This window comes from Pseudomonas weihenstephanensis (genome assembly GCF_001043055.1).
Lineage (GTDB): Bacteria > Pseudomonadota > Gammaproteobacteria > Pseudomonadales > Pseudomonadaceae > Aquipseudomonas > Aquipseudomonas weihenstephanensis.
In genome coordinates this window covers 57672-168991 of record NZ_JYLF01000002.1, presented here as the reverse complement: position 1 = coordinate 168991, position 111320 = coordinate 57672, and the positions used below count along the sequence as shown (strand labels likewise).

The 111320-nt window shown below is 56.9% G+C and carries 122 protein-coding genes, 1 tRNA gene and 1 pseudogene (2 of these 124 cut by a window edge); 69 read left to right on the top strand and 55 right to left on the bottom strand.

The genetic code is table 11. The features are described 5' to 3' along the window. Position 1: a 1-nt sliver of an HPF/RaiA family ribosome-associated protein gene (locus TU86_RS05020; protein WP_048363206.1), read on the top strand. Its footprint begins 428 nt before the window's first position; a 1-nt sliver of its 429-nt coding sequence is all that appears in the window; the start codon falls outside the window, past its left edge; only part of the stop codon is in view: it crosses the left edge, with 1 base visible at position 1. A gap of 77 nt (positions 2 to 78) precedes the next feature. On the opposite strand, the gene TU86_RS05015 is transcribed toward TU86_RS05020, so the two are convergent. Further along, positions 79 to 579: a phosphate-starvation-inducible protein PsiE gene (locus TU86_RS05015; RefSeq protein ID WP_048363205.1), complete on the bottom strand. Its 501-nt coding sequence runs from the start codon at positions 577 to 579 to the stop codon at positions 79 to 81. A 257-nt stretch (positions 580 to 836) separates the two neighbouring features. On the opposite strand from TU86_RS05015, the gene TU86_RS05010 reads away from it, so the two are divergent. The 3 genes from TU86_RS05010 to TU86_RS05000 all read left to right on the top strand — a co-directional run bounded on the left by TU86_RS05010 (position 837) and on the right by TU86_RS05000 (position 2210). After that, positions 837 to 1094 carry a YebG family protein gene (locus tag TU86_RS05010; protein ID WP_048363204.1) on the top strand — a complete coding sequence of 86 codons (258 nt, stop codon included), beginning with the start codon at positions 837 to 839 and terminating at the stop codon, positions 1092 to 1094. A 78-nt stretch (positions 1095 to 1172) separates the two neighbouring features. Then, positions 1173 to 1748, top strand: a complete 576-nt coding sequence (locus TU86_RS05005; RefSeq protein WP_048363203.1) for an NAD(P)H-dependent oxidoreductase — start codon at positions 1173 to 1175, stop codon at positions 1746 to 1748. A 36-nt stretch (positions 1749 to 1784) separates the two neighbouring features. Further along, positions 1785 to 2210, top strand: a complete 426-nt coding sequence (locus tag TU86_RS05000; RefSeq protein WP_048363202.1) for a MerR family transcriptional regulator — start codon at positions 1785 to 1787, stop codon at positions 2208 to 2210. Between the two features lie 85 nt (positions 2211 to 2295). Here TU86_RS05000 and TU86_RS04995 read toward each other — a convergent pair whose 3' ends face one another. The 4 genes from TU86_RS04995 to hmgA form a co-directional block, all read right to left on the bottom strand. Further along, the gene (locus TU86_RS04995) at positions 2296 to 3321 is read right to left on the bottom strand and encodes a Glu/Leu/Phe/Val dehydrogenase family protein (protein ID WP_048363680.1); all 1026 of its coding nucleotides are present in this window, start codon (positions 3319 to 3321) and stop codon (positions 2296 to 2298) included. A gap of 217 nt (positions 3322 to 3538) precedes the next feature. Then, entirely contained in the window at positions 3539 to 4177 is a 639-nt protein-coding gene (maiA, locus tag TU86_RS04990; protein ID WP_048363201.1) for a maleylacetoacetate isomerase, read from the bottom strand. A gap of 12 nt (positions 4178 to 4189) precedes the next feature. Continuing rightward, a complete protein-coding gene (gene fahA / locus TU86_RS04985) occupies positions 4190 to 5494 on the bottom strand; it encodes a fumarylacetoacetase (RefSeq protein ID WP_048363200.1) in 1305 nt (434 codons plus the stop codon). A 2-nt stretch (positions 5495 to 5496) separates the two neighbouring features. Then, the gene (hmgA, locus tag TU86_RS04980) at positions 5497 to 6801 is read right to left on the bottom strand and encodes a homogentisate 1,2-dioxygenase (RefSeq protein WP_048363199.1); all 1305 of its coding nucleotides are present in this window, start codon (positions 6799 to 6801) and stop codon (positions 5497 to 5499) included. Between the two features lie 163 nt (positions 6802 to 6964). On the opposite strand from hmgA, the gene TU86_RS04975 reads away from it, so the two are divergent. Further along, complete coding sequence (locus TU86_RS04975; RefSeq protein WP_048363198.1) at positions 6965 to 7759, top strand: IclR family transcriptional regulator; 795 nt, start codon at positions 6965 to 6967, stop codon at positions 7757 to 7759. 12 nt (positions 7760 to 7771) lie between these two features. Here TU86_RS04975 and TU86_RS04970 read toward each other — a convergent pair whose 3' ends face one another. The 4 genes from TU86_RS04970 to TU86_RS04955 form a co-directional block, all read right to left on the bottom strand. Next, the gene (locus TU86_RS04970; RefSeq protein WP_048363197.1) at positions 7772 to 8131 is read right to left on the bottom strand and encodes a hypothetical protein; all 360 of its coding nucleotides are present in this window, start codon (positions 8129 to 8131) and stop codon (positions 7772 to 7774) included. Between the two features lie 106 nt (positions 8132 to 8237). Then, positions 8238 to 8612, bottom strand: coding sequence for a hypothetical protein (locus TU86_RS04965; protein ID WP_048363196.1), 375 nt, complete (start codon positions 8610 to 8612; stop codon positions 8238 to 8240). Between the two features lie 493 nt (positions 8613 to 9105). Further along, positions 9106 to 9792 carry an LrgB family protein gene (locus tag TU86_RS04960; protein WP_048363195.1) on the bottom strand — a complete coding sequence of 229 codons (687 nt, stop codon included), beginning with the start codon at positions 9790 to 9792 and terminating at the stop codon, positions 9106 to 9108. Continuing rightward, the gene (locus TU86_RS04955; protein ID WP_048363194.1) at positions 9782 to 10168 is read right to left on the bottom strand and encodes a CidA/LrgA family protein; all 387 of its coding nucleotides are present in this window, start codon (positions 10166 to 10168) and stop codon (positions 9782 to 9784) included. The genes TU86_RS04960 and TU86_RS04955 overlap by 11 nt, the downstream gene beginning before the upstream one ends. 99 nt (positions 10169 to 10267) lie before the next feature. Here TU86_RS04955 and TU86_RS04950 point away from each other — a divergent pair, with 99 nt between their 5' ends. Continuing rightward, positions 10268 to 11167, top strand: coding sequence for a LysR family transcriptional regulator (locus tag TU86_RS04950; RefSeq protein WP_048363193.1), 900 nt, complete (start codon positions 10268 to 10270; stop codon positions 11165 to 11167). Here TU86_RS04950 and TU86_RS04945 read toward each other — a convergent pair. Further along, complete coding sequence (locus tag TU86_RS04945) at positions 11145 to 11600, bottom strand: flavodoxin (RefSeq protein WP_048363192.1); 456 nt, start codon at positions 11598 to 11600, stop codon at positions 11145 to 11147. The two genes, TU86_RS04950 and TU86_RS04945, sit on opposite strands and share 23 nt — an antisense overlap. A 225-nt stretch (positions 11601 to 11825) precedes the next feature. Here TU86_RS04945 and TU86_RS04940 point away from each other — a divergent pair, with 225 nt between their 5' ends. Both TU86_RS04940 and TU86_RS04935 read left to right on the top strand, forming a co-directional pair. Then, positions 11826 to 12293, top strand: a complete 468-nt coding sequence (locus TU86_RS04940; protein WP_048363191.1) for a PAS domain-containing protein — start codon at positions 11826 to 11828, stop codon at positions 12291 to 12293. A gap of 60 nt (positions 12294 to 12353) precedes the next feature. After that, positions 12354 to 12959 (top strand): hypothetical protein, encoded by a 606-nt coding sequence (locus tag TU86_RS04935; RefSeq protein ID WP_048363190.1) that lies wholly within the window; start codon positions 12354 to 12356, stop codon positions 12957 to 12959. Positions 12960 to 12961: 2 nt separating this feature from the next. On the opposite strand, the gene TU86_RS04930 is transcribed toward TU86_RS04935, so the two are convergent. Next, positions 12962 to 13906 (bottom strand): MerR family transcriptional regulator, encoded by a 945-nt coding sequence (locus TU86_RS04930; protein ID WP_048363679.1) that lies wholly within the window; start codon positions 13904 to 13906, stop codon positions 12962 to 12964. A 35-nt stretch (positions 13907 to 13941) separates the two neighbouring features. Then, on the bottom strand, positions 13942 to 14724 hold the full coding sequence (locus TU86_RS04925) for a hypothetical protein (protein WP_048363189.1): 783 nt from the start codon (positions 14722 to 14724) through the stop codon (positions 13942 to 13944). A 220-nt stretch (positions 14725 to 14944) separates the two neighbouring features. On the opposite strand from TU86_RS04925, the gene TU86_RS04920 reads away from it, so the two are divergent. The 6 genes from TU86_RS04920 (at position 14945) to TU86_RS04895 (ending at position 17952) form a co-directional block, all read left to right on the top strand. Beyond that, positions 14945 to 15514, top strand: a complete 570-nt coding sequence (locus TU86_RS04920) for a putative antibiotic biosynthesis monooxygenase (protein ID WP_048363188.1) — start codon at positions 14945 to 14947, stop codon at positions 15512 to 15514. Positions 15515 to 15626: 112 nt separating this feature from the next. Then, positions 15627 to 16337 carry a dihydromonapterin reductase gene (folM, locus tag TU86_RS04915; protein WP_048363187.1) on the top strand — a complete coding sequence of 237 codons (711 nt, stop codon included), beginning with the start codon at positions 15627 to 15629 and terminating at the stop codon, positions 16335 to 16337. A 23-nt stretch (positions 16338 to 16360) separates the two neighbouring features. Next, positions 16361 to 16921 (top strand): GTP cyclohydrolase I FolE, encoded by a 561-nt coding sequence (gene folE, locus TU86_RS04910; protein WP_048363186.1) that lies wholly within the window; start codon positions 16361 to 16363, stop codon positions 16919 to 16921. Beyond that, positions 16921 to 17292, top strand: coding sequence for a dihydroneopterin triphosphate 2'-epimerase (gene folX, locus TU86_RS04905; RefSeq protein WP_048363185.1), 372 nt, complete (start codon positions 16921 to 16923; stop codon positions 17290 to 17292). Before folE ends, folX begins: the two co-directional genes overlap by 1 nt. Positions 17293 to 17321: 29 nt before the next feature. After that, a complete protein-coding gene (locus tag TU86_RS04900) occupies positions 17322 to 17618 on the top strand; it encodes a DUF1244 domain-containing protein (RefSeq protein ID WP_048363184.1) in 297 nt (98 codons plus the stop codon). Beyond that, positions 17611 to 17952 carry a HopJ type III effector protein gene (locus TU86_RS04895; protein WP_048363183.1) on the top strand — a complete coding sequence of 114 codons (342 nt, stop codon included), beginning with the start codon at positions 17611 to 17613 and terminating at the stop codon, positions 17950 to 17952. Before TU86_RS04900 ends, TU86_RS04895 begins: the two co-directional genes overlap by 8 nt. On the opposite strand, the gene TU86_RS04890 is transcribed toward TU86_RS04895, so the two are convergent. Next, positions 17949 to 19097, bottom strand: a complete 1149-nt coding sequence (locus TU86_RS04890; RefSeq protein ID WP_048363182.1) for an AGE family epimerase/isomerase — start codon at positions 19095 to 19097, stop codon at positions 17949 to 17951. The two genes, TU86_RS04895 and TU86_RS04890, sit on opposite strands and share 4 nt — an antisense overlap. A gap of 579 nt (positions 19098 to 19676) precedes the next feature. On the opposite strand from TU86_RS04890, the gene TU86_RS23570 reads away from it, so the two are divergent. Further along, positions 19677 to 19910 carry a hypothetical protein gene (locus TU86_RS23570; protein WP_053075983.1) on the top strand — a complete coding sequence of 78 codons (234 nt, stop codon included), beginning with the start codon at positions 19677 to 19679 and terminating at the stop codon, positions 19908 to 19910. 117 nt (positions 19911 to 20027) lie between these two features. On the opposite strand, the gene trxB is transcribed toward TU86_RS23570, so the two are convergent. Further along, positions 20028 to 20990, bottom strand: a complete 963-nt coding sequence (trxB, locus tag TU86_RS04875) for a thioredoxin-disulfide reductase (protein ID WP_048363180.1) — start codon at positions 20988 to 20990, stop codon at positions 20028 to 20030. A gap of 314 nt (positions 20991 to 21304) precedes the next feature. On the opposite strand from trxB, the gene cysZ reads away from it, so the two are divergent. Continuing rightward, complete coding sequence (cysZ, locus tag TU86_RS04865) at positions 21305 to 22054, top strand: sulfate transporter CysZ (RefSeq protein ID WP_048363178.1); 750 nt, start codon at positions 21305 to 21307, stop codon at positions 22052 to 22054. 40 nt (positions 22055 to 22094) lie between these two features. Further along, positions 22095 to 23309, top strand: a complete 1215-nt coding sequence (locus tag TU86_RS04860) for a glycosyltransferase family 4 protein (RefSeq protein WP_048363177.1) — start codon at positions 22095 to 22097, stop codon at positions 23307 to 23309. On the opposite strand, the gene TU86_RS04855 is transcribed toward TU86_RS04860, so the two are convergent. Then, complete coding sequence (locus TU86_RS04855) at positions 23306 to 23788, bottom strand: glutathione peroxidase (RefSeq protein WP_048363176.1); 483 nt, start codon at positions 23786 to 23788, stop codon at positions 23306 to 23308. The genes TU86_RS04860 and TU86_RS04855 overlap by 4 nt on opposite strands. 131 nt (positions 23789 to 23919) lie before the next feature. Next, complete coding sequence (locus tag TU86_RS04850) at positions 23920 to 24405, bottom strand: FKBP-type peptidyl-prolyl cis-trans isomerase (protein WP_048363175.1); 486 nt, start codon at positions 24403 to 24405, stop codon at positions 23920 to 23922. Between TU86_RS04850 and TU86_RS23565 the strand changes: the two are divergent. From TU86_RS23565 to TU86_RS04840, 3 genes and pseudogenes are all read left to right on the top strand, one after another. Continuing rightward, positions 24374 to 24721 (top strand): annotated as a pseudogene (locus TU86_RS23565) (DUF3565 domain-containing protein). The gene TU86_RS04850 and the pseudogene TU86_RS23565 sit on opposite strands and share 32 nt — an antisense overlap. Before the next feature lie 60 nt (positions 24722 to 24781). After that, complete coding sequence (pta, locus tag TU86_RS04845) at positions 24782 to 26881, top strand: phosphate acetyltransferase (protein ID WP_048363174.1); 2100 nt, start codon at positions 24782 to 24784, stop codon at positions 26879 to 26881. Next, the gene (locus tag TU86_RS04840; protein ID WP_048363173.1) at positions 26882 to 27787 is read left to right on the top strand and encodes an acyltransferase; all 906 of its coding nucleotides are present in this window, start codon (positions 26882 to 26884) and stop codon (positions 27785 to 27787) included. It begins immediately after the preceding gene. A 243-nt stretch (positions 27788 to 28030) separates the two neighbouring features. Here the strand turns inward: TU86_RS04840 and cysN are convergent, their stop codons facing one another. From cysN to TU86_RS04825, 3 genes are all read right to left on the bottom strand, one after another. Next, complete coding sequence (gene cysN / locus TU86_RS04835; RefSeq protein WP_048363172.1) at positions 28031 to 29929, bottom strand: sulfate adenylyltransferase subunit CysN; 1899 nt, start codon at positions 29927 to 29929, stop codon at positions 28031 to 28033. A gap of 9 nt (positions 29930 to 29938) precedes the next feature. Next, positions 29939 to 30856: a sulfate adenylyltransferase subunit CysD gene (gene cysD, locus TU86_RS04830; RefSeq protein WP_048363171.1), complete on the bottom strand. Its 918-nt coding sequence runs from the start codon at positions 30854 to 30856 to the stop codon at positions 29939 to 29941. 200 nt (positions 30857 to 31056) lie between these two features. Continuing rightward, a complete protein-coding gene (locus TU86_RS04825) occupies positions 31057 to 31815 on the bottom strand; it encodes a Nif3-like dinuclear metal center hexameric protein (RefSeq protein ID WP_048363170.1) in 759 nt (252 codons plus the stop codon). Positions 31816 to 31916: 101 nt separating this feature from the next. Between TU86_RS04825 and algW the strand changes: the two genes are divergently transcribed. Beyond that, positions 31917 to 33071, top strand: a complete 1155-nt coding sequence (algW, locus tag TU86_RS04820) for a Do family serine endopeptidase AlgW (RefSeq protein WP_048363169.1) — start codon at positions 31917 to 31919, stop codon at positions 33069 to 33071. A 185-nt stretch (positions 33072 to 33256) separates the two neighbouring features. On the opposite strand, the gene hisC is transcribed toward algW, so the two are convergent. From hisC to TU86_RS04770, 10 genes are all read right to left on the bottom strand, one after another. Beyond that, a complete protein-coding gene (gene hisC / locus TU86_RS04815) occupies positions 33257 to 34309 on the bottom strand; it encodes a histidinol-phosphate transaminase (protein ID WP_048363168.1) in 1053 nt (350 codons plus the stop codon). A 2-nt stretch (positions 34310 to 34311) separates the two neighbouring features. Further along, positions 34312 to 35637, bottom strand: a complete 1326-nt coding sequence (gene hisD / locus TU86_RS04810) for a histidinol dehydrogenase (protein ID WP_048363167.1) — start codon at positions 35635 to 35637, stop codon at positions 34312 to 34314. Positions 35638 to 35789: 152 nt separating this feature from the next. Next, positions 35790 to 36425, bottom strand: coding sequence for an ATP phosphoribosyltransferase (hisG, locus tag TU86_RS04805; protein ID WP_048363166.1), 636 nt, complete (start codon positions 36423 to 36425; stop codon positions 35790 to 35792). Between the two features lie 182 nt (positions 36426 to 36607). Continuing rightward, entirely contained in the window at positions 36608 to 37873 is a 1266-nt protein-coding gene (gene murA / locus TU86_RS04800) for a UDP-N-acetylglucosamine 1-carboxyvinyltransferase (protein WP_048363165.1), read from the bottom strand. A gap of 22 nt (positions 37874 to 37895) precedes the next feature. After that, entirely contained in the window at positions 37896 to 38135 is a 240-nt protein-coding gene (locus TU86_RS04795; protein WP_048363164.1) for a BolA family protein, read from the bottom strand. A 114-nt stretch (positions 38136 to 38249) separates the two neighbouring features. Continuing rightward, positions 38250 to 38555, bottom strand: coding sequence for an STAS domain-containing protein (locus TU86_RS04790; RefSeq protein ID WP_048363163.1), 306 nt, complete (start codon positions 38553 to 38555; stop codon positions 38250 to 38252). Next, on the bottom strand, positions 38552 to 39199 hold the full coding sequence (locus tag TU86_RS04785; RefSeq protein WP_048363162.1) for an MlaC/ttg2D family ABC transporter substrate-binding protein: 648 nt from the start codon (positions 39197 to 39199) through the stop codon (positions 38552 to 38554). The genes TU86_RS04790 and TU86_RS04785 overlap by 4 nt, the downstream gene beginning before the upstream one ends. An 11-nt stretch (positions 39200 to 39210) precedes the next feature. Beyond that, on the bottom strand, positions 39211 to 39678 hold the full coding sequence (gene mlaD, locus TU86_RS04780; protein WP_048363161.1) for an outer membrane lipid asymmetry maintenance protein MlaD: 468 nt from the start codon (positions 39676 to 39678) through the stop codon (positions 39211 to 39213). Continuing rightward, complete coding sequence (mlaE, locus tag TU86_RS04775) at positions 39678 to 40475, bottom strand: lipid asymmetry maintenance ABC transporter permease subunit MlaE (protein WP_048363160.1); 798 nt, start codon at positions 40473 to 40475, stop codon at positions 39678 to 39680. Before mlaE ends, mlaD begins: the two co-directional genes overlap by 1 nt. Further along, entirely contained in the window at positions 40475 to 41284 is an 810-nt protein-coding gene (locus TU86_RS04770) for an ATP-binding cassette domain-containing protein (RefSeq protein ID WP_048363159.1), read from the bottom strand. Before TU86_RS04770 ends, mlaE begins: the two co-directional genes overlap by 1 nt. A 292-nt stretch (positions 41285 to 41576) precedes the next feature. Between TU86_RS04770 and TU86_RS04765 the strand changes: the two genes are divergently transcribed. The 10 genes from TU86_RS04765 to TU86_RS04720 all read left to right on the top strand — a co-directional run bounded on the left by TU86_RS04765 (position 41577) and on the right by TU86_RS04720 (position 48608). Beyond that, complete coding sequence (locus TU86_RS04765; RefSeq protein WP_048363158.1) at positions 41577 to 42551, top strand: KpsF/GutQ family sugar-phosphate isomerase; 975 nt, start codon at positions 41577 to 41579, stop codon at positions 42549 to 42551. After that, positions 42551 to 43075, top strand: a complete 525-nt coding sequence (locus TU86_RS04760; protein WP_048363157.1) for a KdsC family phosphatase — start codon at positions 42551 to 42553, stop codon at positions 43073 to 43075. The genes TU86_RS04765 and TU86_RS04760 overlap by 1 nt, the downstream gene beginning before the upstream one ends. Before the next feature lie 8 nt (positions 43076 to 43083). Continuing rightward, a complete protein-coding gene (lptC, locus tag TU86_RS04755) occupies positions 43084 to 43656 on the top strand; it encodes an LPS export ABC transporter periplasmic protein LptC (protein WP_048363156.1) in 573 nt (190 codons plus the stop codon). Next, positions 43643 to 44188, top strand: coding sequence for a lipopolysaccharide transport periplasmic protein LptA (gene lptA / locus TU86_RS04750; RefSeq protein ID WP_048363155.1), 546 nt, complete (start codon positions 43643 to 43645; stop codon positions 44186 to 44188). The genes lptC and lptA overlap by 14 nt, the downstream gene beginning before the upstream one ends. Continuing rightward, positions 44188 to 44913 (top strand): LPS export ABC transporter ATP-binding protein, encoded by a 726-nt coding sequence (gene lptB, locus TU86_RS04745; RefSeq protein WP_048363154.1) that lies wholly within the window; start codon positions 44188 to 44190, stop codon positions 44911 to 44913. Before lptA ends, lptB begins: the two co-directional genes overlap by 1 nt. A 186-nt stretch (positions 44914 to 45099) precedes the next feature. Beyond that, a complete protein-coding gene (locus tag TU86_RS04740; RefSeq protein WP_048363153.1) occupies positions 45100 to 46602 on the top strand; it encodes an RNA polymerase factor sigma-54 in 1503 nt (500 codons plus the stop codon). A gap of 75 nt (positions 46603 to 46677) precedes the next feature. Next, positions 46678 to 46983, top strand: a complete 306-nt coding sequence (hpf, locus tag TU86_RS04735) for a ribosome hibernation-promoting factor, HPF/YfiA family (RefSeq protein ID WP_010170586.1) — start codon at positions 46678 to 46680, stop codon at positions 46981 to 46983. 12 nt (positions 46984 to 46995) lie between these two features. Beyond that, positions 46996 to 47460 (top strand): PTS IIA-like nitrogen regulatory protein PtsN, encoded by a 465-nt coding sequence (gene ptsN, locus TU86_RS04730; protein ID WP_048363152.1) that lies wholly within the window; start codon positions 46996 to 46998, stop codon positions 47458 to 47460. 2 nt (positions 47461 to 47462) lie between these two features. Beyond that, the gene (rapZ, locus tag TU86_RS04725) at positions 47463 to 48320 is read left to right on the top strand and encodes an RNase adapter RapZ (protein ID WP_048363151.1); all 858 of its coding nucleotides are present in this window, start codon (positions 47463 to 47465) and stop codon (positions 48318 to 48320) included. Positions 48321 to 48335: 15 nt separating this feature from the next. Continuing rightward, complete coding sequence (locus tag TU86_RS04720; protein WP_048363150.1) at positions 48336 to 48608, top strand: HPr family phosphocarrier protein; 273 nt, start codon at positions 48336 to 48338, stop codon at positions 48606 to 48608. 175 nt (positions 48609 to 48783) lie between these two features. Here TU86_RS04720 and TU86_RS04715 read toward each other — a convergent pair whose 3' ends face one another. From TU86_RS04715 to pmbA, 6 genes are all read right to left on the bottom strand, one after another. After that, the gene (locus TU86_RS04715) at positions 48784 to 49677 is read right to left on the bottom strand and encodes a ZIP family metal transporter (protein ID WP_048363149.1); all 894 of its coding nucleotides are present in this window, start codon (positions 49675 to 49677) and stop codon (positions 48784 to 48786) included. A gap of 25 nt (positions 49678 to 49702) precedes the next feature. Further along, on the bottom strand, positions 49703 to 50314 hold the full coding sequence (locus tag TU86_RS04710) for a superoxide dismutase (protein ID WP_048363148.1): 612 nt from the start codon (positions 50312 to 50314) through the stop codon (positions 49703 to 49705). A 1-nt stretch (position 50315) separates the two neighbouring features. Next, on the bottom strand, positions 50316 to 50765 hold the full coding sequence (locus TU86_RS04705; RefSeq protein WP_048363147.1) for a hypothetical protein: 450 nt from the start codon (positions 50763 to 50765) through the stop codon (positions 50316 to 50318). Positions 50766 to 50793: 28 nt separating this feature from the next. Then, on the bottom strand, positions 50794 to 52170 hold the full coding sequence (locus TU86_RS04700) for a class II fumarate hydratase (RefSeq protein ID WP_048363146.1): 1377 nt from the start codon (positions 52168 to 52170) through the stop codon (positions 50794 to 50796). Continuing rightward, positions 52163 to 52558: a hypothetical protein gene (locus TU86_RS04695; protein ID WP_048363145.1), complete on the bottom strand. Its 396-nt coding sequence runs from the start codon at positions 52556 to 52558 to the stop codon at positions 52163 to 52165. Before TU86_RS04695 ends, TU86_RS04700 begins: the two co-directional genes overlap by 8 nt. 511 nt (positions 52559 to 53069) lie before the next feature. Further along, complete coding sequence (pmbA, locus tag TU86_RS04690) at positions 53070 to 54416, bottom strand: metalloprotease PmbA (protein ID WP_048363144.1); 1347 nt, start codon at positions 54414 to 54416, stop codon at positions 53070 to 53072. Positions 54417 to 54523: 107 nt separating this feature from the next. Here pmbA and yjgA point away from each other — a divergent pair, with 107 nt between their 5' ends. Then, the gene (gene yjgA, locus TU86_RS04685; protein ID WP_048363143.1) at positions 54524 to 55045 is read left to right on the top strand and encodes a ribosome biogenesis factor YjgA; all 522 of its coding nucleotides are present in this window, start codon (positions 54524 to 54526) and stop codon (positions 55043 to 55045) included. 44 nt (positions 55046 to 55089) lie between these two features. On the opposite strand, the gene tldD is transcribed toward yjgA, so the two are convergent. The 8 genes from tldD to mreB all read right to left on the bottom strand — a co-directional run bounded on the left by tldD (position 55090) and on the right by mreB (position 66280). Beyond that, the gene (gene tldD, locus TU86_RS04680; protein WP_048363142.1) at positions 55090 to 56532 is read right to left on the bottom strand and encodes a metalloprotease TldD; all 1443 of its coding nucleotides are present in this window, start codon (positions 56530 to 56532) and stop codon (positions 55090 to 55092) included. Positions 56533 to 56591: 59 nt separating this feature from the next. After that, positions 56592 to 57440, bottom strand: a complete 849-nt coding sequence (locus tag TU86_RS04675; RefSeq protein ID WP_048363141.1) for a carbon-nitrogen hydrolase family protein — start codon at positions 57438 to 57440, stop codon at positions 56592 to 56594. 24 nt (positions 57441 to 57464) lie between these two features. Further along, complete coding sequence (locus TU86_RS04670) at positions 57465 to 61277, bottom strand: YhdP family protein (RefSeq protein ID WP_048363140.1); 3813 nt, start codon at positions 61275 to 61277, stop codon at positions 57465 to 57467. A 76-nt stretch (positions 61278 to 61353) separates the two neighbouring features. Then, positions 61354 to 62811 carry a ribonuclease G gene (gene rng / locus TU86_RS04665; protein WP_048363139.1) on the bottom strand — a complete coding sequence of 486 codons (1458 nt, stop codon included), beginning with the start codon at positions 62809 to 62811 and terminating at the stop codon, positions 61354 to 61356. A 56-nt stretch (positions 62812 to 62867) separates the two neighbouring features. Continuing rightward, positions 62868 to 63473 (bottom strand): Maf family protein, encoded by a 606-nt coding sequence (locus TU86_RS04660; protein WP_048363138.1) that lies wholly within the window; start codon positions 63471 to 63473, stop codon positions 62868 to 62870. 52 nt (positions 63474 to 63525) lie between these two features. After that, positions 63526 to 64014: a rod shape-determining protein MreD gene (gene mreD, locus TU86_RS04655; RefSeq protein WP_048363137.1), complete on the bottom strand. Its 489-nt coding sequence runs from the start codon at positions 64012 to 64014 to the stop codon at positions 63526 to 63528. Next, complete coding sequence (mreC, locus tag TU86_RS04650; protein ID WP_082152862.1) at positions 64014 to 65099, bottom strand: rod shape-determining protein MreC; 1086 nt, start codon at positions 65097 to 65099, stop codon at positions 64014 to 64016. The genes mreD and mreC overlap by 1 nt, the downstream gene beginning before the upstream one ends. A 143-nt stretch (positions 65100 to 65242) precedes the next feature. Next, positions 65243 to 66280, bottom strand: a complete 1038-nt coding sequence (gene mreB, locus TU86_RS04645; protein ID WP_002555108.1) for a rod shape-determining protein MreB — start codon at positions 66278 to 66280, stop codon at positions 65243 to 65245. A 210-nt stretch (positions 66281 to 66490) separates the two neighbouring features. On the opposite strand from mreB, the gene gatC reads away from it, so the two are divergent. From gatC to TU86_RS04620, 5 genes are all read left to right on the top strand, one after another. Further along, a complete protein-coding gene (gene gatC / locus TU86_RS04640) occupies positions 66491 to 66778 on the top strand; it encodes an Asp-tRNA(Asn)/Glu-tRNA(Gln) amidotransferase subunit GatC (RefSeq protein ID WP_048363135.1) in 288 nt (95 codons plus the stop codon). Between the two features lie 14 nt (positions 66779 to 66792). Beyond that, entirely contained in the window at positions 66793 to 68244 is a 1452-nt protein-coding gene (gene gatA / locus TU86_RS04635; protein ID WP_048363134.1) for an Asp-tRNA(Asn)/Glu-tRNA(Gln) amidotransferase subunit GatA, read from the top strand. Positions 68245 to 68254: 10 nt separating this feature from the next. Continuing rightward, the gene (gene gatB / locus TU86_RS04630) at positions 68255 to 69700 is read left to right on the top strand and encodes an Asp-tRNA(Asn)/Glu-tRNA(Gln) amidotransferase subunit GatB (protein ID WP_048363133.1); all 1446 of its coding nucleotides are present in this window, start codon (positions 68255 to 68257) and stop codon (positions 69698 to 69700) included. Positions 69701 to 69770: 70 nt separating this feature from the next. Then, complete coding sequence (locus TU86_RS04625) at positions 69771 to 70142, top strand: septal ring lytic transglycosylase RlpA family protein (protein ID WP_048363132.1); 372 nt, start codon at positions 69771 to 69773, stop codon at positions 70140 to 70142. Between the two features lie 50 nt (positions 70143 to 70192). After that, positions 70193 to 71233, top strand: coding sequence for a calcium/sodium antiporter (locus TU86_RS04620; protein WP_048363678.1), 1041 nt, complete (start codon positions 70193 to 70195; stop codon positions 71231 to 71233). 59 nt (positions 71234 to 71292) lie between these two features. Here TU86_RS04620 and TU86_RS04615 read toward each other — a convergent pair whose 3' ends face one another. The 3 genes from TU86_RS04615 to TU86_RS04605 form a co-directional block, all read right to left on the bottom strand. Then, entirely contained in the window at positions 71293 to 72234 is a 942-nt protein-coding gene (locus TU86_RS04615; protein ID WP_048363131.1) for an AEC family transporter, read from the bottom strand. 161 nt (positions 72235 to 72395) lie between these two features. Further along, a complete protein-coding gene (locus TU86_RS04610) occupies positions 72396 to 72869 on the bottom strand; it encodes a WbuC family cupin fold metalloprotein (RefSeq protein ID WP_048363130.1) in 474 nt (157 codons plus the stop codon). A 17-nt stretch (positions 72870 to 72886) separates the two neighbouring features. Next, positions 72887 to 73444 (bottom strand): hypoxanthine-guanine phosphoribosyltransferase, encoded by a 558-nt coding sequence (locus tag TU86_RS04605; RefSeq protein ID WP_048363129.1) that lies wholly within the window; start codon positions 73442 to 73444, stop codon positions 72887 to 72889. Between the two features lie 163 nt (positions 73445 to 73607). On the opposite strand from TU86_RS04605, the gene upp reads away from it, so the two are divergent. After that, on the top strand, positions 73608 to 74246 hold the full coding sequence (gene upp, locus TU86_RS04600) for a uracil phosphoribosyltransferase (RefSeq protein ID WP_048363128.1): 639 nt from the start codon (positions 73608 to 73610) through the stop codon (positions 74244 to 74246). Position 74247: 1 nt separating this feature from the next. Further along, a complete protein-coding gene (locus tag TU86_RS04595) occupies positions 74248 to 75522 on the top strand; it encodes a uracil-xanthine permease family protein (protein ID WP_048363127.1) in 1275 nt (424 codons plus the stop codon). Positions 75523 to 75573: 51 nt separating this feature from the next. On the opposite strand, the gene hemH is transcribed toward TU86_RS04595, so the two are convergent. Both hemH and TU86_RS04585 read right to left on the bottom strand, forming a co-directional pair. Beyond that, positions 75574 to 76599, bottom strand: a complete 1026-nt coding sequence (gene hemH / locus TU86_RS04590; protein ID WP_048363126.1) for a ferrochelatase — start codon at positions 76597 to 76599, stop codon at positions 75574 to 75576. A 13-nt stretch (positions 76600 to 76612) separates the two neighbouring features. Beyond that, entirely contained in the window at positions 76613 to 77515 is a 903-nt protein-coding gene (locus tag TU86_RS04585) for a TIGR01777 family oxidoreductase (protein WP_048363125.1), read from the bottom strand. Positions 77516 to 77709: 194 nt separating this feature from the next. Here TU86_RS04585 and TU86_RS04580 point away from each other — a divergent pair, with 194 nt between their 5' ends. The 10 genes from TU86_RS04580 (at position 77710) to TU86_RS04535 (ending at position 87201) form a co-directional block, all read left to right on the top strand. Then, entirely contained in the window at positions 77710 to 78696 is a 987-nt protein-coding gene (locus tag TU86_RS04580) for an NAD(P)/FAD-dependent oxidoreductase (protein WP_048363124.1), read from the top strand. 142 nt (positions 78697 to 78838) lie between these two features. Continuing rightward, the gene (locus TU86_RS04575) at positions 78839 to 79807 is read left to right on the top strand and encodes a YbgA family protein (protein ID WP_048363123.1); all 969 of its coding nucleotides are present in this window, start codon (positions 78839 to 78841) and stop codon (positions 79805 to 79807) included. A 2-nt stretch (positions 79808 to 79809) separates the two neighbouring features. After that, complete coding sequence (locus tag TU86_RS04570) at positions 79810 to 80745, top strand: MerR family transcriptional regulator (RefSeq protein ID WP_048363122.1); 936 nt, start codon at positions 79810 to 79812, stop codon at positions 80743 to 80745. A gap of 27 nt (positions 80746 to 80772) precedes the next feature. Then, on the top strand, positions 80773 to 82218 hold the full coding sequence (gene phrB / locus TU86_RS04565; RefSeq protein ID WP_048363121.1) for a deoxyribodipyrimidine photo-lyase: 1446 nt from the start codon (positions 80773 to 80775) through the stop codon (positions 82216 to 82218). Then, positions 82211 to 82981 carry an SDR family NAD(P)-dependent oxidoreductase gene (locus tag TU86_RS04560; protein ID WP_048363120.1) on the top strand — a complete coding sequence of 257 codons (771 nt, stop codon included), beginning with the start codon at positions 82211 to 82213 and terminating at the stop codon, positions 82979 to 82981. Before phrB ends, TU86_RS04560 begins: the two co-directional genes overlap by 8 nt. Then, entirely contained in the window at positions 82978 to 84225 is a 1248-nt protein-coding gene (locus tag TU86_RS04555; protein ID WP_048363119.1) for an NAD(P)/FAD-dependent oxidoreductase, read from the top strand. The genes TU86_RS04560 and TU86_RS04555 overlap by 4 nt, the downstream gene beginning before the upstream one ends. Beyond that, entirely contained in the window at positions 84222 to 85022 is an 801-nt protein-coding gene (locus tag TU86_RS04550) for a DUF1365 domain-containing protein (RefSeq protein WP_048363118.1), read from the top strand. Before TU86_RS04555 ends, TU86_RS04550 begins: the two co-directional genes overlap by 4 nt. Continuing rightward, positions 85009 to 86280, top strand: a complete 1272-nt coding sequence (locus TU86_RS04545; protein ID WP_048363117.1) for an SAM-dependent methyltransferase — start codon at positions 85009 to 85011, stop codon at positions 86278 to 86280. The genes TU86_RS04550 and TU86_RS04545 overlap by 14 nt, the downstream gene beginning before the upstream one ends. Next, the gene (locus TU86_RS04540; protein WP_048363116.1) at positions 86273 to 86800 is read left to right on the top strand and encodes a DUF2878 domain-containing protein; all 528 of its coding nucleotides are present in this window, start codon (positions 86273 to 86275) and stop codon (positions 86798 to 86800) included. The genes TU86_RS04545 and TU86_RS04540 overlap by 8 nt, the downstream gene beginning before the upstream one ends. Before the next feature lie 95 nt (positions 86801 to 86895). Further along, positions 86896 to 87201 carry a YkgJ family cysteine cluster protein gene (locus tag TU86_RS04535; protein ID WP_048363115.1) on the top strand — a complete coding sequence of 102 codons (306 nt, stop codon included), beginning with the start codon at positions 86896 to 86898 and terminating at the stop codon, positions 87199 to 87201. A gap of 1 nt (position 87202) precedes the next feature. Here the strand turns inward: TU86_RS04535 and TU86_RS04530 are convergent, their stop codons facing one another. The 6 genes from TU86_RS04530 to hemA all read right to left on the bottom strand — a co-directional run bounded on the left by TU86_RS04530 (position 87203) and on the right by hemA (position 92567). Then, complete coding sequence (locus tag TU86_RS04530) at positions 87203 to 87721, bottom strand: acyloxyacyl hydrolase (RefSeq protein ID WP_048363114.1); 519 nt, start codon at positions 87719 to 87721, stop codon at positions 87203 to 87205. A 113-nt stretch (positions 87722 to 87834) separates the two neighbouring features. Further along, positions 87835 to 88626, bottom strand: a complete 792-nt coding sequence (gene murI / locus TU86_RS04525; protein ID WP_048363113.1) for a glutamate racemase — start codon at positions 88624 to 88626, stop codon at positions 87835 to 87837. Next, entirely contained in the window at positions 88619 to 89374 is a 756-nt protein-coding gene (locus TU86_RS04520; RefSeq protein WP_048363112.1) for a molybdopterin-synthase adenylyltransferase MoeB, read from the bottom strand. Before TU86_RS04520 ends, murI begins: the two co-directional genes overlap by 8 nt. Further along, the gene (gene prmC, locus TU86_RS04515; RefSeq protein ID WP_048363111.1) at positions 89368 to 90198 is read right to left on the bottom strand and encodes a peptide chain release factor N(5)-glutamine methyltransferase; all 831 of its coding nucleotides are present in this window, start codon (positions 90196 to 90198) and stop codon (positions 89368 to 89370) included. The genes TU86_RS04520 and prmC overlap by 7 nt, the downstream gene beginning before the upstream one ends. Then, positions 90199 to 91281, bottom strand: coding sequence for a peptide chain release factor 1 (gene prfA / locus TU86_RS04510; protein WP_048363110.1), 1083 nt, complete (start codon positions 91279 to 91281; stop codon positions 90199 to 90201). It lies immediately after the preceding gene. Then, positions 91281 to 92567: a glutamyl-tRNA reductase gene (hemA, locus tag TU86_RS04505; RefSeq protein WP_048363109.1), complete on the bottom strand. Its 1287-nt coding sequence runs from the start codon at positions 92565 to 92567 to the stop codon at positions 91281 to 91283. The genes prfA and hemA overlap by 1 nt, the downstream gene beginning before the upstream one ends. Before the next feature lie 212 nt (positions 92568 to 92779). On the opposite strand from hemA, the gene TU86_RS04500 reads away from it, so the two are divergent. The 20 genes from TU86_RS04500 (at position 92780) to TU86_RS04405 (ending at position 108784) form a co-directional block, all read left to right on the top strand. Next, positions 92780 to 94504 (top strand): tetratricopeptide repeat protein, encoded by a 1725-nt coding sequence (locus TU86_RS04500; RefSeq protein WP_048363108.1) that lies wholly within the window; start codon positions 92780 to 92782, stop codon positions 94502 to 94504. Between the two features lie 3 nt (positions 94505 to 94507). Beyond that, entirely contained in the window at positions 94508 to 95134 is a 627-nt protein-coding gene (lolB, locus tag TU86_RS04495) for a lipoprotein insertase outer membrane protein LolB (RefSeq protein ID WP_048363107.1), read from the top strand. Between the two features lies 1 nt (position 95135). Next, positions 95136 to 95984 (top strand): 4-(cytidine 5'-diphospho)-2-C-methyl-D-erythritol kinase, encoded by an 849-nt coding sequence (gene ispE, locus TU86_RS04490; protein ID WP_048363106.1) that lies wholly within the window; start codon positions 95136 to 95138, stop codon positions 95982 to 95984. Positions 95985 to 96021: 37 nt separating this feature from the next. Then, positions 96022 to 96096, top strand: a tRNA-Gln gene (locus TU86_RS04485). Positions 96097 to 96141: 45 nt separating this feature from the next. Continuing rightward, positions 96142 to 97083, top strand: a complete 942-nt coding sequence (locus TU86_RS04480; RefSeq protein ID WP_019825119.1) for a ribose-phosphate pyrophosphokinase — start codon at positions 96142 to 96144, stop codon at positions 97081 to 97083. Between the two features lie 140 nt (positions 97084 to 97223). Beyond that, positions 97224 to 97814: a 50S ribosomal protein L25/general stress protein Ctc gene (locus TU86_RS04475; RefSeq protein ID WP_048363105.1), complete on the top strand. Its 591-nt coding sequence runs from the start codon at positions 97224 to 97226 to the stop codon at positions 97812 to 97814. A gap of 165 nt (positions 97815 to 97979) precedes the next feature. Then, entirely contained in the window at positions 97980 to 98564 is a 585-nt protein-coding gene (gene pth, locus TU86_RS04470) for an aminoacyl-tRNA hydrolase (protein ID WP_048363104.1), read from the top strand. Between the two features lie 23 nt (positions 98565 to 98587). Then, positions 98588 to 99688 (top strand): redox-regulated ATPase YchF, encoded by a 1101-nt coding sequence (ychF, locus tag TU86_RS04465; protein WP_048363103.1) that lies wholly within the window; start codon positions 98588 to 98590, stop codon positions 99686 to 99688. A gap of 376 nt (positions 99689 to 100064) precedes the next feature. After that, a complete protein-coding gene (locus tag TU86_RS04460) occupies positions 100065 to 101117 on the top strand; it encodes an FUSC family protein (RefSeq protein ID WP_048363102.1) in 1053 nt (350 codons plus the stop codon). A 505-nt stretch (positions 101118 to 101622) separates the two neighbouring features. Next, positions 101623 to 102540: a sigma 54-interacting transcriptional regulator gene (locus tag TU86_RS04455; RefSeq protein WP_048363101.1), complete on the top strand. Its 918-nt coding sequence runs from the start codon at positions 101623 to 101625 to the stop codon at positions 102538 to 102540. Positions 102541 to 102633: 93 nt separating this feature from the next. Then, positions 102634 to 102822, top strand: coding sequence for a hypothetical protein (locus TU86_RS04450; RefSeq protein ID WP_048363100.1), 189 nt, complete (start codon positions 102634 to 102636; stop codon positions 102820 to 102822). Positions 102823 to 102880: 58 nt separating this feature from the next. Further along, entirely contained in the window at positions 102881 to 103168 is a 288-nt protein-coding gene (locus TU86_RS04445) for a type III secretion system major pilin HrpA (protein WP_048363099.1), read from the top strand. 127 nt (positions 103169 to 103295) lie between these two features. Next, positions 103296 to 103664 (top strand): type III secretion system inner rod subunit SctI, encoded by a 369-nt coding sequence (sctI, locus tag TU86_RS22325; protein ID WP_048363098.1) that lies wholly within the window; start codon positions 103296 to 103298, stop codon positions 103662 to 103664. Between the two features lie 9 nt (positions 103665 to 103673). Further along, positions 103674 to 104486: a type III secretion system inner membrane ring lipoprotein SctJ gene (sctJ, locus tag TU86_RS04435; protein WP_048363097.1), complete on the top strand. Its 813-nt coding sequence runs from the start codon at positions 103674 to 103676 to the stop codon at positions 104484 to 104486. Positions 104487 to 104518: 32 nt separating this feature from the next. Beyond that, positions 104519 to 105079 (top strand): type III secretion protein, encoded by a 561-nt coding sequence (locus TU86_RS04430; protein WP_173426971.1) that lies wholly within the window; start codon positions 104519 to 104521, stop codon positions 105077 to 105079. Beyond that, entirely contained in the window at positions 105057 to 105668 is a 612-nt protein-coding gene (gene sctL, locus TU86_RS04425; RefSeq protein ID WP_048363095.1) for a type III secretion system stator protein SctL, read from the top strand. Before TU86_RS04430 ends, sctL begins: the two co-directional genes overlap by 23 nt. Before the next feature lie 26 nt (positions 105669 to 105694). Then, positions 105695 to 105913, top strand: a complete 219-nt coding sequence (locus TU86_RS04420; protein WP_048363094.1) for a type III secretion protein HrpF — start codon at positions 105695 to 105697, stop codon at positions 105911 to 105913. Positions 105914 to 106012: 99 nt separating this feature from the next. Then, positions 106013 to 108097 carry a type III secretion system outer membrane ring subunit SctC gene (gene sctC, locus TU86_RS04415; protein WP_048363093.1) on the top strand — a complete coding sequence of 695 codons (2085 nt, stop codon included), beginning with the start codon at positions 106013 to 106015 and terminating at the stop codon, positions 108095 to 108097. Next, positions 108094 to 108297 (top strand): HrpT family type III secretion system protein, encoded by a 204-nt coding sequence (gene hrpT, locus TU86_RS23235; RefSeq protein WP_048363092.1) that lies wholly within the window; start codon positions 108094 to 108096, stop codon positions 108295 to 108297. The genes sctC and hrpT overlap by 4 nt, the downstream gene beginning before the upstream one ends. An 88-nt stretch (positions 108298 to 108385) precedes the next feature. Then, on the top strand, positions 108386 to 108784 hold the full coding sequence (locus tag TU86_RS04405; protein WP_048363091.1) for a type III secretion system chaperone: 399 nt from the start codon (positions 108386 to 108388) through the stop codon (positions 108782 to 108784). 59 nt (positions 108785 to 108843) lie between these two features. Here TU86_RS04405 and TU86_RS04400 read toward each other — a convergent pair whose 3' ends face one another. Next, on the bottom strand, positions 108844 to 111320 hold the 3' portion of the coding sequence (locus TU86_RS04400; RefSeq protein ID WP_048363090.1) for an AvrE-family type 3 secretion system effector. The gene runs 1738 nt beyond the window's last position; 2477 of the gene's 4215 nt are visible here — the last part of the coding sequence; its start codon lies beyond the right edge, outside the window; its stop codon occupies positions 108844 to 108846.

Genomic DNA, 111320 nt, shown 5'->3' with positions numbered 1-111320 from the left:
ATTCAGCTGGCAAGACGCACTAAAAAAGGGCGGGACTACTCAGGTAGTCCCGCCCTTTTTTGTACTGCTGTGCCGGGTTTACAGCTCGCCCTTCTCGACCTCAGGGTGCTCCCCGGAGCCAGCACCGGTCTTGCGGTGCGGGTTTTCGATCTTCACCGACGGGAACTGCGACGAGGCATAGCGCACCACCAGAATCGCAAAGGCCAGCAGCAAAATGGCGCCGGTCAAATACACCACACCCATGTCTGGCGGGTTGTGATGCGACACGTTGGAAATCAGCAAACGGGTCAACGCCGTGATCGCCACATAAATCAGGAAGCGCACCGGCATGTGGTTGGTCTTGAAATAAATCCCGACCATGGCGCCCAATTCGAGGTAGATAAACAGCAGCAGGATGTCATCGATGGAGATATTGCCCTTCTCCACCATGCCCAGAAATTCCATCACGGCAGCCCATGCCGTGACCGCACCAATGGCGAACAACGCCAGGTAATGGAAGGTTTCGACAAACAAATTGCCCATCGACTCAGCCAGTTCATGCACTTGGCGCCGTAGCTTTTCGGCTTTATTCACTTTCACGATGCAGCTCCTTGAAACGACTCGAACGGATCATCCGCGATGCTCATGACACTTTCTGCATGCAGAAAAAAGGCCAGCACCACGGATGAGAAGATGGCAGGCCGCTATTAGACACGTCGTGTACCCCGCTTCACACGCCAATTGCAGCTAGAGTAAAAAAGCCGCTATTCAAATGCTGGCGATTGGCTTATCCTTTTAGCTGTATATAAATACAGTAATCGCAAGACAACTTATCGTGAAGGCATATGAGGTGGTAAATGGCCGTCGAAGTGGTATACCGCAGCAGCCGAGATCTGGAGCGTTTGTTCATGGATAAAGCCGAAGCTGACCGTCATGACAAAATGCTTGAACTGGCAGAGTTGCTGGCTGAAGTGTTGCAAAAAGCTGTGCCGTCCTTGAGCGAGCAGCAAGTTGAAGAAGCTGGTATCTACATGGCGAAAAACCGCGATGTGTTTGCCAAGGCGTTCAAGAGTCAACCCGACGCACTCTCCGAGTTGCTGGTCGCAAGCGAGTAATCGCACACGGCACTCGCTTGACTCTCCCCCTAGGGGCAGGCTCTACGCTGCAAGACCCTCTTTGTGGTTGGTGTCTTAATGAGCAAGCGAGTGCTGGTGATTCTGGGCCACCCTTCTGCCCACAGTTTTTGTAGCGCACTGAGTGACTGTTATGTTGCGTCGGCTACACGCGCAGGCCACGAGGTACGCGTGCTGCGCCTTGGGGCGTTGCGTTTTGATCCTGTGCTGCATGAAGGGTATCGACAGGTTCAGCCGCTGGAGCCTGACCTGCTCAATGCGCAAGCCGACATCACCTGGGCCGAGCACCTGGTGTTGGTTTTCCCCATCTGGTGGGGCGGTGTACCTGCCCTGTTGAAGGGCTTTCTTGATCGCGTGCTGCTGCCTGGCTTTGCCTTCAAATACCAAAAAGGCAATCCCTTCCCCGCCAAACTCCTCACCGGTCGCACGGCCCATTTGCTGGTAACGATGGACACCCCGCCCTGGTACTACAAGTGGGTTTATCGAATGCCCGGCCTGAATCAAATTCGCAAAACCACGCTGGCGTTTTGCGGTATCAAACCACTTGCGACCCTGACGTTCGGTCCCCTGCTCGACTCCACCCCCGCAAAAAGACAGACTTGGCTGCAACACGCCCGCGCCCTGGCATTGCGTTAAGCGATACCCGGCGCTTCGATTGGAAAGGGATTTTTCATGTACATCGGCAAAGCCGCTCAGTTGTCGGGCACCACCATCAAAACCATTCGTCACTATGAAGCCATCGGGTTATTACCCCGCCCACAACGCCGGGGGGCCTACAGGGTGTACACCGAGCACAGCGTTGAACGCCTGACCTTCATCAAATGCGCGCAACAACTGGGCTTCAAGCTTAAAGAAATGCAGGCGATTCTTAAAAACCAGCCAGACCAGACAGTACCGTGGGACGTAGTAAACAAGGCCATTGCGGATAAAAAAATGGCCGTGATGCAGCAAATACAAGCACTGCAAACCGTGTATGAGGGGCTGCAAGCCTTTGAAGCCTTTTACCAAGAACAGCCGGTCCAGAGCCTCGGTTTTGCTGACGACACGCGTTGCCCGCAGCGGCCGATTGAACTCCAATCACAGCACTTGCCGCGCTGACCAACGGGTGTAGCGCGCATTAACAGAGGAAACCGCAGGTTGTGAGGGGAGGCTGTTTGACGTCATAGGCTGACACGGCCGCGCATCACTCGCCGTACAGCAACTTTTTCGCCAGTTCATCCGACACTCGCGCCGGTGAGCGTTTTTCTGCCTGCGCATGGGCATAAATGCCTGTCAGACGCTCACTGATACGCAACAGTTGCAGGTTGATTGCTTCGGGTTGCGCGCCTTGATGGGTGAGCGCCATGTAAATCAGACCGCCCGAATTGATCACATAGTCAGGCGCATACAAAATGCCGCGCCGTTCGAGTTGGTCGGCCACTTGCAGGTTGGTCAACTGGTTATTCGCACACCCCGCCACCGCTGAACACCGCAGTTGCGCCACGCTGTGCCAATTGAGCACGCCACCCAAACCACAGGGCGCGAGGATGTCACACGGCGTGCTGAGCAAGGCTTCTGGCGCAACCGGATGTGCGCCCAATTGCTCCATCGCCAACCGCACCTTACCGGGGTCCGTGTCGCTGACCAGTAACTCGGCACCCGCTGCGTGCAACTGCTGCGCCAGCGCAAATCCCACCTTGCCCAAACCCTGTATCGCCACCCGCAGACCTTCGAGGTTGTCACTGCCCAAGCGTGAAGACGCCGTGCTGCGGATGCCCGCAAAAACGCCCATTGCCGCGTGGGACGAAGAAGGATCACCCGCGGCCGTGGTGCTGGTGACGTGCCGGGTGTATTGGGCAATGCAGTCCATGTCGGCCATTGATGTACCGCTGTCGATGGCGGTGATGTAGCGGCCATCGAGCTGTTCAACACATCGCCCGAAGGCTTCAAACAAGGCTGCGCGGCTTTCAACATGCGGGGCGCGCATGATGACCGCCTTCGCGCCACCCACAGCCAAACCCGCCAGCGCCGCCTTATAACTCATGTCTTGCGCCAGGCGGACAGCGTCTGTGACTGCACTTTCATCATCGGAATAGGCCAGATAACGGCAGCCACCCAGCGCAGGCCCCAGGCGACTGCTGTGAATGGCGATGATGGCTTTTAGACCCGTAACCGGGTCGACAGTGAGGTGCAGTGACTCCACATGAGCACTTTGCATGAGAGCAAACATTATCCAGCCCTCGAACGGTGACAGGTAATCGCCAGTATAGGCGTCGCCTGAAAAGTCGTTGAAGTGAGCAGGCATAAGCCTGAGTGGCATTCGTTACTTCGGGCATATCTGCGCAAAGACAGAGAATGCTTTGGCTTTTTAAAGAGGCAAAGCCCCCTTGGAAGTAGCCCCCCGATTAACGGACAGGCTCAAGGCAGGCTTTTGATCTTGACGACGTTCAACCCGGTGTGTCGGGTTGGCGCGCCGGGTGTGCCTTGATGAATGCCGGGTGGTCCTGCGCCAACCGCGCCACTCGCAAAATTCGCGGATACGCGCTCAACACCACGTTAAAGCGTTCGGCCGCATATAACTGAGGCATCAAATACACATCCGCCAGGCCTGGCTGGGGGCCAAAACAGTAACCACTGTCGCCAATCAATTGCTCGATGGCTGCCAACCCCTGTGTGATCCAGTGGCTGATCCACTGCACCACCTGCGGCTCGTCCTGCCCTAAAGCACGCAATTGATTCAAGACACTGACGTTATGCAGCGGGTGTATGTCGCAGCCGATCAGGCTCGCCACCGCTCGCTCATGGGCCCGCGTTATCAGGTCGCTGGACAACAACGGCACCTGCGGATATTGCTCTTCGAGGTACTCGATGATGGCCGGTGATTGGGTCAGTACATCGCCATTGTCGGTGCGCAAGGCCGGTACACGGCCTTGCGGGTTTATTGCCAGGTACGGCGGTTGACGGTGTTCACCCCCATTGGCCGCGATCAGGTTGACCGCAACCGTTTGGTAATCCAGCCCCTTGAGCGCCAGCGCGATGCGTACCCTGTAGGAAGATGTCGAGCGGTAGTAGGTAAAGAGTTCCATGACCCGCTCCTTCTAGCGCGCCGCGACCACGGTGCCACGGCATTCGCCGAAGCCGATGGAGGCATAACCTTCACGGACACAACGGGCGCGCAGGATGATTTCGTCACCATCTTCGAGGAATTTACGCACCTCGCCAGACGGCAATTCAACCGGGTGTTTGCCACCTTCTGTGATTTCCAACAGGCTGCCCAGCTGCGAACGCTGTGGCCCCGACAACGTGCCCGAACCAAACAAGTCACCGGCTTGCAGTTGGCAGCCATTGACGCTGTGGTGAGTGACCAGTTGAGCGGCCGTCCAGTACATGTTCAGGCTGTTGCTCAACCCCAGTCGATGCGCGGGCAGTTGTTGCTCACGCATGGCTTGGGTCAACAGCAACACTTCCAGTTCGATATCCAGCGCGCCATTGGCTTGATCCTCGGGATCGAGCAGGTACGCCAGCGGTTGCGGATCACCTTCTGGACGTGGCGGCTGCGCACGCCGAAACGGTGCAAGAGCTTCGGCGCTCACCACCCACGGCGAGAGGGTGGTGATGAAACTTTTAGACAAGAACGGACCCAACGGCTGGTATTCCCACGCCTGAATATCACGTGCCGACCAGTCGTTAAGCAGGCAAAAACCGGCAATGTGCTCGCCCGCTTCACTCACGGGAATGCTGTCGCCCATCTCATTGCCCTGACCTATCCAGATGCCCAGCTCCAGCTCGTAATCCAACCGGGCGCACGGGCCAAAGCTCGGCTCGGTCTGACCGGCCGGCAAGGTCTGGCCTTTAGGGCGACGTACCTCAACACCTGAAGGGCGAATGGTTGAAGCCCGGCCGTGATAACCAATCGGCACGTATTTGTAGTTGGGCAACAACGGGTTGTCCGGGCGGAACAGCTTGCCGACGTTTTTTGCATGCTCAATGCCCACGTAAAAATCGGTGTAATCACCAATTTTCGCTGGCAGATGCAGTTGGCAGTCCGCCGCCAAAGGCAGCAGTGTGGCGCCTTGGGCCTCGATTTTTCCGCGCAGTGTGCTGCCTTCGCTGAGCAGTTCGATCAAGCGCTCGCGCAAGGCAACGCGGGCACTGCGCCCCAAAGCAAAGTAAGTATTCAACGTACCGCCGAGGGTGGCTTCTACAGCGACCTTGGCCTGACCTTCAAACAGCCCCGCCGCCAGCGCCGCTTCCAGGTCGAAGATGTGGTCGCCAATCGCGACGCCGCTGCGCGGCAGCGAACCGTCGAGGCTGAACACGCCCATAGGCAGGTTATGCAAAGGGAAATCGGTATGGCCGTTGGCAGAGGCGATCCAGCTACGGGTGAGAGTGGACTGGGTCATGCTTATCTCCGATTCGGGGTGAAGGTGGCAGGCAAGGAAGCCCAGCACGCGTCGTAATGGGGTTGCAGTTGCGGGCATTCGAGGGCAAACCGGGTGGGACGCAACACTTGGCTGGTTTCAAACATGAAGGCCATGGTGTTGTCGATTTTGCTCGGTTGCAGCTCGGCCGCAATCGCTTTGCTACAGGTTTCGCCGTCCGGGCCGTGGGCACTCATACAGCTGTGCAGCGAAGCGCCGCCTGGCAAAAAGCCTTCGGCCTTGGCGTCGTAGTTGCCCTGAATCAGCCCCATGAACTCGTTCATCAAGTTGCGGTGAAACCAGGGCGGGCGGAAGGTTTTTTCAGCCACCATCCAGCGTGGCGGGAAAATCACGAAGTCGAGGTTGGCCAGGCCGGGAACGCTGGTGGGCGAGGTCAACACCGTAAAAATGGAAGGGTCAGGATGGTCAAAACTGACCGTCCCAATGGTGTTAAAACGACGCAGGTCATAGAGGTACGGCACGTTGTTGCCATGCCATGCGACCACGTTCAACGGCGAATGATCCAGCTCACAGCCCCACAGTTCGCCAAGGAACTTTTGCACCAGCGTGGTGGGTTGCTGGCGGTCTTCGTAATGCGCGACCGGGGTCAAAAAGTCTCGTGGGTTGGCCAGACCATTGCTGCCAATTGGCCCCAGATCCGGCAGGCGCAAGGGTGCGCCGTGGTTCTCGGCCACATAACCGCGTGCCTGGGCATCGAGTAACTCGACACGAAATTTCATGCCACGCGGGATCACCGCGATCTCTAAAGGCCCGAGTTCCATACGCCCCAACTCAGTGGCGATACGCAGCCGCCCTTGCTCAGGCACGATCAGCAACTCGCCATCGGCGTTGAAAAATACGCGCTGCATCGACGTATTGGCGCAGTAGTTATAAATGCTGATCCCTGAAGGATGTTGCGCGCTGCTGTTAGCGACCATGCCCACTAGCCCGTCGACAAAATCCGTTGCCTCGCTGGGAATTGGCAGCGGATTCCAACGCAGACGGTTCGGTGTGACTTGGCCCAGTGAGCCACCGGTCAATTGCCGCTCAAGTTTTTCAAACGCCGGGTGATTGGCCGACGGCTGAATGCGGTACATCCAGGTGCGACGGGCCTCACTGCGGGTCATGGTAAACGCAGTACCCGATAACAATTCGGCGTACAGGCCATAAGGGGCTTTTTGCGGGGAGTTTTGACCGACAGGTAGCGCACCGGGCAGTGCTTCGCTACTGAATTCGTTGCCAAACCCGGATTGATAATCAAGGGCTGACATAGGCGAGTCGAGGTTCATGGAGCCTCCAGCGTGGAGAATGCAGGTGACTGCGCCCTGCTCTGAATCTGCGTGCGCACCGCTGCGTTATTTTATCGTAATCTGATTACGCATAACGTAATTTGATTGGTATTAAGCGTCAAGCTATAAAGACGCCCATTGATCCCGAGATGTAAGCGACACCATGGAAAAGCCCCTCAAAAGCACCGACAGTTCTGGCAAGCAAAAAGTACGTTCTGCCGAGGTTGGTACGGACATTCTCAAAGCATTGGCCGAACTGTCGCCCGCCACCTCGCTGTCGCGCCTGGCCGAGCACGTACACATGCCTGCAAGCAAAGTGCATCGCTATTTGCAGGCGCTGATTGCCAGCGGGTTTGCGGAACAGAATGCCGCCACCAACCATTACGGTCTGGGCCGCGAAGCGTTGCGCGTGGGCCTGGCAGCGCTCAATAGCATGGATGTGGTGAAAGTCGCGGCCTTACCGCTCTCGCAGCTACGCGATGATTTGAATGAAACCTGCTTTTTGGCGGTGTGGGGCAATCAGGGCGCAACCGTGGTCCACATTGAGCCAGCCGTACGCGCAGTGACCGTGGTAACACAATTGGGGTCGGTGCTGCCGTTGTTGAGTTCGTCTACGGGTCTGGTATTCAATGCGTACTTGCCCGACCGTGAAACCGCAGAGTTGCGCGAGCAGGCGTTTAATGCCGAGCCGGTTCATCCTTTGCAATCAGCTGAAACCTACGTGCAGTTGTGCAATGAAATACGAGAACGCGGCCTGCATTTTGTACACGGCCTGTTGATGCCCGGCGTCGATGCGTTATCGGCGCCGGTCTTTGATGCCACCGGTAAAGTGGCCGGGGTGCTCACCGTTGTCGGCCCCACGTCGGTGTTCCATGCCGATGAAAATGGGCCAGCAGCCAAGCTTGTACTCGCGACCAGTCGAGCCATCAGTTGGCGAATGGGCTATCAACCCGGCTAACCCCCACGGGTATTAAACGCGCCACTGGTGTTTGGCCTCATCCAGCAGGCTGCGCATTATTTTCTCGACATCATCCAGTGATGGTTTGCGCAGGCTATACGCCTGCTCAAACGTCCACGGCAGGGAAAACACGTACGTAATTCCCTGAACGTACGTAGGCTCGCTGCCACGCTCCAGTGAATCAATAGCCTCTTCGTAAAGAGACTGGCTGGAGACCAGTCTTTGATTGATCGGGTCGTCCACTGTGTTGATGTAAACGTCTGCACTGTTAAGCGCAAACGGTTCGAGTTTTTTATTCAGAAATACCCGCACTCGTTCGTATAACAAACCTGATACGCGTGGATCTGTTGGAGCATCGTTCAAAATATTCATGGTGTAATTCCTGTTATTACCGTGTGCCGGCCTTACCTCTTTTGTTACGGGGATCGATTCGCCCCAAAGTAGCGGGGTGCCGGTGAGGGTTACAAAGGCCACTGGATCAGTTGCTCCAGTCAGCCTTGGCATGGTCCAGAAGTTTTTGCATGAGGCCTTCAACCTCACGAATTGAGGGACGGCTCACGCGAAGCGTTTCTTCATAGCGCCCATGTTCGGAAAAGCAACCGGTCACCTCACTATCGTGTGACTGCACCTCGCCCCACTCCAGCGTGTCGTTACCCAACGCATTCAGGTCCTGACTAAACGTCACCACAGGATTAACGGCGCTATGAACCGTGGTAATGAAAAGACGCTGGCTGTCCGCTTCATATTGCGCCAGTTGCTGGTTCAAGAACTCGCGCACACGTGCATCAATTTCAGGGCTTGGTTTGAGAGCGAATGCCCCTGTGGAATGGATATGTTCTTCTGTCTTGTTCAAGGTAAAACTCCTTTTTATGCGGTCTGCCATCCAGCCTCATGCTGAAAGTCGTTGTGCAGACAGAAATTTTTCGATGACGTATTAAGCGCCGCTCACGATTAAACGGCGCACTGCATATTTATCGTTTCGCTCACACGCAAAGAGCCCCACGAAGCCTGAGCCAGAGAGGTTGAGAGAGGATTTCACTATTGCCAAAGCTGTAACAGAGATTGTCTTGAAGTGGGCTTACTCCATTAACAACCAGACTTTATTCTTGTCGCACGTTTCAGGCACATGCCTTAAGCGTCCCGACTGACGAGTGCGCATGCCTGCGTCGGTTTTATTCAGCACTTGGCCCTGACAGGCCAAGAAGCAACCGGGTTCACCCTGACGTTGATTTGTAGCTCCTTGATCGAACGTCTTCCTTGGCCGCTGTATTTACAGCGGCCTTTTTTATGCGCGCGATTTAAGGCGAATGCATCGCGAGTGCCGACACACGCCACGGTCGGCGGTGCTACAGCAACATCGCCAGTAACGGGGCGGCAAACAGGTTGAGAATACCTGTGAGCACCATCACCAGCCCCGCAACAGAGCCTTCTTCGCTGCCCACCTCACGAGCACGACTGACACCTGCACCGTGCGCCCCGATACCAAATAAAGCGCCCCGCGCCAGGCTGCTGCGCAACGGTAGCCATTTGAGCAACACGCCGCCTAGCAGCGCACCAAACACACCAGTAAACATCACGAACACCGCCGTCAGTTCTGGGATGCCACCCAAGTCCTGCGCCAGCGGCATGGCAAACGGCGTGGTGATGGAGCGCGGCACCAGCGACAGGGTCAGCGAGGTGTCTAGCGACAGCGCCTTGGCCAGCCAGAATGAACTGCCAATGGACACAGCACTGCCCGCCAACATGCCCATCAACAGCGCCACCCAATGTTTGGCCAGCAATTTACGCTGCTGCCAGATAGGCACCGCAAACGCCACGGTTACCGGGCCCAATACCAGCATCAACCAATGGGTGTTGCTGGAGTATTCGGCGTACGCGGTGTGCAGCGGTACAGCCACCGCGAGCAGTAAAGCGGGCACCAGAATCAACGGGGACAACAGATAGCGACCCGTGCGCCGGTATAACCAGCGGCTCAGGCCATAGGTGGCAAGTGTGAAGAGCAACCAGAACATCGGCATCCATTCAAACTTCATGGCGTAACCTCCAGCGGCACACCGCTTCCACGGTAAACGCCGTCACCACCATCACCAGCAACGTACTGACACCAATCACCAGCAAAATGCGCCAGCCTTCATCACGCACCAATATGCCGTAGTCGAGCAGGCTCATCAGGGCCGGAATAAAAAACAGCAGCATTTCGGCCATCAGCACGCCCGCTCCCAGCTGCAACGCCGCAGGCTTGACCCAGCCCAACGCGAAAGCCAGCAGCAACAGCGCCATGCCCACCACGCCACCCGGTATGGGTAGCTGCAAGCCGCTGGCAATCTGACACCCGGCAAAATAGATGGCCAGCAGAACAACGATTTCAGTGACCAGTCGACCCAAGCGTTTTACATCGAAGCGTTTCATTTTGTTTCCATCCCAGACAGGCCTTCAGTGTAAAGACCCCTCTTCCATCTCGAAAACGAATTGTTAGACTGGCAGTCATTCCAAAATGGAATTCATTCAATGGAATTCAAACAACTTCGTACCTTCGTTGAAGTCGCCCGCCTCGGTGGGTTCACCCAGGCCGCGCACACCTTGCATATCAGTCAATCGGCGGTGAGCAAACAAGTGGCTCAGCTCGAACAAAGCCTGGGCACGCCTGTATTTGACCGTTTGGGCTCACATGTACGGCTGACCGCAGCGGGCAATGTGGTGCTGCAACGGGCAGAAGGCATGTTGCGTTTGCAAAAAGAGTTGTTGAGTGAACTCGATGACTTGAGTCATTTGACGCGGGGCGAATTGCGTCTGGGCCTGCCGCTATTGGGCAGTGATGCGCTGTTCGCCGGGCTGTTTGCCGAATACCGCCGACGCTACCCCAACATTCAGGTGCAATTGCTCGAAGGCGGTAGCCTGGTGGTCGAGCAAGCGGTGTTAAGCGGCGAGCTGGAGATAGGTGGCAGTTTGACGCCCAACAATCCGGCCTTTGCCTACCAACCGTTTTGCGATGAACCGCTGGATGCCTTACTGCCCATCGATCATCCACTGGCAGAAGATGGCAGTGTGCGACTGGAGCAGTTGGCTGAAACACCGTTTCTGCTGTATCAGCGCAGTTTCGTACTCAATGATCGTTTGCTCCAGGCTTGCCAGCAAATGGGCTTTACCCCCAAGGAAGGTGGTCGCAGCGGGCAATCTGATTTTTTGGTGGCGCTGGTGGCAGCCGGCCAAGGCGTCGTATTGTTGCCCAGCGTCGTCGCGCGCGGGCTGGTGCGCCCCGGCGTGGTGAGGCTAAAACTCATTGCGCCGGATGATCTGCGCTGGGACATCGCCTTTATCTGGCGCGAGGGCGCGTATCTGTCGCGTGCCGCTCACGCCTGGCTGGAGTTGTTGCGCGAGCGGCCGGTTACAGCTTCAGCACTCGGATGAAATCAACAAGCCAAGGCTCACTGTCAATTTCAGGCGTTACAGTTTCGCTGGCATCCAGGCGCAGCATGGATAGCACCTCCTGCACGCCCAGTTCGGTAAATAGCTCGCGCATCTGTTCGCCGCCGCCGCAGTACGTGTCGCCGTAGCTTGCGTCGCCCAGCGCGATGACCGCACCCGGCAAGCCACGCCAGGGCGCCGGTAGCTGATCGCGAATCTGGCTGTAAAGCGGCATCAGGTTGTCCGGCAACTCACCCATACCCGTGGTCGAGGTGACCGCCAAAAAGGCATCGGGGGCAAATGCTTGAACATCGGCCAAGGTTGCACGCGGGTTAAGCAAGACTTCAAACCCGGCATCCGTCAGCAGTTGCCTGGCATTACGAGCAACTTCTTCTGCGGTGCCGTACACCGAGCCACATAGGATGGCGACTTTCATCAATCTGATCCTGTTACTGACTAAAAGGCCGGGATATTAACAGGTGAGACGGCGTTTCGGTGATGGCACGTGGACAGCTATCACCGATGTCTTAGAATGCAGAACACCGCTGGCGACAATCTGGCGATCAATCACTGGTTTATCGTCCGTTTGGCGAGGTCGCGCTTGCCGTCAGTCAAAAACATGCATCCGTAAAGGATTCCCCACTTTCAGAAGAGCGGTTCAATGATCAACGCACGCTTGCTGCAACGCATGGTCGACGCATCCCAGGACGGCATCGTGGTCGCCGAGCGGGAAGGTGATGACACCATTCTGATTTACGCGAACAGCGCTTTCGAAACCCTCACCGGTTATAGCCGTGACGAAATTCTGTACCAGGATTGCCGCTTTTTGCAGGCGGGCGATCGCGATCAACACGCACTGCAATTGATCCGCGAAGCGGTCGCCAACGGTCAACCGACCCGCCAGCGGCTGCGTAACTATCGCAAGGATGGCACGCATTTCTGGAACGAACTGTCGATTACCCCGGTGTTCAATGAAAGCGATCAACTGACGTATTTTATTGGCGTGCAAAAAGATGTCAGCCAACAGGTCAAAGCAGAACAACGAGTGGCGCAGCTAGAAGCCCAGCTGGCGGCCCTGACCGCAGAGCTGCAAACACTCAAGGCGACGAGCGGCCTCAACAAAACGTAAAAATGATGGTCTGTTGTAAACAGTTACGACTTTCATCTGCCAAAAAAACCGAGTTACACCATGTCGCACGATGCCCTTCTGACTCAAGACGAGTTGGATTTTATCCAGACCATGCATCAAAACCCGCTGCTTAATCAGCGGGATGCTTCGTCGAGTCTGCTGGTAAATGGGGTGTCGCAAATACGCGATCTGCTGACCCGCCTGGCCGCCCATGAGCAAGTCACGATTCAGGCTCAATTCGCTAATCAGCAAATGAGCTTTCCGCTGCGTTTGGTTGAAGACGAATTTCATGCCCAACATCTGCAATTGGGCGCGCCGAGCATTTTTGAAGACGGGCCGATGGTGCGCCCGTGGCGTTTGACACTGCCCGAACCGGTAGCCCTGGAAAATGTGCGCGGGCGCAGCGGCCACTTGTGGGTCACTGAAGTGTCGTTCAAGGGTTTGTTGATCAAGGTACGCAACGACACCCGCCCTCCGCGCCAGTTCGCTCAGTGGTTCAGCCCCACCGGCTATGAACGCATTGCGGTGCACGGCACGCTCGAACGCCAAACCGAACTGGGCCTGTACGCCTATCGGTTAAGTCAACGCGACCAGGGCGAAACCGAACGCTTGCGCCAGTTCATCCTGCAACAACACCGCCTGGCCCACCCCGCGCTGCACGTTTAGATTCAAACGCCCTTCAGAGAGATATCCAGACGCTGGCTCATCACACTCGCCTCACTGCCCAAGCACCCGATGGAGGACGCCATCAATGCTTCGCAGGCCAGATCCGACGCTTCGCCAGCCAACCAGACCGCACTGTTGAGGGGTTGCGTCAGCCTCAGCAAACGTTGAAGGCGCGCCGCACTCAGGGCGCGGGTACCCAATAGCACAACCGCTTGGGGGCGGATTTTTTCACATACCAGCGACAGTTCTTCCAGCGGCTGCCCGATGGCCAAAACCCTGACAACTCGATCATTACGCGCCAGCAACAACCCCGTCACCAGCAACTGCAATTCGTGGCACAACTCTGGCAAGGCCACGAGCACCACACACTGCGCCGGCGCAGCTACAACCTGTAATTGCAGACGGTGCTGAACACGACCGCGTAAAAAGCGGTCCAGCAACAGCCATTCACTGGTGCGACCAAACTCATCTTGCACGCGCAATAAACGCTGCCAGAGCGGCAAGAAAATCTCATGAAATACGGTTTTGAGCGGGTAGCTGGAAAAAACCTGTCCGTAAAGACGTTCGAGTTCAGGCTCATCAAAGGCCGTGAGCACGGCACCAATGCGGGACTGCCACTGTGAGTATTCATCCGTTTGGGCACTGGGTTGAGCAGGCGTGGGGTTGACACTACGCGTCAATAACTCGCCCACTTTGCTGACTGAAACACCGCGCTCGATCCACCCTTGAACCTGTCGCACTGTCTCAATATCGGTCACGGAGTACAGCCTGTGCCCACTTTCGGTGCGTTTTGGCTGGATTAAGCCATAACGACGCTCCCAGGCGCGCAGCGTGACCGGGTTGATACCGGTCAGGCGCGACACTTCACGGATCGGATAAAGGCCGTCCTGCTCTAAAGGGTCAGCAGCAGCCGCTACAGTGCGTTCAATATCTGTCATCACAGGCATCAGAAAGCCCAAAGCCGAAAATAAGTCTGGCGAGTCTACTCCTCATGGGCCTCACGTTCCCTTTTAACGAGGGTGTCGAGCAGCTTTAACGCGGGCACCTGAGTTCCCTCATCCTGCTGATAGGTAAATACAGGGAATGCTCTTCCTGCAAACTCAGGCCCTCCTTTATCAATGACTTTCTGAAAGTCTGCTCTGGCCGCAAGCCAATCAGGTTTGGACGGTACGGGGTAAAAAAGCAGTCCCGCGATCGCGCCGGGTTCAATGCCCACCGTTTGCACTTCATTATTTTCCAGCCGCTCGCTCTGCCGCACGTTCTGCTCCTTGATCAAACTCGCCAGCATTTTATTCAAGTGAAAACGGGCATCTGCGTCATGAATCACAGACATATCCGGTGCAACATTACCTGATGCGTTGTCTTTTTCATGAATGCCCACAATATGCCGACCAACTTTTTCTGGCAGCGCCAAAAATGCCATATGCCTTGGCATACCGGTGACGTTGGGGCCCATTGCGAAATAATTGGGCACGAGATTCGCGTGTGCCAATGTCCACTTGCGTAACCCGCCGTGCTGACTGGCGCCACTGGCGTGTAAGTTTCTGGCGTTGTCGACGCTGATGCCACAGTGGTGCAGCTCTTTATGGGCATGAGGCAATTGCACCGTGCGCACCAGCACCCCACCCCTAGAGAACGCCGCGCTTATGTCCTCGGGACGTGAATTATCCCCAGTTTTTAAAGATGCATGAACCGCATGGCCTGCTCGCGTATTAACACAGAGGCTGTCATTGGGCGCAAAAGCATTGAGGCTCTGAAGAAGCATGCTCTGTCCTCTGAGTATCGGGTGGTTAATGATTGGCCATTAAGCGGGGCAAGGTTCCACAGACCACGCGAAAACAGTGAAGTCTGTGTGCCCGAGCAACGGCTGAGTCAATTGAAAAGAGGAACAATCCTTGCTTGCACTCCCCAACGCAGCCCACCACCCCGGCGCTGCGTTTTATGCCTGCCTTACCCTGGCAGCATCAGCCACATGGAGATACACAATGTCTACCTCCCCTGTCACCTTGATGGTTGCACGCCGTGTCGCCGAAGGTCGCTATCAAGACATGATTGCCTGGCTGCATGAAGGCGAACAGTTGGCCACCGATTTCCCAGGTTATCTGGGCTCTGGCGTGCTGGCGCCGCCACCCGGTGATGACGCCTTTCAAATCATTTTCCGCTTTGCCGATGAAGCCACCCTGCACGCGTGGGAACATTCAGTCTCGCGCACGGCCTGGTTGCTGCGCGGCAGCGAGCTGTTTGCCCACCCGCACGAACACCGGGTCAGCGGCATCGACGGCTGGTTTGGCGCCGCCGGGCAGCGCCCACCCCGCTGGAAGCAAGCCGTGGCTATTTGGCTCGCGTTTTTTCCGATTTCATTGCTGTTCAATTTCGTGCTCAACCCCTTGCTGAGCGAGCTGAGCCTGCTACCCCGGGTGTTCGTCAGCACGCTGGCCCTGACACCCTTGATGGTTTACTTCTTTATTCCTTTATCGACCCACTTATTGTCAGGTTGGCTGCACCGCACACCTGCCAAACCTTTGGGCAGCGCCGCGACCTCCAACGGTCACTGAAACGGCATCAGGAACAGGGGATCCGTACAGGCATGGCCGTGGCGCAGCGGACGCTGGTATAGTTTTGCCATCACGCTGCCGCTCTCCCCTGTTCTCTGACGCCGAGCCTGTCATGCCATCTCAATCTGCACCCATTCTGATCACGGGCGCTGCCCAGCGCATTGGCTTGCACTGCGCGCAGCAATTGCTGGCAGACGGCTATCGAGTGATTTTCAGCTACCGCAGCGAAAAGCCCGGCGTGCAGATGTTGCGCGATCTGGGGGCCACAGCGGTATATGGCGACTTTTCAACCGAGCACGGCATTCTCGCGTTTATCGAACAACTGAAAAATCACACCCAGGCTTTACGGGCGATTGTGCATAACGCGTCGGCCTGGTTGCCAGAAAGCACTGATACACAAATCAGCGACTTCACACAGATGTTCAGTGTGCATATGCTCGCGCCGTACCTGATCAACCTGCAATGCAGCGAGCTGCTGGAGCGCTCAAGCCCGGCGGATATCGTACACATCAGTGACGATGTGACCCGCAAGGGCAGCAGCAAGCACATTGCGTATTGCGCCACCAAAGCGGGTCTCGACAGCCTGACGTTGTCATTCGCGGCTAAACTGGCGCCACGGATCAAAGTCAACGGCATTGCGCCCGCGCTGCTGCTGTTCAACCCGGACGACGACGCGGCGTACCGCGCCAAGGCCCTGGCCAAGTCAGCACTGGGGATCGAACCCGGGCCCGAGGTCATCTATCAAAGCCTGCGTTATCTGCTGGACAACCCGTATGTGACCGGCACCACTCTGACCGTCAATGGCGGTCGGCATCTCAAATAAGTCGTCCGCGAGGAAGTATTTTCATGAGCACATCATTGCCTGAGCACTACCGCGAGATCCTGCTGGGTCTCGGTGAGAACCCTGACCGCGAAGGCTTGCTCGACACCCCGAAACGCGCCGCCAAGGCCATGCAATACCTGTGTCACGGCTATGACCAAAGCGTTGACGATATCGTCAACGGCGCTCTGTTCGCCTCCGACAGCGACGAAATGGTGATCGTGGCCGATATCGAGCTGTACTCGCTGTGCGAACACCATTTGCTGCCATTTATCGGCAAGGCGCACGTGGCGTATATTCCGACCGGCAAAGTACTCGGCCTGTCGAAAGTGGCCCGCATCGTCGACATGTTTGCCCGCCGCCTGCAGATTCAGGAAAACCTCACCCGAGAAATCGCCGACGCTATTCAGAACGTCACTCAGGCGGCGGGTGTGGCCGTGGTGATTGAAGCCAAGCACATGTGCATGATGATGCGCGGCGTAGAAAAACAGAATTCGACCATGAACACCTCGGTGATGCTCGGTGCTTTTCGCGAGCCCAGCACCCGCATGGAGTTCCTGCAACTGATTGGACGGAGCAAGTCGTAATGCCACAACTTCAGCCAGGAATGGCCCGTATTCGCGTCAAAGACCTGTGCCTGCGCACCTACATTGGCATCAATGAAGAAGAAATCCTCAACAAGCAGGATGTGTTGATCAACCTCACCATCCTGTATGCCGCGCAAGAGGCCGTACGAGATAACGACATCGACCACGCGCTCAATTACCGCACCATCACCAAAGCTGTGATTGCCCACGTTGAAGAAAACCGTTTCGCGTTGCTGGAACGGTTGACCCAAGAGCTGCTGGATTTAGTGATGGCCAATAGCGCTGTGTTGTATGCCGAAGTCGAAGTCGACAAACCGCACGCCCTGCGCTTTGCCGAATCGGTCTCCATTACGCTGGCGGCAAGCCGCTAAGCTGCCCCCCTCTCTCACTCGGTGAACCCATGACGCCTCAAGAACGCCTTGAACTCGAAGCCGCTGCTTTTCGTCGCCTGGTCGCGCACCTGGACAGTCGTAAAGATGTGCAAAACATAGACCTGATGAACCTCTCGGGCTTTTGCCGCAACTGCCTGTCCAAGTGGTACAAGGCTGCGGCCGATGAGCGCCAGATCGAGGTCAGCCTCGATGACGCCCGCGAAGTGGTGTACGGCATGCCGTACGCCGACTGGAAAGCCCAGTACCAGAAAGAAGCCTCTGCCGAACAGACAGCGGCGTTTGCCCAAGGAAAAAAGCATGACTGATCTAACCGCTCTGCGCGTCAGCCTCAACAGCGGCGAACACCTGTTTGCCGACACCCTGGCTTTTATCGCCGCGCACTACGATTACCAGCCACAAGCCTTCACCAACGGCGAGGTGGAAAATGCTGCCGGGCAAAACGAAGGGTCGTGCAAGACCTTGGGCCTGGCGGTGCTGGAAGGGTTGAGCGACCCAGAGGCCCTGTTGGCGTTTGGCGAACATTACCGCTCAGTGCTCGCGACACCTGAAGGCAGCGATCACGGCAACATTCGCGCCCTGATCGCTCACGGTCTGGCCGGGGTGAAATTCAACGCCCGGCCATTGACCCGCAAGGCTTAAATCGAGCCGCCTGAATTGAAGTACTGCGCCAGGCCGCTGTAACAGGTGGCCAGGTGATAAGGGGTGGTCGAGGGCATGTCCTCGCGACTGACCTGGCCTTGCGCATCAAGGCATTCGTACCAACCCCCAGCGTGTAAAAAGTGCTGCTGCAACGCCTGCAATTGGCGTTGCACCCGCACCAGGCCATCTTCGCGCAACGTCAGTGCCCGCAGGTATTCGGCCTGAGCCCAGATTCGCTGCGTGCCATCACGCAGGCTGCCATCACTGCCCAACATGCCGCAGACCGCCCCGCTCTGCGGATCGACACCCACCTGCTCGGCAAACCCGAACGCGCGATCCAGTGAATCGTGCAGCGCCGTAGTGCGCAGCAAAGGTGAGGATTGCAGCAGGAAATACCATTCGAATTGATGGCCCGGCTCAAACCAGTTATCGGCTGCACCGCGGGGTTTTTCCAGCATCACCCCGTGTTCGGGCGCGATGAAGCGTTGCTGCATGCCCTCGGCGAGCGCCAGCAGCGCGGCGTGAGTGGCGGCGTCTTCGCGCACCGACAAGGTGGCGAGAAAGGCTTCAGCCAAGTGCATCAGCGGGTTTTGCAGCGGGCCGCTGCCCACTGTGGACCAATCCCGGTTCAAGCTGGCTTCGTACAAACCGTTGCCATCATTGAAGCGCTGCGCAACCACCTCCAAAGCCGCATTGAGCACCGACGCCACCAACGGCTCACGGACTTTGGCCCAGTAATGCGCACAGGCAAAAATGATGAAGGCGTGGGTGTAGAGGTCTTTGCGCTGATCCAGCGGCGCGCCCTGCGGGTCGATGCTGTAGAACCAGCCACCGTGTTCGGCGTCATGAAAATGCTGCTGCAAGGCGCGAAACAGCGCCGCTGCGCGCTCGCCCGCGCCAGGGAACTGAGCGTCCCCCATCAGGCTGGCAAATACATACAACTGCCGGGCGCAAGCCATCGCACGGTAACGCGCAGGGGGCAACGGTTGATGGGTTGCGCTCAGCGACTCGTAAGGCAACGCCAGCTCGGCATTCCAGCCGGGGCCTTGCCACAGCGGCACGATCACCTGACGAAAGTGCTGCTGCACGGCCGCAAAACCGGCAATCAGTTCAGGAGGGAAAACAGGGCTGGCTACATCAGGCATCGGCAAGGATCGTCACGGCTGGGGCGTTTGCGCGACATGATACACCCAAAGCTTCTTGACGCAGATGAGGGCGGCTGACGCCGTAACGCTTGATCATGGATTAAAGATCGGGGCTCAGCGCTTCACCACTGTTTTGGAGCACAGCAAACGTGCACATGAGCACAGTGAAGAGATCAGCGAGCAAGTATCGGCACGTCTGTTGCGTATGCATATGCACAGGCCGGGACTGATCTTAAGCCTGAGCTATCCGCGCCATCCCGAACGCATCAACACGGCTGTTTGAGATCAGGTTGTGGTCTTTGGATGAACAAGGCCAACGGGGCTGGCACACCCACCGCATTCGTTTTAATCCATCGCTCATTGGGAGGCTCGGTTACATGGAGTACGAGCGGCACGATCCCAAAGCCCTTCAAGACCCGCTGGAACTTCAAGGCCCTGACGATCCGCCTCACGAAGGGCTGCGCTCCGCAATGCCCATGCCGCCATGCACCGTCGTTGGCGTGAGAAGGAGGTGGGTTGGGTGTACGCGTTTTCTGGTACGTCTATCACGTCATGACGTTCTGAACGCTGCCCAACCGTTTGGTCGAATGGGAAATCAAACGCATCGCCAAAGTCGGCCGCCGCGCCCTGCCACAGGCCATGCGCGAATGGTCGAAACCCTTGCCACCCGAACACAGGGCCACACCCAGCCACGACCTGTTGCGTTTAAGCGCCAACGTCAGGGCCTTGAAGCAACGCTCACCACAGCGCGACATCACCGACATTTTTGCCGAAGTGTATCGAGCAGAACCTGACGCGTCGGATGGAGGGTGAGCAGGGACAAGCAAAAATGCGCACAAAAAAATGCCCGTATCGTTCGATACGGGCATTGGTGTGAACCGGGCCACGCAGGACTAAACAGTCACGGTGCCCTTCGGGTCAAGCGGTGTATCAGAACTCAGCGTTCTGCAAGCCGTCCAGGTAGCGCTCCGCGTCCAGTGCAGCCATGCAGCCGGCACCGGCCGAGGTGATGGCTTGACGGTAGACGTGATCGGCCACGTCACCGGCAGCAAACACGCCTTCGATGCTGGTGGCGGTGGCGTTGCCTTCGCGGCCGCCCTGCACAACCATGTAGCCGTCTTTAAGCGCCAGTTGGCCTTCGAACAACGAGGTGTTCGGGGTGTGGCCGATGGCGATAAACACGCCGTCGACGGTGATTTCGTCGAAGCTGCCGTCATTGTTTTTCAAGCGCGCACCGGTCACGCCCATGTTGTCGCCCAGCACTTCATCCAGGGTCGCGTTCAGCTTGAGTTCGATTTTGCCTTCCGCCACACGGGCATTGAGCTTGTCGATCAGGATTTTCTCGGCACGGAAGGTTTCGCGGCGGTGAACCAGCGTTACTTTGCTGGCGATGTTGGCCAGGTACAGGGCTTCTTCAACGGCAGTATTGCCGCCACCGACCACAGCCACCGGCTTGTTGCGATAGAAGAAGCCATCGCAGGTCGCGCACGCCGAGACGCCTTTGCCCATGAAGGTTTCTTCAGACGGCAAGCCCAGGTAACGGGCGCTGGCGCCGGTAGCGATGATCAGGGCGTCACAGGTGAAAGTACCGCTGTCGCCCTTGAGGGTGAACGGCTTGTTTTTCAGGTCCACTTCGTTGATGTGGTCGAACACGATCTCGGTTTCAAAACGCTCGGCGTGCTCACGCATACGCTCCATCAGCGCCGGACCGGTCAGGCCGTGAACATCACCCGGCCAGTTGTCGACCTCAGTGGTGGTGGTCAATTGACCGCCTGCCTGCATGCCCGTAATCAGCAGTGGCTTGAGGTTGGCGCGGGCCGCGTACACAGCAGCGCTGTAACCGGCAGGGCCGGAACCCAGAATAATCACTCGCGAATGACGTACTTCAGACATGACTCACTCCTATGACCGCCCGCGTCGAAATCGGGTCGGAACGCCGTTTGAGCGGCTGGAATATAAAAGGATCGCAAAGCAGTACAGGCTAGACCTGAAACGCATCGATCCTGAAAAAATGTGGGTGCAGCGTATCGAGGTGGCAGAGATTAAGGAAATACGCTTTAACAATCCAGCTCATAGCAGGTCTCAATGAGACCGCAGCCGTCTGAGGCCGCCTTTGTAACAGTTATTGTCGATCCTGATCCAAGGCTTTCACGCCATTCATAAAGCCGCTAAGGTCGCCCCGTTTTCTCATTGCTCGGAGTACAACTATGCCCGCCCCTGTTCTTTGCGGCCCGCACTACCTGCGTGAGGGTCTCAAGCTGGTGCTCACCCCCGGCCTGCGCCTGTTTGTATTGCTGCCATTGCTGATCAACCTGGTGCTGTTCGTCGGCTTGATTTATTTCGCAGGGCATCAGTTCAGCCTATGGGTGAATACCCTGATGCCCGCGCTGCCTAACTGGCTGAGTTTTCTCAATTACCTGCTGTGGCCGTTGTTCGTGGTGCTGGTGGCATTGATGGTGTTTTTTACCTTCACCCTGCTCGCCAATATCATTGCTGCACCCTTCAACGGTTTTCTCTCAGAGAAGGTTGAGGTGGTGGTGCGCGGCACGGATGACTTCCCGGCGTTCAGTTGGGGCGAGCTGATCGCCATGGTGCCGCGCACCCTGGCGCGAGAAATGCGCAAACTGGGGTATTTTCTGCCCCGCGCCATTGCCTTGTTGATCCTGTCGTTTATTCCGGTGCTGAACCTGATCGCCGCACCGCTGTGGCTGATTTTCGGGATCTGGATGATGGCCATTCAGTACATCGATTACCCGGCGGATAACCACAAACTGGGCTGGAACGAGATGCTCGCCTGGCTGCGTGAAAAACGCTGGCAGAGCATGAGTTTTGGCGGGATCGTCTATCTCGTACTGCTGATTCCGCTGGTCAACGTGCTGATGATGCCCGCCGCTGTCGCAGGCGCTACCCTGTTTTGGGTGCGTGAACGCGGCGAAGACGCCCTCAAAAGCCGCTGAACGTTTCATAAATCCATCATCAGCGTGACACATCGACGTCATGGCCCTACCCGACACTGGGGTCATGACCACTGCCCTTCATATCGCCCTCGTCACAGAAACCTTCCCACCCGAGATCAATGGCGTGGCCAATACCCTTGGCCATTTATATGAAGGTTTATGTGCACTCAATCATCACGTGGAACTGGTGCGCCCGCGCCAAAGCGGGGATGGCCATCAACACAGCACCGATCAATTGATGCTGTGCCGCGGTTGGCCAATACCGGGCTATCCCACCCTGCAATGGGGCATGACTTCAATCCATCGCTTGAGCAAACGCTGGCAGCAACAGCGCCCGGACGTGGTGTACATCGCCACCGAAGGGCCGCTGGGGCTGTGCGCGTTGCGAGTGGCCAGGCGTTTGGGGATTGCGGTGGTCAGTGGCTTTCACACCAATTTCCAGCAGTACTCCAGCCAGTACGGTTGGGGGCTTATTACCCGCGCCTTGACCCACTATTTGCGCTGGTTTCACAACCGTTCGGCGCTGACGCTGGTACCCAGCACCAGCCAGCGTCTGGAACTGCAACGCCGGCACTTCGAGCGCCTGCAACTGCTGACCCGTGGTGTTGACAGCCGCCTGTTCAACCCGGCCAAACGCCAGAACACCTTGCGTCAACACTGGGGCCTGCGTGAAGACGACATTGCCTTGCTGCACGTGGGCCGCCTGGCGCCGGAAAAAAACCTCACAGCCCTCAAGCGCTGCTTGCAGGCACTGCAAGCCCGTTACCCGGCGCGACGGCTCACGTTGATCATTGTCGGGGAAGGCCCCAAACGGGCGGCCCTCGAAGCCTCGCTGCCCGAGGCTATTTTTTGTGGTGTGCAGACGGGAGAAACGCTGGCCAGTCACTACGCCAGTAGTGACGTGTTCTTGTTTCCGAGCATGACCGAAACCTTCGGCAACGTTGTGCTCGAAGCCCTGGCATCAGGTTTAGGCGTGGTGGCGTATGACGAGGCGGCAGCGGGGTTGCATATCCGTCATGGCTATAACGGCGTACTGGCCATGACCGGGGACGAGCACGCGTGGATCGAAGCCGCAAGCTGGCTGCTGGATGACCCTGAGACGCTGCGCACCATTCGTCTGAATGCGCGTCAGCATGCCAGTCGTCATGGCTGGCCAAACATCATCAGGCAGTTCGAAGGGGTGCTGCACAACGCCTGTCGCGCTGAAACCTGCGCAGAGGCCATCCCCATCTCCGTACCGGTGAAAAAGCGTTAACTCAACGCTTTTTCAATCGCCTGAATCACTGCGGCATCGTCTGGAGCGGTGCGCGGCGAAAAACGCGCCAATACGCGACCGTCCTGACCCAGCAGGAATTTCTCGAAGTTCCAGGTAATGTCCCCCGGGAACTCAGCGCCCTCGCCTGCCAACAAGCGATACAACTGATGACGATCAGGATCGTTGACGTTCATTTTGCCGCTCAGATCGAAGGTCACGCCGTAGTTGAGGCTGCAAAAGGACTGGATTTCCTCGTCTGTGCCAGGCTCTTGTCCCGCGAATTGATTGCACGGCACGCCCAAAATGCTGAAACCTTGATCCTTGTACTGCTGATAGATGTTTTCCAGCGCCGCGTACTGTGGGGTCAAACCACATTTAGAGGCGACGTTCACCACCAGCACCACCTTGCCCTTGAGGGTTTCCAGTGGCAGCGGCTTGCCGTCCAGCGCGTCGAGGGTAAGTTCGTGAAAGGCACTCATGACGGACTCCAAAAATCTCGGGACCAGGTTCAGACAACCGCTCAAAAGCCAATTGCCCTACGCTTTAAAGATGAAAAAGGCGCCCGTAGGCGCCCTTTCCTGGCTAGCTCAGGTGAGCTTAGCAGCCATTATCAGTGCTGATGACCGCCTTCACCGTGTACGTGGCCGTGAGCAACTTCTTCTTCACTCGCGTCACGAATGGCCACAACCTTCACTTTGAAGTTCAGGCGTTGACCGGCCAATGGGTGGTTGCCATCAACGGTCACGTCGTCGCCGTCCAGATCACGAATGGTCACGATCTGCATTTGGCCGTCCGGCGCGGAAGCGTGGAACTGCATGCCGACTTCCAGTTCGTCAACGCCTTCGAACATGCTGCGGCTCAACGTGCTGACCAGTTCAGCGGAGTACTCGCCGTAAGCGTCTTCTGGCTCTACGGCAACTTCCAGCTCGTCACCGACTGCCTTGCCTTCCAGCGCCTTTTCCAGACCCGGGATGATGTTACCTGCGCCTTGCAGGTAAACCAGTGGCGCGCCACCGGCGGAGCTGTCGATGACCTCACCAGCGTCGTTGGTCAGGGTATAGTCGATGGAGACAGCCTTGTTGGCGGCGATCGTCATGGGGCGAGACCTTTTGCAGAAAATAAAGAGTGCGCAAGTTTAACCAAGCAAACGCACGAAAGCGAACACAACGAAACACAACCAAGACCAACGGATAATTTTGAAAAGCTCAATAATCATTGGTTGGCGACAGGATGAGGAGGCGCATTGGGTGGCCGTGCTGTCTTGTGGCCACACCCAGCACCATCGTCATCAACCGCCCTGGCAATCGCGCGCCTGGGTGCTTGACCCCGAGCAACGGCGCGCAAAAATAGGTCAGCCCTTTGCCTGTGGCTGGTGTGCTCAAGGGGCGGATAGCGCTAATCTTGGCAATTGATTCAGGCACATGACCCGCTCGGCGGGTGTGCCCTTGCACTGCTCACGTCAGGAAGCTCGCATGCAAACTTTCTTTATCGCCCCCACTGATTTTGGTGTGGGCCTGACTTCTATCAGCCTCGGTCTGGTGCGCACCCTTGAACGCGCCGGCTTGAAAGTCGGCTTTTTCAAACCGATTGCCCAGCCGCACCCAGGCGATCTGGGCCCTGAGCGCTCGACCGAGCTGATGGCCCGCACTCACGGTCTGAAGCCACCCAAACCCTTGGGGCTGGCGCACGTTGAGCGGATGCTCGGCGACGGCCAGCTCGATGAGTTGCTTGAAGAAATCATCCGCCTGTATCAAGAGGCCGCGATTGGCAAAGATGTGCTGATCGTCGAGGGCATGGTGCCCACCCGCAGCGCCAGCTACGCCGCACGGGTCAACCTGCACCTGGCCAAAAGCCTGGATGCTGAAGTGATTCTGGTCTCGGCCCCGGAAAACGAAGTCCTGACTGAACTCTCCGGGCGCGTTGAACTACAGGCTCAACTGTTTGGCGGCCCCAAAGACCCGAAAGTGCTGGGCGTGATCCTGAACAAGGTGCGCACTGACGAAAGCATGGAAGACTTCGCTGCACGGCTCAAAGAGCATTCGCCTTTGCTGCGCTCCGGTGACTTCAAACTGCTGGGTTGTATACCCTATCAACCGGAACTCAACGCACCGCGTACCCGCGACGTGGCAGATTTGCTCGGCGCCCAGGTGCTGAACGCCGGGGACTATGAAACCCGGCGCATGTCGAAAATCATTTTGTGCGCCCGTACCGTGCTCAATACGCTGCAACTGCTCAAGCCTGGCGTGCTGGTGGTCACCCCGGGCGACCGCGACGACATCATTCTCGCCGTCAGCCTGGCCGCGATGAATGGCGTGCCGCTGGCCGGCCTGCTGCTGACCAGTGACACCCAACCCGACCCGCGCCTGATGGAGCTGTGTCGCGGCGCCCTGCAAGCCGGGCTGCCTGTGCTGTCAGTGAGCACCGGCTCGTACGACACGGCCAATCGCCTGAACAACCTGAACAAAGAAATCCCCATCGATGACCGCGAACGTGCGCAAATCATCACTGATTTCGTCGCCAGCCACCTCGACGCCAAATGGTTGCACCAGCGCTGCGGTACGCCTCGGGAAATGCGCCTCACACCTGCTGTCTTCCGTTATCAGTTGATACAGCGCGCCCAGCAGGCGAACAAACGCATCGTGTTGCCCGAAGGCAGCGAACCGCTGACCGTGCAGGCGGCGGCCATCTGTCACGCTCGCGGCATCGCCCGCTGTGTGCTGCTGGCCAAGCCTGAAGAGGTGCACGCCGTGGCCAAGGCCCACGGGTTTGAGCTGCCTGAGGGGTTGGAGATTCTCGACCCTGACGTCATTCGCGGGCGTTACGTCGAGCCGATGGTGGCGCTGCGCAAAACCAAAAGCATCAACGCGCCGATGGCCGAGCAGCAACTGGAAGACCCGGTGGTGATCGGCACCATGATGCTGGCGCTGGACGAAGTGGACGGACTGGTGTCGGGGGTGATTCACTCCACCGCCAACACCATCCGCCCGGCCTTGCAACTGATCAAAACGGCGCCGGGGTGCACGCTGGTGTCCTCCGTGTTCTTCATGCTCTTCCCCGAGCAAGTGCTGGTGTATGGCGACTGCGTGATGAACCCGCACCCGTCTGCCACCGAACTGGCCGAAATCGCTCTGCAAAGTGCCGACTCGGCGGCCGCATTTGGCATCACGCCTCGCGTGGCGATGATCAGTTACTCCAGTGGCGATTCGGCCAGCGGTGAAGAAGTCGAAAAAGTCCGCGAAGCCACCCTTCTCGCTCACGAAGCGCAACATGCGCTGTTGATTGATGGCCCGTTGCAATACGACGCGGCGGCCAACGAAAGTGTGGCCAGACAATTGGCCCCCAACAGCCAGGTGGCGGGCCGCGCGACGGTCTTTGTGTTCCCGGACCTGAACACCGGCAACACCACGCACAAAGCCGTGCAACGCAGCGCCGATTGCGTCAGCCTTGGCCCTATGCTGCAAGGGTTGCGTAAACCGGTGAATGACCTGCCACGCGGCGCCCAAGTGGACGATATCGTCTACACCATCGCCCTCACGGCGATCCAAGCCGCCAACCGACCTATGGATGTGTAAATGCTGGATTTCCTGCCTGCGCCGTTACGCGGCGTCATTGCTTCACTGCTGTTGGCGATCAACACCATCGTGTGCTGCACGCCGTTATTCGTGGTGGCCATTTTTAAACTGTGCCTACCCTTCCCGGCCGCGCAACGGGTCACCGACGAGTTGATGCGTCGTATCCACGAAGCGTGGGTCAGCAACAACCAGCGCTGGATGAACCTGCTGCGCAAGACACGCTGGCACATCAAAGGGCTGGAGGGGCTTGATTACGAGCACTCTTACCTGGTGACCAGCAACCACCAGAGCTGGGTTGACATCATGGTGCTGCAATACGTGCTCAACAAACGTATTCGCCCGCTCAAGTTCTTCCTCAAGCAAGAACTGATCTGGGTGCCGGTCATTGGTCTGGCCTGGTGGGCGCTGGGTTTCCCGTTCATGAAGCGCTACTCCAAGGCTTATCTGGCCAAGCACCCGGAGAAAAAAGGCGCCGACCTGGCGACCACGCGTAAAACCTGTGCGAAGTTCAAAAACCAGCCGGTGGGTATTTTCAACTTTGTTGAAGGCACCCGCTTTACCGAGGCCAAGCATGCGCAGCAGCAATCACCGTTTCGCTACCTGCTCAAGCCCAAGGCCGGCGGGATTGCCTTTGTGCTGGATGCGATGGGGGAGCAGCTCAAATCCATCGTCAACGTGACGATCCACTATCCTGGAGGGCGTCCGGGTTATTGGGATTTACTGTGCGGTAATGTGCGCGAGGTGGTGGTGGTGTTCGAAGAGTTGCCCATTCCAGCTGAGTTTATTGGCAGGAACTACGATCAGGACGCTGAGTACAAGCTGGCGTTTCAGGGCTGGATCAATCAGTTGTGGGAAGACAAGGACCGGCAGCTGGACCAATTGCACCACGAGTACCCAAAGGTCTGACTCGCTGCCACCGCTCAAAAGCCCCTTACCCTAACCCTCTCCCAGAGGGAGAGGGGACTGATTGGGGGAAATGCACCACCCTTCCCCCACAGAGAGAGTGGGACTGATCGGGGAGGTTCACGTTTTACGCAACACCGCGATTAAGCTCCCTCTCCCTTTGGGAGAGGGTTGGGGTGAGGGAGAAGCCGTTATCCAATAAAAAGCCCGCCACCGATCACTCGGTGGCGGGCTTTTTGATACGGCTTATATCGCGCCGCGTTGACGCAACAGGTCCAGCACTAACTTCACGCCTTCATCGACCGTCAGCGCCTGGGTGTTTACCACCAGGTCTGCATTTAACGGCACGTCATACGGGAAGGAATCACCCGGAATGTTATCGCCGCCCGCCGCGTACAAGCCCTGCGGATCACGTTCGGCGCAGACCGCTGGTGATGCCTGCACATACACGGTAATTAAACGCTCATCCCCGATCAACGCTTTGGCCTGCTCACGGCCTTGCGCATCCGGCGCCACAAACGCCGCCAGTGTCAGCAAGCCGGCTTCGTTGAACTGACGCGCCACATGCGCGGCGCGGCGCCAGTTTTCTGTGCGTCCAGCACGGTCCTGAGGCAAACCTTTGTTCAGGTCATGCCGCAGGTTTTGACCGTCCAGCACAAACACCGCACGGCCCATGTCGAACAATTTGCGCTCAACCGCATAGGCCAAGGTGCTTTTGCCTGCGCCCGACAAGCCGCTGAACAACACCGTGGCCGGTTGCTGACCAAAACGTTGCGCACGTTCTTGAGTGGTCACATGCGCCAGCTCGCCATGATGGCCGGTGCCGCCATGACTCACCGGCTGGGCAACGATCATACCTGCGCCCACGGTGCCATTGGTCAGGCGGTCAATGATGATGAACGAACCCGTGGTGCGGTTGCTTTCGTAACCGTCCAGCGCAATCGGTGCATCGAGGCTGATCTTGACCTTGCCGATCTCGTTCAACTGCAAGGCGCTGGCCGGACCTTCTTGCAGCGTGTTCACGTCGACTTTGTTGACGATGCTGGCAATGGAACCCGGTACATAGCTGGTCGCGCGCTTGATGTCATACTTCTTGCCCGGCAGCATCGGCTCTTCGGCCATCCATACCAGCATGGCTTCGAAGCTGTCAGTCACCGGCGGAACGTTGTCGGCATGCACCAGCAGGTCGCCACGGGAGATGTCGATCTCATCTTCCATGGTCAGCGTGATTGCTTGCCCAGGGCCTGCGTGTTCCAGCTCGCCTTCAAAGGTAACAATGGATTTGACACGGCTGCTCTTGCCCGACGGCAGCACCACCACCTCGTCGCCCTTGCGCACGATGCCACTGGCCAGGGTGCCAGCGAAGCCACGGAAGTTCAGGTTCGGACGGTTCACGTATTGCACCGGGAAGCGCAGGTCAGTGAGGTTGCGGTCCGCCGCGATTTCCACGGTTTCAAGAATTTCCATCAGCGACTGCCCGGTGTACCACGGCGAGCGCTCGCTTTTGTTTACGACGTTGTCGCCTTTAAGGGCTGACATCGGCACGAAGTACAAGCTCGTGGGCTCGACCTTCATGCCTTCAGCGAACGCCAGGTAGTCGGTCTTGATCGACTCAAATACGCTTTGATCAAACCCGTTGATGTCCATTTTGTTGATGGCCACCACGATGTGTTTGATGCCCAGCAGCGAGGCGATAAAGCTGTGGCGACGGGTCTGGGTCTGCACGCCATAACGGGCATCCACCAAAATGATGGCCAAATCGCAGGTCGACGCACCGGTGGCCATGTTGCGGGTGTACTGCTCGTGACCCGGGGTGTCGGCGATGATGAATTTGCGCTTGGCCGTGGAAAAGTAGCGATACGCCACATCAATGGTGATGCCCTGCTCGCGCTCGGCTTGCAGGCCGTCCACCAGCAGCGCCAGGTCGATATCATCGCCCGTGGTGCCGCTTTTTTTCGAATCGCGGGTGATGGCTTCCAGGTGATCTTCGTAGATCATCTTGGAGTCGTGCAGCAGGCGCCCGATCAGGGTGCTCTTGCCGTCGTCGACGTTGCCGCAGGTCAGAAAACGCAACATCTCTTTGCGCTCATGCTGGCCCAGGTAGGCGAGGATGTCCTCGCTGATCAAATCAGATACGTGCGACATGACAACCCCTTAGAAATAACCTTGACGTTTTTTATCTTCCATTGAGCCTGCGCCATCGTGATCGATGACCCGGCCCTGGCGCTCGGAAGTTCGCGTCAGGAGCATTTCCTGGATGATGTCGGTCAGGGTTTCAGCCTCCGATTCCACCGCGCCGGTCAGCGGGTAGCAACCCAGCGTGCGGAAACGGACCTTTTTCTTGACGATGCGCGCTTTGTCTTCGTCAGACAGGTGCTCAAGGATGCGCTCGTCGTCAATCATGATCAGCGTGCCGTTCTTCTCGATCACTTCACGCTCGGCGGCGAAGTACAGCGGCACAATCGGGATGCCTTCGAGGTAGATGTACTGCCAGATGTCGAGTTCGGTCCAGTTCGACAACGGGAACACGCGGATCGATTCGCCCTTGTTGACGTTGCCGTTGTACACGTTCCACAACTCTGGACGCTGGTTTTTCGGGTCCCAACGGTGTTTGCTGTCGCGGAATGAATACACGCGCTCTTTGGCGCGGGACTTCTCTTCGTCGCGGCGGGCGCCACCGAATGCGGCATCAAAACCATATTTGTCGAGCGCCTGCTTGAGACCCTCGGTTTTCATGATGTCGGTGTGCTTGGCACTGCCGTGGGTGAAAGGGTTGATGCCCTGTGCCACGCCGTCCGGGTTGACGTGGGTGATCAAGTCCAGGCCCAGCTCGGCAACCATCTTGTCGCGAAAGCGGTACATCTCCTGGAATTTCCACTGCGTGTCTACATGCATCACCGGAAACGGCAGCTTGCCAGGGAAAAATGCCTTGCGCGCAAGGTGCAGCATCACGGCGGAATCTTTACCGATCGAGTACAGCATGACCGGGTTATCGAACTCGGCGGCCACCTCGCGGATGATGTGGATGCTTTCCGCCTCCAGCTGTTTCAGGTGCGTCAGTTTGTCGACCATGGCTACTCACGAAAGCTATCTTATGAACGGCCTGCGGGCCGTGTTCGAGCTCAGAATGCTAGCACAGCGCCCTCTTATATAGAGGGCGCCGACTAGATCGAAAACGTCTAAGAATAGATCGCGGAGTTTGCCCGATTGATTACTCGCAGGAGCCGCCGCAGGCTGCGAACAATTGAAAGATCGCAGCCTGCGGGGTCGTTTCAGATAGGGTTAGGGCAATCGATGAACAGGTGCTCAAGGGCAAAGCGTCGGGCCAGGTAATCGCCCAATGCCTGTACGCCATACCGCTCGGTGGCATGATGCCCGGCGGCAATAAAACTGATGTCGTTTTCGCGCGCACTGTGGAAGGTCTGCTCCGACGCTTCGCCACTGAGGTACAAATCGACACCGGCCAGCACGGCTTGATCGATGTAACCCTGGCCACCGCCCGTGCACCAACCCACGCGACGGATCATGTCGCTGCCTTCAATCAGCAGCGGTTCGCGGCCCAGAGCTTCTTGCACCCGACGGGCAAAATCACGCGCAGTCACCGGTTCCGCCAGCGACCCGACCAACCCCACCACTTTGGCATTGGCGGGGTCCAGCGGGCCTTCGACGGTAATGTCCAGTTGCCGGGCCAGCTGCACGTTATTGCCCACCTCAGGGTGCACGTCCAACGGCAAGTGATAGGCCAGCAGGCTGATGTCGTGTTTGAGTAACGTTTTGAGGCGACGCTGCTTCATGCCCGTGATGCACGGGTCTTCACCCTTCCAGAAGTAACCGTGATGCACCAGCACCAAGTCCGCCTGAGCTTCAACGGCGGCGTCCAGCAACGCCTGGCTGGCGGTCACGCCACTGACAATACGCAGCACTTGAGGCCGCCCTTCGACCTGCAAACCGTTGGGGCAGTAATCGCCGATGGCAGCACAGTTCAGGTAACGATTGGCTTCTTCAACCAGGGTGCTCAAGGCGACAGCCATAAAAGACTCCTAAATATAGCGTTCAGAGGCGCGCAGCCCTCGTATAATGGCCGCCATTATGGGCCGTGATGCAGGCTCTGCAACCTTCAGGACTTAGTTCAATGCTCAAGGCTTTGCGTTTTTTTGGCTGGCCACTGCTGGCTGGCGTGCTTATCGCTTTGCTGATTATTCAGCGTTACCCGCAATGGGTCGGGCTGCCGAGTCTGGACGTTAATCTGCAACAAGCGCCGCAAACCAATTACGTGCAACAGGGCCCGGTGACGTACGCCGATGCCGTAGTTCGCGCCGCACCGGCCGTGGCTAACCTGTACACCACAAAGGTGGTGAACCGAAACGCCCGCCCGTTGTTTGAAGACCCGCAGTTCCGGCACTTTTTCGGCAACAACGCACCCAAGCAAAAGCGTATGGAGTCCAGCCTCGGCTCAGCCGTGCTAATGAGCCCGGAAGGCTACTTGCTGACCAATAACCATGTGGTGTTGAACGCTGACCAGATCGTGGTGGCACTCAAAGACGGGCGTGAAACCCTGGCCCGAGTCATTGGCAGCGATCCTGAAACAGATTTGGCAGTACTCAAAATTGACCTGAAAAACCTGCCAGCCATCACCATTGGTCGCTCCGACACGCTGCGTATCGGTGACATTGCCCTGGCCATCGGCAACCCGTTCGGTGTGGGCCAGACCACCACCATGGGCATCATCAGCGCCACCGGGCGTAACCAGCTGGGTCTTAACAACTACGAAGACTTTATCCAAACCGATGCCGCGATCAACCCCGGCAACTCGGGCGGCGCGCTGGTGGATGCCAATGGCAACCTGACCGGTATCAACACCGCTATTTTTACCAAGTCCGGCGGCTCGCAAGGCATTGGCTTTGCGATTCCGATCAACCTGGCAATGGAAGTCATGAAGTCGATCATTGAACACGGCCAGGTGATTCGTGGCTGGTTGGGGATTGAGGTGCAACCATTGACCCCGGATCTGGCCGAATCATTTGGCCTGAGCGGTCGTCCGGGGATTGTCGTGGCGGGTATTTTCCGCGATGGCCCTGCGCAAAAAGCAGGCCTGCAACTGGGTGACGTGATTCTGAGCATTGATGGCGCACCGGCAAGCGACGGGCGTCGCTCGATGAACCAAGTGGCCCGAATCAAGCCTTCGGACAAAATCAGTATTCAGGTCATGCGCAACGGTAAAGAGCTCAAGCTCACGGCCGAAGTAGGCTTGCGCCCACCGCAAGAACAGCCGCCACAGCAGGAATAAATCCCGCATAACCGAAGAAACCGAGGTTGGAGTAGCCCTTGGCGAAGTCGACGTCCGATTGCGAAACGATCGTAAACCCGATGTTTGCGATGCCTCTGTGGCACCGCGCTGAATGGTTTACGAGCGCTTCGCGCCCCGCGATGCCTGATCGGCAACAGTGTAACCACAGGTTTTAGCCTGGCCGATTACACACCCGACAACCCTTCAATCAACGCCGCGTTCTGCTGCGGCGTGCCGATGCTGATACGCAGGAACTGGGCAATTCGCAGTTGTTTGAAGTGCCGTACGATCACGCCCTGCGCACGCAATTTTGCTGCCAGCGCAGTCGCATCGTGCTCCGGGTGGCGGGCAAAGATGAAGTTGGCCGCTGACGGCAACACCTCAAAACCCAATGCCTGCAACTGCTCAACCATCTGCTCACGGCTGTCGATCACCGCCTTGCAGGTTTGCTCGAAGTAGTCGCGATCTGCAAACGCAGCGGCGGCCCCGGCGATGGCCACACGGTCCAGCGGGTATGAATTGAAGCTGTTTTTGATCCGCTCCAGCGCCTCGATCAGATCCGGATGCCCCACCGCCAGGCCCACCCGCAAACCCGCCAGCGAACGCGACTTGGACAAGGTTTGTGTCACCAGCAGGTTCGGGTAACGATCCACCAGGCTGATGGCCGTCTCGCCACCAAAATCAACATAGGCTTCGTCCACCACCACCACGGAATCCGGGCTGGCGATAAGCAATTGTTCGATGGCGTCCAGCGCTAGCAAACAGCCAGTAGGGGCGTTGGGGTTGGGGAAAATAATCCCGCCGTTAGGCTTGGCGTAATCCGCAGGCTGGATCTGGAACTGCTCATCCAGCGGCACCGCGTCGAATTCAATGCCATAAAGGCCGCAGTACACCGGATAGAAGCTGTAGCTGATGTCTGGAAACAACAGCGGTTTGTCGTGCTGAAACAGGCCATTGAAGACATGCGCCAGCACTTCATCGGAACCGTTGCCGAGGAAGACCTGTTGAGTCTGCACCCCGTAGTACTCGGCCACCGCCTGCTTGAGCAGGTCGCTGTTGGGGTCCGGGTACAGGCGCAGGTCATCGTTGATTTCAGCGCGCATCGCCGCCAGCGCTTTAGGCGACGGGCCGTAAGGATTTTCGTTGGTGTTGAGTTTGACCAGCCGAGTCAGTTTCGGCTGCTCGCCCGGCACATAAGGCACCAGTTCTTTAACGAATGGACTCCAGAATTTGCTCATGCTTATTGCCCCTGTTCGTCGGCGATGATCCGGTATTCAGCACTGCGCGCGTGTCCGGTCAACGACTCGCCACGGGCCAGTACCGATGCCGTTTTGCCCAGCTCGGACGCGCCCTGCTCGGAGCAGAAGATGATCGAGGAACGCTTCTGGAAGTCATACACCCCCAGCGGTGAAGAAAACCGTGCGGTGCCCGATGTGGGCAGCACGTGGTTGGGGCCTGCGCAGTAATCGCCCAACGCTTCTGAGGTGTGACGGCCCATAAAAATAGCGCCCGCGTGGCGAATCTGCGGCAACCAGGCCTGCGGGTCAGCCACCGACAACTCCAGGTGTTCCGGGGCGATGCGGTTGGCCACGTCGATGGCCTGCTGCATGTCGTTCACCAGGATCAGCGCGCCACGACCATTGATCGACGTGTTGATGATCTCGGCACGCTCCATCGTCGGCAGCAACTTGGCGATACTCGCGGCCACCTTGTCGAGGAACTCGGCGTCCGGGCTGACCAGGATCGCTTGCGCGTCTTCGTCGTGCTCGGCCTGGGAGAACAGGTCCATGGCGATCCAGTCCGGATCGGTCAGACCATCACACACCACCAGAATTTCCGAAGGCCCGGCGATCATGTCGATCCCCACCTGGCCGAATACGTGACGCTTGGCGGTGGCAACATAAATGTTGCCCGGCCCCACCACTTTGTCGACTTTAGGCACGCTTTCGGTGCCATACGCCAGTGCTGCCACCGCTTGCGCGCCACCGATGGTGAACACCCGGTCCACGCCCGCGATGCACGCGGCCGCCAGCACCAGTTCGTTGATTTCGCCACGCGGGGTCGGCACCACCATGACCACTTCAGCCACGCCAGCCACCTTGGCCGGGATTGCGTTCATCAACACCGACGAGGGATACGACGCTTTGCCGCCTGGCACGTAAAGACCGGCGCGGTCCAGCGGAGTGACTTTTTGGCCCAGCACCGTGCCGTCAGCCTCGGTGTAGGTCCAGGAATCCTGTTTCTGTTTTTCGTGATAGCTGCGTACACGCTGTGCAGCTTTTTCCAACGCTTCACGCTGCGGTGCCGTGATACGGGTCAATGCCAGTTCCAGACGTTCACGGGGCAGGATCAAGTCTGCCATCGAGGCCACTTGCAGCCCGTCGAAACGCTCAGTGAACTCAACCAGTGCTGCATCGCCACGCTCGCGCACGGCCTTGATGATGTCGAGCACACGCTGGTTGACCGAGTCGTCAGACACACTTTCCCAGCTCAGCAAATGATCCAGATGCTGCGCGAAGTCCGGGTCAGCAGCGTTGAGACGACGAATAGCAGTGGGAGCGGTCATAGCGAGGGCCTCGGTAATTGGCGAATGCTTAGATTTCATAATGTTACACAGCGAGCACAGCAAGACTAACAAGCCATCCGCGCGGATACCTGAGATTTCTGGCGATTACGCGGATAGAGGGGCGCGACTTTAGGGTCAGTCGCGCAGGAGAGTCAGCCGCGGTGTCGAGATTCCACTGCTTGGCGCAGGGTATCGATCAGGGCTTGAATACGGGCGTGCTGCATTTTCATCGAAGCCTTGTTAACCACCAGACGGGAGCTGATGGCGGCAATGAATTCCTGAGGTTCCAGGCCATTGGCACGCAAGGTGTTACCGGTATCGACCACGTCGATGATTTTGTCGGCCAGGCCAATCAGCGGGGCCAGTTCCATCGAGCCGTACAGCTTGATGATGTCAACCTGGCGCCCTTGTTCGGCGTAGTAACGCTTGGCCACATTGACGAACTTGGTGGCAACGCGCAAACGCCCTTTAGGCTCAACGGCGCCCACAGCACCTGCGGTCATCAGCTTGCACTGGGCGATACGCAGGTCCAGCGGCTCGTACAGGCCCTGACCACCGTACTCCATCAGCACGTCTTTGCCGGCGACACCAAGGTCGGCAGCACCGTGCTCAACGTAAGTCGGCACATCGGTGGCGCGTACGATCAGCAAACGTACGTCTGGCTGAGAGGTCGGGATGATCAGCTTGCGGCTTTTGTCCGGATTCTCGGTCGGCACAATGCCCGCTTCAGCGAGAAGCGGCAGAGTGTCGTCAAGGATACGGCCCTTGGACAATGCAATGGTCAGCATGGGAAACGTAAGTCCTTATCAGGGTACTTATGCCCGGACGCAATCGGCGCCGGACAAACATCGAGCCTGATAATCAGGCTCGACTTGAACGATTCGAAGCCAGGTAAGGTAGCGCGTACAAGGCATTACGTCACCTGGCGGCTGGGCACAGTCCGTGTGCCCATGATGCCTGACACCAAAAACTAGCCCGGAACGCGGCGGATTTTGGCACCCAGCATTTGCAGTTTCTCTTCGATGCACTCGTAGCCACGGTCTATGTGGTAGATGCGATCGATCAAGGTGTCACCTTCAGCGACTAGCGCCGAGATCACCAGGCTGGCCGATGCACGCAAGTCGGTTGCCATCACTGGCGCACCCTTGAGTGTTTCGGTGCCGGTCACGATGGCTGTGTTGCCTTCGACCTGGATCTTGGCGCCCATGCGGTGCAGTTCGTACACGTGCATGAAGCGGTTTTCGAAGATGGTCTCGATCACAGCGCCGGTGCCTTCAGCAATGGCGTTCAACGAGATGAACTGCGCCTGCATGTCGGTCGGGAACGCCGGGTAGGGAGCGGTACGCACGTTAACGGCTTTAGGACGCTTGCCGTGCATGTTGAGCTCGATCCAGTTATCACCGGTGGTGATTTCTGCGCCCGCTTCCTTCAGCTTCTCCAACACGGCTTCAAGGATAGTCGGATCGGTGTCCTTGACCTTCACGCGGCCGCCGGTCACGGCAGCAGCGACCAGGTACGTACCGGTCTCGATACGGTCGGGCATTACGCGGTAAGTCGCAGAGTGCAGCTCTTTAACACCTTCAATGGTGATGGTGTCGGTACCAGCACCGCTGACCTTGGCGCCCATGGCGTTCAGGAAGTTGGCCAGGTCGACGACTTCAGGCTCACGCGCCGAGTTCTTCAGTACGCTGGTGCCATTGGCCAGTGCGGCGGCCATCATGATGTTTTCAGTGCCGGTCACACTGACGGTGTCAAAGAAAAAGTCTGCACCGCGCAAGCCGCCCTCTGGTGCCTTGGCCTTGATGTAACCGCCTTCAACGTCAATCACAGCGCCCATGGCTTCAAGGCCACGGATGTGCAGGTCAACCGGACGCGAACCGATGGCGCAACCGCCCGGCAAGGCCACTTCTGCGTAACCAAAACGCGCCACCATCGGACCCAATACCAGGATCGATGCACGCATGGTTTTAACCAGTTCGTACGGGGCGATCAGGGTTTTGATGGTGTTGGGGTTGATTTCGACGCTGAGTTTTTCATCGATCACAGGCTCGATGCCCATGCGCCCGAACAGCTCGATCATCGTGGTGATGTCGTGCAGGTGCGGCAGGTTGGCAACCGTCACCGGGCCATTGCACAGCAGGGTTGCAGCCAAAATCGGCAGGGCAGAGTTTTTTGCCCCGGAAATGCGGATCTCGCCGTCTAGACGGGCACCGCCAGTAATAATCAATTTATCCATAACAATCTCGACGCCAATGGGCTCAGGTGCGCTCGGCCCAGGCCGCGCTGCTGAAGAATTTCATAGTGACCGCATGGATGCTGCCATCAGCGATCCACGGGTTCAAATGGGCATAGATGCTTTGCTGACGTTTCACCGGGCTTAAGGCCACCAGTTCGTCACTGATCACATTCAGCTGAAAGTTGCAGCCTTCGCCCTCAACTTCTATCTGGATATCAGGCAGCTTTATCTCAAGAAAGCGCTTCACTTCTACGGCCTGCATGCTCAACCTCAATCAGCGCCTATCGCGCGCGGGTCGGCCATCATACAAAAAAGCCCCGCGCCTGCGAACCCCGTAAAACAGGACTCTGACGGGGGGCTTCTCTATAAATGGCGATTAATGATGTGCCAACAGTTCAGTCAAGCCCGAAACCTGCGCGATTTCGCGCATGTCTTCGGGCATGGCACGAATGCTCAATGGCTTGTTCAGGGCCTGTGCGTCACGGATGAAGCACAACAGGAGCGATAACCCCACGCTGCTGGACTTGGTGACGCCCGAGCAATCGACGACCAAGGATTTGGCCAGCGCCTTTTTGATCAGGGCCTGGCCTTCCTTGCGCAAACGAGGGCCGGTTTGGTAGTCAAGCACGCCACTGAGTCGCAACTCGCTTTCACCGGCCAGGGTTACGGCGCCCTCACTCATTTGTCGATGGCCTTGTCAGTCTCTTGCTTGACCTTGGCCACTTCGCCTGCCCAGTTATCAATGGTTTTATCCAGGTTGTTGCCATTTTTCTGCATGGCATCAGAGAACTGATCGCGGAACAACTTCCCTATGTTGATACCGTTAACGATCACGTTGCGCACTTTCCACTCACCTTTCACCTTGTTGAGGGTGTAGGACAGCGGGTAAGTGGCGCCGTTATCGCCTTTGACGATCATGTCAACGCTGGTGCGGTCGCCGCTTTCATCCTTGGCTGACCCGACGGTGATGCCCTGATTTTTAAATTCAAGCAAGGCGTTACCGTAGAACTGCATCAGGCTGCGCTTGAAGTTCTCTTGAAAGCGCTGCATTTGCGCAGGCGTTGCATTTCGCGAGTACTTAACGGTCATGATGCTTTTGGAAATACCTTCAACATCTACAGCCGGTCCGACAATGCTGTTCAAGGCATCGTAAAACCTGCTCGGGTCTTGCTTGTACTGCTCTTTGTTGGCTTGAAGGTCAGCCAGCAAACGGGTGGTAGTGTCTTGAACGATGTCATGGGCAGATTGCCCCGGTGCCGCATTAGCCATCAGCGGAAGGGCTGCTGCCAACATCACCAGCAGGCCACGACGTAAAAGAGAAATCATCAAAACACTCCTTATTTGGCGTCTTTACTGACGGTATTGAGCAAGAACTTGCCGATCAAGTCTTCTAGAACCAGTGACGATTGGGTGTCGTGAATAGTTCCACCGTCTTTGAGCAGGGTGTCTTCCCCGCCCACGCTGATACCGATGTATTTTTCGCCCAACAGGCCCGCCGTGAGGATAGACGCAGTCGAATCGGTCGGCAGGTTATCGACTTTCTTTTCGAGTTGCAGCGTGACGCGGGCCGTGAAGTTGTCACGGTCCAGGTCAATCGCAGTGACTTTACCGATGGTCACGCCCGCCATCGAGACCTTGGCGCGCACGGTCAGACCGGCAATATTGTCGAAATAGGCATACAGCTTGTAGGTGTCGTTGCTGGCGGTCGGGGACAGTCCACTGACCCGAAGGGCGAGCAACAGCAAAGCCAGGATGCCAGCCAGCAGGAACAGGCCGACACCGATTTCCATGGTGCGGTTTTGCATCAGAAATCTCCAAACATCAAGGCGGTCAAAATAAAGTCCAGCCCGAGTACAGCCAAAGAGGCATACACCACGGTCTTGGTAGTGGCACGGCTGATCCCCTCTGAAGTGGGCTCACAGTCATAACCTTGAAACACGGCAATCCAGGTCACTACAAACGCAAAGACGATGCTTTTGATGATCCCGTTAAGCACGTCACCACTGAAGGTCACGCTGTTCTGCATATTGGCCCAGTAGGAACCGTCATAGACGCCCAGCCAGTCCACCGCCACCCACGAACCACCCCAGATCCCGACCACACTGAAGATCATCGCTAGCACCGGCAGGGAAATGAACCCGGCCCACAAGCGTGGCGCGATGATGTATTTCAGTGGATCGACGCCAATCATTTCCAGGCTGGACAGTTGCTCGGTCGATTTCATGTTGCCGATTTCAGCGGTCAACGCAGACCCGGCGCGCCCGGCGAACAACAGCGCGGTTACCACCGGCCCCAACTCGCGCAGCAGGGTCAAGGCTACCATCTGCCCGACCGCCTGCTCAGAACCGTAGCTGGACAGGATACTGAAGCCTTGCAGCGCCAGGACCATGCCGATAAACACGCCCGAAACCACAATAATCACCAGCGACATGACGCCGACGGAATGCAGTTGTTTGAGCAACAGCCCAAAGCCGCCGCCGAGACCGCCACGCCCCAGCAAGGCGTGAAACAGGAAAATCGTCGAACGCCCCAGCACCGAGACAATATCGATCCCGGCCCGGCCGAACAGTGCGACACGGTCCATTATTGATTGTTTGCGCATCAGCGCTTCCCCAGAAGATCGGTTCGGTAGTCCGACGCCGGAAAGTGAAACGGTACCGGACCGTCCGGATCGCCGGTCATGAACTGACGAATGCGCGGATTATCAGCGTTCATCAACTCTTCAGGCGTGCCCTGCCCCAGCACCTGACCATCGCCCACTACATATAAATAGTCGGCAATGCTCGCTGTTTCGGCCAAGTCGTGAGAAACCACAATGCTGGTGATACCCAGCGCATCATTGAGCAGACGAATCAGACGCACCAACACGCCCATGGCAATGGGGTCCTGACCGACGAACGGTTCGTCATACATCAGGATTTGCGGGTCCAGCGCAATCGCCCGGGCCAACGCCACACGGCGTTTCATACCGCCGGACAGCTCGTCCGGCATCAAGTCGATGGCGCCACGCAAACCCACCGCCTGCAATTTAAGCAGCACGATGTCGCGGATCATTTCTTCCGGCAATTCGGTATGAACCCGTAACGGGAAGGCAACGTTTTCGAACACGTCCAGATCGGTGAACAGCGCGCCACTCTGAAACAGCACACCCATATGCTTGCGGGCGTCGAACAGGCCACTGCGCGACAGCGTAGGCAAGTTCTGACCGTTAACCCACACTTCTCCGTTAGTGGGACGCAGTTGCATTCCCATCAAGCGCAACAGAGTGGTCTTGCCGCAACCGGACGGCCCCATGATCCCCGTGACTTTGCCACGCGGGATACGAATATCGACGTTATTGAAGATGCTGCGCGCACCGCGCTTGAAGGAAACTCCCTTCAGCTCGACCGCGTAGGCGTTATCGGCACTCATCTAAACTCCTTGCGATGCAGCCTCTGCCTCTAACCGGACACCAAGCTTCTTTTCAGGAAGCGCGCGTTCCTTGAGCGGGCCGAACTGGCGGCGAACTATATCACTGCTGATACTGACCGCCCAAGGCCGAAGGAGTGCCTATTCAGGTTCAAGACAGTGAAAAAATCACAATTCATCCTAAAGTCCAATGACGCTTTGTTACCAGCGACAACAAAGCATGACGATCTAACGTGAGGGAATTGCGCAGAACCGCTATAATCGCCGCCTTTTCTCAGGCTACCCGACTTCAAACATGAGCCAATCCAGCGACCTGATTCAATCTGCACAACGCACCATCCGCTTCGAACTGGAAGCCGTAGAAGATTTACTGCCCCGTATCGACGCTGATTTCGTACGCGCTTGCGAGATGATTCTGGCGAGCAAGGGCCGAGTAGTCGTCGTCGGCATGGGCAAATCCGGGCACATAGGCAACAAAATAGCCGCCACGCTGGCCAGCACCGGCACCACGGCTTTTTTTGTTCATCCCGCCGAAGCCAGCCACGGTGACATGGGCATGATCACCCGCGATGACATCATCCTCGCGCTGTCCAATTCGGGCTCGACCGCCGAAATCGTCACCTTGCTGCCGCTGATCAAGCGCCTGGGCATTCAATTGATCAGCATGACTGGCAACCCTGAATCACCACTGGCCAAAGCCGCTGACGTCAGCCTGGATGCCCGCGTGGCCCAAGAGGCTTGCCCACTGAACCTGGCGCCGACCTCCTCCACCACCGCGACGCTGGTGCTGGGTGATGCACTGGCCATTGCCTTGCTTGAAGCGCGTGGTTTTACCGCTGAAGACTTCGCTTTTTCGCACCCTGGTGGCGCCCTCGGCCGTCGCTTGCTGCTTAAAGTAGAAAACGTCATGCACGCAGGCGAAGAGCTTCCGCAAGTGGTACGCGGCACGCTGCTTCGGGACGCACTGATGGAAATGACCCACAAGGGGCTGGGCATGACCGTTGTCACCGAAGCCGATGGCCGTCTGGCCGGGATCTTCACTGACGGCGACTTGCGCCGCACGCTGGATCGGGAAATCGATATCCGCAACGCAACCATCGACACCGTCATGACCCCGCACGGCAAGACAGCGCGTGCCGATATGCTGGCCGCTGAGGCCCTCAAAATCATGGAAGACCACAAAATCAGCGCGCTGGTTGTCGTCGACAAGGATGACCGCCCTGTCGGCGCCTTGAACATGCACGATTTACTGCGCGCAGGAGTGATGTAATGAGCAGCGATTTACTCAAACGCGGCAAAGGGATCAAACTCGCCATTTTCGACGTTGATGGCGTGCTGACCGACGGCCGGCTGTACTTCCTTGAGGACGGCAGCGAGTTCAAAACGTTTAATACCCTCGACGGCCAGGGCATCAAGATGCTGATGGCTGGCGGCGTGCAAACGGCAATTATCAGTGGCCGCAAAACCCCTGTGGTTGAGCGTCGTGCGCAAAACCTTGGTATCCCGTACCTGTATCAGGGGCGTGAAGACAAATTAGTGGTATTGGACGAGCTTCTCGGCCAACTCAACCTAAGCTATGAACAGGTCGCCTATTTGGGCGATGACTTGCCGGACTTGCCGGTTATCCGCCGCGTAGGTCTGGGCATGGCCGTGGCCAATGCCGCCAGTTTCGTGCGCGAGCACGCCCACGGCGTGACACAAGCGCGGGGCGGTGAGGGTGCCGCCCGAGAGTTTTGTGAATTGATCCTGCGCGCCCAAGGCCGCCTTGATGCCGCTCACGCTGCCTACCTATAGAGCTTTCTATGCTGAGTAAAAAAATTCGCAATTTCCTGTTATTCGGGGTCATTGCTGCGCTGTTTGCCGCCGTTGGCTACTGGAATATCAGCCCGGAGCGCTTCCTCGACAAACCCGCCGTGGCCGTCGATGAAACCGCTATCGACTATTACGCTATCAATGCGCACAGCCTTCAGTACCTGCCGGACGGCAAGCTGCAATACGAAATGACGTCCGACAAAGTCGAGCACCTCAAGGCCAGCGAAGTGACGTTGCTGACCAACCCGGACTTGCAGATGTACCGCGGAACCACCTTCCCGTGGCACGTTCAAAGCCTGCGTGGCGAAGTGAACCCGGATGGCACTGAAGTCGAATTGATCGACTCGGTACGGGTCGCGCGTACCGACGAACGAAACCGCGAGCTGATCATCACCAGCTCACGCATGACAGTATTCCCACAGAAGCAATATGCGCAGACCGAGCAAGCCGTTAGAATCGACGGCGCTGGCGGTGTGACCACCGCCAATGGCATGAAAGCATATTTGAAAGACGGCAGGATGGACCTGCTGTCCAACGTAAGAGGACAGTATGAGTCTCGTTAAAACCCTCCCTTTATTGCTCAGCCTGAGCGCAGCACTGGGAAGCGTGAGCGCCTGGGCTCTGCCGAACGACAACGAACAGCCTATCCGCATTCAGGCTAACGAAGCGCAGCTGGATGATAAAAAAGGCGTCGCGACCTACAAGGGCGACGTAATCATCACTCAAGGCTCGATGAAAATTACCGGTAACACGGTCACTATCACGCGCAATGCTGCGGGCGAAATTGACGTGGTCACCTCGGTCGGCAACCTGGCCTACTTTGAGCAACTGCAAAAAGCCACAGACCCTAAACCGGTTCAAGCCTACGGCGTGACCATTCAGTACCATGCGCCGCAAAACCGCATCGTATTGATCGACAAAGCCAAGGTAATCAACGACGGCAACACCACCGAAGGCGAGAAAATCGTCTACGACACGGTCAAACAAGTCGCCAATGCGGGTCGCGCCACTGGCAGCAGCGTTACTGCGCCTCGCCCTCGTATCGACATGGTGATCCAGCCGAAGAAAAAAACTGACGCGCAGAAGGCCCAGTAATGGCAACTCTGAAAGCCCAGCATCTGGCTAAAAGCTACAAAAGCCGTCAGGTAGTGCGTGACGTCAGCCTGTCGATCGACAGCGGGCAGATTGTAGGCTTGCTCGGCCCTAACGGTGCCGGCAAGACCACCTGCTTCTACATGATCGTGGGCCTGGTGCAGGCCGATCAGGGCCGCGTGTTGATTGATGACCTGGATGTCAGCCATCAGCCGATGCACGGTCGCGCACGCGCCGGTATCGGTTATCTGCCGCAAGAAGCCTCCATTTTCCGCAAATTGTCGGTCGCCGATAACATCATGGCGATCCTCGAAACGCGCAAGGAACTGGATAAAGCAGGTCGTCGCAAAGAGCTGGAAAGCCTGTTGCAGGAATTCCATATCAACCACATTCGCGACAACCTGGGCATGAGTCTGTCGGGTGGCGAGCGTCGCCGGGTAGAAATCGCCCGCGCATTGGCCACTGCCCCCAAGTTCATCCTGCTCGATGAACCCTTTGCCGGTGTCGACCCGATCTCTGTGGGCGACATCAAGCAAATCATCCATCACCTCAAGGCCAAAGGCATTGGCGTGCTAATCACCGATCACAACGTCCGCGAAACTCTCGATATTTGCGAAACAGCTTACATCGTTAACGACGGACAACTGATTGCTGAAGGCGACGCTGAAACGATTCTGACCAACAAACTGGTGAGAGAAGTGTACCTGGGCAACGAGTTCCGCTTGTAAGCCCCTCCCCTGCTTCAACCTGCCTTGCAGGCGTTCTCAATTTGCCCACCTCATTCGGGCAAATTGAAAACGCCTCTAGGCAAACGCTACGGTTTCAGGCATATAATTTGCTTATGTTTGGCGCTCACGCGCCCTTGTAGTGGATGGCGCCATGTGCGCCGGCGAATAAGGTGTTAAGCCCCTGCCATGAAACCATCGCTAGTCCTGAGAATGGGCCAGCAGCTGACAATGACACCTCAGCTGCAACAAGCCATACGCCTGCTCCAATTGTCGACCCTGGACCTGCAACAGGAAATCCAGGAGGCCCTGGAATCCAATCCGATGCTCGAACGCCAGGAAGAAGGCGAAGATTTCGACAATACGGACCCCTTGGCTGACAACATCGAGCAAAAACCCACAAACGATATCAACGAGATCCAAGAGCCCTCTTACCAAGAGTCCGCCCCCACTGTGGACAACCTGGAAGACGGCGAGTGGAACGACCGTATTCCCAATGAGCTTCCTGTCGACACCGCGTGGGAAGACGTCTACCAGACCAGCGCCAGCAGCTTGCCCAGCAACGATGACGACGAATGGGACTTCACCACGCGCACATCCGCTGGCGAAAGCCTGCAAAGTCATCTGCTGTGGCAATTGAACCTAGCGCCCATGTCGGACACCGACCGACTGATCGGTGTAACCCTGATCGACTGCATCAACAATCAGGGCTATCTGGACGAAACCCTCGAAGAGATCCTCGAAGCCTTTGATCCTGAACTGGACATTGAACTCGATGAGATCGAAGCCGTCCTGCATCGCATCCAGCAATTCGAGCCTGCGGGTATCGGGGCGCGCAACCTGAGCGAGTGCCTGCTCCTGCAATTGCGTCAGTTACCGGAAAAAACGCTTTGGCTGGCTGAAGCCAAACGCTTGATCACCGACTACATCGACCTGCTGGGCGCGCGTGATTACAGCCAGCTCATGCGGCGCATGAAGCTCAAGGAAGACGAACTGCGCCAGGTCATCGAGCTGGTGCAAAGCCTGAACCCGCGTCCAGGCTCGCAAATTGAATCAAGCGAAGCCGAATACGTCGTGCCGGACGTTATCGTGCGCAAAGACAACGAACGCTGGCTGGTGGAGCTCAATCAAGAGTCCGTGCCACGTCTGCGGGTTAACGCGCAATACGCAGGTTTTGTACGCCGTGCGGACACCAGCGCCGATAACACGTTCATGCGCAATCAACTGCAAGAAGCCCGCTGGTTTATCAAAAGCCTGCAAAGCCGCAACGAAACCCTGATGAAAGTGGCGACGCAAATTGTCGAGCATCAACGCGGTTTTCTGGAGTATGGCGACGAAGCCATGAAGCCACTTGTGTTGCATGACATTGCAGAAGCCGTCGGCATGCACGAATCAACGATTTCACGGGTCACCACCCAGAAATTCATGCATACCCCGCGGGGCATTTATGAATTGAAGTACTTTTTCTCCAGCCATGTCAGCACCTCTGAAGGCGGCGAATGCTCGTCCACAGCGATTCGCGCGATCATCAAAAAACTGGTCGCGGCTGAAAATCAGAAAAAGCCGTTGAGTGACAGCAAGATCGCTGGTTTACTGGAGGCACAAGGTATTCAGGTAGCCCGTCGTACGGTCGCCAAGTACCGCGAGTCCCTTGGGATCGCGCCTTCGAGCGAGCGTAAGCGTTTGATGTGACGGGCCTGCCACCGCGTTCCAGTGGCGGGTATTCCCACCCGCCGCTTTATGCACTGGCAACGAAGGAGAAACTGTATGCAAGTCAACATCAGTGGACACCAACTGGAAGTGACTGAACCGCTGCGCGCTTATATCGGCGAAAAACTCAAACGAATTGAGGGGCATTTCGACAAAATCACCAACGTGCAAGTCATTATGACTGTCGAAAAGCTGAAGCAGAAAATCGAAGCCACCTTGCGTATACCCGGCGGGGAAGTAGTCGCCAATGCGGAGCATTCAGATATGTATGCAGCCATTGACGACCTGACCGACAAGCTGGATCGCCAAATCAAAAAGCATAAGGAAAAGCAGCAGAGCCTCCTTCAAGGCACTGGCCGCTAACACTCCCTACCCATGATCCGACTTGAAACCATCCTGACCCCCGGCCGTTCACTCGTGAACGTGCCGGGCGGCAGTAAAAAGCGCGCCCTCGAACAAATTGCCAACCTGATCGGCCGAGAAGTGCCTGAACTGGATACGCAAGCTGTTTACGAGGCCCTGATCGCCCGTGAAAAATTGGGTTCAACCGGTTTTGGCAACGGCATCGCAATCCCCCACTGCCGCCTCAAGGGCTGCGAGACGCCTGTCAGCGCCTTGCTGCACCTGGATGCCCCCATAGATTTCGACGCCATTGATGGCGCGCCGGTCGACCTGTTGTTCGTTTTGCTGGTGCCAGAAGCGGCCACCGACGCACACCTGGAGCTGCTCCGGCAGATCGCCAGCATGCTCGATCGCAAAGAAGTTCGCGAAAAACTACGCCTTGCACCCAGCAACGAAGCGTTGTATCAGGTTGTTCTGGACGAACAGAACGGTCAATAAACATGCGCTTAATCATTGTCAGCGGACGCTCCGGCTCCGGTAAAAGCACTGCCCTGGCCGTCCTCGAAGACAACGGCTTTTACTGCATCGACAACTTGCCCGCCGGTTTGCTGCCTGAGCTGGCAGAGCGAGCGCTGATTCACACTGAATTGGCGCAGCCATTGGTGGCCGTGTCGATTGATGCGCGCAATCTGCCTAGCCATCTGTCGCGCTTTCCACAGCTGCTTGAAGAAGTGCGCAACCGCCATATTCAGTGCGATGTGCTGTACCTGGACGCTGACGAGGAGACGCTGCTCAAACGGTTCTCGGAAACCCGCCGCAGGCACCCGCTGAGCAGCGCCAGCCGCTCGCTGGCCGAGGCCATTCGCGATGAGACCCAACTGCTTGGTCCGATCGCAGATCTGGCCGACCTGACAATCAACACCACCAATCTGAACCTGTATCAGCTACGCGACACCATCAAACTACGTCTGCTGAACAAGCCTGAACCTGGCACCGCCTTTCTGGTCGAGTCGTTTGGCTTCAAACGTGGCATGCCGGTAGATGCTGACCTGGTGTTTGACGTGCGCTGCCTGCCCAATCCGTATTGGAAACCCGAGTTGCGTGAGCAATCCGGGCTGGATCAACCGGTGGCCGAGTACCTGGCAGCACAACCGGATGTCGAGGAAATGTATCAGGACATCTCCAGTTATCTGCTCAAATGGTTGCCCCGCTTTGCTGCCAGTAACCGCGCCTATGTGACCATTGGTATTGGTTGCACTGGCGGGCATCACCGCTCCGTGTACCTGACTGAGCGCTTGGGCAAATGCCTGCAAGAAACCCTGAAAAACGTTCAGGTTCGCCACCGCGACCTTACTTGAAGGACCTACCCCGCAATGCCAGCTATGGAAATCGAAATCATCAACAAGCTGGGCCTTCACGCTCGGGCATCCGCCAAGTTCGTAGGTATTGCGGGCAAGTACCCTTGCCAGGTGCGAGCAGGTCGCACGCCTGAGACCATGGTCGACGGCAAAAGTATCATGGCAATGATGATGCTCGCCGCAGGCAAAGGGACCCGAATCCATCTAAAAACTGAAGGTGAACAAGAACAGGAAGCGCTGGATGCGCTGGTCGCCCTCATCAACAACTTCTTCGATGAAGGCGAATAGCTACTGCGCTGCATGACTCGTAACAGCTGACGAGTAATGCCAGGCTGCGTCCGACTGCGAAGCAGCCGTCATGCCATTTAACCTCGTGAGTCCAGATACCCCGCTGTTAGCGGTTTTACGATCGCTTCGCGCCCGATCGCAGTCTCATACCTCGACAGCGACTACAGGCCGTGATTTATCCCAACGCCGTGTCCATCACCATCATCACGCAGAACCCCACACACAACCCAAGGCTGGCCAGCTTTTCGTGACCATTACGTCGCGATTCCGGGATCACTTCCTGCGTAACCACCAATAGCATCGCCCCCGCAGCCAGGGCCAGTCCCAATGGCAACAACAACTCCGCCAGGTTCACCAGCCAGGCGCACAGCACTGCAAACACGGGTTCGACCAGACCGGACGCTGCGCCAATCAAGAACGCCCTGACCCGCGACATGCCCGCACCTGCCAGCACCAGTGCAATGACCAAGCCTTCGGGCACATCTTGCAGCGCAATGCCCATTGCCAGACTGTCGGCATCCGGCATTCCACCACCAGCAGATACACCGACAGCCATACCCTCAGGAATGTTGTGAGCCACAATCGCAATCACGAACAACCAGATGCGCGGGGCAATAACAGGCTCTCCAGGGCGACTGACAATGACTTCAGGCCCGGCACCCGACACTTTCAAGTCCACCAGAAACAAGCACAGGGCACCCAGCAGAATGCCCCCGCTAACCAGCCCGCTTGACGCCCACGCCGACAGTCCAAGGCTTTGCGCAGCGGCTATACCCGGCACAATCAGGGAGAAGGCCGTGGCCGCCAACATCACCCCGGCACCAAATCCCAACAAGGTATCGCTGACCGCCACCGGCATATTACGGATCACCAGCACCGGTACGGCGCCCAGCGCTGTTCCCAAGGCACACAAGGCCCCGCCTTGCAGGGCCCTGAGCATCTTGGGTTCGAGATCCAGCCACACCAATCCTTTGGCCACCAACAATGCAGTGCCCGCCAACAGCAACAGCGTGCCGAGGGCATAGCGAAACATTCGCACGCCGCCGACCGCCAAAATTTGCGTGCCCATATCCGCCTAATCCTTTTGTGTAGGCTTAGACCATAGCTGCTTGATAGCGACGCGCTACTTCAGGCCAGTTGATGACGCTGTAAAACGCATTGATGTATTCAGGCCGTCGGTTCTGGTAACGCAGGTAATAGGCGTGCTCCCACACATCCAGGCCCAAAATCGGCGTGTTACCGCTCATCAGCGGGCTGTCCTGATTGCCACTGCTCTCCACCACCAGGGTGTTGTGCGGGGTGACGCTCAACCAGGCCCAACCGCTGCCGAAACGCGTCAATGCCGCTTTGGTAAACGCGTCTTTGAAAGCCTCCAGTCCACCGAGTTGCTCATCAATTGCCTTGGCCAAGGCACCTTCGGGCTTGCCACCGCCTTTAGGGCTCATCACCTCCCAAAACAATGAGTGGTTGGCATGCCCGCCGCCCTGATTAATCACCGCTGCGCGCAGCTTTTCGGGCAACTGATGCACGCCGGCCACCAGTTTTTCGACGGGCCACTGTGCCCACTCGGTGCCCTCGACTGCCGCATTCAAGTTGTTGATATAGGTCTGATGATGCTTGGTGTAGTGGATCTCCATGGTTTGCGCATCGATATGTGGCTCAAGCGCGTCGTAGGCGTAAGGCAAGGCAGGCAAGGTGTACGTCATATCAATGGACTCCTGGAATGTGACCACTGGTTGTGGAGAGTGCGCGACTGGATTGGGCAGCCGTATTTTTGAGCAAGAGATCAGAGCGCGGGTATTCGCCGTGTTCACTGATGAAATTCAACAGCTCCACATAGGTTTTACTGCTGTGACGTAACGCGGCTTCACGCAGTTCGGGCTTGAATCGCAGGTTCTGCATGGTGTGTAACAAGCGTTGATGAATCGAACACAGGTACTCGACGCTTTCTTCCGGCTGATTGAGGCGTAAATGCAAGTCCGCCAGGTTGTGATGTGAAATCACGCAGGCTGCCACTGCTTCGTCGGCATCACTCCAGCGCTCGAACAACACTTGAGCCAGCGCCAGCGCCTGCAAATAGTGCTCTCGCGCATCAACCAGCTCGCCCTCAGCGAAACAGCGATTGGCTCTTTCGATCGTGCGTTTCCAGTGTTCCATGTGCGCCTCCAAAACAGTGTCAGGGGGATTAAACGCCGCCAGCCGTCAGCTTTTCGGGGTCCAGCAGCGCTTCAAGCTGGCTGCGCGGCAGGTCCGTAAACTCAAGGGCGACGTCAATCACCGGACGACCTTGCTTGTAAGCGGTCTTGGCGATTTCAGCGGCCTTTTGGTAACCAATGATCGGGTTGAGCGCCGTCACCAGAATCGGGTTCCGCGACAGCGCTTCTTTGAGTTTGGCTTCGTTGACCTTGAAACTGGCAATCGCCTTGTCAGCCAGCAACCGGCTGACGTTTGCCAGCAGCTCGATGCTGCTCAGCAGGTTCTGAGCAATCACGGGCAACATCACGTTGAGCTCAAAGTTGCCCGATTGCCCCGCCACCGTGATCACCGTGTCGTTACCGATCACCTGAGCCGCAACCATCGCCGTCGCCTCCGGGATGACCGGATTGACCTTGCCCGGCATGATCGAAGAGCCAGGCTGCAAGGCTTGCAGTTCAATTTCGCCCAGACCGGCCAGCGGGCCAGAGTTCATCCAGCGCAAGTCGTTGGCAATTTTCATCAGCGACACGGCTGTTGCTTTGAGCTGGCCCGAAACCGACACCGCTGTGTCTTGGGAGCCGATCAGCGCGAACAGATCCTTGCCCGGCGTGAATTCAAGCTGCGTCAACGCACTGAGTTGCTGGCTGAACAGCCCGGCGAATTTGGGATGCGCGTTAATGCCGGTGCCCACGGCCGTACCGCCCTGAGCCAGCGATTGCAGCGCAGGTTGCAGATTATGCAAATGCTCAATATTGGCCTTGAGCTGCTGCGCCCAGCCGTTGAGTACCTGACTCATGCGCACCGGCATCGCATCCATCAAGTGCGTACGGCCGGTTTTGACGTACATATGTACCTGCTCGGCCTTGCGCTCGATCACCTGCACCAGATGCGTCAGCGCTGGCAGCAGTTGTTCATGCAAGCCCAATGCTGCACTGACGTGAATGGTAGTGGGAATGATGTCGTTGCTGCTTTGGCCGCAGTTGACGTGATCGTTGGGGTTGACCGCTTCACCCAGCACCTGCGTGGCCAGGGTGGCAATCACTTCGTTGGCATTCATGTTGGAACTGGTGCCCGAGCCGGTCTGGAAAATATCCACCGGAAAGTGCTCCATGTAATCGCCTTCAAGCAGAATTTGCGTGGATTGAACGATGGCTTTGCCCTGTGCTTCGCTGATTTGCCCCAACTCCACGTTGGCCTTGGCCGCTGCGGCTTTCGCCAAAATCAATGCACGAATGAATTGCGCAGGCATGCGCTGATGGCTGACGGGAAAGTTGTTCACCGCACGCTGGGTTTGGGCACCGTACAGCGCCGTCTCAGGCACGTGCAACTCGCCCATGCTGTCACGTTCGATACGGGTATTAGTCATCGGGAAATCCTTGCACCAGTTCGATTAAAGAAATTGACGGTTCGAGTTCACAGGTTGCCAATTGCCAGGCAAAGCTTTGCCAGCGCTTGAGTCGGCACCCGCACAGAGATTGCGTTTCGAGGTCGCGCAGCGGTCGCCACGCATGGTCCAGACACACATTGCGCCAATGCCAGGGCAACGCAGTGTCGGCAGCGGTATCCAGCAAAAGCCGGAACGAGGTCACGGCAATCGTCCAGGGGGAGGTTGACGTACAGCAGGCCAGATAACGGCCTTCTGCTAAATAGTGCTCAATCAGGCGCGGCTCGTCGGGCGCCAGCCCGCAACGGATCTGGCGGCTCATCCAGCGCCAGCTTTCCAGATAAGGCCCTTCATGCAAGGCAGCACTCATGACTCTGGCTCACTCGATAATGAGATTCATTATTAAGCGATATTGATTATCAAAACAACCCCGACCAAAGCGCTCGTTTAAAGCGCCCAGGGCTAAAGAGTGCGATCAATGACCTCATTCAAGGCTAAAGAAAGGGCAGCGTTTTGTGTTTAACCAGAGACTCTGGCCAAATCAAGCTTCGGTGCCGGTCTGAGCGCTTCGGGAAATATATTGATCCAGCAGCTTTCTGGCCTCCTCACGGTTTCAGAACTCAAGGCATCAGATAATTGAAAGGCATCACTCACAGAGAAACACTCACACATGCTCAAGTAGCCCATTGCCCCGGCCATAGGCGCGAATCAGGGACGATAAATACAAAAGCAGTGTTGTACCGGGTGAACGTCGAAACCTATCTACAGATATAGGCACGGTAACGGTGGGAGTGCTGGCATCAACGCCAGGGCTTTAGCGGGGTTATGTCCTGGCGCATTACGCGTGGAACGGCGCGCCAGGACAGTTCACTGCAAAAAAATTAACTGCCCGCTACCATCATTCGCTCAATGAGTACCGAACCCGTACGAATGTTGCTACGCAGTTCCAGATCATTGCCCACGGCGACTATCTGCTTGAACATGTCGCGCATGTTGCCTGCAATAGTGACCTCCTGAACCGGGAACTGGATCTCGCCGTTCTCGACCCAGAAACCCGCCGCACCACGGGAGTAGTCGCCGGTGACCATGTTCAAACCGCTGCCCATCAGCTCAGTCACAAACAGCCCGCGCCCCATGCGGCGGATCAATGCGGCCTGATCTTCATCGCCGTGGGTCACGAACAGGTTGTGCACCCCGCCCGCATTCGCCGTGCTTGGCATACCCAGCTTGCGGCCGGAATAAGTGCTGAGGATGTAGGACACCAACTCGCCGTCTTTGATAAACGGTTTGGCGAAGGTGGCCAAACCGTCGTTGTCAAAGGACGAACTGCCCATCGCGCGCATCAGGTGTGGACGCTCATCCAGGGTCAACCACTCAGGGAAGATCTGCTGCCCCATCGCATCGAGCAGAAACGATGATTTGCGGTACAGGTTGCCACCCGAAATGGCGCCCAGAAAGCTGCCGAACAAACCGCCCGCCAGCTCAGCGCTAAACAGCACCGGCACTTCACAGGTGGGCACCGGGCGAGAGCCCAGACGACGTGCCGCACGCTCTGCCGCGCGCTGGCCTATAAGGGCCGCCTCCATCAGTAACTCACCCTGACAGTTAACGTCGTACCAGTAATCGCGCTGCATCTGGCCATCACCTTCGGCGATCATCACGCAGCTCAGGCTGTGCCGGGTAGACGCCGAGCCGCCGATAAAGCCGTTGCTGTTGCCGTAGACGCGACAGCCCTGGTGAGTGCTCAAGGAGGTGCCGTCAGCGTTTTTGATGCGGCTGTCGGCCTCGAATGCAGCGGCTTCGCAGGCCAGGGCTTTTTCGATGGCCTGCTCCGGCGTGATGTCCCATGTGTGGAACACATCGAAATCTTTAAGCTCACGGGCCATCAGGCTTGGGTCTGCCAGGCCAGAGCTTTCATCTTCTGAGGTGTGCTTGGCAATCGCCAGCGCGGCTGCAACGGTTTCACGAATAGCATCGGGACCGGTGGCCGAGGTGCTGGCCGAGCCTTTGCGCTGGCCCACGTAAAGGGTGATACCAAACCCCTGGTCGCGGTTGAACTCGACGGTTTCGACCTCGCGCTGGCGCACCGAGGTCGACAGGCCCTGCTCCACTGACACCGCCACTTCACAGGCGCTAGCGCCTTGGCGCTTGGCTTCGGCGATGATTTGCTCGACCTGCGCTTGCAGTGCCGGCAAGGCCTGCGGGCCGACGCTTTCTACTGCACTCATGGTTTTCTCCACTCAAATTCTGTTTTCGGTAGGGCCGCCGAGCGACCGGGCCGGACAAGCGGCCCCCGACTGGTTATCATGGCGGCGTTTCTTTGCGGACTGCCACCATGGTTGATTCTTACGACGACGCCTTCGACGGCGAAAAAAGCAAATCGCAGGTCAAACGCGAGCTTCATGCTCTGGTTGATCTGGGCGAGCGCCTCACAACGCTCAAGCCTGACTTGCTGAACAAAATGCCTTTGACCGACGCCCTGCGCCGGGCCCTGGCAGATGCTCCAAAACACACGGCCAATATTGCGCGCAAGCGGCACATGATGTTCATCGGCAAGCTGATGCGCGATCAACCGATTGACGAAATCATGGCCTTGCTGGAACAGGTTGACGCCTCTTCCCGTCAGTACAACGAACGTTTCCACGGCCTCGAGCGCTGGCGTGATCGCCTGATCGAAGGCGATGACGACGTACTGGAAAAGTTTGTTACCGAGTTCCCTGAAGCCGATCGCCAGCAAATGCGTTCGATCGTGCGCCAGGCCAAACACGAACTGGCTCACAACAAGGCACCGGCTTCGAGCCGCAAATTGTTCAAGTACATTCGTGGGTTGGACGAGACTCAACGCGGCTTGCGTTAAACCTCGTACATGGCCGGGTTGCCCTGCAACCCGGCCAATCCCCCTCAACCGCCTGTACCGCCTACTGTAATCGCGTCAATCTTCAAGGTGGGCTGCCCCACGCCAACCGGCACCGACTGACCATCCTTGCCACATGTACCTACGCCGCTGTCCAGCGACAGGTCATTACCCACCATCGACACTTTGCTCATCGCTTCCGGGCCGTTGCCAATCAGGGTTGCACCTTTGACCGGACGGGTGATTTTGCCGTCTTCGATCAAATACGCTTCGCTGGTGGAAAACACGAACTTGCCACTGGTGATGTCGACCTGCCCGCCACCAAGGTTGGCGCAGTAAATGCCCTTCTTCACCGAGGCAATGATCTCAGCCGGGTCGCTTTCGCCACCCAACATGTAGGTGTTGGTCATGCGTGGCATCGGCAGATGAGCGTATGACTCACGACGACCGTTACCGGTGCGCGCCACACCCATCAGGCGGGCATTGAGCTTGTCTTGCATATAGCCTTTGAGCACGCCGTTTTCGATCAGGGTGGTGCACTCGGTCGGAGTGCCCTCATCGTCCACGCTCAGCGAACCACGACGACCGGCCAGGGTGCCATCATCGACGATGGTGCACAGCTTGGAGGCGACCCTTTCACCCATGCGGCCACTGTAGGCCGAACTGCCCTTGCGGTTGAAATCACCTTCCAGACCGTGGCCCACAGCTTCGTGCAGCAACACGCCAGACCAACCCGAGCCCAAGACCACGGGCAGGGTACCGGCTGGCGCCGGCACCGCTTCAAGGTTGACCAATGCCTGACGCAACGCCTCACGGGCATAGCCCATCGCACGGTCGTCACTCAGAAAATAACGGTAGTCGGTACGCCCGCCGCCGCCATGCCCGCCCCGCTCGCGGCGGCCATTTTGCTCAACGATCACGCTGACATTGAAGCGCACCAGAGGCCGCACGTCAGCGGCCAACCCACCATCAGTGGACGCCACCAGAATGCGCTCCCACACCCCGGCCATGCTCACCGTCACTTGCTGGATACGCGGATCTAGCGCACGGGTGGCGGCATCAACACGCTTGAGCAGCTCGACCTTTTCGGCGCGGCTGATGACTTCCAGCGGGTTGTCTGGCGCGTACAGTTGCGCCACGTCTTGCGTGGTGAAGGCTTGCACGGTGCCGTTTTGACCGGCGCGCGAGATCGAGCGGGCAGCACGGGCGGCCAACCCCAACGCCTCAAGGGTGATGGCGTTGCTGTAGGCAAAACCGGTTTTCTCACCCGACTGAGCCCGCACCCCTACGCCTTGGTCCAGGTTAAAACTGCCTTCTTTGACGATGCCGTCTTCAAGGGCCCAGGATTCAGAAATCTGGCCCTGAAAGTACAGGTCGGCGGCATCGATGCCCGGCCCGGCCAGGTCGCCCAATACGCTTTGCAGGCTTTCAATGGTGACACCACCCGGTGCCAACAGATGTTCGCTGACTGAGGTCAACAACTCGCTCATAGTTACTCCGTCTTGACCCCTGCTTCAGCCGCTGTGAGGGCTGAACGCACGGGCCTGAATTAGCCTTGCGTGGCAGGTCGCTGGGCGCCCTGCGAAAAAAATCGCCGGTGGTCAGTCACCGGCATGCGTGCCCTGATGGCCGCTTGTTCAACACTGTCGCGTTCGGCGATCAGCACCCCTTCGCCCTGTGCCTGCTCAGCCAGCACTCGCCCCCAGGGGTCGATGATGGCGGCGTGGCCGAAGGTCTCACGCGGCCCCGGATGCACACCACCCTGAGCGGCCGCCAACACGTAACATTGGGTTTCAATGGCCCGGGCACGGATCAGAATCTCCCAGTGCGCCGCCCCCGTGACGGCAGTAAACGCTGACGGTGCGCTGATCAACTCTGCGCCCGCAGCGCGTAACTCGCTGTACAACTCCGCAAAGCGCAGGTCATAACACACGCTCAAACCCAATTTACCCACCGGCGTGTCCGCCACCACCACGCGCTCACCTTGAGCATAGTCATCGGATTCACGGTAGCGCCCACGATTGTCAGACACGTCAACGTCAAACAAGTGCAGCTTGTCGTAACGCGCCACCTGCTCGCCGTCGGCATTGATCAACAGGGAACAGGCGTTGGCCTTGGCATCCGGTTGACCCGCAGGGGGCAATGGCAACGTGCCTGCAACTACCCATAACGTGAGGTCGCGGGTGACCTGTTTCAACCATGGCAGGATTGGACCTTCGCCCAATGCCTCGGCACGGCCCAAGGCGGCGACATCACGGCGGCCCATCGCGGCGAAGTTTTCCGGAAGTACGGCCAGTCGCGCCCCACCCTCGGCCGCTTTTTCAAGCAAACCACGCGCCTGTGCCAAATTGGCCAGCACATCGCTCTGGCTGACCATTTGAATGACTGCTAGCGACATGACGTGTTCCTCAATAGCCCGCCATTATTTCTTTTCGAATGGCTTGTCGAACGTGATTTTCGGGTCTTGCCACGGCCCTTTGATGCTGTATTGCACGCTGGCAAAACGCGACACCTGATCACCAATCAGCTTGTTGATCAAGAACAGCGCCCCGCCCACTGCTGGAGCACCGACCAGCAATGCCGCTATCGGCAAGTTATTGGTCACGGGCAAAGTGACCAGCAGCCTGGCGTCGACCTGATCGGTGACCATGTTCAAGGTGCCACTCAACTCAAGGTTGCTCGACGGGCCGGTCATGGTGATGGGTTTATTTGCGCTGTACACCCCGCGATTAGCCTGCAACAAGCCTTTGACCCGGTCATAACTCAAGCCTTTGCCGAACAGGTCGGAGAAGTCCAGACGCAAACGCCGGCCAATGGAGTTGAAGTTCAGCAGGCCAAAAATACGCAGGACCTGGGCACTGCCATCAACTTCGACAAACTGGCCTTTGTTCAATGACGCATCCAGTGTGCCACTGAAGCGTTTGAGGCCAATCCACGCCGGTGAACCTGGCCACTTACCCTCTACGTCCAGGCGGAAATTATCGCTGGTCACACTGGGCGCAAAGCCCCAGTTCTTCAATACGTCCGCCAGATTACGGCCGCCCAGACGGCCCTTGTACCAACTGTTGCTGGCGCCGGCAAAACCTTCCCAGCCGCCCGACCCCTCTAGCAGCAAGCCTTTGAGCCCCAAGTTGAGGTTGTTGAGCAAAATGCCACGGCTGGTGGGGCGTATGTTGAGCGACCAGGCGCCAATCAGGTCCGGCCCCTGATAGAGCTGGCGAATGATGATGTCCAGCGCAGGAATGTTGCGCGGGTCAACCGACGCCAACGGATCAGGCGCGTTGTCGTCCGCCGCAGCCTTGGGATCAGCAGCGGGCAAGCGCACGATTTGCATCGTGATGGTGATTGGGGCGTTTTTCGCGTCCGGCAACGTGGCCGAGCCAACCGCTTGTTTGCTGTCGATTTTCAGCCCCCAGGACGCGGGGTAACGATTCATCTGCAAGCGGACCTGATCGAGTTGCGTGCCCATCGCCGTCAATTTGCCAATCTTGAAATCGGCGCTGCTGAGCAGTTGCTGCGCGCTGCCCCCTGCATCCTTGCCCGCGTAACGCTCGACCAATGCCTGCCAAGGTGCAACATCCAGCTCAGACAACACGCCGCGCACACGCAGGCCCTTGGTGGTGGGTAACGTGGCCGCGCCTGCGCCGAGGAACAATTCACCGCGCCCGGCCTCAAGCTTGCCGTCCGGGGCGGCTAAGGTCAGGCTCGCCAGGTTGGCGTAATCAAACCAGTAGCGCTTCTCGGCGCCCTGCAAGGTCATGCGAAACACGCTGTCGCGGCTTTCATTGGCCGCCAGCCCAAACGGTGCCGGCAGATCAATCACCGCACCTTTAAGGCTGGAGTTGACACGTAACTGACTGTCGGCGCCGTCCAGCGTCAATTGCAGCTGGTAAGGCAAATCGCCTGAGACCGGGATCGGCTGATTGAATTTCAGCCAGTCCGTGAGTTTCTTGACCCCGACCTGACCCTTAGCCACCACCCGGGTGCTGATCCTGCCGGGCCTGCCATCGGCAAAAATCTGCGCGTTGATCGGCCGGTCAAACGCGCGGGCCGTGATGCTTTTGCCGCTTAATCCTTTTGCACTGTCAAAGCGGAAGTCGCCTTTGAGCTGTGTCAGCTCGAACTCGGGCTCGCTGATTTTCAAGCGTGCTTTTTCGGTTTTGAAATCCACCACGATTTTAGGTTCTACGCTGTGCTCCAGCGGGATATCGAGGTCTACCCGACCATTGAGGGAGCCTTCACCCTGCCAGCCGGCGAAGGTTTCAGCCGTGCCAATCGGCGCGTCTTGAAGGATCTTCAACCCATCACCCAGACCGCCCGCAAAGTTGCCCTGCAATAACAGATGGCTGACTTTACCGCTCGGCACATGGGGGATGCTCACCGCAACGTCGCGCACCTGGGTGTCGAGTAACTGCCCCTTGCTGGCCATGATTCGCACACCGCTGTCTTCGATAAACACATCGCCAGACACATTGCGCACATGGGGCCAGCCCGGCTGAAAGTCCAACTCTGCGCCACGCACCTTGAAGAACAGGCTGATATTGCGAGCCGCCGCGACAGCGTCATGGCTCAGCGAGCCTTGGTACTGGAAGAATCCTTCTTCAACATCGCCCTTGATAATCGCGGTACTGAGCCATTCGGTCAGCGCCGGACTCAAGACTTCTGGCAGATATTTGGGGGTAAAGCGGCCATCGCCATCGGTCAGACCGACCCGCAAGTCCATGTAGTCTTCCTGGGCGTGGTCCATGTGGATACGGATCAGGAAATCGGCAGCGATCTTGCCCTCCTCGCCCAACACCTTGATATAAGGCGCGATCAGGGTGAAGGTGTCTTTGCTCAGCGTCCACGTCAGCAAGGCATTGGCCTGCTGGTACTGCCACGGCTTGGCGAAAATCGGATCCAGATGCAGCATGAAGTCCTTGCTGTCCAGACGCAGTTCGCCTTTACCCAGATCACCACTGATCAAACCGCTGACATTGCGCGCAGCAGGCGCGCCGTGGGTGGCGTTAAAACCGACCTGTTGCAGGTTGGCGGCGAAGCTGAGCTTTTGATCGTCTGTGGCTTGCGGGCGAAAGTCGGCCAGCACATTGCGCAGCGTACCCGTGACGTTGAGCTGGTCGATGACGCTGGCCACACTGTCGGACCAGGGTGCGAGCGAGTCCAGCAGGGGCGTAATCGGTGTCAGGTTCAGGTGGTCGGCCTGAAAATGCCAACGTTGCGGGTCGGTATCGGTGGCCTTGAATTGCTGCACCTGCGCCCGCGTCTCCCAGCGCAGGTCGCCAATACTCATCGCCAGCGAGTCCAGCACCACGTTCACGCCTTGATCACCCCGTTCAAGCCAGGCATGCAGGGCGACATTTTCCAGGGTGCTCGGTTTGCGCTGTGCATAAGCGCCGCGAAACTTCGGTGCATTGAGACGCGCCGTCGCGCTTTGTACGGTGCCGTTGCCCCAGTTGAACCAAAGTTCACCGCCAGCCTTTAACTCGGTAATGTTCCAGCCTTGGGTGAGGTTGGAGGGTAACCACTTGGCCCAGTCGCTTTGCGGCAGGCTGACATAGGCTTGCGCTGCGCCATCGCGCCAGCGGCTGGCTTGAATCTGGCTTTTGACACTCAACGCAACCGGCTGACCATCAGGCAACGTCAAGCGCGCATCAAGGCGCTGATCAGACGCGCCGACATCAAGGCTCAGGCCAACATAGGTCAGGGTCATCGGTGCGGCTTTATACGGCTCAAGTGTGAGCTGGCTGTCGAGCACCGACAAACGCTCGACCCGTTGCAACTGATTCAGTAACTGCTCGGGGTCCAACGGCTTGTCATCCTGGACCGGCAAACCTTCGAGGGTCCAGTGACCGTCTTTGTCCTGACGCGCACTCAGTTGCAAGCCATCGAGCTGCACGTGGCCGATGCGCACTTCACGGGCCAGCACGCTGCCCCATATATCGGGCACCACTTGTACTTCGTCCAGGCGCAAGGCGCTGTTGCCTTCACCCACCATCACATCATGCGCCAGCAGCACCGGCGCCATGCCGCTCCAGCGGCCTTCAAGACGGCCAATGCTCAGCGGCATGCCCAAGGCTTCACGCGCCTTGCTCTGCACTTCGGCGCGATATTCAGCAATCAGTGGCGTGAGTTCGCGTCCCAGGCTGACGTACAACGCCGTCAGCACCAGCAGCAACGCACAAAGACTTAATCCCCAGCGGGTCAGCGCGGCAAAAAAGCGTGTCAGACGCTCCATGTCAGGTGGCCCCTTCAGTAATGATCGAAGGGGCTGGATTCAGCCCCTTTGGTATATCCGTAAAGTGCGTGATGCTTCAGAGCAGCACCACGTCGTATTGTTCCTGGGAGTACATGGTTTCTACTTGAAAACGAATCGTACGCCCGATAAAGCCTTCCAGCTCTGCCACATTGCCCGACTCTTCATCAAGCAAGCGGTCTACCACGCGCTGACTGGCTAACACGCGATACCCTTCGGCTTGATACGCACGCGCCTCACGCAAGATTTCGCGGAAGATTTCGTAACAGATGGTCTCTGGGGTCTTCAACTTGCCACGCCCCTGACAGCACACGCACGGCTCGCACAGCACTTGCTCAAGACTTTCGCGGGTGCGCTTGCGGGTCATTTGCACCAGTCCCAACTCGGTAATCCCGATGATGTTGGTTTTGGCGTGGTCGCGTTCGAGCTGTTTTTCGAGGGTGCGCAGCACTTGGCGCTGATGCTCTTCGTCTTCCATGTCGATGAAGTCGATGATGATGATGCCGCCCAGATTACGCAGGCGCAGCTGGCGCGCGATGGCGGTGGCCGCTTCGAGGTTGGTCTTGAAGATGGTCTCTTCAAGATTGCGATGCCCTACGAACGCGCCGGTGTTGACGTCAATGGTGGTCATGGCCTCGGCCGGGTCCACCACCAGATAACCGCCGGACTTGAGCGGCACCTTGCGATCGAGGGCTTTCTGGATTTCACCTTCTACGCCATACAAGTCAAAAATCGGCCGCTCGCCGGGGTAATGCTCCAGACGATCCGCGATTTCCGGCATCAGTTCGGCCACAAACTGCGTGGTTTTCTGGAAGGTTTCGCGTGAGTCGATGCGGATTTTTTCGATCTTGGGGCTGACCAGATCGCGCAGTGTGCGCAAGGCCAGGCCCAGGTCTTCATAGATAACGGTCGGCGCACCCACGGTTTTGATTTGTGCGCCGATCTGGTCCCACAGGCGACGCAGATAACGAATGTCCATCAGGATTTCATCCGCCCCGGCACCTTCGGCCGCCGTACGCAGGATAAAACCACCGGCTTCCTTGATGCCTTCCTGAGCCACGCAGTCGCTGACCACCTGCTTGAGGCGCTCACGCTCGGCTTCGTCTTCGATCTTCAGGGAAATACCGACATGCGCGGTGCGCGGCATGTACACCAAATAACGCGAAGGGATCGACAACTGCGTGGTCAGGCGCGCGCCCTTGGAGGCAATCGGGTCTTTGGTGACTTGCACCACCAGGCTCTGACCCTCATGGACCAAGGCGCTGATGCTTTCAACGGCCTGGCCTTCACGCAGGGAGATTTCGGAGGCGTGGATAAAGGCTGCGCGGTCCAGGCCGATATCAACAAAGGCGGCCTGCATGCCGGGTAATACGCGAACGATCTTGCCTTTATAGATGTTGCCAACGATGCCTCGGCGCTGGGTGCGCTCGACATGCACCTCTTGCAAAACACCGTTCTCTACCACCGCCACGCGCGATTCCATCGGCGTGATGTTGATCAGGATCTCTTCACTCATGGCTGGGTCTCGTTCAGGCGTCATCACATTAGTGCCACGTCTCGTAGGTGCGGTATTTAACGCACGGTAAGGTTTTGCCAACAGGGTATGCCGAAATGCGCCAGCACTTCTGCGGTTTCGCACACAGGCAAGCCGACGACAGCCGAATAACTGCCATGCAGCCCGGACACAAACACCGCAGCCAAGCCTTGAATAGCGTAGCCACCGGCTTTGTCCTGAGGTTCACCACTGGCCCAGTACCGCGCAGCTTCTTGTGTGCTGATGTGTCTGAAATGAACCGTGCTGCGTACAACGCGCGTCTCACACCGCTCAGCGTCCAACACGGCAACGGCGGTCAACACCTCATGCTCACGACCCGATAACGCCATGAGCATAGCCAAGGCATCGGCCTCGTCGACGGGTTTACCCAGAATTTTCCCGTCCAGCACCACGGCGGTATCGGCGCCCAGCACGCAAAAGGCGGCGTCAGGGACAGATGTGCGCAAATGCTCACGCCCGGCGCGTGCTTTTTCACACGCAAGGCGCTCGACATAGGCCGCTGGGGATTCATGGGCAAGAGGGGTTTCATCAATGCCAGCACTGACGGTGCTGAAAGGCACGCCGATTTGAGTCAGTAACTCGCGTCGGCGGGGTGAGCCTGAAGCCAGATAAAGCGAAGTCATCACGACATCTCCCTGTCAATGTGCACAAACCAGGAAATGGCTCGCGATCCGGTCAATTAATTTTGAAGCGTCGGGTCAATCCACGTAGTCCATAACTGACCCAGGGCCACAGCAACGCGCTGACCAAGGCTGGCAGCACCAGCGCCAGCGTGGGCTGGCGGTTGCCGGTCAAGGCACTGAGCCACAACTGCGCCAACTGCGCCAGGCCGAAGATCACCAGCAACACCAGGCTTTGCTGCCACATCGGGAACATGCGCAACCGCTGTTGCAGGGACAGCACCAAGAATGTGATGAGGGTCAGAATCAACGCGTTCTGCCCCAGCAACGTGCCGTACAGCACGTCTTCGGTCAGGCCCAGACACCATGCGGTGACCATGCCCACCTTGTGCGGCATGTACAGCGCCCAAAAAGCCAGTAGCAAGGCCAGCCACAGCGGGCGAAAGACTTCCATGAACTGCGGCATCGGCGAAACGCTGAGCAGCAGGCCAATGGCAAACGTCAGCCAGATCATCCAGCCATTGTGCGAACGGATACCCGCCATTATTGCCTCTCCCGAGTGGTGGCCGGCGCAGCGGCTGGCGGCGTGGCGGCGGCAGGGGTTACAACTGGAGCCGGTTTTTTAACCGCGCCGCTCGCGGGCGTTGGCGCCGCCGGCTGGGTGGCCGTAGGCACTGGTGTCGCGGTTGGGGCAACAGCAGGCACAGCAACCGGTTTGGGGACGGTGGCGGGAATGATGGGTAGCGGCTCGCCGTTTTTCTCGGCTTCTTGCGCTTGAGCCGCGTCATTGGCCCGCTCTTCAGGGCTGCGGCTGTCACTGAACACCAACAACAGATAGCGGCTGCGGTTCAACGCCGCCGTCGGCACCGCACGCACGATGGCAAACGGCTGACCGGAGTCGTGAATCACTTCCTTGACGGTTGCCACCGGGTAACCGGCCGGGAATCGCTGGCCCAGACCCGAACTGACCAGCAGATCGCCTTCTTTGATGTCGGCGGTGTCTGCCACATGGCGCAACTCCAGACGCTCGGGGTTGCCCGTGCCGCTGGCAATTGCACGTAAGCCATTGCGGTTGACCTGCACGGGAATGCTGTGGGTGGTGTCTGTCAGCAACAGTACTCGCGAGGTGTAGGGCATCAACTCGACCACTTGCCCCATCAGCCCACGCGCATCGAGCACTGGCTGACCGAGCACCACCCCGTCGCGCTCACCCTTGTTGATGATGATGCGATGGGTAAAGGGGTTAGGGTCCATGCCAATCAACTCGGCCACTTCAACCTTTTCGTTGACCAGTGCCGAGGAGTTCAACAACTCGCGCAGGCGAACGTTCTGCTCGGTCAAGGCGGCCAGTTTTTGCATGCGGCCTTGCAGCAGAAGGTTTTCGGTTTTTAGTTTCTCGTTTTCCGCGACCAGTTCCGTACGGCTGCCAAACTGACTCGCGACACCCTGAAACAGGCGCTGCGGCAAGTCGGTAATCCAGTAGGTCTGCATCAGCACCAGTGACATTTGACTGCGCACCGGCTTGAGCAACGTGAAACGGGCATCGACCACCATCAGTGCGACCGATAGCACGACCAACACCAATAGGCGTACGCCCAAAGAGGGGCCTTTGGAAAAGAGCGGTTTAATAAGCCGCTCCTCCGGGGCAAGTGTTCAATGTATTCATACGGCTTCAAGCGGCCTGGATGAAGATTGACAAAAGATAAACGCCAAAAGGCAGCACTGCAAAGTGCTACCTTCTGGTGATAACCATCGAACTGCGACCACCGATCTTATTCGCTGGAGAGCAGGTCCATCGTGTGTTTATCCATCATTTCCAGCGCACGACCACCGCCACGCGCAACACAGGTCAACGGGTCTTCGGCAACAATTACCGGCAGACCGGTTTCCTGCGCCAGCAACTTGTCGAGGTCACGCAGCAAGGCGCCACCACCGGTCAGCACCAGACCGCGCTCGGCGATGTCTGAAGCCAGCTCTGGCGGGGACTGCTCCAGCGCGCTCTTCACGGCCTGAACGATGGTGGCCAGCGACTCTTGCAGCGCCTCCAGCACTTCATTGGAGTTCAGGGTGAAAGCACGAGGTACGCCCTCAGCCAGGTTACGGCCGCGTACGTCAACCTCACGCACTTCTCCGCCCGGATAGGCTGTGCCGATTTCCTGCTTGATGCGCTCAGCCGTCGATTCACCGATCAGGCTGCCGTAGTTACGGCGCACGTAGGTAATGATCGCTTCGTCGAAGCGGTCGCCGCCAACCCGTACGGACTCGGCGTAAACCACGCCGTTCAGGGAGATCAGCGCGATTTCAGTGGTACCACCACCGATATCGACGACCATCGAACCGCGCGCTTCCTCTACCGGCAAGCCGGCACCGATGGCGGCGGCCATTGGCTCTTCAATCAGGAAGACTTCACGGGCGCCGGCACCCAGTGCCGACTCACGAATGGCGCGACGCTCAACCTGAGTCGATTTGCACGGTACGCAAATCAGTACCCGAGGGCTGGGTTGCAGAAAGCTGTTTTCGTGAACCTTGTTGATAAAGTACTGCAGCATTTTTTCGCACACGCTGAAATCGGCAATAACGCCGTCTTTCATCGGACGAATGGCTGCAATGTTGCCCGGTGTACGGCCCAGCATGCGCTTGGCCTCGGTGCCGACGGCAACGACACTTTTCTGGTTACCGTGTGTCCGAATAGCCACAACCGATGGCTCATTCAGGACAATACCGCGCTCGCGCACGTAAATAAGGGTGTTGGCAGTGCCCAGGTCGATGGAAAGATCGCTGGAAAACATGCCACGCAGTTTCTTGAACATGGGAAAGGGACCCTAGGCAACGCGTGGGTAAAAAAGTGCGGCAAACTCTAACAACGACAGGGATTTTGGGCAAGGCGCCAATATGTTAAATTGGCCGCTTTTCCGAGCACCAGCCCCCACAATCGCGGCCATATGACCGTAGAAATGCGGTAGTGTTCCGACAATCTAACACACGGATAGCATCCGTCTTGTTTTCCACTGGAGAATCCCATGGCGCTTGAACGCTCCGACGTGGAAAAAATCGCTCATTTGGCCCGCCTGGGTTTGAATGATGCCGATCTGCCACGCACCACCGAAGCCCTTAATAGCATTCTGGGGCTGATTGACCAGATGCAGGCTGTCGACACCACCGGTATCGAGCCGCTGGCCCACCCACTGGAAGCCAGCCAGCGCCTGCGTGCAGACGTCGTGACTGAAACCAATCATCGCGAGGCTTACCAGGCCATCGCGCCAGCGGTCGAGAACGGCCTCTATCTGGTTCCCAAGGTCATCGAGTAAAAGGAAGAGCCTGCATGCATCAATTGACTCTGGCCGAGATCGCCCGCGGACTCGCCGATAAAAAGTTTTCGTCTGAAGAGCTGACCAAAACCCTGCTGGCGCGTATCGCCCAGCTCGATCCTCAGCTCAACAGCTTCATCACCCTCACCGAAGACCTCGCTGTAGAGCAGGCCAAGGCCGCCGACGCACGTCGCGCCAACGGTGAAACCGGCGCCCTGCTGGGTGCGCCAATTGGTCACAAGGACTTGTTCTGCACCTTGGGTGTACGCACCAGCTGCGGCTCCAGGATGCTCGACAACTTCAAGGCCCCGTACGATGCCACCGTGGTGTCGAAACTGGCCGCTGCGGGCGCGGTGAGCCTGGGCAAGACCAACATGGACGAGTTCGCGATGGGCTCGGCCAACGAGTCGAGCTACTACGGCCCGGTCAAAAACCCGTGGAACCTTGATCACGTCCCCGGCGGTTCGTCGGGTGGCTCGGCCGCAGCCGTTGCCGCTCGTCTGTTACCGGCTGCCACTGGCACCGACACCGGCGGCTCGATTCGCCAGCCCGCCGCACTGACCAACCTCACGGGCCTGAAACCGACCTACGGTCGTGTGTCGCGCTGGGGCATGATTGCTTACGCGTCCAGCCTCGATCAGGGTGGCCCGCTTGCGCGCACCGCCGAAGACTGCGCCATCCTGCTGCAAGGCATGGCCGGTTTCGACCCGCAAGACTCCACCAGCATCGACGAACCCGTGCCGGACTACAGCGCCAACCTCAATGGTTCGCTGCAAGGCCTGCGCATCGGCGTGCCAAAAGAGTTCTTCAGCGAAGGCCTCGATCCACGCATCGCCGAGTTGATCCACACCAGCATCAAAGAACTTGAAAAACTCGGTGCCGTGATAAAGCCCATCAGCCTGCCCAACATGCAGCACGCGATTCCTGCGTACTACGTGATCGCGCCGGCAGAAGCTTCCTCCAACCTGTCGCGTTTTGACGGTGTGCGCTTCGGTCATCGCTGCGAAGACCCCAAAGACCTCACCGACCTGTACAAGCGCTCGCGCGCCGAAGGTTTTGGCCCGGAAGTACAACGCCGGATTCTGGTCGGTGCCTACGCACTGTCAGCGGGTTACTACGATGCGTATTACCTGCAGGCGCAAAAAATCCGTCGCCTGATCAAAAACGACTTCATGACGGCGTTCAATGAAGTCGACATCATCCTCGGCCCAACCACGCCTAACCCGGCCTGGAAAATCGGCGCTAAAAACAGCGACCCGGTTTCTGCCTATCTGGAAGACGTGTACACCATCACCGCCAACCTCGCGGGCCTGCCGGGCCTGTCGATGCCAGCCGGTTTTGTCGATGGCCTGCCTGTAGGCGTGCAACTGCTGGCTCCGTACTTCCAGGAAGGTCGCCTGCTCAACGTTGCTCACCAGTATCAGCTCAACACTGACTGGCACACGCGCTCACCTGCCGGCTTCTGAGGAGAAACATATGCAATGGGAAGTTGTGATCGGGCTGGAAATTCACTCCCAGCTCGCCACCCAATCGAAAATTTTCTCCGGTAGCGCCACCACCTTTGGCTCGGAGCCGAACACTCAGGCCAGCCTGGTTGACCTGGGCATGCCGGGCGTGTTGCCGGTGCTCAACGAAGAAGCCGTGCGCATGGCCGTGATGTTCGGCCTGGCCGTTGATGCCGAGATCGTTCAGCACAACGTCTTTGCGCGCAAAAACTACTTCTACCCGGACCTGCCCAAGGGTTATCAGATCAGCCAGATGGAGTTGCCGATTGTCGGCAAGGGCCACCTGGACATCACCCTTGAAGACGGCACGGTCAAACGCGTCGGCATTACCCGCGCACATTTGGAAGAAGACGCAGGCAAAAGCCTGCACGAAGATTTCAGCGGCGCCACCGGCATCGACCTGAACCGTGCGGGCACGCCGTTGCTGGAAATCGTCTCCGAGCCGGACATGCGCAGCGCCAAAGAAGCCGTGGCCTACGTAAAAGCCATGCACGCCCTCGTGCGCTACCTGGGCATTTGCGACGGCAACATGGCCGAAGGTTCGCTGCGTTGCGACTGCAACGTGTCGATTCGCAGATTTGGTGAGGCTGAATTCGGCACCCGCTGCGAGATCAAGAACGTCAACTCGTTCCGCTTCATCGAAAAAGCGATCAACAGCGAAGTTCAGCGCCAGATCGAACTGATCGAAGACGGCGGCAAGGTCATTCAACAGACCCGTCTGTACGACCCGAACAAAGACGAAACCCGCGCCATGCGCAGCAAAGAGGAAGCCAACGACTACCGTTACTTCCCCGACCCGGACCTGCTGCCCGTCGTCATCGAAGACACGTTCATCGAAGACGTGCGCGCGACCCTGCCCGAACTGCCACCGCAAAAGCGCGAGCGTTTCCAGTCACAGTTCGGCCTGTCCGCCTACGACGCCAGCGTGCTGGCTTCGAGCCGCGAGCAAGCGGACTACTTTGAAAAAGTGGTCAGCATCAGCGGCGACGCCAAGCTGGCGGCCAACTGGGTCATGGTTGAGCTGGGCAGCCTGCTCAACAAGCAGGGCCTGGACATCGACCAGTCACCCGTCACCGCCGAGCAACTGGGCGGCATGTTGCAGCGCATCAAGGACAACACCATTTCCGGCAAAATTGCCAAAGTGGTGCTTGAAGCCATGGCCAATGGCGAAGGCAGCGCTGACGAGGTCATCGAAAAACGCGGCCTCAAGCAGGTAACTGACAGCGGCGCGATTGAAAAAGTGCTGGATGAAGTGCTGGCCGCCAACGCCGAGCAAGTTGAGCAGTACCGTGCGGCTGACGAAGCCAAGCGCGGCAAAATGTTCGGCTTCTTTGTCGGGCAGGCAATGAAAGCGTCCAAAGGTAAAGCCAACCCGCAACAGGTCAACGAACTGCTCAAAAGCAAGCTCGAAGGCTAGGTTTCAGGCGAACCCCGTAGCCGCTGCCTGCGGCTACGGGGCGTTTTTCTGAGTTCTATAAGGATCCCCCATGAAGCGGCTACTCGGCGCTTGCGCCTTGCTCAGCTTGCTCGCCGGCTGCGCCAGCCACGACATAGACCCACGCGGCTATGACAAAATCGGCGTCGCCTCTTATTACGGCGCTCGTCACCACGGTAAACGTACCGCCAGTGGCGAACCCTTCGACCAGCACGCCCTCAGCGCCGCCCATCGCCAACTGGCCTTCGGCAGCCGGGTTTTGGTCACCAATCTAAGTAACAACCAGAGCGTTGTGGTGCGCATCAATGATCGCGGCCCGCACACCCGTGGGCGCCTGATCGATCTTTCGCGCCAAGCGGCCCAACAGTTGGGTATGCTGCGCAGCGGCACCGCAAAAGTCCGCATTCAGGGCTTGAGCGACTAAATCAGGGAGCGGCTGCAATCTTGGGCTTGAACGCGTTATCGACATGGAACCTGCTGCAATTGCTGTGCGGCCTCGGGCTGCTAATCGCAGGTGCCGAGCTGTTGGTGCGCTGCGCGGTGAGCATGGCTGCAAAAATGAAAGTTCGCCCCTTGCTGATCGGCTTGACCGTGGTCGCACTCGGCAGCAGCGCGCCGCAAATGACCGTCAGCCTGCAAGCGGCCTTCAATGACACTTCAGACATTGCCGTCGGCAGCGTGATCGGTAGCAACATCTTTAACGTTCTGGTCACCCTCGGGTTGTCTGCCCTGATCATCCCGCTGCGCGTATCCCGCCAGTTGGTGCGCCTCGATATTCCGCTGATGATCCTCGCCAGCGCACTGGTCTACGGGCTGGCCTTGAGCAAGGATCTCGACCGACTGGACGGCGTTGTGTTGCTCTGTGCCCTGGCGGTCTATCTGGGCATGCTGCTGCGCCAGTCACGCCACAGCAGCCACCATCACGCCAGCCACGACCAGCCGCAACACACGTGGCCACGCAATGTACTGATGATGTTCTGCGCCTTGCTCCTGCTCGGCCTGGCCGGTCATCTTTTGCTGACTGCCGCCGTCGACGTCGCGACCCAGCTGGGGCTGTCGGAACGCATCATCGGTCTGACCATCATTGCGGTGAGCACCTCACTGCCCGAGCTGGCCACCTCGCTGATCGCCGCTTTTCGCGGTCAACGTGAGATTGCAGTGGGCAACGTGATCGGCAGCAACGTCTTCAACCTGCTCGGCGTGCTGGGTTTCACCGCTTTGCTGGCACCCGCGCCGCTGTCCGTCTCGCCCAATGCCCTGGCGTTCGACCTGCCGGTGATGCTGGGGGTTGCCGTACTGTGCCTGCCCGTGTTCTACACCGGCTACCGCGTGACACGGGTTGAGGGGCTGCTGTTTCTGGGGTTGTATCTGGCGTATGGCCTGCACGTAGTGTCGTTTACCACCGGCATGCCACTGGCCGGCAAGCTCGAACACCTGATGCTGTTTTACCTCTTGCCGGCACTGTTGGTGTTTCTGCTGCTCAGCACCCTGCGCGCCTGGCGTCGACAACACTGAGGGGCCGTGCGAGGCGCACTGCATACCGTAACGTGCGCAGGGTTTTGCACGCCACAGGCTTAAATCCAGCCACCCCACTGCAACACAAAGATCCCGATATTGGTGGTGATGGCGGCCATCAGGGTGGTGATCACGATAATCGCGGCGGCCAGTTCGTGATTGCCATTGGCGGCGCGGGCCATCACAAAACTGGCCGCGGCGGTCGGGCTGGCGAAGTACAGAAACAGCGTACCCAGTTCCGGCCCACGAAAGCCGCACAACCATGCGCCCAACGTGGTGATGATTGGCAAGCTGATCATTTTGACCAGACTCGCACTGAGGGCCAGATCGCCACTTTTGCGTAAGGCGGCCAATGACAAGGTGCCGCCGATGCAAATCAACGCCAGTGGCAACGTCATCGCCGCCAGGTATTCGCCGCTGGCTTGCAGCCAATTGGGCAGCGCAATCTTGAACGCTGCAAACGGCACCGCGGCCAGCACGCTGATAATCAACGGGTTTTTGAACACACTTTTGCAGATGCTCCACGGATCGGACTTGATCACCGGGCTGTACACCGCCAGTACGATGGTCGACAACGTGTTGTAAAGCAGGATGACCAGCGCCGCGAGCACAGCCCCCAAAGAGATGCCGTAGTCGCCGTACATGCTGGCAGCCAGTGCCAGGCCAATGACCGCGTTGTTACCGCGAAACGCGCCTTGGGTATAGATGCCACGGTCTTCACGCGGGCAGCGCCAGATCGACCATGTCCACGCCAGTGAAAAGCTGAGCAAGGTGGCCGCGGTAAAGTACCCCAGGACTTTAGGCTGTAATGCGGTGTTCAAATCCGCATGCAAAATACCCAGAAACAACAACGCCGGCATGGTGACGTTAAACACCAGAGCCGACGCAGTGTGGATAAAACTGTCGTTGATCCAGCCAACGCGCTTAAGCACGACGCCCAGAAACAACATGGCAAATACTGGAGCGGTGATGGTGAGCGTCTGAAGGAAAATAGCCAGCATGCCAAGCAATTCCGATTGCAATCGTTAGGCGGCTAATCTTATGTCAGCCACTGAACCACTGCCTAGCCACTGAACACGCGCTGTCGTCGCTGCCGACGGCCGCGATTTGTGGCGCCCGGTTCAAGGGGCTCGCCGCTTGCGACAGCAACGACAGGCAATGATCAATCAAACTGTGCACACATCCAGCGGTGGTACTCGGCCACGCCGGGATCACCTTCACGCGGTGCCCAATGGGCCAGTTCGCCCTCACCCACAGGCCGATACGGCCCTGCTTTGCATTCGAACATCAAACTGTCGGCTTCAAGCACCACCAAACCATGAAACACCCCCGGCGGCAGGTCGACCCCAAGGCATTCGCCTCCCGCCACCAGCACCCGTTTGTCGAGCAACTGACCGTCCTGATCAAATATCAGCACGCCCAACTTACCCTTGAGCACCAACAAGGTTTCAGCCTTGTCACTGCTCAAGTGCCGGTGCGGCGGCACGTAGGTGTCCGGTTGCAGCCCCACCACCATGCGATGGCACGGCTCCTCCATCTGATGCAGGTTGTGGTGCTGACGACCACGGGGGTTACCGGCCGCTTTCTCAGCCAGTTCGTTAAACAACGTTTGATCGAGAAAGCTTGGGGTAATCATGGTTTCAACGTCCTTGTTTACATACCTTTAACGGCATAAATGCCGGCGGCGTTACGCCAGTAACCTTTGTAGTCCATGCCATAACCGAAGACATAACGGTCAACGCACGGCAGGCCCTCATAGTTGGCTTTCAGGCCGGGACTGGCTTTGCGGTCATGGTCTTTATCAATCAGCACGGCAGTGTGCACTTGACGCGCGCCCGCATGGTGACAGAAATCAACGATAGCGCTCAGGGTGTGGCCTTCATCCAGAATGTCGTCGATGATCAATACATGACGGTCCATGAACGACACTTCAGGCTTGGCCTTCCAGAACAGATCGCCACCGCTGGTTTGGTTGCGATAACGCGTGGCGTGCAAGTAAGACGACTCAAGCGGGAATTTCAGATGGGTGAGCAGCTTACCGGCAAAAATCAGCCCGCCGTTCATCACACAAAAAACCACTGGATTCATCTCGGCCATGTCGGCCGTGATTTGCGCGCCAACGCGGGCAATGGCCGCCTCGACTTCAGCTTCGGTGTACAGGCAGTCAGCCTCTCGCATGATTTGACGGATATGCTCGAGATCAGCAGACATGACGCTCTCCAGGGGGGGTTGCTCAAGAAAAGCGGGCAAAGGTACGCATCCGCATGGCTCAGATCAAGCGTTTATGGACTAACGTGCACTAATGTCTGTAGGACATCACCCCGGATTAGATTAATCTAGGCCGGTTTTTTTGCCTGCCCCCGGAGTTTTCCCTATGCCCATCCGTGAGATCCGACATCCACTGATTCGTCACAAACTTGGCCTGATGCGCCGCGCCGACATTAGCACGAAGAACTTCCGCGAGCTTGCTCAGGAAGTCGGCGCGTTGCTGACCTATGAAGCCACCAGCGACCTGACCCTCGAAACCTACGAGATTGAAGGCTGGAGCGGGCCTGTTCAAGTTGAAAAAATTGCCGGTAAGAAAATTACCGTTGTGCCTATCCTGCGCGCCGGTATCGGCATGCTTGAAGGCGTACTGAGCCTGATCCCGGGTGCCAAAGTCAGCGCTGTCGGCGTGGCGCGTAACGAAGAAACCTTGCAGGCGCACACCTACCTGGAAAAACTCGTACCGGAAATCGACGAACGTCTGGCGATGATCATCGACCCCATGCTGGCCACAGGCTCCTCGATGGTTGCCACCATTGACCTGCTGAAGAAAGCCGGCTGCAAAGAAATTCGCGCCATGGTGCTGGTTGCTGCCCCAGAAGGCATTGCCGCCGTTCAAGCCGCTCACCCGGACGTGACCATCTACACCGCGTCGATCGATAACCGTCTGGACGAACACGGCTACATCATTCCGGGCTTGGGCGATGCCGGCGACAAGATCTTCGGCACCAAGCAAAAGGACGCCTAACATGCAGGACGAGTTCAATGACCCGCTCTGGCGCCAGATTATTTCTGGCGCGCAGATGCTCTTCGTGGCCTTTGGCGCGTTGGTGTTGATGCCTTTGATTACAGGCCTGGACCCTAACGTCGCGCTGTTCACGGCGGGTCTCGGGACTCTGCTGTTCCAGATCGTTACCCGGCGCCAGGTGCCGGTCTTTCTGGCTTCGAGCTTCGCCTTCATTACCCCCATCATTCTCGCCAAGGGCCAGTTCGGCCTCGCCGCGACCATGGGCGGCGTAATGGCAGCCGGTTTCGTGTACACCTTCCTTGGCTTCGCCGTAAAAATTAAGGGCACCGGTTTCATTGATCGCCTGCTGCCACCGGTGGTGATTGGCCCGGTGATTATTTCGATCGGTCTGGCAATGGCCCCGATTGCCGCACATATGGCAATGGGCCGGGCAGAAGACGGCACCGAACTGATCCACTACCAAACCGCCATGCTGATCTCGATGCCAGCGTTGCTGACCACACTGATCGTGGCGGTCTTCGGTAAAGGGATTTTCCGTCTGGTGCCGATCATTGCCGGCGTCTTGGTAGGTTTTGCGTTGGCGTTCTACTTTGGCGTCGTCGACACCGCCAAGATCGCTGCGGCCCCCTGGTTTGCCCTGCCGCACTTCACAGCACCGGAGTTCAACTGGCAGGCGATTCTGTTTATCGTCCCCGTGGCCCTGGCCCCGGCCATTGAACATATCGGCGGCGTTATCGCTGTAGGCAGCGTGACTGGGCGTGACTACCTGAAAAAGCCGGGGCTGCATCGCACGCTGTTCGGTGACGGCATTGCCACCACCGCCGCAGGCCTGCTGGGCGGCCCACCCAATACCACCTACGCCGAAGTGACGGGCGCCGTGATGCTGACCAAGAACTACAACCCGAAAATCATGACCTGGGCAGCGATCTTCGCGATCAGCCTGGCCTTTGTCGGTAAGTTCGGCGCACTGCTGCAAAGCATCCCAGTGCCTGTCATGGGCGGGATTCTCTGCCTGCTGTTCGGTTCGATTGCCGCCGTGGGGATGAACACCCTGATTCGCCATCAGGTAGACCTGAGCGAAGCGCGCAACCTGGTGATCGTCTCGGTGACGCTGGTATTCGGGATCGGCGGCGTATTGATCGGTACGGGGATGGGGCCTGAAGACTTCGGTCTTAAAGGCATCGCGCTGTGCGCCATTGTGGCGATAGCGTTGAACCTGATCCTGCCGGGCAATGACGCCTGGAAAAAGAAGAAAGGTGACGATCCGATTCTCTAAACCGGCTTGCCCCTCACCCCCACCCTCTCCCATTGGGAGAGGGTGAAGGGTTTACAGCGCCAGCGGCGCTCTTTCACACAACGTATTCAATGCCGCCGCCCACTGCGGGCTGTCATTGAGACACGGCACCAGCACCAATTCTTCGCCTCCCGCCTCAATAAATTGCTCACGACCGCGATCGCCAATTTCTTCCAGCGTTTCGATGCAATCGGCCACAAACGCCGGGCACATGACCAATATCTTCTTCACGCCCTCTTTGGCCAACGCATCCAGCCGAGCCTCAGTGTAGGGTTCGATCCATTTCGCTCGTCCCAAGCGCGACTGGAACGCTACCGACCATTTACCGTCTGGCAAGCCCATGCGCTGGGCAAACGCTTCAGCTGTGCGCAAACACTGCGCGCGATAGCAGGTGGCCAATACGGCAGGTGAGGCGTTTTGGCAGCAGTCTTCACGTTTAAAACAGTGATTGCCGGTAGGGTCGAGCTTGTGCAAATGGCGTTCGGGCAAGCCGTGAAAACTCAGCAACAGGTGATCGTAATCCTGCTCCAGGTGCGGCTTGGCACTGGCCACCAAGGCATCCAGGTACTCGGGCTGGTCGTAAAACGGCTGCACAATCGAGAACTGAATCGGGAGTTTTTTGACCGTGACCACGCGTCTGGCTTCCTCAATCACCGTGGTCACGGTGCTGTCGGCAAACTGTGGATAAAGCGGCGCCAAGGTGACCTTTTTAATGCCTTGAGCGGCCAACCGGGTCAGCACAGTTTCAATCGACGGCTCGCCATAGCGCATGGCCAGCTCCACCGGCCCCTGCGTCCACTCCTGGGTCATGGCCTGCTGCAAGCGACGGCTGAGCACCACCAAAGGCGAGCCTTCATCCCACCAGATAGACGCGTAGGCATGTGCCGACTGCTCAGGGCGCTTGATCAGGATCAGCGACACCAGCAAACGTCTGACAGGCCACGGCAAGTCGATGACGTAGGGGTCCATCAAAAATTGGTTCAGGTAACTGCGTACATCCGCTACCGAGGTAGACGCCGGCGAACCTAGGTTAACCAGCAACAGCGCGTGGTCGGTCATGCAACATCCTATTTCAGAGGCGGGCGGACACATCATCAAGTGCCGCACGCAAATCGGTGAACTGAAAAGTGAAACCGGCTTCCAGCAATCTGGCAGGTGTTGCGCGCTGGCCACCCAATAATAATTGCGACATCTCGCCCAACAGCACACGCAATACAAACGCCGGCATGGGCATAAAGGCCGGGCGATGCAGCACACGGCCCAAGGTCTTGGCGAACGCTGCGTTACGTACCGGGTGCGGCGCGCAGGCATTATAAGGACCCGTCGCGGCATTCTCATGCACAAGAAAATCAATCAGGGCAATTTGGTCATTGATATGAATCCACGGCATCCACTGCCGACCATTGCCTATTGGCCCACCCAAGCCCAGCTTGAAGGGCAGCAGTAGACGCGACAAAAAGCCGCCATCGGCCGATAACACCAAACCCGTTCGCACCAGCACCACACGGATGCCCAGAGCCTGCGCCCGTTGTGCGGTCTCTTCCCATGCGATGCACAAATGGCTGGCGAAATCTTCGTTCACCGTAGGCGAGTCCTCGGTCAACTCGCGCTCAGCGCCGTCGCCATACCATCCCACAGCAGAGCCAGAGACCAAGACCGAAGGCTTGTGTTCGCGGCTTTCGAGCCAGGTCAGAAGGGTTTCTGTGAGCGTGATCCGGCTGCTCCAAAGCAACACTTTGCGTTTACGCGTCCACGGCCTGTCTGCGATAGGCGCGCCCGCCAAATTGATCACCGCATCCACCGGCTCCTGCCCAAGCGCATCGAGACGGGCGATACCTCTTACACCCGTGCCGCACAGTTCACTCACCTGCTCAGGGCGCCGGCTCCATACCGTCAAACGATGACCTTGCGCCAACCAGTGACGACACAGTTGGCGGCCTATCAAGCCCGTACCGCCTGTCAGCAATATGTGCATCAGTTCAACCTCGCAGGGAGTTTTATCGCAAGCACTGGTCTATTTTTAAACAAAGACCCATTTCATCGGTCTGCTGGCTTGCATGAAGAATAGGCCAAATGACCCCAGCGAGCACGTAGAAACCTATACTAATAAATAGATTTGTACAGGTATTATCGACGACGTCGTCTGTGCAAACAGGAATCGAGGCCAATATGACTGTACCTATCGCAATAATCGGCACCGGAATTGCCGGGCTTTCGGCTGCACATGCCCTGCACAAGGCAGGGCACGCCGTGCACCTGTTCGATAAAAGCCGCGGCAGCGGCGGGCGCATGTCGAGCACACGCAGCGAGGCCGGTGCGCTCGATCTGGGCGCACAGTACTTCACAGCCCGCGACCGGCGTTTTGTCGATGAGGTTCAACACTGGCAAGCCAAAGGTTGGGCTAGCGAGTGGGAACCCCGCCTGTATAACCACAAAAATGGCCAACTGACGCCCTCTCCCGACGAGCAAACCCGCTGGGTCGGCAGCCCACGCATGAGCGCCATTACCCGGGGCCTGCTGGAGCACCTGACAGTGACCTTTACTTGCCGCATTACAGACTTGATTCGCGGCGAAAAACATTGGCACCTGCAAGATGCAGACGGCAAGGATCACGGACCGTTCAGCCATGTGATCGTGGCCACCCCCGCCCCCCAAGCCACGGCGCTACTGGCCAGCGCGCCGAAACTGGCCAGCGCCGCAGCCGGGGTCAAGATGGACCCGACGTGGGCGGTGGCGCTGGCATTCGAAACCGCCCTCGACACCAAAATGGATGGCTGCTTTGTACAAGACAGCCCGCTGGACTGGCTCGCGCGAAACAGCAGTAAACCCCGACGGGACAGCCAGCCCGACACTTGGGTGCTGCATGCCACCAGCGCCTGGAGCCGGCAAAACCTCGACCTGAGCAAAGAAGCCGTGATTGAACACCTGCACGGCGCATTTGCCGAGCTGATGCACGTTGCGATTCCGGCGCCCATTTTCACTCAGGCCCACCGCTGGCTTTATGCTCGGCCCGCAGCAGCCCACGAATGGGGCGCTTTGGCTGACGCCGACCTGGGCCTTTATGCCTGCGGCGACTGGTGCTTGTCCGGCCGGGTCGAAGGCGCATGGCTCAGCGGCCAGGAGGCAGCACGCCGCCTGCTTGAGCATTTGGAATGAATGGCAGGCGATTAAGGCCACTGCCGAGCAGTGCACGGTAAAACTTATACAAGAAGTTTGACTTGTACAATATCAAGCCTATGATGACCTCAAGTTGTACGTTAATAAAAAGATGTACAAGAAATTCTTGGAGGTTCATCCCATGGCCTGCATCGCCGCTACCGGACACAAACCGAAAATAGCCATCAGCGCCTGCTTACTGGGTGCTGAAGTGCGCTTCAACGGTGGGCACAAAGAATCGCGCCTGTGCAGCCAGGCCTTAAGTGAACATTTCGAATTTGTGCCCCTGTGCCCCGAGGTTGCCATCGGCCTGGGTATTCCACGCCAACCCATCCGTTTGATAGGTGACCCTGCAAAGCCTCTCGCGGTGGGCAGTGTCGACAGTGCCCTGGACGTGACCCGGCCCCTGCACGATTACGGTGTGGCAATGGCGGCTTCCCACACGGATATTTGTGGCTACATCTTCATGCAAAAGTCGCCTTCGTGTGGCCTTGAGCGGGTCAAGGTGTATCAGGACGGGGGGCGGCCTGCCGAGTTGAGCGGGCGCGGCATCTACGCCCATGCGTTCTGCGCGGCTCACCCCAACTTGCCGGTCGAAGAAGACGGCCGCCTGAATGACCCGGTGCTGCGCGAAAACTTCATGACCCGGGTGTACGCCTACAGCGCCTGGCAGGCCCTGCTCAAACAGGGCATCACCCGTCGTACCCTCACCGAGTTCCACGCGCGCTACAAATACCAACTGATGGCACATCACCCGGTGCAGTACAAAACTCTGGGCCATTTACTCGGCAACCTCGGCAAGCAAGACCCGCGAGAAATTGCGCCGCAGTACTTCAGCGAGCTGATGAAGGCCCTTAAAAAATGCGCCACCCGCCGCACCCATACCAACGTATTGCAGCACCTGAGCGGCTACCTCAAAAAGTCCATCAGCCCCGCTGACAAACGCGAAATGCAGCACCTGATTGGCCAATACCTGCAAGGCATCGTGCCATTAGTGGTGCCGCTGACCTTACTCAAGCATCACTTTCGCCTCCACCCCGACCCTTACATCTCGCGTCAGGTTTACCTGCAACCGCATCCGGAAAATCTCAGCCTGCGAAATGCTATCTGACCATGAATGATGACTTGATCATGTCCAATACCCCTCACACCGACTACAGCCAGGCACTGGTTGAAGGCTGGCTGCCCATTCGTGACGTGTCACGCATCACGGGGGTGAATGCGGTGACGTTACGCGCCTGGGAACGCCGCTATGGCCTGATCGTGCCGCAGCGCACGGCCAAGGGCCATCGCCTGTTCTCGAATGAACATATCCAGCGTATCCAGCACATATTGCTGTGGCTCAATCGCGGGGTTGCTGTCAGCCAAATCAAACCCCTGCTCGATACCCCCGACGCGCCTGACGACTCACTCGCAAATGACTGGCAGGTTTGGCGGCAAACCCTGATTCAAGCCATCAGCGAATTGGCAGAGCGCAAGCTGGATGACTGCTTCAACCAAGTGATGTCGCTCTACCCGGCCCGCGCCTTGTGCGAGCAATTATTGATGCCGTTGCTCAAAGAGCTGGAACAACGCTGGCAAGGCCAGTTTGGCGCCCAACTGGAACGCGTGTTCTTCCACTCCTGGTTACGCAGCAAATTGGGCGCACGGATTTATCACAACAACCGCTCGCTTAGCGGCGACCCGGTGTTGCTGATCAATCATTCTGATCTGGCGTTCGAACCTCATCTGTGGCTCACCGCTTTGCTCATCAGCAACAGCCACTGCCCGGTTGAAATGTTTGATGCCCCACTGCCGGTCGGTGAACTGGGGCTGGCGGTTGAGCGCTTAAAACCACGCGCCGTGGTGCTGTACTCCAGCAAAACGCTGAATACCCACCAACTGCCAAAACTCTTGAACGGCATCGCGTGCCCCATCGTGATTGCCGGACCAACGGTATGCATCCATTACGACGTGTTGTCCGTAAGTACGACTGAGATCGCTGGACTGTGTCTGGCCAACGACCCCATTGAGGCCCACCAACGCCTCTTTCAACTCGGGCTGGTGTAGCACCGCGCTATTGCTCAAGGAATTGACATGCAACTTATCTGGCTACGAAGCGACCTGCGCCATCTCGACAACACCGCCCTGAGTGCTGCCACCCACCGCGGCTCCACCACAGCCGTGTACCTGATCAGCCCGCAACAATGGCTGGCCCATGACGACGCGCCATGCAAAGTCGATTTTTGGTTGCGTAACCTGCGCACGCTGAGTGACAGCCTGCAACAGCTCAATATCCCGCTGCTGATTCGCACCTGCCCGACGTGGGATCAAGCGCCCGTGGTACTGCTGCAGTTATGCCAACAACTGGGCGTGCAAGCGCTGCACACCAATCAGGAATACGGCATCAACGAAACCCAACGCGATGAGGCGGTGGCTCACACCCTTGAAGCCCGGGGCATTGAGTTCCACTCTTACTTGGACCAACTGTTGTTTCAGCCGGGCAGCATCTTGACGCAATCGGGCTCCTACTTTCAGGTCTTCAGCCAGTTTCGCAAAATTTGCTACAAGCGCTTGTACATGGCCCTGCCGCAAACCGTTGCACCGCCAAAAGCCCAGGCACCGCTCAATATTGCGCGCGATGCCGTGCCTGATTCAGTTGAAGGTTTTGCATCACCCAGCGCATCCATTCGTGCGCTCTGGCCTGCCGGTGAAGAGGAGGCACAGCAACGTTTGGCGCGCTTTGCCGATCAACAGATTCACTATTACCAAGACGAACGCGACTTACCGGCCAAACCCGGCACCAGCCAGCTTTCAGCTTATTTGGCCGCTGGGGTCATCTCGCCCCGCCAATGCCTGCACGCCGCCTTGCAAAGTAATAACGGCGAGTTCGAAAGCGGCAGCCCCGGTGCGCTTACCTGGATCACCGAACTGCTGTGGCGCGAATTCTACAAATACATAGTGGTCGGTTACCCACGCGTCTCTCGCCATCGTGCCTTTCGACTTGAAACCGAGTTTTTGCCGTGGCGCGACGCTCCCCAAGACTTGGCCGCCTGGAAAGAGGGCCGCACCGGCTTCCCGATCATTGATGCCGCCATTCGCCAATTGCTGGACACCGGCTGGATGCACAACCGCCTGCGCATGATAGTGGCCATGTTCCTCACCAAAAACCTGCTGATCGACTGGCGTGAAGGCGAGCGTTTCTTTATGCAGCACCTGATCGACGGCGACCTGGCCGCCAACAACGGTGGCTGGCAATGGAGTTCGTCTACCGGCACCGATTCGGTCCCCTATTTCAGAATTTTCAATCCCCTGAGCCAGTCCGAACGCTTCGACCCCGACGGAGTTTTCATCAAACACTGGCTGCCCGAACTGGCGGACCTGAACAAAAAACAGGTGCATAACCCGGCCTCGGCAGGCGGGTTGTTTGGCGTGGCAGAGTACCCGGCCCCCATCGTCAACTTGAGCCAAAGCCGCGAACGGGCCCTGAGTGCCTTCAAAAACTTACCCTCCAAACAAATGCTCGAGGTGAGCCATGGCTGACGGGCGACGGATTTGGCTCACAGGCGCCAGCAGTGGCATGGGCGCACACATGGCCGAGGAGCTGCTTAAAAGCGGCGCCCGCCTCGCATTAACCGCCCGCACACTGGCGCCGCTCAAAGCCTTGTCCGATCGCTATCCCGACCAAGTGCTCCTCGTGCCGGGAGATTTGACTGACCGCTCGCAGGTGCGTGAAATCGGCAACCGCATCACCCAACTCTGGGGCGCTCTGGACACGGTGATCCTCAACGCGGGCACTTGCGAATACGTGGACGTGCGCCATTTTGACGCTACGGTGATTGAGCGCGTGGTGCGCACCAACTTGCTGGCCACCAGTTATTGCCTTGAAAGCGCGTTGCCTTTACTGCGCGCCGGTTCGCGCCCGCATGTGGTGGGCGTGGTCAGTTCGGTCACCTATTGGGCACTGCCACGCGCCGAAGCCTATGGCGCATCCAAAGCCGGCCTGCGCTACTTGCTCCAATCCCTGCGTATCGATCTGGCCCAGGAAGGGATTGACGTCACCCTTGTCAGCCCAGGCTTTGTCGACACTCCGCTGACAGAAAAAAATGACTTCCCGATGCCCATGCGCTGGCCTGCGCACAAAGCCGCCCGGCATATTTGCCAGCGCTTGCAAAAACGCCCGCTGGAGATCGCCTTCCCGACCCTGTTCATTGCCACATTGCGACTGTTGGCGAGCCTGCCCAAACGCCTCCAAGTGGCGTTGGGCAGACGCTTGGCGCGCACCTCTGACGGAAAACCATCATGAAAATCGCGATCATTGGCAGCGGCATCTCAGGGCTGACCTGCGGTTACTTACTGCACAAAGCGCACGATATCAGTGTGTTCGAAGCCAGTGACTGGATCGGGGGGCATACGCACACCGTTGAGGTGAATGTAAACGGCCAGACCCATGCCGTGGACACCGGCTTCATTGTGTTCAATGACTGGACCTACCCCAATTTCATCACACTGATGACGCAACTGGGCGTGCGCTCCAAGGCCACAGAAATGAGCTTTTCTGTGCACGACACCCGCAGCTCGCTCGAATACAACGGCAATACCCTCAATAGTTTGTTTGCCCAGCGCAGCAACCTGTTGTCGCCCAGGTTCTGGGGCATGTTGCGCGATATCGTGCGCTTCAACCGCGAAGCCATTCGCGATTTGGAGGAGCAACGTATTGCCAGTGACACCCAGCTGGGCGACTACCTACAGCAGCGCGGCTATGGCACACGTTTTATCGAGCACTACATCGTACCGATGGGCGCCGCGATCTGGTCCATGTCACTGGACGACATGCTGCGCTTTCCGCTGCAATTTTTTGTGCGTTTTTTCAAGAATCACGGCTTGCTCAGCGTCAGCAATCGCCCGCAATGGCGTGTGATTGAAGGCGGCTCCAGTGCCTACATCAAACCGTTGAGCGCAGGTTTTGCCGACAACATCCACCTTAAGTGCCCGGTCACCCAGGTCGAACGTTACGAACAAGGTGTACTGATACACAGCGGCGCAGGCACTGAACGTTTCGACAAAGTCATTTTTGCCTGCCACAGCGATCAAGCCCTCAAGCTGCTGGCCGCACCGTCAGCCGCCGAGCAACACATCCTCGGCGCGCTGCCCTATGCCGACAATGATGTGGTGTTGCACACCGATACCCGCCTGTTGCCTGATCGAAAACTGGCGTGGGCCAGCTGGAACTATCGATTGGGTAACGCAGGACAAAAACGTGCGGCTGTGACCTATGACATGAACATCCTGCAAGGCATCCAGAGCGAGACCACTTTTTGCGTCAGCCTCAACCAAACCTCAGCGATTGATCCGCGCAAAGTGCTGGCCAGCTACACCTACGCTCACCCGCAATACAGTTTGGCTGGCGTAGAGGCTCAAGCCCGCTGGCAAGAGCTGCTGGGGCCTCAGCACAGCTATTTTTGTGGTGCCTATTGGGCCAATGGCTTCCATGAAGACGGCGTGGTCAGCGCACTGCGCGTGGCCAAAGCTTTCGGCCAAACGTTATGAACAGCGCCCTGTACAGCGGCTGGATCGCCCATCGACGTTTTACAGCGCGTGGTCATGCGTTCCGCTATCGCATCGGCCTGCTGTATCTGGACCTGGATGAGCAAGACGCTGTACTGGGGTTGTCACCGCTGGCCGGCAAAAGTCGCTTTGCGCCCTTCTCCTTTCGTGAAAGCGATTACTTAAAAACCTACACCGAAGCCGGCATGCGCCTGATTGATGCAGTGCGCCAGCAAGTGGGCATAGCGTTAGGGCGCACACCACAAGGTGCGGTTCGTTTATTGACTCAAGCCCGCAGTTGGGGGCTGTCCTTCAACCCGGTGAGTTTCTTTTACTGCTACGAAACGGATGGGAAACTGGCCGCCATCTTGTGCGAAGTGACCAACACACCGTGGCGCGAACGCTACCACTACGTACTGCCCGTCGAGGGTGACAGCTTTGCGCATGTCGCCGTGGCCAAGGCCTTTCACGTCTCGCCGTTTTTGCCGCGCGATCTGGAATACCGCATGAGTTTCAGCCCTCCAGGCGCCCGTCTTGGGGTGCACATGGCGGACTGGCAAGGCGAACTGAAGGTCTTCGATGCCACGCTCAACCTGCACCGTACAGAACTGGACCGCGCGAGTTTGCACCGCTACCTGCGCCAATTTCCGTGGATGACGGCCAAAACCTGCCTGGCTATTTACTGGCAAGCCTTACGCCTTTTTCTTAAACGTACACCGATTGTTTCTCACCAGGCCGCCGACGGCGCCTTTCGCATTGCTGCCCTGCAACCCAAGGATCAACGCCATGAAAAGCCCTAGTCTGGTGAGCAAGTCCTCGCTCTCGACCACCCACAATCTGACCAGCGTGCTGTTAAGGCGCGGGGTGATGCGCCAATTGAATCAATTGAAAAATGGCCATCTGGTCATCATCGAAAACGGTGAGCCGCATGTTTTCGGGGATCGCAGTGCGAGCATGGTCGCTGAAGTACAGATTCACGACGCCAGCGTGTGGGGCATGATCGCCAGCAACGGCTCGATTGGCGCAGGCGAAGCGTTCATACACGGCTACTGGAGTTCACCCGATCTGACCAAAGTGATTCAGGTGCTGGTCAGCAACATGCAGGTACTGGATGCCCTGGAAGGCGGGCTGGCGCGACTGGGGCGGCCGTTGATTCGCGCTCTGCATTGGGTCAATCGCAATACGCGTAAAGGCTCGCAAAAAAATATTGCCGCGCATTACGATTTGGGCAATGAAATGTTCGAGCAGTTTCTCGACCCCTCCATGATGTATTCCGCGGCGCAGTTCCTCAGCCCCGACGACACGCTGGAGCAGGCCCAGCTCAATAAACTGGAGCGTATCTGCCAAAAGCTCGACCTCAAACCCGAAGACCATTTACTGGAAATCGGTACGGGTTGGGGCAGCATGGCACTGTTCGCAGCACAGCATTACGGCTGCAAAGTGACCACCACCACTTTGTCCAAAGAACAGTTCGACTACACCCAGGCCCGCGTTGAAACCCTGGGCTTACAGGACCAAGTGACCTTGCTGCTGGAGGATTACCGCGACCTGACAGGGCAATACGACAAGCTGGTGTCGATTGAAATGATTGAGGCGGTTGGCCATCGCTTCTTGCCGAACTATTTCAAGCAATGTTCGCACTTGCTCAAACCCCACGGCTTGATGCTGCTGCAAGCCATCACGATTCGCGAACAGCGCTATGAGCAGGCCAAAAGCAGTGTGGACTTTATCCAACGCTACATTTTCCCCGGTGGCGCATTGCCCAGCGTGCAAAAAATGCTCGCCATTGTGGGCAGCGATACCGACATGAACCTCATGCACATGGAAGATTTTGGCCTGCACTACGCCAAAACCCTGCGCCTGTGGCATGAGAATTTTCGCCGCGCCCACGGGCGTTTGACGGAGCTGGGCTACGACGAATACTTCCTGCGCTTGTGGGAGTTTTACCTGTGTTACTGCGAAGGCGGCTTTTTGGAGCGCAGCATCGGCACCGCACAATTACTGTTGGCTAAACCCGCCGCCATGAACCCACCATTACTCGGCCGCTTCAATGCTTGAAAAGCAGTTGGCCAATGCCGTGCTGTTTCAGCTCGGCTGGTTTGCCTGTGTGTTGGGCGGCAACAGTGCCTGGCTCTGGCTGGCGGCTGGCGCGCTGCTGATCCACGTGGTGTGGATAAGTCGATCGTGGGCCGAACTGCGTTTGATGGTGTGCGTGTGCATGCTCGGTACGCTGGTCGACAGTCTGCTCCTCAACGCGGGCGTGTTTGCGTTCACGCAGGCCCAGTGGCTGATCCCGTTCTGGTTGATGGTGCTTTGGGCCTTACTGGCGACGACGCTGAACCATTGCCTGGCATGGACCGCACAACCTCGTTGGCGGGCCGCACTGCTGGGTGCCGTCGGCGGGCCGCTGTCCTATTACGCCGGGCAACGGCTGGGAGCCGTGACGTTCCCATTCGGTGTGTGGCCAACGCTGCTTGGACTAGGCGTGTTGTGGGCGGGATTGTTTGCAGCACTGCAATGGATCGCCGCAAAACACGTCAACCCCCGTAGCCGTGAGCTTGCTCGCGACCCGACTTAACCACGGTGCGACGCCTCGGGGGTAGCGCAGTGACAGGGTGTGCGATTGTCAGCTGTTTTACACCTGAACGCAGCACTGCCTTACACTGCGCGCCTATGACCAACATCCCCCTGACTGAAATTACCGAACCCGCCGTCACCTGTTCGACGTGTGCGGCGTGCTGCTGCCAACTGGAAGTGATGCTGATCACCGAAACCGGTGTGCCCGAACGCTTTATCGACACCGATGACTGGGGGGGCGAAGTGATGTTGCGCCTTGACGATGGCTGGTGTGCGGCCCTGGACCGCAACACCATGATGTGCACCATTTACGAGAAGCGCCCGCTGATTTGCCGCGAGTTCGAGATGGGTGACGTTGAATGCCTCAACGAACGCCAAGGCATCGCCACCGTCTATCGTTAGGCTACAACGGCATCGTGTAATGCAGTGCGTAGCTTTCCACCCCGTCGTTGGTGCTGGAAAGTCCGGCGTTGGAGTAGTGGGTAGCGCGAATGCCCACCTCATGCCCGCCGGTAAAGCGCAAACCGAAACCAATCCGGTCCTCAAACTGAAACGCGGTCCCCAGCTTTTGCTCTTCGACTTCGGTCTTGGAAAACAGCGCCATACCGATCCCGGCTTCGATGTAAGGCTTTACCGTTTCACCGGCAAATTCGTACACAAATACCGGGGAGAACGACAGGCTGTTGCTGCTGGATGACTTTTTGCCATCCCAATACGTGTAAGCACCATCCCAATAACCCGTAAGACGGCCGACATCGCTTTGTAACCAACTCTTGTCCCAGTCGGACTTCAGGCCCAAGCGATACGTCATGCTCGACTGACTGGTATGCCCTACCCCAAATTCGATACCGGCCGCTTGTGCCGTGAAACTGTGCCCCAGAACGGTTGCTGTAAGAACAGCCAAGCTAAAAAAACGAGTCATAAGAAAATCCTATTTTCGAATGCATAGGTCGTGTGTTGTGTGCCACATCAGGCAGGCGGTATGAATCCAATCACAAGGTGAAGTTCAACCTATTTGAACAAGCACACATTTTTTTACAGGTCGAAGCTTCGCACAACACCTGATTTATTCCATAGCACAGGTAGGATTTTTCGCATTTGTTCAGGTGAGGCGCTGGTCCAGAACTGCGTGTCTTGGGCCGGGCCACTGGCTAACAGACCACGTTCGTGGAGCAAGCGTTGCAGTTGCCGGGCCACGGCGGCACCGGTATCGATCAGGCAGATCGAGGGCGGGAGCATCTGACTGAGCAGAGGCTTGAGGAAGGGATAATGCGTACAGCCCAAAATAATCGTGTCGCACCCTGCGGCCAATAACGGCTCCACATAGCCGCGCAGTAGCGTGACCAAGGCTTCGCTGTGCAGGTCGCCGGTTTCAATCAGTTCAACCAAACCGGGGCAAGGTTGGGTAATGACGCGTACATCGCTGGCAAACCGATCCAGCAAGGCGGCAAACTTGGCACTTTGCAATGTACCGGTGGTGGCGAGCACGCCCACCACGCCACTGCGCGTAGCCGCCGCGGCCGGTTTGACGGCCGGCTCCATGCCAACAATGGGCCAGTTCGCATAGCGCTGACGCACATCTGCCACACCTGCGACGGTGGCGGTATTACAGGCCAGGACAAACGCTTTGGCGCCTTGACGCTGGAAGAAGTCAGCCATCACTACACACCGCTGACGGATGAATTCAGGGGTTTTCTCGCCATAGGGAATATGCCCACAGTCGCCGACGTAGAGCAGCGACTCATTGGGCAGTAGTGCGCGGATCTCATTGAGCACCGACAGCCCGCCTACACCGGAGTCAAACACCCCAATCGGCGCTTCACTCATGGGCAGGGCCGCACACACTGCACGCCGGGTCGCGTTTGACCCGCAACTCGCGAAACCGCGTACCCAGCGCATCAATCAATAACAAGCGCCCCACCAACGGCTCACCAAAACCTGCCAGTAGCTTGAGCGCTTCAAGGGCTTGCAAACTGCCGACCACCCCCACCAGCGGCCCGATCACCCCGGCTTCGCTGCACGTCAGGTCGTCATCGCTGCCGTGCCCGTATAAACAGTGATAGCAGGGGCTGGCAGGTTGGCGCACGTCAAACACGGACAACTGGCCTTCAAGGCGAATGGCCGCGCCACTGACCAACGGTTTGCGCGCTGCGACACAGGCGGCGTTGACGGCTTCGCGAGTGCCGAAGTTATCGCAGCAGTCGAGCACCAAATCCACCGCTTCCACGGCCTTGGCCAGCGAGTCGGCGTCCAGCGCGCGGCGATGGGCCAGCAAGGTGATTTCAGGGTTGATCGCGGCCAGTCGAGCCAGGGCCGAGTCGACCTTGCTCTGACCGACACTGGCCGTGTCATGGATGATCTGGCGTTGCAGATTGGTCACATCGACGTGATCGAAGTCAGCCACATGCAGTTCACCCACACCCGCCGCAGCCAAATACAACGCCACTGGCGAGCCCAACCCGCCCAGACCGACGATCAGCACGCGGCTGTGCTTGAGTTTTAACTGGCCGTCGATGTCGACCTGTTGCAAGAGGATCTGTCGGCTGTAGCGCAACAGCTCCTGATCAGTCAGCACGGCAGCCGGCCCAGCGTAATACGCTCATGAGCGCCCAGGTCCTTGCGGCTTTCAACCTGGGTAAAACCGGCACCTTGCAGCAAGTCACGCACGGGCGCGCCCTGGTCGTAACCGTGTTCGAGCATCAGCCATGCCTCCGGGTTGAGGTGCTGCGGGGCTGCGGCGACAATCTGGCGAATATCGTCCAGCCCGTCGGGGCCCGCCACCAACGCACTTTCGGGTTCGAAACGCACGTCGCCTTCAGCCAGATGAACATCACCTGCGGCAATGTAAGGCGGGTTGCTGATAATCAGGTCAAAACGATGGTCGGCCAAAGCACTGAACCAATGACTGTTGAGCACAGTGACGTTGTCCAGCGCCAAGCGCTGGCGATTACGCTCGGCCAGAGCAACGGCTTCAAGCACACGGTCAACCGCCGTCACCTGCCAGGCCGCACGTTCACTGGCCAAGGCCAGCGCAATGGCGCCGCTGCCGGTGCCCAGATCCAGCACGTTAGCCGGCGTTGCAGGCAGCAGTTGCAATGCGGTCTCAACCAGCAGTTCGGTATCCGGGCGCGGAATCAACGTGTGTGGCGCCACTTCCAGGTCAAGATTCCAGAACCCTTGCTGACCCAAAATGTAGGCCACCGGCTCACCCGCGCGACGGCGTTGCAGGTAGTCGGCAAAGATCAGTGCCGATTCGCTGCTGACAATTTTCTCGGGCCATGTGTGCAGGTAACTGCGCGACTTGCCCAGGGCGGCGGCCAACAACAACTCGGCATCCAGTCGGGCCGTGGGCGAGTCAGGCAGTTCGGCAGCCCGTAACAAGCTGGCAATAATGGTCATTTATTCACCCAACGCGGTCAGTTGATCGGCCTGGTATTCGGCTAACAACGGCTCGATCACGGCTTCAACGCCGCCTGCCAGCACTTCATCCAATGAATACAAGGTGAGATTGACGCGGTGATCGGTCACTCGTCCTTGCGCAAAATTGTAGGTCCGGATGCGCTCGGAGCGGTCTCCCGAGCCCACCAGCAACTTACGCTCGCTGGCAATGGCATTGGCCGCAGCGCTGGTTTGCTGGTCATTCAATTTAGCTGAAAGCCACGACATCGCCCGTGCACGGTTTTTATGCTGCGAACGCTCTTCCTGACACTCAACTACGATGCCCGAAGGCAAGTGAGTGATACGGATGGCCGAGTCGGTCTTGTTGACGTGCTGACCGCCCGCGCCGGAAGAACGGTAGGTATCAACACGCAAATCGGCAGGATTGATCTCAATGGCTTCCTGCTCATCGGGTTCAGGCAACACTGCCACGGTGCAGGCAGAGGTGTGAATACGGCCCTGAGACTCGGTGGCAGGGACTCGCTGAACGCGGTGCACGCCGGACTCGAACTTCAACTTGCCGTAAACGTTGTCCCCTTCGACGCGAGCAATGACTTCTTTATAGCCGCCATGCTCACCCGGGTTTTCAGACAGGATTTCCAGCCTCCAGCCACGACGCTCAGCGTAACGGGAGTACATGCGAAACAGGTCACCGGCAAAGATCGCCGCCTCATCACCGCCCGTACCGGCACGAATTTCGAGGAATACGTTACGCCCGTCGTTCGGGTCTTTGGGCAGCAGCATGCGTTGCAGATCACCTTCGAGCTCAATCAGCCGCTCTTTGGCTTCGCGCACCTCCTCAACCGCCATTTCACGCATGTCGGGGTCGCTGTCTTTGAGTAACGCTTGTGCGCCTTCAAGGTCAGCCTGGACTTTTAGCCATTGGCTATAAGCACCAACAATAGGCTCAACTTCTGCGTACTCCTTGGAATACGCACGAAATTTGGTTTGATCCGAAATGACCTCGCCATCGCCAAGCAACGCGGTCAATTCTTCAAAACGGTCCTGGAGGATGTCCAGCTTATTAAGCAGTGACGCTTTCATTACGATTTTTTATCCGCAGAGCTATCCGATGAGCCCTCACCGAGGGCAAAAAGTTCTTGGGCCATGGCCAGCGCATCGAGGCGGCCTTCGGCGGAAAGCTTTTTCAGCTGCACGCTGGGGGCGTGAAGCAATTTATTCGTCAAGCCGCGTGCCAGTTGTGCCAGCACGTCTTCAGGGTTACCGCCATTGGCGAGCATTTTCTGGGCTTTTTGCAATTCTTCGTCACGCAGACGCTCGCCTTGTTGACGGTACGCCTTGAGCACATCAACCGCGGCCAATTCACGTAAACGCACCATGAATTCGTCAGCGCCAATACTGACCAGTTCTTCTGCCGCTTGCGCTGCGCCCTGACGGCTCTTGAGGTTTTCAGCTACGACCTCATGCAAGTCATCGACGGTATAGAGGTAAACGTCGTCTAACTCGCCTACTTCAGGTTCGATATCGCGCGGAACAGCGATGTCGACCATAAAAATAGGTTTGTGCTTGCGCAGCTTTAAAGCGCTTTCAACCGCGCCCTTACCCAAGATCGGTAATTGGCTGGCGGTGGAACTGATGACGATATCGCTGTGCACCAACTCTTGGGGAATGTCCGACAACAACACCGCATGTGCGCCGAACTGTTCAGCCAAAATGCTGGCGCGTTCAAGCGTACGGTTTGCCACCACGATACGTTTAACCCCCAGGTCATGCAGGTGACGGGCGACCAGCGTAATGGTTTCACCAGCACCGATGAGCAAGGCCTGACTGCGCTGCAAGTCGCTGAAAATCTGCTTCGCCAGGCTGACCGCGGCAAACGCCACCGACACCGGGTTCTCGCCAATAGCCGTTTCAGTACGCACTTGCTTGGCCGAGTTAAAGGTGGCCTGAAACAGGCGCCCCAACAATGGCCCGACAGTGCCCGCTTCACGCGCCACGGCATACGCTGACTTCAACTGACCGAGAATTTGCGGCTCACCCAATACCAGCGAGTCAAGGCCCGCCGCCACTCGCATCATGTGGCGAACCGCTGCGTCCTCTTCATGGATGTAGGCGCAGGACCTCAACGCATCAAGGTCGAGCTTATGATAGTCAGCCAGCCATTTCAGGACCGTATCGGCGGAAAGGTGGTCTTGCTCTATATACAGCTCACTGCGATTGCAGGTTGAGAGGATCGCAGCTTCGCGACTGTCGGTGAGTCGGCAGAGCTGCTGCAAGGCCTCAACCAACTGCTCGGGGGTAAAAGCCACGCGCTCGCGGACGTCTACTGAAGCAGTCTTGTGGTTAATACCGAGTGCAAGGAAGGCCATTCAAGATCGCTGATGATGACGAGAAGCCGGCAATTGTCCTACTTCGCCAGATTGAGAACAACCATTGCTGACTATTGTCTCTATAGTTAAGGTCTGTTGACGCCCAATTAGCCATCATCCTGGCCCTTCATATCGATAGTCGCAGCTGTTAGGGTTTGCCCTGTCGCATGTGTCATGATGCCCCGACCGCAGGTAAGTCGCCCTTCTCTTATATGAATAGATCCTCCGCGTTGCTCCTTGCTCTCGTCTTCCTCAGTGGCTGCCAAGTCTTGGCCCCCACGTCGCCGAACGAATCGTCCCCGGTCGAAGACGCCACTTCCGCACCCGAAAAACCAACGGTCTACAGCTCATTCAGCGAAGACACGCTGTACAGCTTGTTAAGCGCCGAATTGGCGGGCCAGCGCAATCGACTGGACCTGGCACTGGATAACTACGTGACCCAGGCCATCAACACCCAGGACCCGGGTATTTCCGAGCGCGCCTTTCGCATTGCCGAGTACCTGGGCGCCGATCAGGCCGCACTCGACACATCGCTGATTTGGGCCAGAAACGCACCGGATGATCTGGAAGCACAACGCGCGGCCGCTATTCAGTTGGCACGCAACGGCCGGTATGACGATTCCATGGTGTACATGGAAAAAGTCCTGCAAGCCAAAGGCGATACTCACTTTGACTTTTTAGCCTTATCGGCCGCCGAAACAGACCCAGACACCCGCAGCGGATTGCTCAAAAGCTTTGATCAATTACTCGCCAGGCATCCGGATAACGGCCAGCTTATTTTCGGCAAAGCCTTGTTGATGCAGCAGGATGGTGACGCACAAGGCGCACTCAAGCTGCTGGAACGCAATCCGCCGCAAGCCGGTGAAGTCGCACCGGTGCTGCTGCGAGCGCGCATCTTGCAAGGGCTTGATCGCGGCGATGAAGCCCTGCCGCTGCTGAAAAAAAGTGTCGAACAGTACCCTGAGGACAAGCGCCTGGGCCTGACGTATGCCCGCACACTGGTTGAACAGAACCGCATGGATCAAGCCAAAACCCAGTTCGCCAGCCTGCTCCAGCAATACCCCGAAGACGATGAACTGCGCTTTTCGCTGGCATTGGTGTGCCTTGAAGGCAAAGCCTGGGACGAGGCCGAAGGCTATCTGCAAACACTGATTGAGCGCGACAGTCACGTAGATTCAGCGCATTTAAACCTTGGCCGGATTGCCGAGGAGCGCAACGACCCGCAAGGCGCACTGATCGAATACGCCCTGGTTGGCCCCGGCAATGACTATTTGCCCGCCCAGCTGCGCCAGGCTGACATCTTGATCAGCCACGGCCGGGGCGCTGAAGCGTCCACCAAACTTGCCACGGCACGAGATGAGCAACCGGACTACGCGATTCAGTTGTTTTTGATCGAAGCAGAAACCTTAAGCGCGAACAATCAGACAAACCGCGCCTGGAACGTGCTGCAACAAGCGCTGAAACAGTACCCGGATGATCTGAACCTGTTGTACTCACGCGCCATGCTGGCCGAAAAGCGCAATGACCTACCGCAAATGGAAAAAGACTTGCGCGCCATCATTGCCCGCGAGCCTGACAACGCAATGGCATTGAACGCGTTGGGCTACACCCTGTCAGATCGAACGACGCGCTACGCCGAAGCCAAAGCACTGATTCAGCAGGCTTACGACATCAACCCGGATGATCCGGCCGTGCTCGACAGCTTGGGCTGGGTGAATTACCGCCTTGGCAATCTGGATGAAGCCGAGCGCTTGTTGCGCCAGGCTCTGGAGCGCTTCCCGGATCAAGAAGTCGCCGCGCACTTGGGCGAGGTGCTTTGGGCCAATGGCAAGCAGCGCGAAGCCAAGCAAATCTGGGCCAGGTTTCTTAAAGAAAACCCCGACAGCCCTCTCCTGCGCAAAACCGTTTTGCGCCTGACCGGATCCGAGACTCTTTAAATCATGTTTTATCGCCACCTGCGACACCTTATTGCCTTTGGCTTGATCGCCCTTTTGGCCGGCTGCTCGATGTTTGGCGCCCGTGAATCGGTCGAGGGTCACGGCAGCCCGGCGTTGTGGACAGAACACAAACAGCATCTGACGCAACTCGACGGCTGGCAGATCAACGGCAAAGTCGGAATTCGCGCCCCTAAAGACTCCGGCAGCGCGACCTTGTTTTGGTTGCAGCGCCAGGACTATTACGACATTCGCTTGTCAGGCCCACTGGGCCGGGGTGCCGCCCGCCTGACCGGACGGCCCGGAAATGTGAGCCTGGAAGTTGCCAATCAGGGCCGCTATGAAGCGTCCACACCAGAAGAACTGCTGGGCGAGCAACTGGGCTGGAGCCTGCCCGTGTCACATTTGGTCTGGTGGGTGCGCGGACTACCTGCTCCCGGCAGCAAAAGCCGGGTCACACTCAACGCAGACAGCCGTCTGGCCAATCTGGAACAGGACGGCTGGAAAATTGAATACCTGAGTTACGTCGAACAAAACGGATTCTGGGTACCTGAGCGCGTCAAGCTGCACGGTACCGACCTGGACGTCACCCTGGTGGTGAAAGATTGGCAACCCCGTGAATTGGGTCAATGACATGCAAAAAAATCCACTGACGTTACCTTCACCGGCAAAACTGAATTTGATGCTGCACATCCTTGACCGTCGCGAAGACGGTTATCACGAACTGGAAACGTTGTTTCAATTTCTCGATTACGGCGATGAAATGACGTTTTCGGTGCGCGATGACGCAAAGATCTGCCTGCACACCGAGTTCCCTGGCGTGCCCCACGATCAAAACTTGATCGTCAGAGCGGCAAAACTACTTCAACAAGACGCCGCCTGCCCGCTGGGCATTGATATCCGGATCAAAAAAGTGCTGCCTATGGGCGGAGGCCTTGGCGGTGGCAGCTCCAATGCCGCCACCACATTGCTGGCCCTCAATCATCTTTGGCAACTGGGCTGGGATGAGGATCGCCTGGCCGCATTGGGTTTGAGTCTGGGGGCTGACGTTCCGGTTTTCGTACGCGGCTACGCCGCTTTCGCTAAGGGCGTGGGCGAAATCCTGTCACACGAATACCCCGAAGAGCCTTGGTATGTGGTGCTTGTACCGCAAGTCTCTGTAAGCACAGCAGAAATTTTTTCACATCCTTTGTTGACACGTAACACTTTGCCCATTACAGTGCGCCCCGTTCCCAAGGGAAACAGCCGAAACGACTGCGAAGCAGTAGTGAAGGGGCTTTACCCAGATGTACGTAAAGCTTTGAATTTGTTAGGTAAATATACCGAAGCAAAATTAACTGGAACTGGAAGTTGTATATTTGGGGCCTTCCCAAACGAAGCAGATGCTGATAAAGTCCTGCACCTTCTTACAGAGACCCATACAGGGTTTGTAGCAAAGGGAAGCAACGTTTCGATGTTGCATCGCACACTACAAAATCTGTAAGCGGAAACGGGTACACGGTACTCGTAGCAACAGATACAGGGGCGTCGCCAAGCGGTAAGGCAGCAGGTTTTGATCCTGCCATGCGTTGGTTCGAATCCAGCCGCCCCTGCCATTTCTTATACTCATCCAGGTTACCCTCAGCCTTCAGGTACTGCGCGTGTCCAAGATGATGGTCTTTACGGGGAACGCTAACCCCGATCTGGCTCGGCGTGTCGTACGTCAGCTGCATATCCCACTCGGTGACATTTCTGTCGGTAAGTTTTCCGACGGCGAGATTACCGCTGAGATTAATGAAAATGTCCGCGGTAAAGACGTTTTCATCATTCAGCCGACTTGTGCTCCGACCAACGATAACCTGATGGAACTCGTCGTGATGGCTGATGCCTTCCGCCGCTCCTCAGCGACTCGTATTACTGCTGTTATTCCTTACTTTGGTTATGCCCGTCAGGATCGCCGTCCGCGTTCCGCACGTGTGGCTATCAGCGCAAAAGTTGTTGCTGACATGCTTACCGTAGTCGGCATCGATCGTGTTCTCACGGTTGATTTGCATGCTGACCAAATTCAGGGCTTCTTCGATATTCCTGTAGATAACATCTATGGCTCCCCAGTTTTGGTGGATGACATCGAAGATCAGCGCTTTGAGAACCTTATGATTGTGTCCCCGGATATCGGCGGCGTCGTGCGTGCACGCGCTGTTGCAAAATCCCTGGGCGTTGATCTGGGTATCATCGACAAACGCCGTGAGAAAGCCAATCACTCGGAAGTGATGCATATCATTGGTGATGTCGAAGGGCGTACCTGCATTCTGGTTGATGACATGGTCGATACCGCCGGCACTCTGTGCCATGCGGCTAAAGCCTTGAAAGAGCATGGCGCATCCAAAGTGTTCGCCTACTGCACACACCCTGTGCTGTCGGGTCGGGCAATCGAGAATATCGAAAATTCCATGCTGGATGAGCTGGTGGTGACTAACACCATTCCGCTGTCCGCTGCCGCACAAGCCTGTTCGCGTATCCGCCAGTTGGATATCGCACCGGTTGTGGCTGAAGCGGTTCGCCGCATCAGCAACGAAGAATCGATCAGCGCGATGTTCCGATAAGGGCCCTGCCCTTATCGGATATCACGTTGACGAAAAGCGCCCCGCCCCAACAGCCTGTTGGGGCGGGGCTTTTTTGCCCATACCGTCCATAGCGCTGGTCGCAAACGCTAGGCCGGATGTGGTTATTTTGGAGATACAACATGAACGATTTTACTCTGAATGCTGAAGTGCGTTCCGACCTGGGGAAAGGTGCGAGCCGCCGCCTGCGTCGTCTCGCAAGCCTGGTTCCAGCTGTAGTTTACGGTGGCGAAAAAGCCCCTGAATCCATCAGCATGCTGGCCAAAGAAGTTGCCAAACTGCTCGAAAACGAAGCGGCTTACAGCCACGTTATCGAACTGACTGTTGGCGGCGTTAAGCAAAACGTGATCATCAAAGCTCTGCAACGTCACCCGGCTAAAGGCCACGTGATGCACGCTGACTTCGTTCGCGTTGTTGCCGGTCAAAAGCTGACTGCAATCGTTCCAGTTCACTTTGTGGGTGAAGCTGCTCCGATCAAGAAAGGCGGCGAGATCTCGCACGTTATTGCTGAAATCGAAGTTTCCTGCCTGCCAAAAGACCTGCCTGAATTCATCGAAGTTGACCTGGCTAACGCTGAAGTCGGCTCGATCATTCACCTGTCGGACATCACCGCTCCTAAAGGCGTTGAGTTCGTAGCTCTGGCACACGGTAACGACCTGGCAGTAGCCAACGTTCACGCTCCACGTGTTGCACCAGAAGCAGACGCAGAGTAATTCATTACTCTGTTGTTGGAGTTTTGAGAAACATCGCGAGCTAACACGCAGCGAGTAAAGCGGACAAGATCGCGAAGTTTACTCATGTAAACCCGTATTTTTGTCCGTTTTCGCCGCTGCTGTCAGCGGTGATGTTATTCACAACGCCATAGAAGGGCCCTTGTCGTGACCGCCATAAAACTGATCGTTGGCCTGGGAAATCCAGGCACCGAATACGAACAGACCCGGCATAACGCAGGGGCCCTTTTTGTTGAGCGTCTAGCGTCAGCAAACGGGGTCAATCTCGTTGCGGATCGCAAGTATTTTGGCCTGACCGGGCGTTTCAGCCACCAAGGTCAGGATGTTCGCCTGTTGATTCCCACCACCTATATGAACCGAAGCGGCCAGGCCGTAGCGGCACTTGCCGGTTTCTACCGCATTGAACCGCAGTCCATATTGGTGGCCCACGACGAACTGGATCTCCCTCCCGGCGTTGCCAAGCTCAAGCTGGGCGGCGGCCACGGAGGTCACAACGGGCTGCGCGACATCATCGCGCAACTGGGAAACAACAATAATTTCTACCGTCTGCGGCTCGGCATTGGCCACCCAGGCGTCGCCAGCATGGTGTCCAACTTTGTACTGGGTCGTGCGCCACGCGCCGAACAGGAAAAACTGGACGCCAGCATCGATTTTGCCCTCGGCGTGCTGCCGGATATCCTCGCCGGGGAATGGAACCGTGCGATGAAAAACCTGCACAGCCAGAAGGCCTGACTCTACTCCTCGGGGAAAACACCATGGGATTCAACTGCGGCATCGTCGGCCTGCCTAACGTCGGCAAGTCCACCCTGTTCAACGCCCTGACCAAATCCGGTATTGCGGCTGAGAACTTCCCCTTCTGCACGATCGAGCCGAACACCGGCATCGTGCCGATGCCCGACCCACGTCTGGACGCGCTGGCTGCCATCGTCAAGCCTCAGCGCATCTTGCCTACCACTATGGAGTTCGTCGATATCGCAGGCCTGGTGGCTGGCGCATCGAAAGGCGAAGGGCTGGGCAACAAGTTCTTGGCCAACATCCGTGAGACCGATGCCATCGCTCACGTGGTCCGCTGCTTTGAAGACGAAAACGTGATTCACGTTTCCAACAGCGTTGACCCGAAACGCGATATCGAAATCATCGACCTTGAGCTGATCTTCGCCGACCTCGACAGCTGCGAAAAGCAATTGCAGAAAGTCGCGCGTAACGCCAAAGGCGGTGACAAAGACGCTGTGGCTCAAAAAGCCTTGCTGGAGCAACTGATTGCCCACTTCACCTTGGGCAAGCCGGCACGCAGCCTGATCAAGAACATGGACGCTGATGAGAAACACATCATCAAAAGCTTCCACCTGCTGACAACCAAGCCGGTGATGTACATCGCCAACGTGGCCGAAGACGGCTTCGAAAACAATCCGTTGCTTGACGTGGTAATGGAGATTGCCGCAGAAGAAGGCGCCATCGTGGTGCCAGTCTGCAACAAGATTGAAGCCGAAATTGCCGAGCTGGACGACGGCGAAGAAAAAGACATGTTCCTGGAAGCGCTGGGCCTTGAAGAGCCAGGCCTGAACCGCGTGATTCGCGCAGGTTACGAAATGCTCAACCTGCAAACCTACTTCACCGCCGGCGTTCAAGAAGTTCGCGCCTGGACCGTGAAAGTCGGTGCAACGGCTCCACAAGCCGCCGGTGTGATCCACACCGACTTCGAAAAAGGCTTTATCCGCGCTGAAGTAATCGCCTACGACGATTTCATCAAATTCAACGGCGAAGCGGGTGCGAAAGAAGCTGGTAAATGGCGTCTGGAAGGCAAGGAATACATCGTTAAAGACGGTGACGTTCTTCACTTCCGCTTCAACGTGTAAATACAACACGAAAAAAAACCGCGCTCAGGCGCGTTTTTTTTTGGCCTGATTTTTTAACTTTGCTATCAATGCCTCTTGTTCTTTGTGTTTATTCCCTAACAAGCGTAAGAAGAATCCTTTGTTCTTGAAGAAAATTCACTACATCCCAAATGTGTCTTGTGAGTCTAGGTTCGACGCGGCAAGCTCTTGACGTGACGTAGCATCTTTCCTACATAAATAGATGCTGCTATGAGTGCGCGCATTGCACTCTACACATCCGATGGAGCACTCACCGATTCTGGAATGGAACGGCTAGCGCTGTGCGCAGAGTCAAACCCAGAAACAAAGGATCTATAGTCAGTTACTACGCCCATTGACGGGCCGATCGGGGGGTTCAATGTTCGCTAAGCTGTTCTTCAATCGCTTCACTAGTTCCCTGATTGAGCGGGTTGTCTCTCGCTGGTCATCCGCTTGGCGAGATGCACTGGCTTCAGCTATTGCAGCCGCGCTGGCATGGATCCTTGCCCAGCACTTTTTCGGTCATGCGCACCCAGTTTTTGCGGCGATCAGTGCGGTTGTGTGCCTCGCGCCAGGCCTCCCAAGTCACGGCAAGCAAGCAATAGGCTTGATGGTAGGTGTTGCAACCGGAATTCTGGTGGGCGAAGCCGCTCTGTGGCTCCCTGATTCTTATCCATTATTACGAATTGGCTTTGCCACATTCGCGGCTATTGCCATTGCCGCCCTATATGGCCTGGCTCCTGTAGTCCCCATCCAGGCAGGAGTCTCCGCTGTATTGATGCTGGCAGTAGGCCCTGAGAGCGCCGGTGCTGTACGCATGCTGGATGTGATCATGGGGGCAGGTGTTGGATTGGTCTTCAGCCAAATACTGATGACTCCCAACCCCATTGGCATTATCGATAGTTCAGCCAAAGAGCTCTTGGAAAAACTCGCTTCAGGATTTGAAAAAAGCCTTGAGGCTCTCGAAAATAATGACGCGTCCAAAGCGCACAATGCAGTACAGATTTTTTCTTCAGCTCACGACAGCCTCATTACATTGGAAAACGGCATCGCCATGGCTCGAAATACTGCTCGGTGGACGTTACGCGGACGTTTTGCTTCACGTGAGGTCAAAGACATTGCCAGTCGTTACGAACGCCACGCCGTTCGACTCTACGCCAGCGCCTTGCTGTTCTCTGAAGCTTTTGCCAATGCCTTGCGCAAAGAGCAAGGCACACCGCCCCCCTCACTGCATGAACGCTTGAGCTGCGTCGCCACCCGTTGTTTAGCCCTTGCGAGGGAAGACAACAAAACGCCCCCTACCCCAAACACCCCTTACGACGTAGCGGGTATTAGCGCTGCACCTTGGCAACGTTGCTTAGAACACTTACAAACGGTTGAGAGTGCATTATTAACATTCAGACTCACTCCACATAGAGATACTGAAAAATGAAAATCGAGCACGTTTGATATCTAAAGGAGAAAGCAAAACACATGCTGAGTCTCTCGACAGTTTCAGACATCCGAAACTCACTGACTTCCTTAATTAAAACAGAGCATGCATACCACCATAACCACCCAGCTTTATATATCGACCCAACTGACTGCCAATCATTGTGTAAAAACATACAAACCTCATAAAAAGTGATTGATGAATGACACTTACCCGCCAAACCAAAGAACTTTCCTACTGCAATCAAGGAACATAAGCACTCAATCCATGCCTCGACCACTCTAAAATCAAAAACCTGAGGAGCATGAGAGTTTTCAACATACCTTTCACTCTAAGCACACCGAGCATACTGAGCCCCTTTTATTTTTCACCTCCAGGTGGCTGGCCCATAGGAGGGGGTTGCATCGAAATAATTTATATTAAATGAAAACACCTTTTACCTCGCCCTTCAGAGTAATGCCCCGCGTGCAAGATCAGTTGCAAAATTGATTATTGGAGTAGAAACATGGTGTCTCCACATAAAAAAAATGATGTTCACGACACATTTCAACTTGAAGACCCAGCGCTAGACGAAATCGTCAACAATATCGCCACGCTCAACATTGATATCTTGTTACATGGAGAGACAGGTACAGGCAAAGATACATTGGCAGAACGCATTCATTGCTTGTCAGGCCGACGAGGCAATTTTATAGCCATCAATTGTGCTGCCATTCCTGAAACGCTTGCCGAGAGCCAACTCTTTGGTGTGACGCACGGAGCATTTACTGGAACAGTGCAGTCACGCGCAGGTTTTATTGAAGCCTCAAATATGGGCACCCTGTATCTCGATGAAATAGATAGCATGCCCCTGACCTTGCAGGCCAAATTGTTACGGGTACTTGAAACCCGTGGCGTTGAACGCCTGGGGTCTACAAAACTTATAGCGCTGGACATGCGCGTTATTGCCTCAGCCCAAACCTCGTTGATCGACCTGGTTGAACAAGGTCTGTTCAGGCGCGATCTTTATTTCCGTCTTAATGTCGTTAGCCTCAATTTGCCGCCTTTGCGTGAAAAGCGTGAGCAAATCATTCCTTTATTCATGAGCCTTATCCAGCAAGAAGCAGAGCATTTCAAATCACACGCGCCCATTCCCGACAGCTCGCTGCTGCAACAAATGGTGTGCCATGACTGGCCGGGCAATGTCAGGGAATTACGATCCACTGCCAAACGACTGGTACTTGGGCTACTGCCCATTTCATCAGGCGCCAGGGAGGATGCGGGCACCGACATGAGTTTGAAGTTCCGTTTACAACAAATAGAAAAACTTTTGATACAAGACTCACTGCGACGTCACCTGCACAGCATCGATGCCGTTGTCCTTGAGTTAGGGATCGCGAAACGCACGCTGTACCACCGAATGAAACAATTAGACATTTCATAATAAAAATTTATTGGAACACCCTGAGAAAAAACAGCACTCATTAGATGAACACAAGAAGCACTCCCACAAACAAGTGTTCCTGGAGGTCAATCAATGATTCCATTAGTCACGCTATTAGCGCCTCTTGTTGCGCCCATCGTGCAATCAGTCGTTGATACCGTTGGCAGCATTGCCAAAGACGTTGTTAAATTTGGCTTGGACAATATTTCCAAGGGCATCGACAAGCACTTGGAAAGTATCAAGGCTCCTGATTCACAAACCGAGGCACCTATCTCGTACTAACAACGAGTTCATGCAGCTATTCATACACCCACGGCAATAACAACACAGGAAATGCACTATGATCGGAAATATTGGTGGCTTGCTTAACAGCGTCATTGGTGGCAATGGCGGCAGTGTTGGCAATGGCGGCAGTGTTGGCGGCGAAAACAACAAAGCGGAAGAAGCTGCTCGAAAAGCGTTGAAAGAACAAGATGAAACGCAAGCACGCATGACTGAAATGCAATCTAAAGCGGCTCAAAGCAAGATCGTCACGGATGGCATTAATGCCATCATGGCCGGTGCTCTTGACTCCGGTAATAAAGCGTCTAACTCTGTCAGCAGCTCCGCGAAACAAGTTCAATATTAACCTGCCAGGTTCAGCCCTAGCGTTTCGGCAGGGCTGTTTATCCCCCGCTCTCACAGCGGGGGAACCTTAAACTACGGCACGTGGGCTGTTATCTCTGCCAAGCCTTCTTATCTACCAGAGCGTCTTTATGAATATCAATATCCAGGACGTACAGACACCTTCTTTATCCGCCTATACGAAGACCTCTACACCGGCACCCGAGCAACTTGACGTGGGCTGGTTTAATGCTGCTTTAAAAAATAACGACCCCGCATCCGTCAACAGAGTTTCGCTCGACAACAAGGCAGGTCAATCATTGGTACAGCGCTCAGATTTCCTGCAAGGGTTATCAAATCAGGCTGCACGCGCGCTGCAAAAAGTAGGCCGTCATACGGACCCTATGAACATGGTCAAATCAACCCGCGCCATGTCAGCCTTTCATCTTGAAACTCAATTGACAGCCAAAATGATCAGCAAAACGTCACAAGCTATCGAAAAACTGACCAACCTCTCTTAGGTAAAAAACATGGTGCGTGACCTCTTCAAAGGCCTGTTCTTTATCGCCATGTTAAGCATGGCGGGGTGTGGCGAACATGTGGAGCTTCACCGTGAGCTCTCCGAACAGGAGGCTAATGAAGTTATCGCTGAACTGGCTAACAAGCAGATCAATGCACAAAAAATCCCTGCTAAAAGCGGTGTGTCCGTTCGTATCGGCGCTAGCGATATAAGCCGCGCCGTCAATGTACTGGAAGCCGCAGGACTACCGCGTGCCCAACGCACTAATCTTGGGGACATCTTTCGTAAGGAAGGGGTCATTTCAACCCCCCTGGAAGAACGTGCGCGCTATATCTATGCGCTTTCACAAGAGCTCGAGGCCACGCTGTCAAAGATTGACGGCGTCATTGTGGCTCGCGTGCATGTCGTGTTGCCTGAGCGAGTAGCCCCTGGAGAGCCGGTACAACCTGCATCTGCATCAGTTTTTATCAAGCACGATACAAAACTGGACCCGGACAGTATTCAGGCACGCGTACGAAGACTGGTTGCCAGCAGCATTCCCGGTATGGCATCAGCCATTGAAACTCCGAATAAAATAACCACAGTATTCGTCCCCTCCACGGCGTATCTGGAAAAACAGTCACTGGTCTTTCTGGGGCCTTTTCTTATTCCCGAACAGAACCAGGGATTTTGGAAAAAAATCTTCGTGGCCCTTATTTCCGCTCCGCCGTTGGTCGTCGTTGCGATTCTGATTTGGTTAAAAAAACCTTCGCGTCGACCTAAACCTGAAGACCTCGCGGCAGCGTCGCCTGACAACGAGCCTCACATCACGGGTGGACCATGAGCGAGGGTGAGTTATGGGCACGGTGGTGGGCGATGGCCTGGATGCAGGCTCACCCGGATTGGTATGACGCCGAATTCCATGCGTTGCCCATTGAACAGGCACGCACGTTAACCCGTAGCCAGCACGCTCGCACTGGCAGGGCTTTTGCTATTACGCCCTGCCTACCTATTGAACCTGATCGCGCTTTACTTCATTTCATATTGGCGCCAGCTACGCACCAGGCGTTCGTTTTGACACTGGTCGACTGCATCTGTCGCCCCCAACTGCCCAACTCGTTGTGCACGACACAGCAACTCTGGTGCCAACGTTTATCCAAGGTCTTGCGCCCCACTGACTGGCTTGCGACAAGCGATGACACTCTACAGCTGTTAAGGGCCTGGGTAACGCCAGCCGTTTGGCAACGCCTGCGTTTGAGCTTTGCTCGCTCCAGAGTCAGTGCGCTTGAACTCATAACACCTCACGCCATTGCACCACTAAAGCTTCAATCACTGTGGCAAGCCGTGCTGTGGAAAAGCATTAAGTTCAACGAAGCCGCCGCACCCTCTCTTATTGATGAACAGGAGCGTGAGGATGTTGTTACGACGCAAGATTGAACTGCGAGCAGACTTGCCAGGGCTGCCGTCACTACTGATGCCCCATCAAACACTCCTCGACTGCGGCCAAGCTCAGCAGATGCTGGCGCAGGCACATCGCAAAGTGGACGCGTTGCTCAGGGCCGCACACACCGCTTCAGAAGCAGCCTGTGAAAAGGCCCGGTCTGAGTTTTGGGATATGGCCAATGCACAACTGGCGCAATGGGCAACGCAACACTCAGCCCTGTGCCAGGCGCTGGAGTCCAACGCCACTCAAGTGGTAAATCAGGCCTTGCTTCATTTGCTTGATGAGGTGCCGCCCACATCGCGTATCACAGCGCTACTTGCACAACTGCTACGGGTTCAATGCCCTTCACTTAGCACCGTTTTGCGCTGTCATCCGGACGCTCAAGAAAGCATCCAACAGTGGTTATCTACCCACGTAGACAACGTTTGGCAGCTTGAGCCTGATGAATCACTTCCCCCGTTGTCCCTCGTGCTGGTATCAGAACATGGCGATCTGCATATCGATTGGTTCACAACGCGGGATGCCTTATTGCTACCTGACCCGCCTGATGGAACCGATTCAAAACTCAATACCACACAGTAGTCAGTTCATCACTAGGAGAGAACTACATGCCTTCATTCGAAAGCATCCAGCGTCGAATTGATAACCGTTTTGAAAAGGCCCAAAAAAATATGGACTCTATTGCGATGAGTAATCAGGGCAGTCAACAAGACATGCTCAGTTTCCTTAGCGCGTCGAAAAAAATGGCCTCTGCCACGTTCTCAATTACTGAGCAGACCCGTTTTAAACATAGCCTGACCAAATCCATCATTGATGCAGTGCAATAAATCACCTGTTCTTTGCACGACAACTCGAAGAGCGGTGAATAAAACGTCACCTCGATAAAAGTCGCATCTTGTAACGGTGCAATAAATAGAGTGCTTTCCATGCCTAACACCTCCCCAGGCCCAACCGGCTTGAATTTTTTCCTGCGCGCATCACTCAGACGCGCGGGCGGTTTAGCATTATTACTGTTCCTTCATATGCACACTCCACAGGCCATGGCCGCAGTGCCAGAAGAGTGGAAGAAAACACCTTACGCGTATGATGCTGTCAACAGAACGCTGCGCGACTTTCTGGAAGACCTGGCTCATTCAGCAGGGCTTCAACTTCAAATTGAAGGCGAGTTACAAGGCGCCGTGCATGGGAAAATCCGGTCCAATACTCTGTTCAATTTAATGGAGCGGTTGGCACTGGAGCATCGCTTCCAATGGTTCGTCTATAACAATACGCTCTACATCAGCTCATTGAGTCAGCAAACCTCTGAACGGCTTGAGGTCGCCGAAGAGGCCGTGTCTGATTTAAAACAAGCCCTTATTCATATCGGCCTGCTGGACGATCGTTTTGGTTGGGGAGAGCTGCCTGAGATTGGTCAGGTCCTAGTTTCAGGCCCAAAACGCTATGTAGAACAGATCAAATCATTTACACGCAAAGACTCCGATCTGGCCGAAAAACAAGATGTTTTGACTTTCTCCTTGCAGTTTGCAAATGCGGCGGATCGTCAGATCGACTACCGCGGAGAGAAACTGATAGTTCCTGGAATTGCCAGTTTATTGCGCGGGCTTCTCGATCCTGCCTCGGCAAACAAAACCGGTGTTCTGCCCACGTCTCAAATGATGTCCACACTGTCCAACTCGCCGACCGCTACGCCTTACGACTCAACACTGAGCAACATAATCCCGCCGGACCTGCCTAAAGTTCGAGTCGAAGCCGACGTACGAAATAACAGCGTGTTGATCTATGACTTGCCACAACGCAATGCGTTGTATCAAACCTTGATCGCCAAACTCGATGTTGCCCGCAAGCTGGTTGAAATTGATGCTGTCATTCTTGATATCAATCGCACCCAACTCAAAGAGCTAGGCGTCAACTGGGGGTTTCAAAACAGCCGTTTCGGGGCTGGCATGCAAAACCTCGCAGCAGGCTCTTCGTCAACCTTATCCATTACCAACAGAAGTCGCTTCGCTGCCGACATCAGAGCCTTGGAGGAGCGCGGTTTAGCCACTGTCATCTCTAACCCGTCCATCATGACACTGGAAAATCAACCGGCGATTATCGATTTCAACCGTACGCAATACATCAAAGCGGTAGGTGATGGCGTAGCGAATATCATGCCTGTCACGGTGGGCACCAGTTTCCAGGTAATCCCACGCGTGATTAACACCAATGGGAGCAGTCAGATTCATCTGATCGTGGATATCGAGGATGGTAATTTCTCTGAAGTCGTTGGCGGAGATATCGCCTATGACACCCCAGACGTCCGCAAGGCCAGGGTCAGTACCCAAGCGGTTATCGCCGAAAAGCAATCACTGGTGATTGGTGGTTTTCATGTGGCTGAAGAAGTTGACCGCGTTAACAGTGTTCCGTTATTGAGCCGAACCCCGTTGATAGGCAAAGCCCTGTTCTCTTCAACGCTAAGTAGTAACAACCGACGTGAACGCCTTTTCATATTGACCCCTCGACTGGTTGGGGATCAGGTCAATCCTGAGCGTTATCTGCCACAGTCGGATCAAGATCATCTGAGCGCAGCGTTCGCGCCATTGGCGCGGCGCAGGGCTGAACATCTTCCCATTGTGAAACGCGCAGATGTCGCCGAAACACTCGCCAATCTCGTCACGGGACAAGTGCCCAAGAAGTTCAAGGCGGGACCGATGCCCACTGGCGCTGGGGTTGTCTGTAAAACGCCGAGCCTCTTAAGCCCTGTCCCTGGGGCAAGTCAATGGTACTCAGGCGCGCTTTACAACGTGGCAGTACTGGTCCTGCACAACAAGGGCGATCGCTACGTGCGCATTGATGAAAGTGAATGCAGTAATGAGCATACCTTGGCGGTCAGTGTCTGGCCTCAAGCCTGGCTGGCGCCAGGTGAGAAAGCTGAAGTGTTCATTGCCACGCGCACGCGCAATAAAAATCAAAGTACCGCCGTCACACGCCCTTCATTACTAGCCCCTGCGGCGAGGAGCACTCCTAAATGACCCGATTTATACGCATTGGCCTCGCTGCCGGCATCTTGTTCATACTTCAAGGCTGTACTCCCCAATGTCGCGGTGACTCTTGTGAACGTCCGGAGTCGAAGGCTGAAACGCTGGTGATTTGGTGGCCTGCAGACATGCGGGTTGAAACAGGGCATAGCGCAGAACAGGCAGACCATCAGGCCGTGTCGCTAAAACGCTAAGCCTTAATAGGCGCTCAGGCCAATTCGCTTGCAGCGCCTGACTTCATAGCTGAGCTCGCGTGTATTCACAATCCCTCAGGAACCTGGCATGCATAAAAATAGCCCTGCGCCCCACCAACTGGTGGCGGCGCTTAGTCAGTACCTCAAGGTTAATTTGCAACTGGAGAATGGGGTGTGCGCTCTGTTCGACAAGCAACAACTGGAAATGTGCATCATCGAGCTTTTACCCATGAGCACGACGGCGATATTGCACTGTGCGATGGGTACTCGCAGCCATGCGCCTGACAGGCACAGCCAGTTGCTCAAGTTGAACCTGCAACCCGATAAGCTCAACGGTTGCTGGTTGGCACTGGATGAAACAGGGGAAGAGCGTTTATGCGCACAGTGCCCGATGGTTTTTTTAACGGAAGAATCATTTTGCCAATGGGTCACAGGCTTTATTGAACAAGTCGGCGAAACCCGCGCACTTCTCAGTCAAACCGCCTAAGCCTTCGCCACATTGGCGTTACGTTGCATCATTCGATACAACGTAACGCCAACCCCGTCTTAAACCTCTGTCCTGAGCTGATCCCGAATTTTCTGCTCCCTCAACGCCGGGTTTGAATCCGTACGCTCGGGAGCCGCCATTGCATCCTTGAATTTCATTCTCAGGGGCGTGTTCTGATCCTGCCCGTATTCAAACTCCGCACTCAGCAATTTATGTGCATGGCTGATTCCAGCAGCACTGGAGATTGAAAGCAGTGGTAAAGGCAGTGGAAACACCCGACGATCCGAGCGGCTGGCGCTGTAACTGACGCCAAAACTTTTCACCCGCACGTTATCGACATTTTGCAAGGCCCGCTCGATTTCACCGTCGCCATCCTGTCCTTTCATCAGTGTGCTTTCAAGTGCGCGTAACACACTCGGCTTCAATTCCAGGCCGATGCTCACAGACGTGCCTTCGCTGCTCTCCAGTGACTTAACCGTTCGAGCCAACTCTGGCTGATTCTCGAGTAACCGAATGATTGCGGCCTTGTTGGCAGGTGACGCATCGTTCAGCCAAGAGTGACGTGAATCACCATTCAAGCCCACATAGGAAACCGTGCGAGCCACTGAGCTTAAGGCTCGCCCGTTCTGTGCATGCTGCTGATGCTGGCGTTGAAGGCCGTCGAGTTGATCCTTGAGCGCATGTTGTTGCTCACGCTTATGCACCGGAGCCGACGCTGTATCAAATAAGCGCTGAACCGTTTGCAGTTGCTCACCGATGTCTTGTGTCGCCGTCAAAGGTAGGGCCTGAAGTGCTGATCTGTATTCAGGGAACGCTTGTGCGAAGGCATCGCACACTTGTGCGAGTGCTTCAGGCTTTACAGCGTCAGGCCGTGTGAACGTAAAGTTAAAGCTGTTCGCCACACTGCGATCGAAACTCACCGCGAAAGACACAGTGGGTGAAGCATAGCTGGCCAACTTTGCACCATTGGGCTCAACTTGTGCCATTCCCAACGTGGCACCCAGAAAATTACCTGCCGAAACGCCACCCCGACTAAGAAGTTGGGTATCCGATCCATGACTTTCACTGATATCCAAATCCCCCTGGGTAACGGAATGGCTATTGCCCCAGTGGGCAAGATTAAGACTGGCCGCACCCCCGATGGCTGCGCGCATCACACCACTGAGTGTTCCTGAACGTTCTTGACCAATCACATTGGCGCGGGCTTGTGCATAGACATTAACGGTGAGGTCCGCACCTGTTTTCGCTGTTTTACCCGATTTATGGTCCGCGCCCAAACTCAGTAAGCCGTCTAAGTCCCCCCCAAAAAGGCTATCTAGCATGTTAGGAAGATCAGCCTCCTTTACATCAAAATCAATCGCACTCCCTCTGCCATGCGCCACTGTCAATTCAAGTTCAGTGCCCAATCGGACATTCCCCACCACCCCTCCGCCTCCTGTTGATAACGGCGTCACCCCGGTACCTATCGAACCTGACAAGGAGTGTGCGGTATTCATGCCGATTTTTACATTGGCCCCGGTGTCTGTTCGGCTAATGCTCACACTGTTGGATTTCTCTCTCGAGGCGCCGACAAAAAACTCAATGATAGGCACGGGTTGAATATCAAACGCTATCAGGCCGACGCTCTTCTTTTTGTCTCTGCTTGAGGTCAGAGATTGCCCGCTGGAGGACTGCAAGATGTCTTGTAACAGCGCTTCTTTGAGACCCTTGCCTTCGGCAACACCCAGCAGGCGGGAAATATGGAAACTCAATGCACCGCCAGGCGTGCCAAGATCTTTGGATAACAATTTGAAGTTTTTATACAGCGCTTCGGCTTGCGCGAAGTTATTGATGTTTTGCGAGGATTTTTTGTGTACCGGACTGTCGTGATAGTCCTGCATGATGCCTTTGAGTTCACCCCCAAGCTTTACCAGGTCCGGCGCTTCGCCCTCCAGTGCCGTGACTAAATGACTCAACCGAGACAGTGTTAGCGCATGATGAATCAAACCGCCTTCAACTAACGCAGTCGGGTTTTTCACGTCCCGAGTGACATCAGCTGACCACTTCGATAAGGCAACACCCTGCCCCTCATAACTGCGTAGCAAAGCAGCCGTGACGTTGGTCTGAGAGGGCGACAACCGCTCAAAAGCCTGTCGCATCTGATTAAGGCTTGAGTCGGAAGACGGGGGCCTTTTGCCTGTGACTCCATTGTGCTCTGGGGTGACTGTTGCCCCATGCATCTCACCCAAACGGGTCGCCAGAGGTGCACTTTTACCTTCGACCAAAACCAGCGCGCTTTTGAGCTCATCGGCGAGCGGTTGAGTCGATGTCTTCAGGCTCAACTGCTCCAGGCGTGTGGTCATGTCTGTCGTAGCAGGCTGGGCATTCGCCAGGTTTTTAAGCTCGGTGCGCAACGCCTTGTCATTCGCGTATAAACCCTGCAGCCCCACCCGCCCTTTAAAGTAATGCTGAATATCGCGCCCGACTTCTTTAAAGCTTTCTACAGGCTTGAAATGAGTTCCAAAACCCTTGAAGTACGCACTGCTCTCAGTGACAC

What these genes read in the sequence shown, in the direction of transcription:
- TU86_RS04445 (WP_048363099.1), top strand. Translation starts at nt 102,881, where the DNA reads ATGATCGGAAATATTGGTGGCTTGCTTAACAGCGTCATTGGTGGCAAT.
- pmbA (WP_048363144.1), bottom strand. Translation starts at nt 54,416, where the DNA reads ATGAGTGCAGTAGAAAGCGTCGGCCCGCAGGCCTTGCCGGCACTGCAA.
- sctI (WP_048363098.1), top strand. Translation starts at nt 103,296, where the DNA reads ATGAATATCAATATCCAGGACGTACAGACACCTTCTTTATCCGCCTAT.
- TU86_RS04580 (WP_048363124.1), top strand. Translation starts at nt 77,710, where the DNA reads ATGACTGTACCTATCGCAATAATCGGCACCGGAATTGCCGGGCTTTCG.
- hemH (WP_048363126.1), bottom strand. Translation starts at nt 76,599, where the DNA reads ATGACCGACCACGCGCTGTTGCTGGTTAACCTAGGTTCGCCGGCGTCT.
- mlaD (WP_048363161.1), bottom strand. Translation starts at nt 39,678, where the DNA reads ATGCAAAACCGCACCATGGAAATCGGTGTCGGCCTGTTCCTGCTGGCT.
- lptC (WP_048363156.1), top strand. Translation starts at nt 43,084, where the DNA reads ATGCTGAGTAAAAAAATTCGCAATTTCCTGTTATTCGGGGTCATTGCT.
- lptB (WP_048363154.1), top strand. Translation starts at nt 44,188, where the DNA reads ATGGCAACTCTGAAAGCCCAGCATCTGGCTAAAAGCTACAAAAGCCGT.
- TU86_RS04660 (WP_048363138.1), bottom strand. Translation starts at nt 63,473, where the DNA reads ATGACTTCGCTTTATCTGGCTTCAGGCTCACCCCGCCGACGCGAGTTA.
- TU86_RS04715 (WP_048363149.1), bottom strand. Translation starts at nt 49,677, where the DNA reads ATGGGCACGCAAATTTTGGCGGTCGGCGGCGTGCGAATGTTTCGCTAT.
- prmC (WP_048363111.1), bottom strand. Translation starts at nt 90,198, where the DNA reads ATGACCATTATTGCCAGCTTGTTACGGGCTGCCGAACTGCCTGACTCG.
- cysD (WP_048363171.1), bottom strand. Translation starts at nt 30,856, where the DNA reads ATGGTCGACAAACTGACGCACCTGAAACAGCTGGAGGCGGAAAGCATC.
- TU86_RS04860 (WP_048363177.1), top strand. Translation starts at nt 22,095, where the DNA reads ATGGCCCTACCCGACACTGGGGTCATGACCACTGCCCTTCATATCGCC.
- TU86_RS04675 (WP_048363141.1), bottom strand. Translation starts at nt 57,440, where the DNA reads ATGTCGCTAGCAGTCATTCAAATGGTCAGCCAGAGCGATGTGCTGGCC.
- folM (WP_048363187.1), top strand. Translation starts at nt 15,627, where the DNA reads ATGCCATCTCAATCTGCACCCATTCTGATCACGGGCGCTGCCCAGCGC.
- TU86_RS04740 (WP_048363153.1), top strand. Translation starts at nt 45,100, where the DNA reads ATGAAACCATCGCTAGTCCTGAGAATGGGCCAGCAGCTGACAATGACA.
- hpf (WP_010170586.1), top strand. Translation starts at nt 46,678, where the DNA reads ATGCAAGTCAACATCAGTGGACACCAACTGGAAGTGACTGAACCGCTG.
- ispE (WP_048363106.1), top strand. Translation starts at nt 95,136, where the DNA reads ATGCAAAAAAATCCACTGACGTTACCTTCACCGGCAAAACTGAATTTG.
- murA (WP_048363165.1), bottom strand. Translation starts at nt 37,873, where the DNA reads ATGGATAAATTGATTATTACTGGCGGTGCCCGTCTAGACGGCGAGATC.
- folX (WP_048363185.1), top strand. Translation starts at nt 16,921, where the DNA reads ATGCCACAACTTCAGCCAGGAATGGCCCGTATTCGCGTCAAAGACCTG.
- hisG (WP_048363166.1), bottom strand. Translation starts at nt 36,425, where the DNA reads ATGCTGACCATTGCATTGTCCAAGGGCCGTATCCTTGACGACACTCTG.
- TU86_RS04450 (WP_048363100.1), top strand. Translation starts at nt 102,634, where the DNA reads ATGATTCCATTAGTCACGCTATTAGCGCCTCTTGTTGCGCCCATCGTG.
- TU86_RS04605 (WP_048363129.1), bottom strand. Translation starts at nt 73,444, where the DNA reads ATGTCTGCTGATCTCGAGCATATCCGTCAAATCATGCGAGAGGCTGAC.
- TU86_RS04785 (WP_048363162.1), bottom strand. Translation starts at nt 39,199, where the DNA reads ATGATTTCTCTTTTACGTCGTGGCCTGCTGGTGATGTTGGCAGCAGCC.
- TU86_RS04695 (WP_048363145.1), bottom strand. Translation starts at nt 52,558, where the DNA reads ATGAGTGCTGCCTTGCATGAAGGGCCTTATCTGGAAAGCTGGCGCTGG.
- TU86_RS04420 (WP_048363094.1), top strand. Translation starts at nt 105,695, where the DNA reads ATGCCTTCATTCGAAAGCATCCAGCGTCGAATTGATAACCGTTTTGAA.
- TU86_RS04610 (WP_048363130.1), bottom strand. Translation starts at nt 72,869, where the DNA reads ATGATTACCCCAAGCTTTCTCGATCAAACGTTGTTTAACGAACTGGCT.
- TU86_RS04795 (WP_048363164.1), bottom strand. Translation starts at nt 38,135, where the DNA reads ATGCAGGCCGTAGAAGTGAAGCGCTTTCTTGAGATAAAGCTGCCTGAT.
- TU86_RS04955 (WP_048363194.1), bottom strand. Translation starts at nt 10,168, where the DNA reads ATGAAACGCTTCGATGTAAAACGCTTGGGTCGACTGGTCACTGAAATC.
- tldD (WP_048363142.1), bottom strand. Translation starts at nt 56,532, where the DNA reads ATGAGCGAGTTGTTGACCTCAGTCAGCGAACATCTGTTGGCACCGGGT.
- TU86_RS04720 (WP_048363150.1), top strand. Translation starts at nt 48,336, where the DNA reads ATGCCAGCTATGGAAATCGAAATCATCAACAAGCTGGGCCTTCACGCT.
- TU86_RS04935 (WP_048363190.1), top strand. Translation starts at nt 12,354, where the DNA reads ATGTCGCACGATGCCCTTCTGACTCAAGACGAGTTGGATTTTATCCAG.
- TU86_RS04960 (WP_048363195.1), bottom strand. Translation starts at nt 9,792, where the DNA reads ATGAAGTTTGAATGGATGCCGATGTTCTGGTTGCTCTTCACACTTGCC.
- folE (WP_048363186.1), top strand. Translation starts at nt 16,361, where the DNA reads ATGAGCACATCATTGCCTGAGCACTACCGCGAGATCCTGCTGGGTCTC.
- hisC (WP_048363168.1), bottom strand. Translation starts at nt 34,309, where the DNA reads ATGAGCAAATTCTGGAGTCCATTCGTTAAAGAACTGGTGCCTTATGTG.
- sctL (WP_048363095.1), top strand. Translation starts at nt 105,057, where the DNA reads ATGTTGTTACGACGCAAGATTGAACTGCGAGCAGACTTGCCAGGGCTG.
- mreD (WP_048363137.1), bottom strand. Translation starts at nt 64,014, where the DNA reads ATGGCGGGTATCCGTTCGCACAATGGCTGGATGATCTGGCTGACGTTT.
- TU86_RS04570 (WP_048363122.1), top strand. Translation starts at nt 79,810, where the DNA reads ATGAATGATGACTTGATCATGTCCAATACCCCTCACACCGACTACAGC.
- TU86_RS05000 (WP_048363202.1), top strand. Translation starts at nt 1,785, where the DNA reads ATGTACATCGGCAAAGCCGCTCAGTTGTCGGGCACCACCATCAAAACC.
- ychF (WP_048363103.1), top strand. Translation starts at nt 98,588, where the DNA reads ATGGGATTCAACTGCGGCATCGTCGGCCTGCCTAACGTCGGCAAGTCC.
- TU86_RS04765 (WP_048363158.1), top strand. Translation starts at nt 41,577, where the DNA reads ATGAGCCAATCCAGCGACCTGATTCAATCTGCACAACGCACCATCCGC.
- rng (WP_048363139.1), bottom strand. Translation starts at nt 62,811, where the DNA reads ATGAGTGAAGAGATCCTGATCAACATCACGCCGATGGAATCGCGCGTG.
- TU86_RS04530 (WP_048363114.1), bottom strand. Translation starts at nt 87,721, where the DNA reads ATGACTCGTTTTTTTAGCTTGGCTGTTCTTACAGCAACCGTTCTGGGG.
- gatA (WP_048363134.1), top strand. Translation starts at nt 66,793, where the DNA reads ATGCATCAATTGACTCTGGCCGAGATCGCCCGCGGACTCGCCGATAAA.
- TU86_RS04575 (WP_048363123.1), top strand. Translation starts at nt 78,839, where the DNA reads ATGGCCTGCATCGCCGCTACCGGACACAAACCGAAAATAGCCATCAGC.
- TU86_RS04585 (WP_048363125.1), bottom strand. Translation starts at nt 77,515, where the DNA reads ATGCACATATTGCTGACAGGCGGTACGGGCTTGATAGGCCGCCAACTG.
- TU86_RS04560 (WP_048363120.1), top strand. Translation starts at nt 82,211, where the DNA reads ATGGCTGACGGGCGACGGATTTGGCTCACAGGCGCCAGCAGTGGCATG.
- pta (WP_048363174.1), top strand. Translation starts at nt 24,782, where the DNA reads ATGCAAACTTTCTTTATCGCCCCCACTGATTTTGGTGTGGGCCTGACT.
- prfA (WP_048363110.1), bottom strand. Translation starts at nt 91,281, where the DNA reads ATGAAAGCGTCACTGCTTAATAAGCTGGACATCCTCCAGGACCGTTTT.
- TU86_RS04705 (WP_048363147.1), bottom strand. Translation starts at nt 50,765, where the DNA reads ATGGAACACTGGAAACGCACGATCGAAAGAGCCAATCGCTGTTTCGCT.
- TU86_RS04975 (WP_048363198.1), top strand. Translation starts at nt 6,965, where the DNA reads ATGGAAAAGCCCCTCAAAAGCACCGACAGTTCTGGCAAGCAAAAAGTA.
- yjgA (WP_048363143.1), top strand. Translation starts at nt 54,524, where the DNA reads ATGGTTGATTCTTACGACGACGCCTTCGACGGCGAAAAAAGCAAATCG.
- TU86_RS04945 (WP_048363192.1), bottom strand. Translation starts at nt 11,600, where the DNA reads ATGAAAGTCGCCATCCTATGTGGCTCGGTGTACGGCACCGCAGAAGAA.
- ptsN (WP_048363152.1), top strand. Translation starts at nt 46,996, where the DNA reads ATGATCCGACTTGAAACCATCCTGACCCCCGGCCGTTCACTCGTGAAC.
- phrB (WP_048363121.1), top strand. Translation starts at nt 80,773, where the DNA reads ATGCAACTTATCTGGCTACGAAGCGACCTGCGCCATCTCGACAACACC.
- maiA (WP_048363201.1), bottom strand. Translation starts at nt 4,177, where the DNA reads ATGGAACTCTTTACCTACTACCGCTCGACATCTTCCTACAGGGTACGC.
- hmgA (WP_048363199.1), bottom strand. Translation starts at nt 6,801, where the DNA reads ATGAACCTCGACTCGCCTATGTCAGCCCTTGATTATCAATCCGGGTTT.
- lolB (WP_048363107.1), top strand. Translation starts at nt 94,508, where the DNA reads ATGTTTTATCGCCACCTGCGACACCTTATTGCCTTTGGCTTGATCGCC.
- TU86_RS04950 (WP_048363193.1), top strand. Translation starts at nt 10,268, where the DNA reads ATGGAATTCAAACAACTTCGTACCTTCGTTGAAGTCGCCCGCCTCGGT.
- mlaE (WP_048363160.1), bottom strand. Translation starts at nt 40,475, where the DNA reads ATGCGCAAACAATCAATAATGGACCGTGTCGCACTGTTCGGCCGGGCC.
- TU86_RS04405 (WP_048363091.1), top strand. Translation starts at nt 108,386, where the DNA reads ATGCATAAAAATAGCCCTGCGCCCCACCAACTGGTGGCGGCGCTTAGT.
- TU86_RS04535 (WP_048363115.1), top strand. Translation starts at nt 86,896, where the DNA reads ATGACCAACATCCCCCTGACTGAAATTACCGAACCCGCCGTCACCTGT.
- TU86_RS04550 (WP_048363118.1), top strand. Translation starts at nt 84,222, where the DNA reads ATGAACAGCGCCCTGTACAGCGGCTGGATCGCCCATCGACGTTTTACA.
- cysZ (WP_048363178.1), top strand. Translation starts at nt 21,305, where the DNA reads ATGCCCGCCCCTGTTCTTTGCGGCCCGCACTACCTGCGTGAGGGTCTC.
- TU86_RS04625 (WP_048363132.1), top strand. Translation starts at nt 69,771, where the DNA reads ATGAAGCGGCTACTCGGCGCTTGCGCCTTGCTCAGCTTGCTCGCCGGC.
- TU86_RS04455 (WP_048363101.1), top strand. Translation starts at nt 101,623, where the DNA reads ATGGTGTCTCCACATAAAAAAAATGATGTTCACGACACATTTCAACTT.
- TU86_RS04670 (WP_048363140.1), bottom strand. Translation starts at nt 61,277, where the DNA reads ATGGAGCGTCTGACACGCTTTTTTGCCGCGCTGACCCGCTGGGGATTA.
- TU86_RS04595 (WP_048363127.1), top strand. Translation starts at nt 74,248, where the DNA reads ATGCAGGACGAGTTCAATGACCCGCTCTGGCGCCAGATTATTTCTGGC.
- hrpT (WP_048363092.1), top strand. Translation starts at nt 108,094, where the DNA reads ATGACCCGATTTATACGCATTGGCCTCGCTGCCGGCATCTTGTTCATA.
- TU86_RS04940 (WP_048363191.1), top strand. Translation starts at nt 11,826, where the DNA reads ATGATCAACGCACGCTTGCTGCAACGCATGGTCGACGCATCCCAGGAC.
- trxB (WP_048363180.1), bottom strand. Translation starts at nt 20,990, where the DNA reads ATGTCTGAAGTACGTCATTCGCGAGTGATTATTCTGGGTTCCGGCCCT.
- TU86_RS04855 (WP_048363176.1), bottom strand. Translation starts at nt 23,788, where the DNA reads ATGAGTGCCTTTCACGAACTTACCCTCGACGCGCTGGACGGCAAGCCG.
- algW (WP_048363169.1), top strand. Translation starts at nt 31,917, where the DNA reads ATGCTCAAGGCTTTGCGTTTTTTTGGCTGGCCACTGCTGGCTGGCGTG.
- TU86_RS04500 (WP_048363108.1), top strand. Translation starts at nt 92,780, where the DNA reads ATGAATAGATCCTCCGCGTTGCTCCTTGCTCTCGTCTTCCTCAGTGGC.
- TU86_RS04540 (WP_048363116.1), top strand. Translation starts at nt 86,273, where the DNA reads ATGCTTGAAAAGCAGTTGGCCAATGCCGTGCTGTTTCAGCTCGGCTGG.
- sctJ (WP_048363097.1), top strand. Translation starts at nt 103,674, where the DNA reads ATGGTGCGTGACCTCTTCAAAGGCCTGTTCTTTATCGCCATGTTAAGC.
- TU86_RS04430 (WP_173426971.1), top strand. Translation starts at nt 104,519, where the DNA reads ATGGCCTGGATGCAGGCTCACCCGGATTGGTATGACGCCGAATTCCAT.
- lptA (WP_048363155.1), top strand. Translation starts at nt 43,643, where the DNA reads ATGAGTCTCGTTAAAACCCTCCCTTTATTGCTCAGCCTGAGCGCAGCA.
- hemA (WP_048363109.1), bottom strand. Translation starts at nt 92,567, where the DNA reads ATGGCCTTCCTTGCACTCGGTATTAACCACAAGACTGCTTCAGTAGAC.
- fahA (WP_048363200.1), bottom strand. Translation starts at nt 5,494, where the DNA reads ATGACCCAGTCCACTCTCACCCGTAGCTGGATCGCCTCTGCCAACGGC.
- TU86_RS04850 (WP_048363175.1), bottom strand. Translation starts at nt 24,405, where the DNA reads ATGACGATCGCCGCCAACAAGGCTGTCTCCATCGACTATACCCTGACC.
- TU86_RS05010 (WP_048363204.1), top strand. Translation starts at nt 837, where the DNA reads ATGGCCGTCGAAGTGGTATACCGCAGCAGCCGAGATCTGGAGCGTTTG.
- sctC (WP_048363093.1), top strand. Translation starts at nt 106,013, where the DNA reads ATGCCTAACACCTCCCCAGGCCCAACCGGCTTGAATTTTTTCCTGCGC.
- TU86_RS04995 (WP_048363680.1), bottom strand. Translation starts at nt 3,321, where the DNA reads ATGTTTGCTCTCATGCAAAGTGCTCATGTGGAGTCACTGCACCTCACT.
- TU86_RS04700 (WP_048363146.1), bottom strand. Translation starts at nt 52,170, where the DNA reads ATGACTAATACCCGTATCGAACGTGACAGCATGGGCGAGTTGCACGTG.
- TU86_RS04475 (WP_048363105.1), top strand. Translation starts at nt 97,224, where the DNA reads ATGAACGATTTTACTCTGAATGCTGAAGTGCGTTCCGACCTGGGGAAA.
- TU86_RS04555 (WP_048363119.1), top strand. Translation starts at nt 82,978, where the DNA reads ATGAAAATCGCGATCATTGGCAGCGGCATCTCAGGGCTGACCTGCGGT.
- TU86_RS04825 (WP_048363170.1), bottom strand. Translation starts at nt 31,815, where the DNA reads ATGGCTGTCGCCTTGAGCACCCTGGTTGAAGAAGCCAATCGTTACCTG.
- TU86_RS04900 (WP_048363184.1), top strand. Translation starts at nt 17,322, where the DNA reads ATGACGCCTCAAGAACGCCTTGAACTCGAAGCCGCTGCTTTTCGTCGC.
- TU86_RS04770 (WP_048363159.1), bottom strand. Translation starts at nt 41,284, where the DNA reads ATGAGTGCCGATAACGCCTACGCGGTCGAGCTGAAGGGAGTTTCCTTC.
- murI (WP_048363113.1), bottom strand. Translation starts at nt 88,626, where the DNA reads ATGAGTGAAGCGCCGATTGGGGTGTTTGACTCCGGTGTAGGCGGGCTG.
- TU86_RS04710 (WP_048363148.1), bottom strand. Translation starts at nt 50,314, where the DNA reads ATGACGTACACCTTGCCTGCCTTGCCTTACGCCTACGACGCGCTTGAG.
- TU86_RS04930 (WP_048363679.1), bottom strand. Translation starts at nt 13,906, where the DNA reads ATGCCTGTGATGACAGATATTGAACGCACTGTAGCGGCTGCTGCTGAC.
- TU86_RS04970 (WP_048363197.1), bottom strand. Translation starts at nt 8,131, where the DNA reads ATGAATATTTTGAACGATGCTCCAACAGATCCACGCGTATCAGGTTTG.
- TU86_RS04615 (WP_048363131.1), bottom strand. Translation starts at nt 72,234, where the DNA reads ATGCTGGCTATTTTCCTTCAGACGCTCACCATCACCGCTCCAGTATTT.
- TU86_RS04545 (WP_048363117.1), top strand. Translation starts at nt 85,009, where the DNA reads ATGAAAAGCCCTAGTCTGGTGAGCAAGTCCTCGCTCTCGACCACCCAC.
- TU86_RS05005 (WP_048363203.1), top strand. Translation starts at nt 1,173, where the DNA reads ATGAGCAAGCGAGTGCTGGTGATTCTGGGCCACCCTTCTGCCCACAGT.
- cysN (WP_048363172.1), bottom strand. Translation starts at nt 29,929, where the DNA reads ATGTCGCACGTATCTGATTTGATCAGCGAGGACATCCTCGCCTACCTG.
- hisD (WP_048363167.1), bottom strand. Translation starts at nt 35,637, where the DNA reads ATGACCGCTCCCACTGCTATTCGTCGTCTCAACGCTGCTGACCCGGAC.
- TU86_RS04925 (WP_048363189.1), bottom strand. Translation starts at nt 14,724, where the DNA reads ATGCTTCTTCAGAGCCTCAATGCTTTTGCGCCCAATGACAGCCTCTGT.
- TU86_RS04460 (WP_048363102.1), top strand. Translation starts at nt 100,065, where the DNA reads ATGTTCGCTAAGCTGTTCTTCAATCGCTTCACTAGTTCCCTGATTGAG.
- gatC (WP_048363135.1), top strand. Translation starts at nt 66,491, where the DNA reads ATGGCGCTTGAACGCTCCGACGTGGAAAAAATCGCTCATTTGGCCCGC.
- mreB (WP_002555108.1), bottom strand. Translation starts at nt 66,280, where the DNA reads ATGTTCAAGAAACTGCGTGGCATGTTTTCCAGCGATCTTTCCATCGAC.
- rapZ (WP_048363151.1), top strand. Translation starts at nt 47,463, where the DNA reads ATGCGCTTAATCATTGTCAGCGGACGCTCCGGCTCCGGTAAAAGCACT.
- TU86_RS04840 (WP_048363173.1), top strand. Translation starts at nt 26,882, where the DNA reads ATGCTGGATTTCCTGCCTGCGCCGTTACGCGGCGTCATTGCTTCACTG.
- upp (WP_048363128.1), top strand. Translation starts at nt 73,608, where the DNA reads ATGCCCATCCGTGAGATCCGACATCCACTGATTCGTCACAAACTTGGC.
- TU86_RS04760 (WP_048363157.1), top strand. Translation starts at nt 42,551, where the DNA reads ATGAGCAGCGATTTACTCAAACGCGGCAAAGGGATCAAACTCGCCATT.
- TU86_RS04790 (WP_048363163.1), bottom strand. Translation starts at nt 38,555, where the DNA reads ATGAGTGAGGGCGCCGTAACCCTGGCCGGTGAAAGCGAGTTGCGACTC.
- TU86_RS04890 (WP_048363182.1), bottom strand. Translation starts at nt 19,097, where the DNA reads ATGCCTGATGTAGCCAGCCCTGTTTTCCCTCCTGAACTGATTGCCGGT.
- gatB (WP_048363133.1), top strand. Translation starts at nt 68,255, where the DNA reads ATGCAATGGGAAGTTGTGATCGGGCTGGAAATTCACTCCCAGCTCGCC.
- TU86_RS04920 (WP_048363188.1), top strand. Translation starts at nt 14,945, where the DNA reads ATGTCTACCTCCCCTGTCACCTTGATGGTTGCACGCCGTGTCGCCGAA.
- TU86_RS04895 (WP_048363183.1), top strand. Translation starts at nt 17,611, where the DNA reads ATGACTGATCTAACCGCTCTGCGCGTCAGCCTCAACAGCGGCGAACAC.